Origin of the sequence: Streptomyces tauricus (genome assembly GCF_014650955.1) — a bacterium.
GTDB lineage: Bacteria > Actinomycetota > Actinomycetes > Streptomycetales > Streptomycetaceae > Streptomyces > Streptomyces tauricus.
This window is the reverse complement of sequence record NZ_BMVY01000025.1, coordinates 1-113,324: the sequence shown is the minus strand read 5'-3', so window position 1 is coordinate 113,324 and position 113,324 is coordinate 1. Positions and strand designations below refer to the sequence as shown.

Below are 113,324 nucleotides of genomic sequence, written 5' to 3'. Positions count from 1 at the left end.
GCGGGACCCGAAGCACACGGGTAGATGTCGGCCTCAGTTCAGGTGGCGGTTGGGTGCCTTGGCCGCGCTCTCGTGCTCCGGGAGCACGACGACGTCGGCGCCCGCCGCGGCGAGCAGGCCGTTCCCGTCGGCGGCGGCCACGAACGTGTCGGGCTCGCGCCACGCGGTGACGACCCGGCGCACGCCCGCGTCGAGGATCAGCCGGGCGCAGGGCGCGGGCCGCGAGGCGCGGCGGGCGCAGGGCTCCAGGCTGCTGTAGACCGTGGCGCCCGGCAGCCGGGGGTCGCCCGGCGCGATCTTGGCGAGCGCGGCCTCCTCGGCGTGCGAGACGGGGTCGGACTCGCGGGAGTACCCGCGGGCCAGCTCCGTGCCGTCGGCCGCGACGACGACCGCGCCGACGCTGAAGGCGGTCCGCGAGGGCGGACACTCGGCGGCCAGTTCGCAGGCCAGCTCCAGCCACCGGTGGTCGGCGGCGGAGGGTACGGGTCCGGTGCCGGGCGCGGTGGGCACGTACCGCATGAGCACCACGTCGCCGACCGGCCGGGTCTCGATCAGCCGCATCCGGCTGCGGGGGCCGCCCGGGTACGCGCCGGACCCGAAGAGCTTCGGCGCGTGCGGCTGGCCGACCACGAGCGGCGCGAGGGCGAGCTGCAGTTCGTCGGCGAGGCCCTGCTGGAGGAGCTGGGTGTGGACCCGGCCGCCGCCCTCGACCATGAGCCGGCGTACACCGCGGACGTCGTGGAGGTGGGTGAGTACGGCCCGCCAGTCCAGGCCGGGCCCGACGGAGACGACGTCGACACCCAGCCCGCGCAGGGCCTCGGCGGCCGTCACGGCGCCCTCGTCGGACGTATAGACGACCTTCTCGCCGCCGGTGGACCAGAAGTTGGCGGTGGGGTCCAGGTCGCCGGTGCCACTGACGGTGACCTTCAGCGGGTACGCGGGCCGGCCCGCGGCGACCCGGGCGGCGCGCCGCTCGGCGGAGTTGACGAGGAGCCGGGGGTTGTCGGCGCGCAGGGTGCCCGCGCCGACCAGGATGGCGTCGGAGTCGGCCCGTACCTCGTCGACCCGGTCGAAGTCGGCGGGGCCGGAGAGCAGCAGCCGTTCGGGGCCGGTGTCGTCCAGGCGGCCGTCGAGGGAGACGGCGGCGGACAACAGGACGTAGGGGTGGGGCATGGACGCTCTCTCCTTCGGCGGCGGGGCCCGGGGCTGGACGCCGCGCTTGGTTCAAGTTTGAAGCAAACTTACACTGGAGGCATGACGACCCGCTGGCTGACCCCCGAGGAGCAGCGCGCCTGGCGCGCCTACATCGCCGCCTCCCACCTCCTGGAGGACGCGATCGACCGGCAGCTCCAGCAGGAGGCCGGTATGCCGCATGTCTACTACTCCATCCTGGCCAACCTCTCCGAGGCGCCGGACCGCCGCCTGCGCATGACCGACCTCGCGGAACGGACGAAGATCACCCGCAGCCGGCTGACGTACGCGGTGACCCGCCTGGAGAAGGACGGGGCGGTACGCCGTGAGGGCTGCCCCAGCGACAAGCGCGGCAGTACCGCGGTCCTGACCGACGAGGGGATGACGCTGCTGGAGCGTACGGCCCCCGGCCATGTGGACACGGTCCGCGCGGCGCTCTTCGACCGCCTCACCCCGGAGCAGGTGGGGCAGCTGGAGGAGATCTGCGCGAGTGTCGCGCGGGGCCTGGAGGGCGACGACACGCAGGCACCCCCGGACGACGTCCCGTGGCTCCGCCGCTCGCCGGGCCCCTGTACGTAGCCCGTGCGCCCGCCTCTCGCAGGCGGAATTCCATTGCTTTAACTTTAAAGCATGGGTTAGGGTCTCGATTCGAGGATCTGCTTCAAATCTGAAGCAGATGAGGAACGTGGACCGGAGTCCCCGCATGCCCGACTACCCCGCCGCCACCCAGCGCTCGCGCGTCCGGGTGCCCCTGCGCTTCCACGACGGCTACAGCGTCGACGCCGAACTGGTCACCTTCCACGGCCTGACCGACGGCCAGGAACACGTGGCGATGATCCTCGGCGATCCCGCCGGTGCCGCCCCCGGCGCCACACCCTTGGTCCGCCTGCACTCCGAGTGCCTGACGGGCGACGCGTTCGGCTCGTCGCGCTGCGACTGCGGCCCGCAGCTGCGCGAGGCGGTCGAGCAGATCGCCGAGCGCGGCGGCGTCCTGCTCTACCTCCGCCAGGAGGGCCGCGGCATAGGCCTGTACAACAAGCTCGACGCGTACGCCCTCCAGGACGAGGGCCTCGACACGTACGCCGCCAACACGGCCCTCGGCCTTCCCGAGGACGCCCGCGACTACACGGCGGCGGCCCAGATGCTCACGGCCCTCGGCATCACGGAGCTGGACCTCCTGTCCAACAACCCCGACAAGGCGGAACAACTCCGCGCCCTGGGCATCGACGTACAACACCGCGTCCCGACGGGCGTGTTCACGACGGCCCACAACGTCCTCTACCTGCGGGCGAAGGTTCTCCAGACCCAGCACACGCTGCCGCTGGCGAAGCTCACGGCCGGCTGAAGCTACTTCTGACACAGCGGTGCGGAAGCGATGACTCCGCGCGCCTGCGGGGCAGAACGGTGCCATGGGGGACGACGAGGACGCGCAGGCACAGGCACAGGCACAACGCATCGCGGAGGACGGCCGGCTCTGGCAGCACACGCTGCACGAGAACACGATGCTGTTCCAGCGGGGCAACCTCTTCCTGGTGGGCCAGTCGCTCTTCGCCGTGGCGTACACGACGCTACTCACCTCGGAGCAACACGTCGTGGCGGCCCGCGTCCTGGCCGCCTTCGGCCTCGTACTGGCCCTCACCTGGCTGTACGTAGGCCACCGGCACCGCCTCTACTACCAGCACGTCCAGCGCCGAGCGGTGGAACGCCTGCCGGAGTACGCGGCCACGTGGTCGAGTTGGGCCACGCGACGACAAGGACGCAGCCGGGGCAGGTCCATCACCCTGATCGCCTACTTGCTGCCGTCCCTGGCGGTGGTGATGTGGGGGGCGCTGCTGCTGATCACGTAAACCCGTGGACCCGTGCCCCCGTGACGCGAGCCCTGCACCTGCTCATGCTCCCGATAGCCGCACGGTCATACGTCGTAGACGGTGGACCGGTGTCCGACGTGGACCACCCACACCACCAGTTCCCCGTTGTCGAGCGTGTAGACGACCCGGTAGTCCCCGACGCGGAGGCGGCGCCGGTCCGGCTGGGAGACCAGCGCGGTGGTGTGGAAGCCGAGCGGGTCCGTCTCCAGCTCCGTCAGCTTGGTAAGGATGCGCAGCGCGGCGACCCGGGGGATCTTGCGCAGTTCCGACCGCGCCTCCGGCCGAAAGACGGTGCGATACGCAGGCGCGCCGGACTCATTCACCACGTGCCAGCGTTTCCCTCATGACGTCCTCGATCGGGACGCCGTCCGCCGTGCTCGCCATGCGCTCGTCGATGATCCGGTTGATCTCGCGCTCTTCCCACTCCTGGTACCTGCGCAGGACCTCGATCGACACGACGGCGGCCACTTCCCTGCCCCGCCGGGTGATGACCGTAGGGGTGTCGTCCCGATCGGCCCGCTCGACCACCTCGGCCAGGTGGGCGCGCACGTCGCGGATGGACTCTATGGGCATCTGGGTCATGCGCTCAAGAGTACCGAGTGCACCATGTGTACACAACGCGCCACCGGGCCGGGCCTCCTCGGAGTGGCTAATCGGCGCCGGACAGGCGCAGCCCCCGGTACTCGGCGACGCGCAGGGCGTCGGTCAGACACTCGGCGAGCCGACGGCCGGCGAAGCGCAGTTCCGTGGGCGGTGACGCCGGGTCGTCCAGCAACGGACGGGCGAGGTCGAGCACCTCGGCGCCCGTGGCAAGGAGCACCGTCTCCAGATCGTCGGCGAGGCGGGACAGGTACCCGCCGCCGCTGTCCGTGACGAGATAGCAGGGCTTCCCGTCGAGTGACTGCCAGGGCAGCAGGCGGGGTGCGGGGTTGACGGTGGGTTCCATCAGGCGGCCACTTCCCGCGCACCGATCAGATGCGAGTCGAGGTCGATCCCCAGATCGGCGGCGAGCACGAGGGCGAGCCGTCGCCGCTGCTGGAGGACGGCTTCCTGGCCGTGGGCAACGAGGTGAGGGCGTACGGGGTGCCGCACGGCGGTGATGTGCAGGCAGAGATAGGTCCGGTGGCGGATGCGACGCCGCCGACCTGTGCCCGGACAAAAGGAGAGCCGCATCCATCTGAGGCTGCGGCGGATAAGGTCGAGCATGTTGACGCTCCTAAGCAAGCGTTGGCCACGCCCCGGGAGGTCTAGCCGCCTCGCCGGGGTCTTGTGCATTTCGACCATATCGGGAACCGCGTCCCTCTGCGTCCCCCTGCTAAGGACCGCGCCCCGACGCGTTCTGCCCCTGCGTCACGCGTTGGGCTGCGGCACCGTGGAGGGATGAGTGAGCTTCCGCGCTACGAGTACGTGAAACTCGCCGACTCGATCGAGGCGGACATCGCATCGGGCAAGTTGCCGCAGGGAGCCGCGCTGCCCGGCGAACGGGCCATGACGGAGCTGTACGGCGTGAGCATCGGCACTGTGCGCCGCACCATCGTCGAGCTCCGCAAACGGGGACTGGTCGCGACCCTGCCCGCGAAGGGGACGTACGTCATCGACATGCCGAAGCCATCCGCTGACGGGCCGGACGCCTGAAGGGGCGCAGCACGCAACTCCGGTCGGAACAGCAGTCGCCGGCGGACAGGGTGAATGTCCCGGAGGTCGGCACCACCCCCCATCGCAGCCTGACACCATCGAACGCATGGCCAAGCACAGCCGTCCCGAGCCGCCGATTCATGAGCTCGACGCTCACAAACCGCCGGAACCCGCTCTGGATCCGCTGAGCGCGACACCGCTGTACACGCAGCTGGCCGACGCCATCGCAAGGAAAATCGGGTCCGGGAAGCCGGCGCCCGACGGACCCATCCCTTCGGAGAACCACCTCGCCGACGAGTACGGCGTGGCACGCCTCACCGCCCGGCGTGCAGCCCGGGAACTCCGTGAGCGCGGGCTCATCGTCACCGTGCGCGGTAAGGGATCCTTCGTCGTCGAACGACCGTCCGGCGGCGGGAACGAACCCCGTCAGGCATGACGGACGAAACGAGCCCCGCTCAGTGCGCGAAGGGCGGCTCGAAGCAGCCCGACTCCAGGTACGGGCCGTTCGTCTGCACGTTGTAGTTGGACTTCTGCACGAACGCGGTGACGCAGGCGTCGGGGTGGACGCGCAGGCCGACCCTGGCCCCCTCTGCGGTGTGGTACGCGTTGTTCCTGAAGCGCGGGGACATCCCCTGAACGGTCAGCGCGTCGTCCCCCTCCTCGTACCCGAGTTCGAGCAGCGCCGCGCGCACGGACGCCGGATCCCACTTCCTCTGCTCCCACAGCCGCTTGAGCACCGGCTCGATACGGGCGGCCTCCCGCTCGGCATCCCGCGCATGGGCGGGGGACATCTCGCCCGGGCGCCGGCCGGCGTTGTTCTCGTTGTGGTGCGGAGCACCGTCACCGGCCCCCGGCTCCACGTAAGGAGAGGCTCCGGGGACGCTGGACGACGCGCTCGACGAGGCACTGGAGCCGGCTCCGGCCGGCGGGTCCGAGGCCCGCTGCCGACCGCATGCGCCGAGCGCCAGAAGCGTCAGGATGAGGACCGCACCGACAAGTACCGTGCGCTGGACGGACGTTGAAGTGGGCATGCGGCAACTCTGTCATCCAGGCTGACGACGACGACTGAGTACGCGTACTCAGTCCCACAGGTCACGGCATCCGCGGCGTCGATTCCGGCCCTCCCGGGAGCCATGGCGGCCTTGGCCGCCTCGGGTCAGGTCCCTCGGCTGTCAGCGGTGGAAAGCCGAGGGCGGAAGCAGCTCCAGCGGTGCGACCCGTCTCAGCGGAACGCGGCGACATTGCGGGCGGCCCAGTCCGCGAAGGGGCGCGGGGCGCGGCCGAGGACCTGTTGGACGTCCGGGCTGACGCGCAGCTCGGCCGGGTTCGGGGAGCCGAGGATGTCCAGGGTGTCGTCGGCGAGCTCCGCCGGCATGCTCCGGGTCATGGCGGACTTGGCCTCGTCGCGGGTGAGCTCGTGAAACCTCACCGGCGTACCCAGCGCGGCGGCGATGGCCTCCGCCTGTTGGCGCGGAGTGATCACCTCCGGGCCGGTCAGCTCGTAGACGCCGCCGGTGCGCCGGTCCTCCAGCAGGCAGGCTGCCGCGACCGCGGCGATGTCCGCCGGGTCGATGATCGGCACCCCGACGTCACCGAAGGGCGCGGCGACGACCTGTTGCGTACGGACGGACTCGGCCCACCACAGGGCGTTGGAGGCGAAGCCGCCCGGCCGCAGGATGGCCCACTCCAGGCCGGACTCCCGCAGCGTGTCCTCCAGTGCGCGCATCGCGATCCGTGTCCGGCCGAAAGGCCTGGTCACCACACCCAGAGTGGAGAGCAGTACGACCCTGCGGACCCCACCGGCCTCAGCCACGCGGATGATGTCGGCAGGGTTGGCTCCGGTGGCGTGCAGGTCGCCGGACAGCAGCAGGAAAAGCGCCTTCGCCCCGGCCAAGGCGGGCTTCAGGCCGGCGGGATCGGCCAGGTCGGCCGCCACGTGACGGACGCCGTTCGGCACCGCCGCCGTGTGCCGTGACACCGCCGTCACCTGCCGGCCCGTCTCAGCCAGTGCCCGCGTCAACGGCCGGCCGATATTTCCGGTAGCTCCGGTCACCACGATCATGATCAGCTCCTTGTCGTCTTCCCTCTGTGGTCCTCACGCTAGGAGCGATGGCTAACTTTTGGTAAGGACATACCTCGAAGTAAGCTCATGGCATGACGGGAAGCGCGCAGACCAGGCAGACCGAGGCGGGGGAACGGTATGACGTGTTTCACACCGACTGCGTGGCGCGCGATGTGGTCGACCATGTGACCAGCAGGTGGGGCATCTGGGTGCTGATCTCGTTGCGGAGCAATGACCTCCGGTTCTACGAGCTGCGCGAGAGCATCCAGGGCATCAGCGAGAAGATGCTCGCCCAGACCCTGCGGGCGCTGGTCCAGGACGGCCTGGTCTGGCGGAAGGTCGAGCCGACCACGCCGCCCCAGGTCACCTACGGGCTAACCGAGTTCGGCCGGGACGTCGGCGAGCCGCTGACGGAGCTGTTCGACCGGATCACACGGCGACTGTCGTCCCGCAGCACCGGATAGCGCGGTAGCCGACGGCGCGCCGCCGGCGCGCCGCCGCGAAGCGACGGACGACCTGCTGAGCCAGATCCTCACCGCGCTCATGATCGTTCGCGCCTCGGTGGAGCTTCGGGTGAGCTGGAGTTCGTCAAACGCTGCGAAACGACACGAGCCCCCAGCTCCAAGTACCTCTGAGCTGGGGGCTCTTGTGTAGACCCTGTGGGACTCGAACCCACAACCAATGGATTAAAAGTCCACTGCTCTGCCAATTGAGCTAAGGGTCCGTGCACTAGCCATCGCCGGCGCACGCACCGACCATGGTCGACGCAGGAACGAGCATAGCCGGACGCGGCCGGGACTCCGATCGGGTATCGGTGTCCCGGCCGCGCCGGAGGGTCGGAACGTCAGGGATCGAGTGGTTCCGGGGCGCCCGCGCGGGCCGCCTCGCGGGCGCGGGTGCGCTCGTGGTCCGGGTTGAGGAACCAGCGCCGGGCCGAGGCGAACCACCACGCCGCCGCGAAGCCGAGGACCGCCAGGACGGCGATGGGGGCGTAGTTGAAGGTCTCCCAGGTGACCGGGGAGACCTGGGGGAGCATGAACAGGATGGTGATCACGCCCACCCAGGCGACCGCCACGATGCCGATCGGGCGCGACCAGCGGCCCAGATGCCACGGCCCCCGATCGAACGCCTCGCCCTTGCGCAGCCGCAGCAGCGTCGGGATGACGTACGCGATGTAGAGGCCGATCACGGCGATCGACGTCACCGCCGCGTACGCGGTCACGTTGATCAGGTACGGCAGGCCGAGGACCAGCGCGCCCAGCGCCGCGAGCCACACCGCCGCGACGGGCGTACGCGTGCGCGGGTTCACCGTGTGCCAGAGGTGCGAGTACGGCAGCGCCCCGTCGCGCGAGAAGGCGTAGATCATGCGGGAGTTGGCCGTCACCGACGCCATGCCGCAGAAGAGCTGTGCGCCGATGACGACGAGGAGCAGGAGCTTGCCCGCCGTCGCGCCCAGCGCGTCCAGGAGGATCTGGGCCGGCGGTACGCCCGTCGGCGAGGTGAGGGCTCCGTCGTACGACTGGATCGCGAACGTGAAGCCGAGGAGGAGGACGAAGCCCGCTATCCACGACGTCCAGATGGACTGGACGATGCCCTTGGGCCCGGCCGTGGACGCGTCGTGCGTCTCCTCCGTCATGTGCGCCGAGGCGTCGTACCCGGTGAAGGTGTACTGGGCCATCAGCAGGCCGAGCAGCACCACGTAGAAGCTGCTGCCCCAGCCCGTGTTGTTCACGAACTCCGTGAAGACGAAGGACGCCGACTGGTGCTGGTCCGGCACGAAGGTCAGCGCGCCGACGATGACCGCGACGCCCACCACGTGCCACCACACGCTGACGCTGTTGAGGAGGCCGACGATGCGTACGCCGAAGGTGTTCAGCAGGCCGTGCAGGATCAGGATGCCGGCGAAGAGCAGGATCGTACGGCCGGGGGTGACCTCGAAGTCGAACTGGAGGTTCAGATACGCGCCCAGGAACGAGGCCGCGCCGAAGTCGATGCCCGCGGTCACCGCGACCTGGCCGAGGACGTTGAACCAGCCCGTGAACCACGCCCAAGCCGCCGCGGTACGCGGCGGGGCGAGACGGTGGGCCCAGAAGTACAGGCCCGCCGACGTCGGGTACGCCGAGCAGATCTCGGCCATCGCCAGCCCGACGAACAGGGTCATCAGACCGACCGCCACCCAGCCCCAGGTGATCACCGCCGGGCCACCGGTGTTCATGCCGAACAGGTAGAGCGTCAGGCAGCCCGACAGGACCGAGATGATCGTGAAGGAGACCGCGTAGTTGGAGAACGCCGACATGCGGCGGGCGAGAACCTGCGTATAACCGAGCTGGGCCAGCCGCTCTTCGTCCGACAGCCCACTCACTCTGGCGTCTTCTGTCATGCCCCCAGCAATTCCCTCGCCGGGGGTATGACATGCGCCACAGTACGGTTGATCTGGCCGAAACACGGCCGGTAGGGTCCCGGCCCGGCCCCGGACCTCTAGACGTCCGTCGACCCGCTCCGCAGGAAGACGACCTGGTCCGCGGTGAGCGCCCCCGCGTGCACATGCACCTCGTCCACGGCCCCCTGCAGGTACTCGCCCCAGCCCCCGTCCACCCGCGACCGCCCGACCTCGATGCCGGTCTTGGCGGTCCAGCCCGGCCGGTACGAGGCCCGCGCCGAGACCTGCCCGTCGGCGTAGAGCAGGATCTCGTCGGCCCCGTCGTCGTACACGAGCGACAGATGGTGGTCGTAGTCCGGGGACGCCCACATGTCGTCCGCGGTGAGCGTGGTCTTCTCGCCGCCCGAGTCCGTCAGAGTCACCTGCCACTGCTGCGTGGCGCCCGAGTAGCGGACGGCGGCGACGGAGCCCTCCTCCCCCGGCAGCGACAACACCGTCATCGGCCGGTCCTGCGCCGCGGAGTCGATCCGTACGTGCGCGGAGAGCGAGAAACTGTCCCCGGTATCGACGACCGGCCCGTCCGCCGCGGCGAAGTCGCCGTCGCCGTCGAGCGACAGATGTCCGGCACCGACAATGGGGTACGGGGCCGGAACGCAGTCCGGGTCGGTCCCGGGATCGCAGGAACCGTCGGTGCGGTAGACCCTCGCGTCCCCGCCGAGCGCCAGCGGCAGTCCGCCGTCCCGCTCCGGGCTGCTGCCGCCGGCCGCCTCGTCCAGGGCCCAGTACCCCTCGCTCGCGGTGCCGCGCTTCCCGAGCGCGACGGCCTCGGCGGCGACGACCACCCGGTCCCACACGCGGACGTCGGCCAGCGCGCCGTGCCAGTTGTGGCCCGCGTCGCCCGCGGACCGGCCGATCTGGAGGTTCCCGGCCGCCGAGGGCGCCGTGACCCCCGCGCTGCCGACCGACCTGCCGTTCACGTACAGCCGGAGCGTTCCGGCCACCGGGTCGTGGACGCCGGTCAGCTGCGCCCACTCCCCGACCTCCGGCACCCCGCCCCGTACGACCGAGTCGCCCAGGGTGAACGACCAGGCGCCGTCGTGCGTCCCCAGCCCGAACGCGGCCGCGTCACCGCCCTGGCTCAGCGCCGTCATGTCCGCGGTCAGGGAGTCCGGCCGTACCCAGGCGCTCACGGCGAAGGCCTTGGACGGGTCCGTCGCCCGAGCACCGGTGGTCAGGTACGCGGCGGCCGTGCCGTCCAGCTCGGCCGCACCCGTCACCGCGGTCCGTGAGGGGCCGTCGGCGCCGAACCCGACCCCGTCACCCGCCGTCGCGGGACGGCCGCCCGCGTCGGCGGCGGCCTCGGTCGACCCGGCCGCGTCGGCGAGCTGCCACGCGGCGACGGGCGTACGGCCCTCGCTCACGCGGAACAGGTACTCGTAGGGCGCACTCGTGTTGCCCGCCCGGTCGATTGCCTGGACCGTCAGCCTGGGCACGCCCGCGGACTGCGGCAGGTAGTTCAACACGACCGGGCCACCGGGCTCCGCTGGCTTCACGGTCCGGGTGCCTTCGCCCTGGAAGGAGTAGAGGTACGACACCGTGTCGTCCGATGTGGAGTCGACGGTGAACGTGCCGTACCGGCCCACCCCGTCGTGCCACTCGTGGTCCTCGGGGTACTCCGGGGACGACACCGAGGGCTTCGCGGGCGCCGCGTCGTCGTACACGAAGGCGCACGACCGCCCTTCGCCGTCGGAGCTCCACGGCCCCCACCCCGTGCCGTCGCCGGCCCGCACCCGCCAGCTCACGTCGGTGAACACCGGTACGTCGGACGGCACGGTCCAGCTGAACGTCGAGCCGCTGGACCTGGCGGTCGTCTCGACCGTACGCACCTGAGGGCTGCCCGCGTCGTCCGTCCAGGACACCTCGAACTGGGCTCTCACCCGGTCCCCGTCCGGGTCACGTAGGACGGCGGACAGCGTCGGCGCCCAGCGCACGTACGTCGGATCCTCGGCACCCGCGCAGGCCGCGCTCCCGGTGGCAAGGTCGGCGCCCGCGGGCTGCGACGGCGGCCGGTTCTCGGCCGCCGCGGCCGTCCACGGTGTGACGGCCAGGGCCGACGACGCGAGCGCCACGGCGATCGCACCTCGTACGAGGGCATGACGAACTGGTGGCTTCAACGGGTCCCCTCCCCTGGGCCCGGCGGTTCCCCGCCGGACCTTCCGATTCCGCGCCGGAGCGTAACAGTCAGGTCCGACAGGGAAGTTGTCATTTCTGGGCACACCGGTGACGCGGATGGCGCAGGCGGGAACGCCGAAGGGCCCGGACGACCGAGGTGGTCGTCCGGGCCCTTCGTGTACTACGGCGCTACGGCGTCAGCTGGGGCGCTGTCAGCCGTTGCGCTTCCAGCGGGGCTTGTCGTCGCGGCGGCCGAACGAGGAGCCGGTGCCCGTGGAGCCCGAGCCGGAGCCCGCGCCGCGGTGGTCGTCACGACGGCCGGACGGGCGGTCGTGGCCGCCGGAGCGGAAGCCGCCGCCGGTGGGACGGTCCTGCCGGTCACGGTTGAACGGACGGTCGCTGCCCCGGTGACCGGACGGACGGTCGTCGCGGCGGAAGCCACCGCCGGTGGGGCGGTCGCCGTCACGGCGGTCGCGGTTGAAGCCGCCACCCGAGCCACCCGTGGGGCGGTCGTCGCGACGGAAGCCGCCACGGTCGCCACCGCGGTCGTCCCGACGGTCGTCGCGGCGGAAGCCGCCCGAGGGACGCTCGTCACGACGGTCGAAAGAACGGCCGCCACCACGCTCGTCGTCCCGGCGGAAGCCACCGGAGGGACGCTCGTCACGGCGGTCGCGGTTGAAGCCACCGCCCGAGCCCGAGGGACGGTCGTCGCGACGGTCACGGTTGAAACCGCCCGAGGGACGGTCGCCGTCCCGGCGGTCACGGTTGAAGCCACCACCGGAACCACCCGAGGAGCGGTCGTCGCGGCGGAAGCCGCCACGGTCGCCACCGCGGTCGTCGCGGCGGAAGCCACCGGACGGGCGGTCGTCGCGACGGTTGTCACGGCGCTCGTAGTTGCCACGGTCGTCACGGCGCTGACGCGGCTCGTCGCGCACGGTCTCGGCGGCCTGCGCCACCGGCTCCTGCGCCACGGCCGCGGCGGCGGCCTCGACGACGGCGGCGGCCTCGGCCAGCGCGGCCTCCGGGTCCTCGCCACGCTCACGCGCGGAACGGGCGACCAGACGGTCGGCCTCCTCGCGCAGCTCGACGGCACGGCGCTGCGCGCGCTCCAGCTCCTTGGTGAGCTGCGAGACCTCACGCTCGGCCTGCTGTGCCGCGTTGCCCGCGGACTCGGCCTGGACCTCGGTCATCGACCGGGCGCCCGTGATCTCCGCGACCTCCGGGTCGAAGGCGGCGCCGCCCTGGATGATGTGGCGCGTGGCGTCGACGCCCGCGTCCTCCATCTGACGGAAGATCTGGCGGCGCTGGTGCGGCAGGGAGAGCGACACGACCGTGCCACTGCGTCCCGCGCGGGCCGTACGCCCGGAGCGGTGCAGGTAGTCCTTGTGGTCGCCGGCCGGGTCCACGTTCAGGACCAGGTCGATGCCGTCGACGTGGATGCCTCGGGCGGCGACGTCGGTCGCGACGAGCGCGTTGACGTAGCCCTTCTTGAAGTCTTCGAGGACGCGGGTGCGGGCGCCCTGCGTCATGCCGCCGTGCAGCGCGTCGGCCTTCACGCCGGAGTCGCAGAGCTGCTCGGCGATACGGTCGGCGCCCAGCTGGGTGCGGACGAAGATGATCGTGCGGCCCTTGCGGGAGGCGATCGCGGCGGTGACCGGCGCCTTGTCCTTGGGCTTCACGATGAGGATGTGGTGCGACATGGTCGTGACGTTGCCCTGGGCGCTGTCGACCTCGTGCGTCACCGGGTTGGTGAGGTAGCGCTTGACCAGCGTGGAGATCTCGTTCTCCATCGTGGCCGAGAACAGCATGCGCTGGCCGCCGCCGGGGATCTGGTCGAGCAGCTCGGTGACCTCGGGCAGGAAGCCCAGGTCCGACATCTGGTCGGCCTCGTCGAGCACGGCCACCTGGACGTTCTCCAGGGAGCAGGCGCCGCGGTTGATGATGTCGCGCAGCCGGCCCGGGGTGGCGACGAGGACGTCGACGCCGCGCTCCAGGGCGTAGATCTGGTTGCCCATCGACGTACCGCCGCAGACGACCTTCATCTTCAGGCCGAGCACGTCGCCGTACGGCTGGAGGGCGTCCGCGACCTGCATCGCGAGCTCACGCGTCGGCGTGAGGATGATGCCGCGGGGCTTCTTCTTCTCGGTGTGGCCGCCGGAGAGCTGCGTGAGCAGCGGCAGGCCGAACGAGAGGGTCTTGCCGGAGCCGGTACGGCCTCGGCCGAGGATGTCCTTGCCGGCCAGGGCGTCCGGGATGGTCGCGGCCTGGATCGGGAAGGGGCTGGTCACACCGTTCTGCGAGAGCTTGCGCACGACGCCCTCGGGGAGACCGAGGTCCGTGAAGGTGATCTCGGGGACCGCGGGGGTCTCGGGGATTTCAGGGGTGGTGGGAGCCGCGGAAGCCTCGGGGGCCGCGGTCTCTTCGGTCACCTCGGGCGCCTCGTTCTCGGGCACGACGATGTGATCAGTACTGGAAATGGACATGCGAATGCGAAACCTTCCGGAGTCTCTTCGGCACGCGCCCGTCAACTCCGTGATTTCGCAAACGACCGCCTCAATGCGGTCAGCCACGGCAAGGGAGAGTACGCGCCACGCGGCGCTCTGTGATGGCGCCGGGCGATGGGATCAAACGATCTACTACCATACGCACCCTCTGCCCCTCAAGGCAAACTGTTGGCGAATACGCAGGTCAGAGGCGTGCACGCGGCTTGCGGGGGCCTCGCTTAGACGGCCCCCGGGTCCATCGGTCGGGCGCCCGCCGAGCCGCCGGTCGGGCCGCCCGGCCAGACCGTCGAACAGGCCGTCCGCCGGGTCGTCCGCCGGGCCGTCGAACAGGCCGCCCACCCGTTCGAGCGCCGGTCAGGCCGTCCGTCGGGCACGGCCGAACCACCCGGTCAGGCAGCCCGTAGCGCCGGAAGCTCACGCCTCGATGCCCGCCTCCGGGGCGGGTTCCCGGCGTTCGACGAGTTGTGGTTCGGGCTCCGGGTGGGCCGAGGAGGACGGTTCGGCGGTGGTCGGGTCCGGGGACGGCGGCGGGGTCTCCTTGGGAGGCGACGGCTCCGGGTCCTGACGCGTCGGCGTGGGCTGCTCCTTCGTCGGCGACGGCACCCCTGGCCTGGGCTTCTTCCCGCCGGTGTCGCCCTTGACCGGCTTCTTCGGCGCGGCCGATCCGCTCTCCCCCGCCGACGGCGACGCCGACCGGGACGCGGATTTGCCCGGCTTCACCCTGGCGTGTTTTCCGTCACTCCCCCCGTGCGGGCCTGAGCCCCCGCGGCCCGCCGCGGACCCCCCGTCGGGTTCCTCGTCACCCTGCTGCCCGGCCGAGTGGGAGGGCCTGGCCCGGCTGCTCCCCTCGTCGTCGCCGACGCTCATGCAGCCCGCGGAGGCGGCGACTGCCAGGGCCGCGGCGGCCAGACGGACGGGTACGTACATGGCGCGCACGGGCAGCTACCTCCGGATGGGGTCCCCTCCTGTCCGGACGGAGCCGGGAGCGCGGGGATAGGTATGAGGAGTCCCCCTGCCCAACTCCCGCCGCCCGCAAGAGGACACGCGGCCGTACGCGTACCTGTACGCACGGGGCCGTACGCGTACCTGTACGCACGGGGCCGTACGCGGACCCGTACACCCTCGGCCCCACGCGTACTCGTGCGCTCTGGGCCCTGGCCCCACGCGTACTCGTCGCCCGGGCCCTGGCCGTACGCGTACCCCCTGCTCCCCGAGCCGAACGTCAGCCGTAGCCGAGGGCGTGCAGGCGCGCGTCGTCGATGCCGAAGTGGTGGGCGATCTCGTGCACCACCGTCACCTCGGTCTCGGCCACCACCTCCTCGCGCGTCCCGCACATCCGCAGCGTGGGCCCCCGGTAGATGGTGATCCGGTCCGGCAGCACCCCGGCGTACCACTCGCCGCGATCGGTCAGCGGGGTCCCCTCGTAGAGCCCGAGCAGCTCGGGATCGTCGGCGGGCGGTTCGTCCTCGACGAACACCGCCACGTTGTCCATCAACCGCGTCAGCTCCGGCGGGATCCGGTCCAGCGCCTCGGCGACCAGTTCCTCGAACTCCTCGCGCGTCATCTCCAGCACAAGACCATTGTCCGGTACGGACGCCCGGGCGGTAGGCCTGCCGGGCGAGGGAGCCAACGGCCGGCGGCCGGCCCGCCGCATACCGGGTCCACCCCTTGGGCATACGGGCCCAATGGCCCGCGTCCCCGCTGCCGCCGCACTGCTCCGCGTACGGAAGGTTCCCCGCATCCTCGTACGCCACTACCGCTCACGCCGTTCCCACCCCGTCGTCGAACTCGTCCACCAGCCGCACCCCTACACCCGTGCCCTCGGGCTCGTCGCCGTCGTCCTGCTCGGCGCGTGGCTCGGTCTGCTGGTCGTCGGGAACGTCCGGGCGCCGGTCGGCCCCATGGACACGACCATGACCCTGCGCCCGTCCCTCACGGGCGGCACGAAGATCAACGTCTCCCCGCTGGGCGCCCTCGAACTGCGCAGCCACACGGCCCCGCTCCGGCTCGACGTGGACGTCGACCAGCTCGACCCGGTCCGCTCGCAGGCCCTCGTCGACCATCCGGAACGCCTCTCCGGCCTCCAGGACGAGGTCGCCGAGGACGTCGGCACCGGCACGCTCGACCTGGCCGTACGCTCCTGTGCCGCCGTCGTCGCCGGGGCGACGGGTCTCGGCCTCGCGGTCTACCGCCGCCCGCGCCGGGCCCTCGCGGCGGGCGGCCTCGCGCTGACGCTGCTGGCCGCCTGCGGGGCGACGGCCTTCGCCACCTGGAACCCCAAGTCGGTCCTGGAACCGAAGTTCTCGGGTCTGCTCTCCTCGGCGCCGTCGGTCGTCGGCAACGCGCGCAGCATCGTCAGCGAGTTCGACGTCTACCAGAAGGAACTGGCCCGCCTGGTGACGAACGTGACGAAGCTGTACGACGTCACGTCCACGCTGCCCGCGTACGCGCCGGACCCCTCCACGATCCGGGTCCTGCACGTCTCCGACATCCATCTCAACCCGGCGAGCTGGAAGATCATCGCGTCACTGGTGAAGCAGTACAAGATCGATGTCATCGTCGACTCCGGCGACACGATGGACCACGGGACGGCGGCCGAGAACGGCTTCCTGGACCCGGCGGCCGACCTCGGCGCGCCGTACGTGTGGGTGCGCGGCAACCACGACGGGCGGGTCACCCAGGACTATCTGGATCGCATGAAGAACGTGCACGTGCTCGACGACGGGCGGGCGGTGTCGGTCGCGGGGCTGCGCTTCGCGGGGATCGGCGACCCGCAGTTCACGCCGGACCGCTCGGCCGAGGTGGGCGGCAGCGGCCAGTCGGAGGTACTGGCCGGCGCCCGCCTCGCCTCATCGCTCCGCGACCAGGAGGCGTTGGGCACGCCGGTCGACATCGCGGTCGCGCACAATCCGACGGCCGCGCGGGAGACGGACGGGGACGTTCCGCTGGTGCTGGCGGGCCATGTCCACCATCAGGAGATGGAGGTGCTGAAGTACGGCACGCGGCTGCGTATCGAGGGGTCGACGGGCGGGGGCGGGCTGCGGGCGCTGGAGGGCGACGATCCGGCGCCGATCGAGACGTCGATCCTCTATCTGGACCGTGACACCCGGCGTCTCCAGGCCTGGGACGAGATCAAACTGGGCGGCCTCGGGCTGACGACGGCCGAGGTCAGCCGGCATCTCCCGAAGGAGAACCAGCCCGGTGCGCCCGCCTCCACCACCCCTTCCACCCCCGCCCCGTAAACCGTTTTGGCGATCCCTCCCGACATCCCATATGCTTCTCACGTCCCCGACGCGCTGCGAAGCGCCCAGGTGGGCCGATAGCCCTCATCGTCTAGCGGCCTAGGACGCCGCCCTTTCAAGGCGGTAGCACGGGTTCGAATCCCGTTGGGGGCACGCAACACTGTGTGCGAGACTGAGTTCGCTCGCTCGCGCACAAAAGCTGGGTCCTGTGGAGCAGTTTGGAGTGCTCGCCACCCTGTCAAGGTGGAGGCCGCGGGTTCAAATCCCGTCAGGACCGCTGCGGTTGTTGGTTGAACCGCGTGGCTGGGTAGCTCAGTTGGTACGAGCGATCGCCTGAAAAGCGATAGGTCGCCGGTTCGATCCCGGCCCCAGCCACTTCTCGAAGGCCCCGTTCAGTTGAACGGGGCCTTCGCCGTGTGCGCGGGCGGGGCTGCGGGTCCCAGCCCCGGATCGCCCCGGCTCCAGCCGAAAGCGCTGCCCGACCGGCCGGGGCCGTTCCGGCTCCCCCTCACGCAGCAGAGGCTCCGTCCAGGTGGACGGGGCCTTTGCTGTGCGGGTCTGACGCCGGCTGGTCGGGTGCGGGCCGTGAGGGCTGGCCGCGCAGTTCCCCGCGCCCCTGGAGGTCGCGGGGCTCGTCTCGTGGCTCCCCTCGCCGCTGAACGACGGCGTCGCCCACCGAGCCTTTCCTGGGTGGGGGCCGTCAGGGCGGCGAGCCCCCCGTGGGGGTGCCCGCCGCGTGGGACGGGGTTGAGGGGCGGCCGCCTGGGTGGCGGTGGCGCCAGGTCCAGAAGACTGCGCAGGAGAGCAGGGCCCAGCCGGCGAGGACCAGGAACGGGAAGACGTGCTGGTGGCCGGCGAAGTACACCGCCGTGTGCTGGGCGTTGACCGAGCCGCCCGGCGGGAGCCAGCGGCCGATGACGCCGAGCGGTGACGGCAGCAGGGGCCAGGAGACCGCGCCGCCCGAGGAGGGGTTGCCGAGCATGACCATCAGCCCCCAGGTGGGAAGCATGGCCCAGCGCCCGAACAGGGTGTTGAACATCGTGAAGACCATGCCGGACGTGAACATGGTCAGCGCGAGGATCAGCCAGGACTCGACGAACGGCAGGTCCAGGGCGCCGAGGATCCAGTCGACCGCCACCACGATCGCGAACCCGCCGAGCAGGGCGTACGCGGCGGTGAACGCGATGCGTTCGATCGGGTTCAGCCCCCGCGCGTGCACGCTCAGCTGGATCGCCCCGATGAAGCCGATGATCACGGCCGCCAGGGAGATGTAGAAGATGGCCAGGCCGCGCGGGTCGCCCTCCTGGAGGGGCTTGATGTCGCGGACCGTGACCGCCACCCCCGTGGCCTTGCCGACCTCCGGCGCCGCCTGCTGCAGCAGCTCCGCGACCGAGGCCCCGGACGCCCCGGAGACATCGAGGACCACCGCCTTGCCTGCGTCCCGCGCGTCGAGGATCGCGAAGACCTTCTGGTCGTTCACCGCCTCCACGGCCGCCGCCCGGCTGTCGTACGCGTGGATCTTGAGGGAGGCGTCGAGTGCCTTCTCCATCCCGGCGAGGAAGGCCTTGCCCCGCCCCTCCTCGTACGAGCCCACCGTCGCCGTCGGCACATGGCGCGGGGTCGGGTTCGCCATGGAGTACGTGTACGAGCCCGCGAAGAGGCCCGCCGCCGCCGCGAGGATCAGCACCAGCACCGACGCGGGAAGAAAGGGGGACTCCTTGAAGGAGGCCCAGCGTTCGCGCCGCGTGGGCGGTCTGCCATGGGCACCGTGCGGCATCTCGGACATACGCCCACGCTAAAGGCGCATAAAGGATATTTCTCTGCGACGGTCACCCCGGCCGGCCTCGGAGCCCTGACTGCCGGACAGGCCCCCGCGCAAAAGCGTTCGCCCCACGTTTCCCCGAGGTGAGATCCTGGACCGCGTATGTCTACGCATCCTGCCCCCGCCCTCGGCGATCTCGCCTCCCGTCTGGCCGAGCTGTCACTGCGCGACGCGCACCGGCTCGGGCGCAGGCTCGAAGGCGCGCGCCGGATCCGCAAGCCCGAGGCCCGCGCCGCCGTCACCGCCGAGATCGAGACGGAGGTGGCGAAGGCCGAGACCCGCATGGCCGAGCGGCGCGCCCGCGTGCCCACCGTCTCGTACCCCGAGCAGCTGCCCGTCAGCCAGAAGAAGGACGTGATCGCGGACGCCATCCGTGATCACCAGGTCGTCATCGTCGCGGGTGAGACCGGCTCCGGAAAGACGACCCAGATCCCCAAGATCTGTCTTGAGCTGGGCCGTGGCGTCCGCGGCATGATCGGGCACACCCAGCCCCGCCGTATCGCCGCCCGTACGGTCGCCGAGCGCGTCGCCGACGAGCTGGACACCCCGCTGGGCGAGGCCGTCGGCTGGAAGGTCCGCTTCACCGACCAGGTCAGCCCGGAGGCCACCTTCGTCAAGCTGATGACGGACGGCATCCTGCTCGCCGAGGTCCAGACGGACCGCGAGCTGCGCGCCTACGACACGATCATCATCGACGAGGCCCACGAGCGGTCCCTGAACATCGACTTCCTGCTCGGCTATCTGGCCCAGCTGCTGCCGAAGCGGCCGGACCTGAAGGTCGTCATCACCTCCGCAACCATCGATCCCGAGCGGTTCTCCCGGCACTTCGGGGACGCGCCGATCGTCGAGGTCAGCGGCCGTACGTACCCCGTCGAGGTGCGCTACCGGCCGCTCCTCGAAGAGGACGGCGAGGACGCCGACCGCGACCAGATCACCGCGATCTGCGACGCCGTCGAGGAGCTGCAGGGCGAGGGCAAGGGGGACATCCTCGTCTTCCTGTCCGGGGAGCGGGAGATCCGCGACACGGCGGACGCGCTGGAGAAGAAGAAGTACCGGTTCACCGAGGTGCTGCCCCTCTACGCGCGGCTCTCGCACGCCGAGCAGCACCGCGTGTTCCAGCAGCACACGGGGCGCAGGATCGTTCTGGCGACCAACGTCGCCGAGACCTCCCTCACCGTCCCGGGCATCAAGTACGTGATCGACCCGGGCAACGCCCGTATCTCCAGGTACAGCCACCGCACGAAGGTCCAGCGGCTGCCCATCGAGGCGATCTCGCAGGCCAGCGCCAACCAGCGCAAGGGCCGCTGCGGCCGTACGAGCGACGGCATCTGCATCCGGCTGTACTCCGAGGACGACTTCCTCGCCCGCCCGGAGTTCACCGACGCCGAGATCCTCCGTACGAACCTGGCGTCCGTCATCCTCCAGATGACCGCGGCCGGGCTCGGCGAGATCGAGAAGTTCCCCTTCATCGACCCGCCGGACCACCGCAACATCCGTGACGGCGTCCAGCTCCTCCAGGAACTCAACGCCCTGGACCCGACGGAGAAGGACCCGCGCAAGCGGCTCACGGACACCGGCCGCAAGCTCGCCCAGCTGCCCGTCGACCCGCGGCTGGCCCGCATGGTCCTGGAGGCCGACAAGAACGGCTGCGTACGCGAGGTCATGGTGATCGCGGCGGCGCTCTCCATCCAGGACCCGCGCGAGCGGCCGTCGGAGAAGCAGACGCAGGCCGACCAGCAGCACGCCCGCTTCAAGGACGAGACGTCCGACTTCCTCGCGTACCTGAACCTCTGGCGGTACGTGCGCGAGCAGCAGAAGGAGCGCGGCTCGTCGTCGTTCCGTCGCATGTGCAAGCAGGAGTACCTGAACTTCCTGCGGATCCGCGAGTGGCAGGACATCTACACGCAGCTGCGGACCGTCGCCAAGCAGATGGGCATCCATCTGAACGAGGAGGACGCCCCCGAGCAGCGGGTCCATCTGTCCCTCCTGGCGGGCCTGCTCTCCCACATCGGTATGAAGGACGTGAAGGAGAGCGGCAAGGAGACCGGCGGGAAGGAGGGCGGCCGGAGCGGCGCGAAGAACGACTACATCGGCGCCCGCAACGCCAAGTTCGCGATCTTCCCCGGCTCGGCCCTCTTCAAGAAGCCCCCGCGCTTCGTGATGTCCGCCGAACTCGTCGAGACGTCCCGGCTGTGGGCCCGCGTCAACGCGAAGATCGAGCCCGAGTGGATCGAACCGCTCGCCGAGCACCTGCTGAAGCGCACGTACAGCGAACCGCACTGGGAGAAGGACCAGTCGGCGGTGATGGCGTACGAGAAGGTCACGCTGTACGGGGTGCCGATCGTCGCCCAGCGGAAGGTCAACTACGGGCGCATCGACCCGGAGATCAGCCGCGAGCTCTTCATCCGCAACGCGCTCGTCGAGGGCGACTGGCGTACGCACCACAAGTTCTTCGCCGACAACCGCCGGCTCCTCACCGAGGTCGAGGAGCTGGAACACCGGGCGCGGCGCCGGGACATCCTGGTCGACGACGACACGCTCTTCGACTTCTACGAGGAGCGGGTGCCCGCGCATGTCGTGTCGGGCGCCCACTTCGACTCCTGGTGGAAGCACAAGCGGCAGGAGGAGCCCGAACTCCTCGACTTCGAGCGGTCGATGCTCATCCGGGAGACCGCCGGGGCCGTCACCAAGGACGACTATCCGGACTCGTGGCGGCAGGGGCGGCTGAAGTTCCCCGTCACGTACCAGTTCGAGCCGGGCGCCGACGCGGACGGTGTGACCGTCCACATCCCGCTCCAGGTGCTGAACCAGGTCACGGACGACGGCTTCGAGTGGCAGATCCCGGGCCTGCGGGAACAGGTCGTCACCGAGCTGATCCGTTCCCTACCGAAGCCGATCCGCCGCAACTACGTGCCCGCGCCCAACTTCGCGCAGCGGTTCCTGGAGCGGGCGGTGCCCCTCCAGGAGCCCCTGACCGTGACGATGGCGCGCGAGCTGAAGCGCATGGTCGGAGTGCCGCTCACCGCCGACGACTTCGACTGGTCCCGGCTCGACGACCACCTGAAGATCACCTTCCGGATCGTCGACGAGCGGCGCCGCAAGCTGGCCGAGGATAAGGACCTGGAGGCCCTGAAGGTCCGGCTGAGGCCGAAGGCGCGCCAGGCGATCTCGCAGGCCGCGGCGGCCACGGCCGAGCGCCACGGCGGAGAGTCCCTGGAGCGCTCGGGGCTGACCGACTGGACCATCGGCTCCCTGACCCGTCTCTTCGAGACGCGCCGGGCGGGCCAGCCGGTGAAGGCGTACCCGGCCCTCGTCGACGACGGTCCGAAGGCGAACACCGTCTCCGTACGCCTCTTCGACACCGAGGCCGAGCAGCAGCAGGCGATGTGGAAGGGCACGCGGCGGCTCATCCTGCGCAACATCCCGGTGAATCCGGCGAAGTTCGCGTCGGACAAGCTCACCAACGCCCAGAAGCTGGCCCTGTCCGCGAACCCGCACGGGTCGATCCAGGCCCTGTTCGACGACTGCGCGACGGCCGCCGCCGACAAGCTGATCGGCGACTTCGGAGGCCCGGCCTGGGACGAGGAGTCGTACCGGAAGCTGTACGAGAAGGTGCGCGCGGAGATCGTCGACACGACGGTCCGCACGGTCGGCCAGGTCGAACAGGTGCTGGCCGCCTGGCAGGCCTGTGAACGCCGCCTGAAGGGCGTGCGCAGCCCTGTGCTCCTCGCCAACCTGACGGACGTACGGACGCAGCTGGACGCCCTCGTGCGGCCCGGCTTCGTCACGGCGACGGGTCTGCGGCGGCTGCCGGACCTGATGCGCTATCTGGTCGCGGCGGACCGCCGTCTGCAGCAGATGCCGACGAACGCGCAGCGGGACACCAGCCGGATGGAGAAGGTCCACGAGATGCAGGACGAGTACGCCTGGCTGCTGGAGCAGTTGCCGCAGGGTCGGCCCGTCCCCACCTCCGTACGGGACATCCGCTGGATGATCGAGGAGCTGCGCGTGAGCTACTTCGCGCACGCGCTGGGCACGGCGTATCCGGTCTCCGACAAGCGGATCGTGAAGGCGATCGACGCGGCCGCACCGTAACGGCGTCCGCACTCCGAGTGAGTTCGCTCGGGGGGCCAACCCTCCTGTACAGTCTTGTCTCGCAGCGCAACGCAAGATCGCACTGCGAAACAAGGTCCTGTGGAGCAGTTTGGAGTGCTCGCCACCCTGTCAAGGTGGAGGCCGCGGGTTCAAATCCCGTCAGGACCGCAGAAGCAGAACGAAGGCCCCGCATCCGTACGGATGCGGGGCCTTCTGCATACCCACACGCCCGCGCCCCGTCAGGGGCGCGGGGAACGGCGCGGCTGGCCCTCACGGACCCGCACCAACCCCCGAGAGCACCCCCACTCACCCAAGGGGCGCGGGGAACTGCGCGACAAGCCCCACCGGCGCGCACGGGCCCGAACACCGCCACAGTTGCGAACACCGTCCCCACCAGCCCCCCGCACCCCGAGCGGCGCCCGCACGCCCTTGACGCGGTCACATTCCCCAAGTACCTAGAAAACAGGCCCGGCCCAGCCGAACCCCACCGGAGGTGACCATGGCGGCGACCGCTCGGCATGAGACACGTGCCCTGCTCCGCGCCCACCTGTCGGCCGCCTCCGGCCATCGCCACCGGACGAGGCACTGCCCGGTCTGCCACCGGCTCCTGCGGCTCGCCTCGGAGGCCGGCCCCGAGGAGCTGGAGGGCACCCCGGAGGACGAGACCCCCTCCTCCGCGTGAGCGACCGCGTGGGCGACCGCGGGCGAGCGGTGGGCGACCGTGCATCAACTGCCCCTCACATGGCCCCAGATGAACGTGTCCCCCATTAGCGCAGGTATGCCACGCGCAACAAGGACCACGACGTGTGACGGGTGTCACCGCATAAGTTTTCAAACATGCGGAATTTACCCCCCACCTACAACTGGTCAATTTAATATGTGCAATTGCACTGGGCCCCACAGGGGTTCACAGCTGATCCGACAGCCTCGCCCAGACTGCGACAAGGCCACGCACAGACCGGCCTTGTAGGCGCGCACACCCCATGACCAGCGCACAAAAAAGATCGCGCTGGACCCGGCGGAGTCCAGCGCGATCTACGACGCACCCACAGTTCTTGTGGTTCTTGCTCGGGCGGGGACCCCGTTGGGGCGGGATCCGCGTCGCTTGGTACTTGGGTGGTGCTCAGGTGGTGCTTGGGTGACGCATGAGCGGTACTTGCGTCAGGGCCCTGCCGACAAGTTGGGGGACCTGCCGAAATACCCTGCTATGTGCCTATGCAGTTGTTGTTCAGGCTTCGCTGCGCTGCTGCGGGATGCCCGCGAGCAGAGCGCGTACCTCTGCTTCGCGGTAACGACGATGCCCACCGAGCGTGCGGATCGACGTGAGCTTGCCGGCCTTCGCCCACCGCGTGACCGTCTTCGGGTCCACGCGGAACATCGTGGCGACCTCAGCCGGGGTCAGCAGCGGCTCGGCATCAGGGGTGCGAGCGGTCATGAGCGGCCTCCTCGGGAGAACCGATCGTTCTCGGTTCTTTCCTCTAAATTCTGCACCTTGACCCGCGTTGCCCGAAATGGCGGATGCGGGTCGAGTCGGTTATAGGACGAACGGCTTGTCCTCGGCACTACAACTACACCATCCGTCCAGCCACGTCGGCCAAACCGATGGAATTGCCCTCCCAGGTGTTCATCAGCGACGGAAGCCGATGGACCATGCCATAGCGGACAGTCACGCCTCTGTGACGATCAGTCACAGAGGCGTCAGGAGTCACGGGACCCCCCTGCAGCGCAATGCCGAGATTCCACCCAAACATGGGCAGAGAGAGCCCTCCCCGGACTCCTTGTCCTATTTTGGCATGAGGAGGGGCGTTGGGCGCAAGGTCCGTGTTAGTGCCGTCCGTCACGCTTACCCCGTACGACCCGGATCGGGACTTACGTCCTGTCAGGCTTCGTGACGCACAGGAACCGGCGGGCCCGAAAGGCCTCCGCGCGCCCCTCAGTTCGCCGAGCGGCGGTCCCGGACCGAACGCCACCGTTCCACGAGCCGACCGTATGCCTCCCCCGCGCCGGGCCCGTCGCCCGTGCGCAACGCCTCGATGCCCTCGGCCACATCGGCGGCCGAGTGATCACCGTCGAGCTCCCCCGCGGGCAGCACGTGTACGAGGCCGCCGTAGTCCAGCTCCACCAGCGAGCGCGGATGGAACTCCTCCAGCCAACGCCCCACGTCCACCAGGCCGTCGATGAGCGGCCCCTCGTCGAGGGTGTCCCGCAGCGTCCGCAGGGCCCGCGCCACCCGCCGCCGCGCCTGCACCATCGGCGTGCGGTAGCGGAGCACGGGCGCGTCCTCCTCGGCCCGCGAACCGCCCCCGGACCCGGCGCCCTTGTCGTACTCGCGCTCCTCGTCCGAGACGAGCACGAACCAGTGCAGCGGGACCTGCCAGGTCGAGGTGCGGATCCAGGGCCGGGCGTCCGGGTTGCGGGTCAGCCAGCGCTCGTAGTCCTGGGCCGCCTGCCTGCGGACGAGTTCGGGCAGCGCCGCGTCCAGGACGGGCGCCGGCAGTTCCTCCGCCAGCTCCCCCAGGGCCTCCCAGCCGCGCAGCCGGGTCCGCCAGGGGCACACGCACAGCACACCGTCCACCTCCGCGACGAACGCGTCACCGCTCTCCTGCACCGGCACCGGGACCGGCGGCACGGGCAGCAGGTCGGCCAGCGACCGGCGCAGTTCGTCCTGGTACGAGGGACGCTCAGGCCGGCGCGCATAGCGGTACCAGTGGCCGCGCTCCGGTTCCGGGAAGGCCGCGAGCGGTTCGTACACCCGGAGATAGGACGCGTAGGGGACGATCAACGAGGACACCTTGGGCACGCTTGCTCCCTCCCCAGCCGACCCGGTGGAAAACCGCGCAACCTGTGCGCGGGCACGCGGGAAATCCCTGCAAATCGTCCCACGCCCGCCCGCGACCGTACTCCGGGCGGGGGTGATCCTGACCACTGGGCCGATGGCGGTCCCTTACAGGCTCTAATCTCGTGCCACACGGACCCCCGCCACCCGTACGAGGGCCGCCCCGACCCGCCGCTACTTACCTGGGAGTCACCACCGTGACCGACGTAACCGGCAGCCCTGACGACGTACTGCACACCCTGTTCCGGTCGGATCAGGGCGGCCATGAGCAGGTCGTGCTCTGTCAGGACCGCGCCACCGGCCTCAAGGCCGTCATCGCCATCCACTCCACCGCCCTGGGCCCGGCCCTCGGCGGCACCCGCTTCTACCCGTACGAGAGCGAGGCGGCGGCCGTAGCCGACGCGCTGAACCTCGCCCGCGGGATGTCGTACAAGAACGCCATGGCCGGGCTCGACCACGGCGGCGGCAAGGCCGTGATCATCGGTGACCCCGAGCAGATCAAGACCGAGGACCTGCTCCTCGCGTACGGCCGCTTCGTGGACTCGCTCGGCGGCCGGTACGTGACCGCCTGCGACGTCGGCACCTACGTGGCCGACATGGACGTCGTGGCGCGCGAGTGCCGCTGGACCACCGGGCGCTCCCCCGAGAACGGCGGCGCGGGCGACTCGTCCGTCCTGACGGCCTTCGGCGTCTTCCAGGGCATGCGGGCCTCCGCCCAGCACCTGTGGGGCGACCCGTCGCTGCGCGGCCGCACCGTCGGTGTCGCGGGCGTCGGCAAGGTCGGACGCCACCTGGTGGAGCACCTGCTTGAGGACGGCGCCCAGGTCGTGATCGCGGACGTGCGCCAGGATTCCGTGGGCCGCATCGCCGACAAGCACCCCGCCGTGCGGGTCGCCCCGGACACCGAGCGGCTGATCCGGACCGAGGGGCTCGACATCTACGCCCCGTGCGCGCTCGGCGGCGCCCTGAACGACGACTCCGTGCCGGCGCTCACCGCGAAGATCGTCTGCGGTGCGGCCAACAACCAGCTGGAGCACCCGGGGGTGGAGAAGGACCTCGCCGACCGCGGGATCCTCTACGCGCCGGACTACGTGGTGAACGCCGGCGGTGTCATCCAGGTCGCCGACGAACTCCACGGCTTCGACTTCGACCGGTGCAAGGAGAAGGCCGCGAAGATCTTCGACACCACGCTGGCCATATTCGCTCGTGCGAAGGAGGACGGGATTCCGCCGGCCGCCGCGGCCGACCGGATCGCCGAGCACCGCATGGCGGAGGCCCGCCGCCCCTGATGTTCGGGGGCCGTTCGGCAGCCGTTCGGAAGACTGTGCGCACGGCCCCGCGGGGTCCCGTCGGCGGGTGTTGGAGAGAACTCTCACGTTCGTCGGCGGGTCGCTCGCCGAGAAGAGGTTAAAATCGCGGTTGACCAGCGAGGACAGGGCACCTCGCAGGTCCTGGGCACACGAGCTTCCTGCGGGCGACGTACCGTATGGGCGTGGGCTCAGGTACCGTGGAAGCCCTACGGACCGGTCTCTCCACGGAGAGCCCGTTCCAGATCATGAACGCGTGTCAAGACTCTGGGGCCGTCGAGCCCCGTATCCGAGGGGGTCGAGCCATGGGGCGCGGCCGGGCAAAGGCCAAGCAGACGAAGGTCGCCCGCCAGCTGAAGTACAGCAGCGGCGGGACCGATCTGTCGCGTCTGGCCAATGAGCTGGGCGCTTCGACTTCGCAACAGCCGCCTAATGGCGAGCCGTTCGAGGACGACGACGAGGAAGACGACCCGTACTCCCAGTACGCGGATCTCTACAACGACGACGAGGACGAGGACGATGAGTCCGGTCCTGCGTCGCAACGCCGCGGGGCTTGACGCACCTGCTGCGCTCGTCGTTCTAGCTGCGCTTCACCCGGTCCGGGGTTGATTGCCGGACCGGGTTTTGTGCATGCCGCTCCGCTGTTGGCGGGGTGTACCGCGGTAGCCGGCTGGCTGCGGGCCGGTGGGGGCTTGTCGCGCAGTTCCCCGCGCCCCTTGCGGGGCTCCCCTGCGGGCGCCCCTTTTGTGGCTACCGGGGTGCGTAGTCGCCAGTCAGGGTTGCGCCCGTCTCGTGGGTGCCGCGGTCCGTGATCTCGCCTGCTACCCAGGCCTCCACGCCTCGGTCCGCCAGGGTGGCCAGTGCGGCGTCCGTGGAGTCCTCCGGGACGATCGCGATCATGCCCACGCCCATGTTCAGCGTCTTCTCCAGTTCCAGGCGCTCGACCTGGCCGGTGGTGCCGACGAGGTCGAAGACCGGGGCCGGGGTCCAGGTGGCGCGGTCCACGATCGCGTGCAGATCGTCCGGGATCACGCGGGCCAGGTTCGCCGCGAGGCCGCCGCCCGTGATGTGCGAGTACGCGTGCACGTCGGTCGTGCGGGTCAGCGCCAGACAGTCCAGCGAGTAGATCTTCGTGGGCTCCAGGAGCTCCTCGCCGAGGGTGCGGCCGAACTCCTCGACGTGCTGGTCGAGCTTCAGGTTCCCGCGGTCGAACAGGACGTGCCGGACGAGTGAGTACCCGTTCGAGTGAAGACCGGAGGACGCCATGGCGATCACCGCGTCACCCGTACGGATACGATCCGCGCCCAGCAGCCGGTCGGCCTCCACGACTCCCGTACCGGCGCCGGCGACGTCGAAGTCGTCCGGGCCCAGCAGACCGGGGTGTTCGGCCGTCTCGCCGCCCACCAGGGCACAGCCCGCGAGGACACAGCCCTCGGCGATGCCCTTCACGATGGCGGCCACGCGCTCCGGGTGGACCTTGCCGACGCAGATGTAGTCGGTCATGAAGAGCGGTTCGGCGCCGCACACCACGATGTCGTCCATGACCATCGCGACCAGGTCGTGGCCGATGGTGTCGTACACGCCGAGCTGCCGGGCGAGGTCGACCTTCGTGCCGACGCCGTCCGTGGCGGAGGCGAGCAGCGGGCGCTCGTACCGCTTGAGGGCGGAGGCGTCGAAGAGGCCGGCGAAACCGCCGAGGCCACCGAGGACCTCGGGGCGCTGCGTCTTCTTCACCCACTCCTTCATCAGTTCGACGGCGCGGTCGCCCGCTTCGATGTCGACGCCCGCGGCGGCGTAGCTGGCACCAGTTGTCTCAGACATGACGGTGAGAACTTTCGTGTCGTACAGCTCGTACAGCGGTGTCGCTGCGAGGTCGCTGCGAGGTCTTACGGGCGACGGATCGCGTCGGACGCGGCCGACGCGGGGCCCGCGGCCAGCTCGGTCTCCAGGAGCTGCTTGCCGAGCAGCTCGGGGTCCGGGAGGTCCATCGGGTACTCGCCGTCGAAGCAGGCACGGCAGAGGTTCGGCTTGTCGATGGTCGTGGCCTCGATCATGCCGTCGATGGAGATGTACGAGAGGGAGTCGGCGCCCAGGGACGTGCCGATCTCCTCGATGGACATGCCGTTGGCGATCAGCTCCGCGCGGGTCGCGAAGTCGATGCCGAAGAAGCAGGGCCACTTCACGGGCGGCGAGGAGATCCGGATGTGGATCTCGGCCGCGCCCGCCTCACGGAGCATCCGGACCAGGGCGCGCTGGGTGTTGCCGCGCACGATCGAGTCGTCGACGACGACCAGCCGCTTGCCCTTGATGACTTCCTTGAGGGGATTCAGCTTCAGACGGATGCCCAGTTGGCGGATGGTCTGTGAAGGCTGGATGAAGGTCCGGCCGACGTACGCGTTCTTCACGAGACCGGCACCGAACGGGATGCCGGAGGCCTCCGCGTAACCGATCGCGGCGGGCGTGCCCGATTCCGGGGTCGCTATGACCAGATCGGCCTCGACCGGAGCTTCCTTGGCGAGACGGCGGCCCATCTCGACACGGGAGAGGTACACGTTCCGGCCGGCGATGTCGGTGTCCGGGCGGGCCAGGTACACGTACTCGAAGACACAGCCCTTGGGCTTCGCTTCCGCGAATCGGGAGGTTCGCAGTCCGTTCTCGTCGATGGCGACGAACTCGCCCGGCTCGATCTCACGGACGTAGGCCGCGCCGCAGATGTCGAGGGCGGCGGACTCGGAGGCGACGACCCAGCCGCGCTCCAGACGGCCCAGGACCAGCGGGCGGATGCCCTGGGGGTCACGGGCGGCGTAGAGGGTGTGCTCGTCCATGAAGACGAGCGAGAAGGCGCCCTTGACCTGCGGGAGGACCTTCGCGGAGGCTTCTTCGATGGTCAGCGGCTTGCCGTCGTCGTCGACCTGGGCGGCCAGCAGGGCCGTCAGCAGGTCGGTGTCGTTGGTCGCCGCCACACGCGGGGTGCGGCCCTCCTGCTTGGGGAGGTCGGCGACCATTCCGGCGAGCTCCGCCGTGTTGACGAGATTGCCGTTGTGACCGAGCGCGATCGAGCCGTGCCCGGTGGCACGGAACGTCGGCTGGGCGTTCTCCCAGGTGGAGGCACCGGTGGTCGAGTAGCGGGCGTGACCGACCGCGATATGACCGAGCAGGGAGCCGAGGGAGGCCTCGTCGAAGACCTGGGAAACGAGCCCCATGTCCTTGAAGACGAGGATCTGAGAGCCATTGCTTACCGCGATTCCCGCGGATTCCTGGCCTCGATGCTGGAGGGCGTAGAGCCCGAAGTAAGTGAGCTTGGCGACCTCTTCACCGGGAGCCCAGACTCCGAAGACGCCGCAAGCGTCCTGGGGTCCTTTCTCGCCGGGGAGCAGATCATGACTGAGTCGACCGTCACCACGTGGCACGCCACCGAGTGTAGGCGAGATCGACCACTGGTCCGAATTGGGGAAGTGCCCGAGCGGCGTCGTGAGACGCCGCCCGCCGGGGGTCACTTCGCGGCGACGGCTTCCAGGCCCGCGCCGTTTTCGCTGGTCAGCGTGAGCTTTCCGCCCTTCAGCTGGTATTTCACGGTGCCACCGAAGAGCTTCAGCAGGGACCTCTCGGTGTCCATGAGTGAGTCGGAGCACATCTTCCGGGTGGTGCCCGGAGCGCCCAGAGTGATAGTGCCGTCGCCGACCGTGGCCTTCGCCGTCACCTTGTTGCAGCCGAGTTCGCCGCGGACGGTGCCCTTCTCGTCGAAGGTCAGATGGACCTTGCCCTCGGCCTCGGAGGCGAGGGCGACGGCGGAGCCGCCCGCGGCGTCCCCCTTGTCGTCCACCTTCACCGTGCCGGTGACGTTCCACTTCGTGCCGTAGAGGTCGGCCTGCTTCTCGGCGGTGAGTTTCACGGTGTAGCCGTCCTCGGTGGTGAGCGTCAGCTTGTCGTCGTTGACCTCGGCCTTGATCGTGCTGTCGGAGATGGCCTCGCCGAGTTTCGACTCGAAGCTCATCGCCCCGTCGGCCGTGCAGGCCATCTCGGTCTTGACAGTGTCGTCGCCGATCGTGATCGTGTCGCCCTCGATCTCGGCGGTGGCCCCGAAGTGGTTGCAGCCGTAGTTGCCGCCCACCTTGCCGTCCTTGCCGAACTCGACGTGCGCGCCGGCCGGCGCGTCCTGCGTCTTCCCGTCGGCCGTCACGCTCTCGACGTTCCACTGCTTGCCGGTGAGCCCGGTGGCCTGCCGGGTGCCGACGGAGGCGGCACCGGGATCCTTGGCTCCGCCGTCGCCGCTCTCCGTGCCGCAGGCGGCCGTGGCGAGGAGTCCGGTGACCGCCAGGGCGCTGAGGCCGACCCGCGGGCTGAGGGCGCTGAGGTTGCGTCGCTGCGTGTGCATGCCGCTTTGACGGGGCGGGTGGGGTGCTTGGTTCCCTCGACGGGTGCCTCACCGGGTAACGGCCGCGCAACGGCCGGCCCGGATCCGGGCCCCGGGTCAGCTCATGAGGGGGAGCAGACCGCCCAGGTCGGCGCGCTCGCCGCTCGCGCTGACCTTCGCGTCGGCGAGGGCCGCCTGCCAGTGCGTACGGCCGGTCGCGAGGCGGATCCAGGTCAACGGGTCCGTCTCGACGACGTTGGGCGGGGTGCCGCGGGTGTGGCGCGGGCCCTCCACGCACTGCACGACGGCGTACGGCGGTACGCGCACCTCGGTGGAGGCGCCGGGCGCCTTCGCGGCGAGCGTGTCGGCGAGGAGGCGGGTGCAGGTGGCGAGGGCGTGGCGGTCGTAGGGGATGTCGAGGCCCGGGACGGCGGCGTTGAGGTCGTCGGTGTGGACGACCAGCTCCACGGTGCGGGTGACGAGGTAGTCGGCCAGGCTCATCGCTCCCACGCGGGTGGCCAGCAGGCGGGCGCCCGGGGCGGCGGGCAGGCGCTCGGTGAAACGGGCCTCCGTGCGCTCGTACAGCGCGTCGAGGTCCGGCTCGGCGGCGGCGAGCGCGTGTACGTCGTCGTCGACCTCGGCCGCGCGGGGGGCCGTGGCGGACGGCCAGTCGAGCAGGGCGAGCGCGGGTCCCGCGGGCTCGTCGGCGTCCAGGCCGCGACTCACGGCCTCCAGCGCCATGGTCAGGTGCGCGGCCAGCTCCCGCACGGTCCAGCCCCCGAGCCCGGCGTCCGCGGCAAGCTGGTCGGGGTCCAGGTCTTGCACCGCCGCCCGCACGTTCCCGAACTGCGCGAGAACCGCGGCGCGGGTCTTGGCGGGATCGTAGGCGCGGGCACGCTTCTTGGCCGGGGGCATGGGGGGAGTTTAGGCGGAGGGCCGGGAGGGGGCCGGGGGGTGTGCTTCGTGTGCGGCCCGGTGGGGGCTGGCCGCGCAGTTCCCCGCGCCCCTAAGAGTGCGCCACTCGAAACGCCCGGGGCGGGACCATGCTTCGTCCGCGGCCCAGTGAGGGTTGGGCGCGCAGTTCCCCGCGCCCCCAAAGAAGCGGCTATGGCGGGCCGCGCATCGACATGGCCGCACGCCATTGCAGACGCCCGGGGCGGGACCGTGCTTCATCTGCAGCCCCAGTGAAGGCTGGCCGCGCAGTTCCCCGCGCCCCCAAGAAAGCGGCGATGGCGGGCCGCGTATCGACATAGAAGCGCGCAACGGGAAACGGCCAAGGCCGGGCCGCATGTCGACACGGCCGTGTGCCGCTGGCGGCGGTTGGGGCGGGGGCGCGTACGCGCAGCCCCGCCCGAAACGCGGTCGCGGCGGGGCCGCGTATCGCACGGCCCGCGCCACGAAGCAGTGGCCGGCGCCCTTTAGGGGCGCGGGGAACTGCGCGGCCAGCCCCCACCGCGCCGCGGGCGAAACACACCCGTCGTCGCAGGGGCGCGGGGAACTGCGCGATCAACCCACACCGGCCCGCAGACGCAGCACAACCGGCGCACCCCTTAGGGGCGCGGGGAACTGCGCGGTCAGCCCTCGCCGGGCTGCGGGCGAAACACCGCTGTCGTCGTAGGGGCCCGGGGTACGACGACGCGGGGCCCCGCCCGTTCCTCCGGGTGGGGCCCCGCTGTGGAGCTGAAGCGCGTGGGGCTACGCGAACAGTGCCGGGATCGTTTCCGTGTGGGCCGTGCGCAGGTCCGACAGGGAGAGCGTGAACTCGCCCTGGATCTCGACCGCGTCGCCGTCGACGACACCGATGCGCGTGGCCGGCAGGCCGCGCGCGCCGCACATGTCCGTGAAGCGCAGTTCCTCCGAGCGTGGGATCGCCACGACCGCGCGGCCCGCCGACTCGGAGAACAGGAACGTGAACGCGTCCAGCCCGTCGGGTACGACGAGACGCGCGCCCTTGTCGCCGAGCAGCGCCGACTCGACCACGGCCTGGATCAGACCGCCGTCGGACAGGTCGTGCGCGGAGTCGATCATGCCGTCGCGCGAGGCGGAGATCAGGATCTCGGCGAGAAGGCGTTCGCGCTCCAGGTCCACGACCGGCGGCAGCCCGCCGAGGTGGTCGTGCACGACCTGCGACCAGGCCGAACCGCCGAACTCCTCACGCGTGTCGCCGAGCAGGTAGAGGAGCTGGCCCTCTTCCCGGTAGGCGACCGGCGTGCGCCGGGCCACGTCGTCGATGACGCCCAGGACCGCGACGACCGGCGTCGGGTGGATCGCCGCCTCGCCCGTCTGGTTGTAGAGGGAGACGTTGCCGCCCGTTACCGGCGTACCCAACTGCAGGCACCCGTCGGCCAGTCCGCGGATGGCCTCCGCGAACTGCCACATGACGGCCGGGTCCTCGGGCGAACCGAAGTTCAGGCAGTCGGAGACGGCGAGCGGCTTGGCACCGGTCGTCGCCACGTTCCGGTACGCCTCGGCCAGCGCCAACTGCGCACCGTGGTACGGGTCCAGCTTGGTGTAGCGGCCGTTGCCGTCCGTGGCGATGGCGACGCCGAGCCCGGACTCCTCGTCGATGCGGATCATGCCCGAGTCCTCGGGCTGCGCCAGCACCGTGTTGCCCTGCACGAAGTGGTCGTACTGGGAGGTGATCCAGGACTTGGAGGCCTGGTTCGGCGAGGAGACCAGTTGGAGGACCTGCTTCTTCAGCTCCTCCGAAGTCTCGGGCCGCGGCAGCTTGTTCGCGTCGTCCGCCTGGAGCGCGTCCTGCCACTCCGGACGGGCGTACGGACGCTCGTAGACCGGGCCGTCGTGCGCGACCGTGCGCGGGTCGACGTCGACGATCTTGCCGCCGTGCCAGAAGATCTCCAGGCGGTCGCCGTCGGTGACCTCACCGATCACCGTGGCGATGACGTCCCACTTGTCGCAGATCTCCAGGAAGCGGTCGACCTTCGACGGCTCGACGACCGCGCACATGCGTTCCTGCGACTCGCTCATGAGGATTTCCTCGGGCGAGAGAGTCGAGTCGCGCAGGGGTACGTCGTCCAGCGTGACGCGCATGCCGCCGGAGCCGTTGGACGCCAGCTCGCTGGTCGCGCAGGACAGGCCCGCGGCTCCCAGGTCCTGGATGCCGACGACCAGCTTCTCGGCGAAGGCCTCCAGGGTGCACTCGATGAGGAGCTTCTCCTGGAACGGGTCGCCGACCTGGACGGCGGGACGCTTGGAGGGCTTCGCGTCGTCGAAGGTCTCGGAGGCCAGGATGGAGGCGCCGCCGATGCCGTCACCGCCCGTGCGGGCCCCGTACAGGATGACCTTGTTGCCCGAGCCCGACGCCTTCGCGAGGTGGATGTCCTCGTGCCGCATCACGCCGATGGCACCGGCGTTGACCAGCGGGTTGCCCTGGTAGCAGGCGTCGAAGACGACCTCGCCGCCGATGTTGGGCAGGCCCAGACAGTTGCCGTAGCCGCCGATGCCCGCGACGACACCGGGCAGGACGCGCTTGGTGTCGGGGTGGTCGGCGGCGCCGAAGCGCAGCGGGTCGACCACCGCCACCGGGCGCGCGCCCATCGCGATGATGTCGCGCACGATGCCGCCGACGCCGGTGGCCGCGCCCTGGTAGGGCTCGACGTACGACGGGTGGTTGTGCGACTCGACCTTGAAGGTGACCGCGTAGCCCTGGCCGACGTCGACGACGCCCGCGTTCTCGCCGATGCCGACGAGGAGGGCGTCCGACTGGGGCGCCTTCTCGCCGAACTGGCGCAGGTGCACCTTCGAGGACTTGTAGCTGCAGTGCTCGGACCACATGACCGAGTACATGGCCAGCTCGGCGCCGGTCGGGCGGCGGCCGAGGATCTCCACGACCCGCTCGTACTCGTCCTTCTTCAGGCCGAGTTCGGCCCAGGGCAGCTCGACGTCGGGGGTCTCGGCCGCGTGCTCGACCGTGTCCAGAGGCGTCCGGCTCATGCGTTGACCAGCTTCTTGAGGATCGAGGTGAAGAAGGGGAGGCCGTCGGTGCGGCCGGACCCGACGAGGGGTTCGACAGCGTGCTCCGGGTGCGGCATCAGACCGACGACGTTGCCCGCCTCGTTCGTGATGCCGGCGATGTCCCGCAGCGAGCCGTTGGGATTGCCGAAACCGTCGGCGAACTCGCCGCCGACCACGTAACGGAAGACGACGCGGCCCTCCGCCTCCAGCATGTCGAGGGTGCGCTCGTCGGCGACGTACCGCCCGTCCATGTTCTTCAGCGGGATGTGGATCTCCTGGCCGGACTCGTAGTCCACGGTCCAGGCGGTGTCCGCGTTCTCCACCTTCAACTTCTGGTCGCGGCAGATGAAGTGGAGGTGGTCGTTGCCGAGCATCCCGCCGGGAAGGAGATGGGCCTCGGTGAGGATCTGGAAGCCGTTGCAGATGCCGAGCACCGGCATTCCCGACTTCGCCTGCTCAATCACCGTCGCCATGACCGGCGAGAAGCGGGAGATCGCACCGGCGCGCAGATAGTCGCCGTACGAGAAACCACCCGGCAGGACAACGGCGTCGACCTGCTTGAGGTCCTTGTCCTTGTGCCAGAGAGCGACGGGTTCCGCACCGGCGAGCTTGATCGCACGCTGGGTGTCCCGGTCGTCGAGGCTTCCCGGGAAAGTGACGACGCCAATACGAGCGGTCACTTTCCGGCCTCCGCGACTTCCTCGACCTTGACGGTGAAGTCCTCGATCACGGTGTTGGCGAGGAAGGATTCGGCGAGTTCGTGGATGCGGGCGAGGGCGGTGTCGTCCACCGGTCCGTCCACTTCCAGTTCGAATCGCTTTCCCTGACGGACGTCGGAGATGCCTTCGAAACCGAGGCGCGGCAGTGCACGCTGCACCGCCTGGCCCTGGGGGTCGAGGATCTCCGGCTTGAGCATGACGTCGACTACGACGCGTGCCACTGGCACTCCCGGTGTGTGGTGCTGAGCAGGTTCCTTCAGACTACCCGTACAAAATTTCTACGCGGGTAGATTCGTAGGAATCTACGTGACGGTCATCACGATTCCGCATCGAGAACCTATCGTCGGGCTGCCTTCACGAAAAATCCTGGGAAAGATCCGGATCGGGACCGGGTCCCCTATTGCCTGGGGGACACGCCAAGAGATTTAGTCGAGCTTCACATTGGATTGCCGGGCACTGTACAAATGAATTGGCAATAGCCGATACTTTGCCCAATCACCCATAAAAGCAGTCGGACAGTCGGCATCTCGGCACGTCATCGCACGTCGCCGGATAGATGCCGCACGAAGGGACCGATATTCGTGGCGCAGCGTGTCGTAGTCACTCTCTCCGACGACATCGACGGCTCGGAAGCGGCGGAAACGATCGCCTTCGGTCTGGACGGCAAGTCGTACGAGATCGACCTGAATCCGGCCAATGCCGAGCAGTTGCGCAGGTCGTTGGAGCCGTATGTGGAGGCCGGCCGCAAGCGGTCGCGTTCCGGGAAGGCGTACCGGCAGACGGCGGTGGCGCCCGATCCGGCGGCCGTTCGCGCGTGGGCGCAGTCCAACAAGCTGGAGGTTCCTGCGCGGGGGCGGATTCCCAAGCGGGTGTATGAGGCTTTTACCGCTGCGCAGTAGGGGCGCGCCCTGCGGGGCGTGGGTGCGGGTGCCGCTGCGCGGGTGCGGGTGTTGCTTGTGCGGGGAGTTCGGCCGCTCGGGGGTCGGACTCCTGTGCCTGGGGCGGGCGGGGCCCTGCGTCGACGTTCGCGCGTCGGGTGCGGCGGGGTGAGGGCTGGGTGCGCCGTTCCCCGCGCCCCTTGCGGGGTTGGGGCGGGGGTTGTGTGGTGGGTGCGGCGGCGTAGAGGTTGAGTGCGCCGTTCCCCGCGCCCCTTAGGGGGGCGGGGCGGGGGTTGCTCGTCGGGTGCGGCGGGGTGGGGGCTGGGTGTGCCGTTCGCCGCGCCCCTTGGGGGGTCGGGGGTGGAGGGGTTCATTTGGGCCTGGGGGTAGTCGACTTGCGTTGTACCCCTGGCGATCGGCTAGAGTCTGGAGCACGCCGAGGGGCAAGGCCGAAAGGCCCGGCTCACCGGAGTCACGCGGGTGTAGTTCAGTAGCAGAACATCCCCCTTCCAGGGGGAAGGCGCAGTGTGCAATTCCTGTCACCCGCTCTGCATCGCCGGTCTGATCGTCCTTTCGATCAGGTAGGCTGGTGCTCGCGCCGATCGGTGAAAGCCGGTCGGAGGCAATGCGGACGTAGCTCAGTTGGTAGAGCGCAACCTTGCCAAGGTTGAGGTCGCCAGTTCGAACCTGGTCGTCCGCTCAGCGTAAGAAGCAGTGCAGTAGTGAGGTAGTAGCGAGCAGAGGCTCCGGTCAGTGACCGGGGCCTTTCTTGTGTGCCCGGACGCGCCCGCACTCGAGCCCGCGCCCGCACCCTCACCCACCCTGACATTTGTCATGTCCACCCGGTGACAGCGTGCACTGCCGAGTCCCGCCGTCGGCCGAGACGCTTGAGTCATGAATACGAATGAGCCCGTGATCGAGGTCACTGATCTCCGACGCGTCTACGGGGGAGGGTTCGAGGCGGTCCGAGGGGTCTCCTTCGAAGTCGCCCGGGGCGAACTCTTCGCACTGCTCGGCACCAATGGCGCGGGCAAGACCTCCACCGTCGAACTCATCGAGGGCCTCGCCCGGCCGGCCGGCGGTCGGGTGCGCGTCCTCGGCCACGACCCGTACACCGAACGTTCCGCCGTCCGCCCGCGCATCGGCCTCATGCTCCAGGAGGGCGGCTTCCCGTCCGAGCTGACCGTCTCGGAGACGGTCCGGATGTGGGCCGGCTGCACCAGCGGCGCCCGGCCCGAGAGCGAGGCGCTGTCCCTGGTCGGCCTCACGCGCCGGGCCGGCGTACGGGTGAAGCAGCTGTCCGGGGGAGAGAAGCGGCGCCTGGACCTGGCACTCGCGCTCCTCGGACGGCCCGAGGTGCTCTTCCTGGACGAGCCGACGACCGGCCTCGACGCCGAAGGGCGCCAGGAGACCTGGGAGTTGGTGCGTGAACTGCGCGCACAGGGCACGACCGTGCTGCTCACCACCCACTACCTGGAGGAGGCGGAAGGGCTCGCGGACCGGCTCGCGATCCTGCACGCCGGGCGCATCGCGGTCTCCGGCACCCCGGCCGAGGTGACCGCCTCCCAGCCGTCGCGGATCTCCTTCGAACTGCCCACCGGCTACTTCCCCGGCGATCTGCCGCCGCTCGACTCCCTCGGCGTCACCGGGCACGAGGTCGTCGGACGCGTGCTGCGGCTGCGTACGGACGAACTGCAGCGGGCCGCCACCGGGCTGCTGACGTGGGCCGAGCGGACCGGTGTCGAGCTGCGGGGGCTCGACATCCGGTCGGGGTCCCTGGAGGAGGCGTTCCTGCGCATCGCGCGGGACGTGTCCGAGCGGGACGCGGCGACGGCGGACCAGGCCGGACCGGCAGGGAACGCGGGCCGGACGGGGAACGCAGGGCAGGCACAGCACTCGGAGAAGGAGCACGTGGCATGAGCGCCGCAACCGTGACCGGTACCGCACCCGCGAAGTCGACGGTGACCGCGGTCGGACGCATGACCTCCCTCGCCCGGGCCGAGCTCACCCTCCTCTCGCGCAGCAGGGCCACCTTCTTCGCGGCCGTCTTCGTACCGCTGGTCCTGCCGCTCAGCCTGCGCTCGACGGCCGAGGACATGGACCTGGCGGGATCCGGCCTCTCGGTGGGCACGGTCATCCTGCCCTCCGCCGTCGGTTTCTCCCTGCTCTTCGCCGTCTACAGCTCGCTCGTGAGCGTCTACGCCGCCCGCCGCGAGGAACTCGTCCTCAAGCGGCTGCGTACCGGGGAACTGCGGGACGCCGAGATCCTGACGGGCGCCGCGGTCCCCTCGGTCCTCATCGGTCTGGTGCAGTGCCTGGTGCTGACGGCCGCCTGCGCGGCGCTCATGGACGTGGAAGCGCCCGAGGCACCTCTCCTCTCCGTCCTGGGGCTGCTGCTGGGACTCGCGATGTGGCCGGTGCTCGCGGCGATCACGGCGAGTTTCAGCAGGAGCGTGGAGGGCGCCCAGGTCGCGGCGATGCCGCTGCTGCTCGTGTCGATGGTGGGCTCCGGCACCGTCGTGCCCTTCGAGGTCATGCCCGACCGGCTCGCCACCTTCTGCGAACTGCTCCCGCTGTCCCCGGTGATCACCCTCATCCGCGGCGGCTGGGCCGGGAACCTCTCCACGTACGAGACGCTGGGCGCGGTCGCCACGGCGCTGGCCTGGATCGTGCTCTCGGTGTTTGCTGTACAGAAGTGGTTCCGCTGGGAACCGAGGCGCTGACCCCGGCCCGCGCAGCGCACGAAGGCGGAGCGGCGACGCAGACGGGGACGGGACGGTCGGTCATGGGAATCGGGAGTTCGGGAATGCGCGGGCCGGGTCTCTGGTGGCGCGGGAAGAGCACGCTGGGGAAGGTCGAGACGTACACCCGCTGGTCCTTCCATTTCTTCCCGCTGGTGGAGCTCACCGCGATCGGACTGCCGGTCTTCGGGCAGGTCGAGGCCGGCCTCGCCGTCGTGCTGTTCCTGCCGCTGTGCGCCCACGCCGTGCTGTGCGGGGTGACCGCGTCCAGGTCGCTCGACTGGACGCGCGGCACGCGTGAACAGCCCGTACGCCTGCTCCTCTCCCTCGGCGTGTTCTCCGCGCTGTTCGGGGCCGCCGCGCTCGGCCTCGCCGGGCACGCGCCGGCAGGCGGGGGCACGGCGGCCGCGACGACCTCGCTCTGCGTGGGTGTGCTGGTCTTCGGGGTCGGCACCCTCGCGCTCGGGGTACGCGGCCGGCGGCGCGTCCTGGGCATCGTGACCGGCGTCGCCGCGGGAGCCGGACTGGTGGCGCTCGCCGTGGGCCTCAACGGGTCCGCCGCGCTGGGAGTGGGGCTCGCGACCCTGTTCGGCGGCGGCGGCCTCTCCTTCACCTCCGTCTTCTCGGTCTGGCTGCTGGACTCCGTGTACGAGCTGGACGCGGCCCGCGAGACCCGTACGCGCCTCGCCGTCGCCGAGGAACGGCTGCGCTTCGGACGCGACCTGCACGACGTGATGGGCCGCAACCTCGCGGTGATCGCCCTCAAGAGCGAACTCGCCGTCCAGCTGTCCCGCCGCGGGCGCCCCGAGGCCGTGGACCAGATGATCGAGGTGCAGCGGATCGCCCGCGAGTCGCAGCGCGAGGTCCGCGAGGTCGTACGGGGCTACCGCGAGGCCGACCTCGGCGCCGAACTCGCCGGCGCGCAGGGCGTCCTGACGGCGGCCGGGGTCGACTGCTCGGTGACCGGTTCCGCGACCGGGCTGCCTCCTGCGGTCCAGTCGGCGCTCGGCTGGGTCGTACGGGAGGCCACCACGAACGTGCTGCGGCACGGCGACGCCCGGCGGTGCCGTGTGACGTTGCGACCGGCGGGTAACCACGTGACCCTCACGGTCGAGAACGACGGGGCGGAGCGCACCGCCGCACAGGAGGCGACCGGGAAACCGGGCGCGCTCGGCGGAGGCACCGGCGGCGGGACCGGTCTCGCCGGGCTGCGGGAGCGGCTGGCCGCGGTGGCCGGGACGCTGGAAGCCGGACCCGTCGACGGCGACCTCTTCCGGGTCGTGGCCGAGGTCCCCCTGCCGCCCGCCTCCTCGACGGCTTCCCCGTCCGCCTCCTCGGAGGCCACCGTTTCGCGCTCAGTGAGTGAAGAGGTCACCCCATGACATCCGTACGACCCATCCGGCTGCTGCTCGCCGACGACGAGCACCTCATCCGGGGGGCGCTCGCCGCGCTGCTGGGTCTCGAGGACGATCTGCTCGTGGTGGCGGAGGCGGCCGGCGGGCCCGAGGCGCTGGCGATGGCACGGGCGCACGAACCCGATGTGGCCGTACTGGATCTGCAGATGCCCGGCGCCGACGGTGTGAGGGTGGCCACATCGCTGCGGACCGAACTGCCCGCCTGCCGCGTGCTCATCGTGACGAGCCATGGGCGCCCCGGACATCTCAAGCGGGCGCTGGCGGCCGGTGTGCGCGGTTTCGTCCCGAAGACGGTGAGCGCGCAACGGCTCGCGGAGATCATCCGTACCGTGCACGCGGGAAACCGTTATGTCGACCCCGAGTTGGCGGCCGACGCGATCTCCGCCGGGGATTCGCCGCTCACCGCGCGCGAGGCCGAGGTGCTGGAGCTGGCCTCCGACGGGGCGCCCATCGCGGAGATCGCGGAGCGGGCCGCGCTGTCGCAGGGGACCGTACGGAACTATCTGTCGTCGGCCGTGTCCAAACTCGGAGCCGAGAACCGTCACTCGGCGGTGCGTCTCGCACGCGAGCGAGGTTGGGTATAGTTGCTCTCGCGCCACGGCGAAAGCCACCGCGCGGCGCGGACGTAGCTCAGTTGGTAGAGCGCAACCTTGCCAAGGTTGAGGTCGCCAGTTCGAACCTGGTCGTCCGCTCAGAGACAGAAACCCCCGGTCATCGACCGGGGGTTTCTGCGTTGGCCGCGGGGCTCCGGAGGGTCGGGCCGGGCGGCCGGGCGGTGGCCGCCGGCGGATTCACACCCGCCCGCGGGTTCACGCAGGCCCCCAGGGCCTTCAGGCCCAGGGCGTGCCCGTCAGACGCTCGTACGCCTCCACGTACTTGGCGCGGGTCGCGTCCACCACCTGCTGGGGCAGCGCGGGCGGCGGCTGCTCGCTCCTGCGGTCCCAGCCCGACTCGGCGGAGGTCAGCCAGTCGCGTACGTACTGCTTGTCGAACGACGGCTGCGCGCGGCCCGGCTCCCACTGGTCGGCCGGCCAGAAGCGGGACGAGTCCGGGGTCAGCACCTCGTCGGCGACGACCAGCGTCTCGCCGTCGAAGCCGAACTCGAACTTCGTGTCCGCGAGGAGGATTCCGCGGTCGCGCGCGATGTCACGGCCACGGCCGTAGACCGCGAGGGTCGCCTGCCGCAGCTGGGCCGCGGTCTCCGCGCCGACCTGGCGGGCGACCTCCTCGTACGACACGTTCTCGTCGTGCTCGCCGACGGCCGCCTTGGTGGCCGGGGTGAAGATCGGGGCGGGCAGCTCCGAGCCGTCGGTCAGCCCGTGCGGAAGCGCGAGACCGCAGACCGTACGGGTCTCGTTGTACTCGGCGAGACCGGAGCCCGTGAGATAGCCGCGGGCGACGCACTCGACCGGGACCATCCGCAGGGACTTGCAGACCAGGGTGCGGCCCTGCCAGTCGTCGGGGGCGCCGGCCGGCGGTTCCGTATCGAGGACGTGGTTCGGCATCAGGTCGGCGAGCTGGTCGAACCACCAGAGCGAGAGCTGCGTCAGGACACGGCCCTTGTCGGGGATCTCCGTGGGCAGCACCCAGTCGTACGCGGACATACGGTCGCTGGCGACCATCACGAGGTCACCCGCCTCGTTCTGGTACAGGTCGCGCACCTTGCCCGTGTGCAGGTGCACCAGACCCGGAACCTCAAGAGGCTGGGGCTTTTCGACGAATCCGGACACGGTTCCTCCGCGGGGTTCTGACTGAATGGCTCGATTCTCCCGCATGGGCGGCCGGGGCCCGGCCAGGGGGCGGAGCGGGGCCGGCGGGGAGGCGGCCTCAGTCGCGTTTGCAGATGCGGTCCAGGAGGTTGGCCGTGGCCCGCTGGACCCGGGCGTCCGTGTGCCCCGGCCGGTCCAGGGCCGGGGACCAGGCGAAGGTGCCCGCCGCGAAGACGAGGGCACCGGAGTGCGCGCGGTACAGGGACGTCTCCTGGTGGCGGATCGTCCCCTCCGTGTCCCGGTACGGGGAGTGGGAGAGGAGGATGCGGCCCTGGTGCTCGGGGAGCGCGACACGGGGGAAGTAGCGGTCGGCCTCGCCCGCGACCATGCCCTCCAGCTCGTCGCCCTCATGGGCGCCGGTCGCCTCCCACAGCCAGTGGTCGGCGTTGCGGACGACGAGGGGGTGGGCCTCGGGGACCCGGCCCGCGTACTGGATTCCGAGGACCTCCTGCTCCGGGCGGTCGATCTCCCGCCACAGCGCGGGTCTGCCGGGGCCGCGGCGCTTCAGGCAGGTGAGCAGCCGGTCGGGGGCGCCGGACGCGGAGGGCGCCAGATCCACCTGCCAGTACATGGTGTTGGCGGAGAGGAAGACGAGGGAGGTGCCCTGCTCGCGGGCGATGTCCACGGTCCGGCGCATGGTCGTCGACCAGTACTCGTCGTGCCCCGGGAAGACCAGGCCGCGGTAGCGCGTGGGGTCGATACGGCCGGCGTGCAGGTCGCGGGCGTCGGCGTACGCGAGGTCGTAGCCGTAGCGCTCGGCCCAGCGGATGAAGTCGTAGGCGTGGCCCACGTGCAGGGGCAGCCCCGCGCCCGCGTACGGGCGGTCGAAGGAGACCGTCGTCGCCGCGTCGGCCTCGCCGAGCAGCCTGCCGTCCTCGTCCCACGCGTGGTAGAGACTCGCGCCCGTGCGGCCGTCCTCCGGGTAGAGGTTGTACGCCTGCCAGGTGATGTCCGGCAGGACGAGCAGCAGGTCGGCGGGATGGTCGTCGCGGACCGTGAACGGGATGTGGGAGCGGTGCCCGTCGTCCGTGGTGAGGACGGCGACATACGCGCCGATGCTCCAGTACGACGGGATCTGCAGCCGCCAGGAGAGCCACCAGTGGTGGCAGGAGACCGTGCGGTCCGCGGTGAGCGGCGGCGGCTGGACGATCCCGGAGAGGCGCGGGCTGGTGGTGATCTTGCTGGCGCCGTCGCCGCCGTAGTGGCCGATGCGGTAGACGTCCACGCCGAACTGCTGGGGCGGGTCCACCGTGATGTGGAAGTCGACGGCCTCGCCGGGGGCGACCGCGCCGGTGGAGGCGAACCCCTTGATCTGCCGGTGGACGTCGTCGGCCGAGCGGGGGTCTCCGGCGGTCGCGCGCGGGGTGGGGACGCGCGGGCCCGAACTTCGGTAGCGGTCGTGGGCGGTGGTCGCGCCGGGGGGCGTGGGGGGCGGGGTGTGGTCGACGTACCAGGGGACCACGTGGCCCGTGTCGTCGAAGTAACTCTCGCTGCCGCGCAGCCAGGGGACGGGGCCCTGTCCGAATGGGTCCGTGACGGCGTGCGCCAGCGCTCCCGACTCCCATCGGCGGATCTGCTCGGTCCCCATGTGACGTTCCCTCCCTCGTACGTCCTTGCCCTGGTGTGCCCCGCGCACGGGTGGGCCCAGCACATCACATTACGCATGCGTGCCGTCACCGTTCGTTGCTAATTGCCTTCGGGGGGTGGGGAGATGGGGGCGGGGGGTGAGTGCGCGGGGGGTCTGCGCGGCGTGCGGGGTGGTCGGGGCTGACGTGCGCGGTTCCTCGCGCCCCTGGGTGGGTGGGGGTGCGGGGGTTTGCTGCGGCGTGCGGGGTGGTTGGGGTTGAAGTGCGCGGTTCCCCGCGCCCCTGGGTGGGTCGGGGTGCGGGGGGGGGTTGCGTGGCGTGCGGGGCGGTTGGGGCTGATGTGCGCGGTTCCTCGCGCCCTCAGGTGGGTGGGGGTGGGGCGGGGTCAGACCAGTCTTACTGGTTTTTCTGCGCGTACTCCCAGGGCCTGGAGCCAGGCTCGCAGAGGGGCGGGGTCGCCCTCCTCGATGAGGCTGAGGACGCGGGGGCCCAGGTCGGCGGAGCGTTCGCCGTTGACGAGGAGCGACGGGCCGTCCAGCCAGTCGAGCCCCGGCAGCGCCCCGGCCGTGTCCATCGCCGCGCAGCACACCATCGCCGTCACATGATCACCGAGCAACTCGCGCCCCGTACGAGGGGGTTGCAGGGGGAAGAGCGGCAGCGCGCCGTCGTCCCAGAGCGCCAGGTCGGGGCCTCCCTGCCCCGCGGAGGACGTCGAGGGCGCCGCGGCCTCGGCGGTCACCGCGGCCTCCTCGCGCGCCAGCGCCGCGCTCAGCACCGCCGCGAGCTCCGCGCTCCGCTCGGTCGCCGGGACCCCGTCCTCGTCGCTGTCGTGCCTGCCCTCGGCCTCGTACGCCGTCGCGCCGCTCTCCGTCACCTCGGCGGGAGCCGTGGCCTCGGCGGGGGTCGTGGCCTCGGTGCTGCCCGTCGCCACCTCGGTGGCGTTCCGCTCGGCCTCCGGGGGCGGGAACGTGTCGGCCTCCGTGGGCCGAGGGGGCGTGCGTGCGGTCAGGTGGTCCATGACGCGGTCCAGCGTCGGGCCGCCGGGCTCCGATGTTCCCGGCTCCGCGGTGCGGCTCACGCCGAGTCCGTCCAGTACGCGGTGGAGCCGTGCCGCGTCCGTACGCCACTTGCGGTCGACGACCTCGTCCGGGTACTCGGCCCAGTCGACCGGGGCCCAGTCGGGTCCGGTCTCGGCGGGGCCGCCGTGGAAGAGGCGCGCGGCCAGCAGGGACGTCGCCTCGTCGATCGCGCCCGGCTCCTCCAGGAGATCGCAGGCGGGCCGTTCGCCGAGCCGGGAGGTGAAGCCCTCGGCCAGCCGGTCACGCCGGGACAGTTCGGTGAGCGCCGCGACGACACCCGCGTCCAGCCGGGACGGCCACCGCCCCATGCGCCAGGCGGGCAGCGCGACCCGCGTCAGCAGCCGGTCCCAGCCCGCGTACGCCAGACCCACCTGCTCCTGCGCGACGATCCGCAGCCCGTAGTCCACCGTCTGCGCACGCTCGGCCGCCGCGGTCGCCACGCCCCGTTCCATCTCCGCGGCGTGCACCCGGCAGCCGCGCAGCAGAATCCTCGCCACCCAGCCGGCCACGCCGAGCACCATGCGAGTCAGCGGCCCGCGCGTGGGCGCCGACGCCACCGCCACGGCCGCGTCGAGACCTCGTACGAAGCGCCGGGCCGCGGCTATGTCGGGGTGCGCCGACGGTCCCGTACCCGCGACGACCGGGGCGAGCACGGCCCGCAGCTCACCCACCCGCATCCACCACAGGAAGGGAGAGCCGATGACGAGGACGGGCGCGGCGGGCGTACGCCGGTGTGCCGAGGTCAGGCCACGGCCGCCGCCTTCCATCTCGTCCGCGGACTCAGGGCGGGGCGGGCCGTGGGCCGGATGGGTCCGGTCCTCCAGCCAGCTGTCGCAGTCCGGGGTGAGCGCTATCGCTGAGGGCGCGGGCACTTCGAGGCGCTCCGCCAGATCCCGCACCATGCGGTACAGGTCGGGCGCCGACTCCTCGGCGACCGGGACCGTGGGGCTCATGGCCGGCCGCGAACGGGCGACGAGCAGCGCGACACCCACCGCGCAGAGCAGCACGAAGACGGCGACCCCCGTCACGACCGCGCGCACCACGCCCCAGCCGGGGCCGTCGATGTGCCCGGTCGACCCTCCGACGAGCAGGACGACGGCGACGGCCGCGGGCAGCAGGGCGACGGCCAGCGCCCTGCTGCGGATGCGCAGCACGGCGAGAGCCCGTGAGCGCGCGGTGTGCGCACCCAACTCCACTCCCATACCGGACACGACCGGTGTCACCCCCTATTGCCCACCCGGCGTGTGCATACCCAGCCACCGCCGGCGGACGTCCATGGCGTTACTCACTCCCCCACTGTGGCACCCACGACTGACATCGCAATGCCGGTGGGCCAAGTGCCGGAACGCTTGCGCCGCACCATAGTTGGGGCCCCGGCCGTCGTCAGCCGGATGGGGGATCGGTCACTCGATGGAATGGCTTTGGCTAGAGGTGGCTGACGAAAGGGCCCCGGATCCGTTGCTGGATCCGGGGCCCGGAAGTGCCGCGTGGTGCTGTGCGCTCGGAGACGGTGCAGGTGGGAACCCGTAACCGAGGGTTACTGAAATTACTCCGCGGCGGCTTCCGCCACCTTCGCCGCGATGTCCGTACGGAACTGGGAGCCGTCGAGACGAATCCGGTTGACCGCCCTGTACGCCCGGGTGCGGGCCTGGGTGAGGTCCTTGCCGCTCGCCGTGACCGAGAGCACCCGGCCGCCCGCGCTGAGGACCGCGTCGCCGTCACGCTTCGTACCGGCGTGCAGGACGTACGCGTGCGGGGCGTCCTCGGCCGCCACGTCGCCGAGGCCCTCGATGGGGTCGCCGGTGCGCGGGGTGCCGGGATAGTTGTGCGAGGCGATGACCACGGTGACGGCGGCGTCGTCGCTCCAGCGCAGCGGTTCGAGGTCGGCGAGGGTGCCGTTCGCGGCCGCGAGGAGGATGCCGGAGAGCGGGGTCCTCAGCCGGGCGAGGACGACCTGGGTCTCGGGGTCGCCGAAGCGGGCGTTGAACTCGATGACCCGCACACCGCGCGAGGTGATCGCGAGTCCGGCGTACAGCAGTCCGGAGAACGGGGTGCCGCGGCGGCGCAGCTCGTCGACGGTCGGCTGCAGAACGGTCTGCATGACCTCCTCGACCAGCTTCGGATCGGCCCACGGAAGGGGCGAGTACGCGCCCATGCCACCGGTGTTCGGACCCGCGTCGCCGTCGAGGGCCCGCTTGAAGTCCTGGGCCGGCTGCAGCGGGACGACCGTCACACCGTCGGTGATCGCGAAGAGGGAGACCTCGGGGCCGTCGAGGAACTCCTCGATGACCACGCGGTCGCAGGCGTTGGCGTGGGCCGCGGCGGCTTCGAGGTCGTCGGTCACGACGACACCCTTGCCGGCCGCGAGACCGTCGTCTTTGACGACGTACGGGGCGCCGAAGGCGTCCAGCGCCTCGTCCACCTCGGCGGGGGTCGTGCAGACGTACGAGCGGGCGGTGGGTACGCCCGCGCCCGCCATGACGTCCTTGGCGAAGGCCTTCGAGCCCTCCAGCTGGGCGGCCTCCTGCGAGGGGCCGAACACCGGAATGCCCGCCTCGCGCACGGCGTCGGCGACCCCGGCGACAAGGGGTGCCTCCGGGCCGACGATCACCAGCTCGGCGCCGAGGTCCGTGGCCAGCGCGGCCACGGCCTTGCCGTCGAGGGCGTCGACCGGGTGCAGCTCGGCCACCTCCGCGATGCCCGCGTTGCCGGGGGCACAGTGCAGCGCGGTGACGTCGGAGTCGAGGGAGAGGGAGCGGCACAGGGCGTGTTCGCGGGCACCGCCGCCGATTACTAGGACCTTCACGGGGGTCAGCCTAGCGGGCGCCAGAGCGCCTGCGGCGGGGCGCTGGTGACGGGGTGGGGGTGGGGGGCGGAGGTGGGCCGGGGCGTTGGGGGTGGGCCGGGTGCGGGGGTAGGTCGTGGGCGAGTGCGGGTCCGTGGCGGGTGCGGGTCGGTGAGGGCTGGGGTGCGCAGTTCCCCGCGCCCCTTACGGGGCCCGGTTGCCGGGGGGCCTGCGGGGGCCTGCTGCGGCAGCCCACTGCGGCAGCTCACTGCGGCGGCCACTGCAGCGGTCGGGCGGCTACTCGTGGGAGAACTCCTCCAGCACCGTCGCTCCCAGCTCGCGGACGATCAGTTCGTGGCCCGACAGTGCCGACTCGTCGAGGTCGGGATCGTCGTCCTCCGGGGTGTCGTCCTCCGGCGAGATGGGAGGCGGCTCCTGGGCGGCGGGCCGGGGCGGGGACTGATGAGCCGAAGCGGACGAGGGCCCGGAGCCGGAACCGGAGCCTCCTCCGGCGCCGGAGGAGGATGCCGGGCGGTTCTGTGACGACTGGGAAGCCGGGCCGGGCGCCGAAGCCGGAGCCTGGGCCGCGGGCTGCTGCGCGGCGGGGCGGGGCGCGCCCATGCCCTGAGCGGCGCCGCCACCCGACGGATAACCTCCGCCGCCAGTGCCGCCGCCGTAGCCACCCCCACCGAAGCCGCCGCCGGGTGCGGGCGGCGGTGCGGAACCTCCGGACGGATCGATGACCGCTTCGATCTTCCAGTTCACGTTGAACAACTCGGACAGTGCTTGCTTCAGCACCTCCTCGCTGCCGCTGCTCGCGAAGTTGTCCCGCGCTCCGACGTTGACGAACCCGATCTGGAGGGTGCTGCCGTCGAAGCCGGTGACCTGGGCGTTCTGGCTGAGCAGGATCCAGGTGAAGCGGCGCCGGTTCTTCACCGCTTCCAGGATGTTCGGCCAGAGCGTGCGGGGGTCGGGCCCTCCGCTCGGTGCGCCGGAGTACGCGGCAGGACCCGCGGACCCCTGAGACGCGGGGCCGGCGGCGGAGGCAGGGGCGTGGGAGGAGGGCGCGGACGCCGGTGCGGGGCGGGAACCGGACGCGGCAGACGCTCCGGACGCGGGCTGTCCCCCGCCGGCGGCTGCCGTGGTCGGCCAGCCACCCGGCCGCCGCCCGCTGCCCACGGCTGTCGCGGTGGGCCAGGCACCGGGCGCACCACCGGCGGCCGGCTGCTCCGCAGGGGGCGCAGCCGGAGTAGGACTGGGGGCGGGAACAGGCTCGGCGGGAGCGGGAGCGGGCGGAGGCGTGTACGCGACGGCGGGAGCTGCCGGAACCTGGACGGCCCCGGGCCCCACATCACCACTGAAACCTGAACCGGCACCGGGACCGGCACCGGGCCCAGCGCCGGGACCGGCGCCTGGAACGGGAGCTCCGACCCCCTGCCCCACTCCACCTCCCCCCCGCACGGCGGCGCGGGCGGCGGCGGGACCACCGCCCTGCACCCCCGCGGGCCCCTGCTGTCCCGCAAGGGCTCCGGGGTGGGCTCCCGGGTGGGCGTCGGGCCCGGGCACGTAACCGACGGCAGGCCCGCCGCCCCCGGCTCCGATGCCGGCCCCGATGCCGCCCCCCGCTCCCGTCCCTCCCCCGCTGAAGTTCACGCCGCGCTCGATCCGGTCTAGCCGGGCCATGACGGACCGCTCGTCGCCGTAGGCAGCGGGCAGCAGCACGCGCGCGCAGATCAGTTCGAGCTGGAGGCGGGGCGAGGTGGCCCCCCGCATCTCCGTCAGCCCCGTGTTGACGAGATCGGCGGCGCGACTCAGCTCGGCGGCGCCGAAGACCCCGGCCTGGGCCGTCATCCGCTCCACCACGTCCACGGGGGCGTCGATGAGCCCCTTCTCACCGGCGTCGGGCACGGCCGCCAGGATCACGAGGTCGCGCAGCCGCTCCAGCAGGTCGGCGACGAACCGGCGGGGGTCGTTGCCGCCCTCGATGACCCGGTCCACGACCTCGAAGGCCGCGGCACCGTCGCCCGCGGCGAAGGCCTCGACCACGGAGTCGAGCAGCGAGCCGTCCGTATAGCCGAGAAGGGAGGTGGCCATGGCGTACGTCACACCGTTGTCCTTGGCACCCGCGAGGAGCTGGTCCATGACGGACATGGAGTCACGCACGGATCCTGCGCCGGCCCGCACGACGAGCGGAAGCACCCCGTCCTCGACGGGCATGCCTTCGCGTCCGCAGACCTCGCCGAGGTACTCCCGCAGGGTCCCGGGGGGTACCAGCCGGAACGGATAGTGGTGCGTACGCGACCGGATCGTCCCGATGACCTTCTCGGGCTCGGTGGTGGCGAAGATGAACTTGAGGTGCTCCGGGGGCTCCTCGACGACCTTCAGGAGCGCGTTGAAGCCGGCCGACGTGACCATGTGGGCCTCGTCGATGATGTAGATCTTGTACCGGCTGCTCGCGGGCCCGAAGAAAGCCTTCTCGCGCAGGTCACGGGCGTCGTCCACGCCACCGTGGGAGGCCGCGTCGATCTCGATGACGTCGATGGAACCAGGCCCGTTCCGTGCGAGGTCGCGACAGGACTGGCACTCGCCGCAGGGCGTGGGCGTGGGGCCCTGCTCGCAGTTCAGACAGCGCGCGAGGATCCGCGCACTGGTGGTCTTCCCGCAGCCGCGCGGCCCGCTGAACAGGTACGCGTGATTGACCCGGTTGTTCCGCAGCGCCTGCTGCAGCGGGTCGGTGACATGCTCCTGCCCGATGACCTCGGCGAACGACTCCGGGCGATAACGGCGGTACAGCGCGAGGGACGACACACATACGAGGTTATAGGCGCCCACTGACAACGGGGAACGCCCGCCGACTCCGGCCCACCCGGCCCCACCGACCCCGGCCCGCACCGTCGGGTGGACCCGCCGGCATCAGCCCGCTCCCGCCCCGGGAACGCAAACGCCCCCCACGCACCCGCCAGAGCCAACCTACCCTTGCTGCCTTCCGGCCCTGGGGGAGTTCAGTCAGATAGCGCCACGTGAGGGGCTGCGCACACAGTACCCGATCCGAGCGGGGGGAACGAGTTCGCGAGCACGGCTCAACGTCTTGTATTGTTTGCCGCGGAGGATTCGCCTAGTGGCCTAGGGCGCACGCTTGGAAAGCGTGTTGGGGGCAACCCCTCACGAGTTCGAATCTCGTATCCTCCGCCAGTGCCTCACCGGGCACGATGTCGAAGGGCCCCACCGCGAGGTGGGGCCCTTCTTCGTTGTCCTCCGCCCTCGTTGTCCTCCGCCCTCGTTGTCCTCGTTCTTGTCCATGCGAAGGTGCCGATGCCGGGGGTTTGGGTCCAGCCGCTCGCCCTAGGTGAGGGACGGGATGCTCTCGTCGGGCGCGGGCGGCATCTCCCTCACGCGGCAGGCGAGGGGGTGGGCCGGGAAGTTGGCTTCGGGCTGGCGCGATAGTCTGGTGGTGGAGTGTGTTGTGCGCCTTGTGACCGATGTCCTGCGTTTTCCGGTGGGGAAGAGAACAGCGTCAGGCGGAAGTGAAGCAGATATTTACGCCAGGCCTCTGGTCGCTTTGGCCCACGCTCACAGCCGTATGGCCGTGGCGGGCTCTCAGGGGCATTACGAACTTGCTCGTCGGCGGGCGGTTCATGCTGCTTTTCTCAGTGATCCGCAACACCCGGATCACCGTTTCACTTGCCCGTTACGGTTGTGCACATCGCGGTTCCGTTCACCACCACGCTCGTGTCGTCCGAAGCGCTGCCTTCGATTTTGAATGAACCTCCCCCGACGAGGGCCACCTCCATTTCCCCCACTCCACCCTGCTCCTGGGACTCCTCTGTCGCCTCGGCGTTCTCCTGCGTCACCCGCAGGCGTACCACTTCCCCAGAAGTGGGTGTGGAGTCGCCCCCCGCGAAGGCGAGTTTGAGGGAAGTGCAGGTGGTGCGGTTCATGCCCATGACGATCTTCCAGTCAGGGCTGTGATTGTGAGGGTTCGTCTCCCCGACGTAAGCGAAGGTGCGGTCTCCCACAGTTATGGAACGGGGTAGGTAGGCGCCGCACACGTAGTTGTCGTCGGCGGAAGCACACAGCGTCCGCAGGGGGACCTCCCGCGGGGTGGCCGGCTCCCGTGTCTCGCGTTCCTCCTCGGTCGTGCTCCCCGCCTCGTCAGGGGGGTCGGTGGCGGCTGCGGGGGGATCTGTGTCCTCCTCCTCACCGTCTTCGGCTGCGTCCGACGACGGTGGATCCGGCTGACTCCCCGATGGTGATTCGTCGTCCACCACCGTGTCAGCCAGATCGTTCTCGCTGTTGTGGTCACCGCAGATGGATTGATCCTGACAGTTGTTGTCCGTACATCCGGAGACGCCAGGAATCGCCAGCAAGGCAGCGGCTAAGAGAACGGTCGATGCCCGGCGATTCATTTACCGTCGTCACCGTGTTTCGTCGTATCGCCCAGATGATTGCTGTCGTTGTCGTCGCCGCAGACGGTCCCGCTCTCGCACGTGTTCTGCGTTCCCGGGCCGTCCTGATTGACAGCCACGTAAGCGCCGATTCCGGCGAGCGCCACTGCCGTGATCATCCCGAGCACTTTGATCCATACGGTCTTTCGTTGGGCACCGTTCATCTGTTGCGTCATCTGCGGCTCCAGGGCAGGAGAGTGCGAAAAGGCAGGGCCGTGAGGGAAAGGAACAGGAAGCGTAGCCTCTGGCGTCGAGCCCTCATGCGCTTTCCTGTGAAAGTCCGTCGGGATGACTCCCTGGTACGAGAAATCACCCACCCGGGTTCTCGGTCCCTGCTCCCGTTTTCGACGTACCCCACCTACGACCTCGGCCGGCTCGCCGGAATTTCTCAGAGGTCACCGGGGAGGAAAGGCGCGGTCAAGAAAATCGCGAACGCCCGCAGGACAGGGATCAGTAGTCGGCGGGAACCGCGGTGGCGCCCCCGGATGCGGTGGCTCGCACCGCGATCGTCCCCTGTGCCACCGCACACAACGTCTGCGTGCCCTCCGCGTCCACCGTCGACAGGTCGCAGCGGCAGACGACCCGGGTGCGGCCTGCTCGTACGACGTGGGCGTGGGCCCGTAGCAGTGTGCCGTCCGCGGGGCGCAGGTAGTCGATGGTGAAGCCCGACGTGAGTACGCGCGCTCCGACGGCGCTGCCCGCGGCGAAGGTCAGGGCGTTGTCGGCCGCGTAACCGAGTACACCGCCGTGCACGAAGCCGTTCTGCTGGCGCAGGTCGTCCCGGATGTCCAGTTCCAGCACCGCCTCGCCCTTGCCGAAGGCCACCAGGCGGGTACCGAGCAGGTTGCTGAAAGGCTGCGCGGCCAGTGCCTCTCGGGCGGCGGCCAGGTCCAGGGAGTCCTTCACGGCTACACCTACTACTTCGTTGCTTCGGGGCCTCACTTCACTAGTGAAGTGAGAGTCCCGTACGCGTGTCACGTCTGTCAAGATCGGGTCATGTCCGAATCCGAGGCCGAGTCCGATGGCCTGCCCGAGGGCGGGCCGCACGGTGGGTCCGAGGGTGGGCCGCACGGCGGGTCCGATCAGCAGTTGTTCTTTCTCTTGCAGCGGGCCGCGCACCGGCTGCGTACGACCGCGGACCGGCGCTGTGTGGCCGCCGCCGGAGTCACCACCGCTCAGCTCGGTGCGCTGTTCGCCGTGCGGGAGCGGCCGGGCGGCACCCAGCGGGAACTCGCCCGCACCCTGGGGCTGCGCGAGTCCGCCGTCACCGCGCTCGTCGCGCGGCTCACCGCCGCCGGGTTCGTCGTCCGGCGGGCCCATCCGCGCGAGCACCGGGCCGTCACCCTTGAGCTCACCGACGAGGGCGGCGCCGCCCTGCGCGCCGCCCAGCCCGAGATCGACCGCTTCAACGGTGAGCTGCGCGCCCTCCTGGGCGACCAGGGTTTCGCGCGGACCTCCGCCGCCCTGTACGAACTCGCCCACTGGGATCCCGAGTGAGTGCGGCGGGGTCGCCCTATGCTCCCGCTCCCGCGCCCCTGCCCGCGTCCGCCAGCCGGTTGCGCAGGCGGGCCGTGTCCTGGCCCGGTGGGAGGCCGTACGCCCGCCGGTACTCGCGGTTGAACTGGGTCGCGCTCACATAGCCGACCTTCTCCGCGACCAGCGCCGCCGTGGTGTCACCGGCGAGGAGGAGCCGGCGGGCCTCCTGGAGGCGGAGGTGCTTCTGGAAGGTCAGGGGGCTCATCCCCGTGGCGGCCTTGAAGTTCCGGTGCAGGCTGGCCGTGCTCATGTGCGCCGTCGCCGCGATCTCGTCGATGCTGAGCGGCTCGGTGAAACGGACGCAGATCCAACGGGCCGCCGTACGGACCCTCGCCGCCGCCGAGTCGTCCAGGGTGAAGTGCCGCAGGGTCGGACCGAGTGCGGTGCCGAGCAGCCGGTAGAGGATCTCCATCTCGATACGGCCCGCCAGCGGACGGATGTCCTGCGGGGTGTCGAGCAGCCGTACCCAGCGGGTCACCACGTCGACGATCTCGGGAGTCATCGGTGCCGTGACCGGGCCGACCGGACCCGGGCCGGAAGGAGCAGGCTGATCCCTGCCGTCCGGTTCCAGTTCCAGGAGGAGTTTGGCGAGCCTGCCGCCGTCCAGGCGCAGCACCGCCGAGCGGTACGGCACCTCCTCGAACGTGGCCGTGACCGGCAGGACCAGCGAGTTGAGGAACACCTGTCCGCGACCGGCCGTCCAGCTCCTCTCGCCCGCGACGCTGCTCTTGGAGCCCTGCACGACGAAGCAGATCATCGGCTCGTAGAGCAGGTCGAGCGGTGCGCCCGGCTCGTCGAGCGTCACCAGCCGCTGGCGGGGTACCGCGGTGTCGGACCACATGTCGCTGCCGTGCCGGGCGATGGCCGCGGCGAGTTCGTCCAGCATGCGCGCTCCTGTCCGGTTCCCGGGGAAAGGGGGACGGGTCGGGGGGCGGACGGGTCGGGTGGGCCGGGTCCGGGGCGTCCCGACCCCACTCCCGACCCCCACCCCTCCCATTCCGTCCCTGAGAGGATCAGGCAATCCTATGCGGCCGTCAGCCCATGCCCCCCGGCGTGCCCGCTCCTAGCGTTGGCGGCATGACACAGCAAGGCGCCGGTGAACGGCAGAACAAGGACCAGCAGCACCAGCAGGGCCAGCAGAACAAGCAGAACAAGAGCAGTGGGCTTTCCGTACGCGCTCTGGGCGGGCAGGGACTGGCCGTCGGCGCGATCGGCCTCGGCACCATGGGCATGACCATGGCGTACGGCGCCGGCGACGAGCCCGGCGGCATCGCGACCATCCGCCGGGCTTACGAGCTCGGCGTCACCCTCTTCGACACCGCCGAGCTGTACGGCATGGGCACCGGGAGCAACGAGCAGCTGCTCGGCCGTGCCGTGCGGGGCATCCGCGACGACGTCGTGATCGCCACCAAGTTCGGCTTCGACATGGACGCGCCGCAGACCGCCGAGGGTTACGCCCTCAACAGCCGCCCCGAGCACATCCGCGAGGTCACCGAGAACAGCCTGCGCCACCTCGGCACCGACTACATCGACGTCCTGTACCAGCACCGCGTCGACCCGGATGTCCCCATCGAGGACGTGGCGGGCACGATCGGCGAGCTGATCGCCGAAGGCAAGGTGCGCTACCTCGGGCTCAGCGAGGCCGGGCCCGACATCCTGCGGCGCGCCCACGCCGTCCACCCGGTGTCCGTGCTGCAGACCGAGTACTCCGTGTTCGAGCGGGCCGTGGAGGCCGACGTCCTGCCCGTGGTGCGCGAGCTCGGCATCGGATTCGTACCGTATTCGCCGCTCGGCCGGGGGTTCCTGACCGGCGCCGTGAAGCCCGCCGCCGAGTATCCCGCCGATGACATGCGCAGCTGGGACGACCGTTGGCAGCCCGGCAACTACGAGCGGAACCTGACCGCCATCGGCGAACTGACCGCCCTCGCGGCGGCCAAGGGGATCTCCGTCACGCAGCTGGCCCTGGCCTGGCTGCTGGCCCAGGGCGACGACGTGGTCCCGATCCCGGGCACGCGCAGCCCGGAGCGCCTCGCCGAGAACGTGGCCGCCGCGGACGTCACGCTCACCTCGCGGGACCTGGCCCGGATCCAGGAGATCCTGCCCAGGGGCGCCGCCGGGTCCCGGTACCCCGAGGCGATCATGCCGACCTGGTGAAACGCCGGGCCCGCTGGTCCCAGCAGCGCCTCTCACGGGTCAGGGGGCGATCTTTACCTGCCGTGTCTCCGACACCTGGTCGATGTCCGATGTACGGATGGTGACCTTCATCGTCCAGGTGCCGGCCAGGGGCAGGTTGAGGGACCGGGTCCCCCAGTAGCCGCCCTGGTCGGTGAGCCGGGCGTCGATGGGGCCGATCTTCTGAGCCTTGAGGGTGAAGGAGAGCTTGATCTCGGGGACGGTGGCGATGCCTCCGTCGGGGCCTATGACGACCGCCTCGACCGTGTTCTCGCCGACGCGGCCCGGCTCCAGGACGATCTGGACCTTGCCGTGGCCGCCCGGGGTGCCGACGTCGAAGGGGATCAGGGTCGTGGACGCGGTCGGGCCGCCCCCGGCGGAGTTCGCGGTGGACTCGGCCGCCGCGGCCGTCTCCAGTTCGGCGCGGCCGGGCTGGGTGCCGGTCAGTACCGTCGTGACGACCAGCACCGCCACGCCCACGACCACCTCGGCGAGGACCGAGCGGCGCAGGGCGCGGCGACCGCCACCACCATCCGCCCCGGACGCCGAGGCCGACGAAGACGGGGGCGAGGGCGGGGACGAAGACGGGGACGGGTCCTCGGCCACCGGACCCGACGTCGAGTCCGACGACGTCGAATCCGACGTCAAGTCCGACACCGGGCCGGACACGGACACGGACGCGGAGACGGAGACGGCCGTGGCAACGGCCATCTCCGGCTCCCGCGCCTTCGACGGGCGTGCCGTCTCCGTCAGCCGGGCTGTCCAGCGGCGTGAGAAGCCCGCCGCGGCCAGCAGCACCACCACCGCGCACACCTTCGCGACCAGGATCCGGCCGTACGAGGTGCCGAACACCGCGTCCCAGGAGCCCAGTCCGCGCCAGGACTGGTAGACGCCGGTCAGCACCAGGACCGTGACCGAGGTGAACGCCAGCCGCGAGAAGCCGTGCACGGACGCGGCCGGCAGCGGGATCTCCGACCGGTGGAGCGCGGTGAGCAGGGCGCCGAGACCGCCGAGCCAGACCGCCATCGCCAGCAGATGCAGCACGGTGGACGTCATCGCCAGGGGCACCTGGATACCCGCGGACGCGTGTTCGGCCACGGCCCACGTGCCCGCCAGTGCCAGCGCCAGGAACCCACCGACCACGACAACGGCCGGAGCCGGCGCCGGCCCCTGTCCCGATCCCTGCTCCGGTCCCGATCCCGATTCCTTGGCCCCGGATCGCCGCAGCGCCGCCTCCGTCCGTACGAGGAAGACCGCGACCCCCGCCAGCAGCACGAGCCGGGCGAGCAGGGCCCAGCCGGGTCGGCTCGTCAGGGTGTTCTCGATGAGGTCCGGGTCCAGGAGGGTCGACGGGCCGGTGCCGCGTTCGTACGGGCCGCGCAGGAAGACGAGGAGGACCGTGGTGCCGAGGAGGGTCCACCAGCCGACGCGTACGAGCCCGCGCAGCGGCCGTGTGCTCGGCGGACGGCAGGCCAGGACGAAGACCACCACGCCGATGAGCAGGGCGACGGCGGCGTACGCGGCGTAGCGGGCGATGTCGTAGAGGGCGCCCGAGGCGGGGTTCACGGCCGGCTCGGCGGAGACGGCGGCCGTCGTCGCGGAGGGCTCTCCGATGGAGAAGGTGAAGGCGCCGGAGATGGGGTGGCTGTCCGCGGAGACCACTCGCCACGCGACCGTGAACGTACCGTCGGGCAGGTCGTCGCGGAGCCGCACGCGGACCTTGTCGGAGCTGCCGGAGACGTGTTCCGTGTCGCCGGCGTTGACCCGGCGGTTCTGAGGGCTGAGGACGCGCAACGAGTCGTCGGTGATGCCGACCGACTCGGTGAAGGTCATGGTGACCTCGCGCGGCGCGGTCTGCAGGACGGACCCCTCACGGGGGTCGGTGTCCCGCACGGCCGAGTGGGCGGACGCGGAGGTCGCGCCGCCCAGCAGGAGCAGGAGCAGCGTGCCCAGCAGGGCGGCGAGGGCCGCGGCCCGGTGTGTACGGCGCACTCGGCCCACGTCGCTCTCCCTGCTTCTCGCGCTCTTCCCGCTTGCCGCGCTTCTCGTGCTTCTCATATCTGTCGTGCTTGGTCGTGCTTGTCGTGCTCGTTCTGCTGCTCGTCGTGCCCGGGCTCGTCGAGCGTGTCCTCGCCGTGCGTGACCTCGTCGTGCCCGACGCGCGTTCGTCCGCGGCCTCTGTGGGAGTACGGATGTACGCGGCACGTTGTTCAACCCGTTCACCACGTCGGTCGCGCCGAGATCCCCCCGTCCACGACCAGGTCGTGTCCCGTGATCCAGGAGGCCATCGGCGAGGCGAGGAACACGCAGGCGTCGCCCACGTCCTCCGGGCGCCCCAGCCTCCCGGTGGGTACCGCCTGTTGCCAGCGGCGTACGCCCTCCGGCCATGCCTGCGCGAGGCCTTCGCGGTCGATCAGCCCCGGCGAGACGGTGTTCACGCGGATGCCGTAGGGACCGTACTCCAGGGCCGCCGAGCGCGCGTGCATGACGACGGCTGCCTTCGCCGCGGAGTAGTGCGCGTGATGCGGAGCGGGGTGCGTGGCCTCGATGGACGCGATGTGGGTGATGCTGCGCACACCGCCGCCGGGCCCGCCCTTCCACTCGGCGGCGGCCTGCGTGCACGCGAACACGCTCGACACGTTGGCGTCGGCCACCGCCCGCCAGTCCGCCAGCGTCATACCGGGCAGCTCCTGGACCGGTTGTACCCCCGCGTTGTTGACCAGGGCCGTCAGTACGCCGCCTCCCCAGTCCGCGGCCTCGCGCACCAGCCGGTGGCACTCGGACTCCACGGTCAGGTCGGCCCGCAGGGCGACCGCGCGGCCGCCCGAGTCCGCGATACGGGTGACGACCTCGCCCGCCGCCTCCGCGTTCGTACGGAAGTGGACGGCCACGGCCGCGCCCGCCGCCGCGAACCGGAGCGCGATGCCCCGCCCGAGACCGCCCGAGGCCCCGGTGATCAGCGCCACCTGCCCTTCGAGCAGCCCGTTCCCCGCCCCCGGCCCGTCCGTCGCACCCGTCACACCCGTCGCGCCCGTCACGGGCGGCTCAGCGCGGTGATCCGCGCCGCCTCCGCCGGGTAGCGGGCGGCGAGTCGGGGCCCGTCCCCGTGCTCGTACCCCTCGTAGGTGAAGCCGGGTGCCATCGTGCATCCGAAGAGCGACCAGGCCCCGTCCTCGGCGACGCGCGCGCCCATCCAGGTGCCGGCGGGCACGGTGAACTGGACGTGCTGGCCGCCGAGTACGTCCGGGCCGAGCAGGACCGTACGGGACGTGCCGTCGGGGGAGAGGAGCAGCATCTCCAGCGGGTCGCCCAGGTAGAAGTGCCAGGTCTCGTCGGACGGGAGGCGGTGCAGGGCGGAGTAGTCGCCGGGGCGTGCGGTCAGGAGGGCCACTATCGCGGACCCCTCGGGCCGTCCGTCGGGGCGTTCGGGGCCCGCCCAGGTACGGCGGAAGAGACCGCCCTCCTCGGGGATGGGTTCCAGTCCGTAGTGAGCGGCGAGGGCTTCGGGAGTGATGTCGTTGGCCACCCCCCGACCATGCCCCACCGGGCCCGTCGGGAGCCGCCGATACGCCAAGACGCCGTTACGCCGAACACCGTTACGCGGTTACGCCGCTGCGCGGCCGCGCGGTTACTCCCTCAGCAGGAAGGCCAGTTGGGCCTTCTTCTCCGGCAGGTGGATCTCCGGGAGGTCGATCTCCGGCAGCACGATCGGCGGGCCGAGCACGAAGCCCTGGCGGATCAGGCGGGCGATCGCCTTCTCGTTGCGCAGGTCGGGCTCGACCACGACCCGCCGCCGGTCGAGAACCCGCAGGACGTACGTGGTGAAGGCCGTCAGCAGGGCGGTGCTGTGGCCGGGCCGGCCGACGCCGTCGGGTGCCGGGCCGATCAGCAGGTGGACGCCGATGTCACCGGGCTCCACCTCGTAGCACTCGCTGACCCGGTCCGCCTCCGGTTCGTACGTCTGGAAGAGCGCGGCCGGTTCGCCGTCCAGGACGGCGAGGAACGCGTGGTGCGTGTCGAGCGAGCCGAGATGCCGGTACGTCTCCAGCACCTGCTCCCTGGTGAACCCGCCCATGCCCCAGAACCGGGCCCGTTCGGCCGTCACCCAGGGGTGCAGCACGTCCAGGTCGGCCTCGGCGTCCACGGGCACGATCCGGACGGTGCCGAGACCTTCGACGACCTCCTCGTGGACGGCCGCGCGCTCACCCCTGATCCTGTACGTGATCGGTGTCGTCATCGTTGTTCCTCGTTCCTTGCTGAGCAGGTTCCAGTCGGTGACCACGGGGGCCAGTTCTCCCGCGAGCCACAGGGGGAGTTGGTCGCGGTGGTGCGGTGAACCCGGTACGCCCGACGTGCCGAACGGCACCACCCAGAAGCTGTCCTCACGCCGTGCCACGTCCCACACGTAACGGGCGGCGGGGCCGCGCGCCGCCCGGTCGGTGAGACCCGGCACGGCCGAGGTGCACAGCACACAGTCGTGATCGCCGGAGAGCCCCGGCTCGCTCACCGGCTCACTCCCCGGCTCACTTCCGTCGTACGCGGGGTCCGGCACCGCCCGCCAGGGAGCGAGGCGGTGGGTGTCGCCCCAGACGCCCTTCGGCGGGTCCCCGGCCACCTCCTCCACGGCCGCCCTGACGACCTCGGCGCGGTCGATCCCGTACAACTTCTCCGCCGTGAGGAGGCTTTCGAGGGCGAAGGCGACCCGGGGGAGGAGCGCGAGCCAGGGGCGGAACACCTCGGGGTACGGCGGGGGTTCGGTGAGCGGGGACAGGGCGGGGTGGGCGGCGAGGCGGCGTACGACGGCGCTGCGGACCGCGGCGTACAGGGCCGCCTCCGTACTGTCGGCGGCCATGTGGCGGTCCCAGCGCAGGAGGTGCCCGCGCAGGGCCGCGGCTTCCGGGCTGAGGCCGTCGAGGGCGGCGAGGCCGTCCAGCAGCGGGGCCGCGGAGGCGAGATGGGTGTCCATGTGGAGGGCGGACATGTCGGCCGCCTTCCAGTCCTTCCGCGCGTCGAGGAGGGTGCGCAGACGGGCGGCCCGGTGCGGCGGCGCGAACTCGACGCCGAGGGGCGTGGCGGGGCCGCGTTGGTTGGCCATGACCGCGATGCCGTCGTCGACCGTGCCGCGCGGCATGGGGGCGTACCAGCCGTGCCACTCGTGGCCGGGTTCCCAGGCCGCGACGATCCGGGTGCCGTTCAACGGATCGCGTACCGGCACCCGGCCCGCGACGCGGTGGAGCAGGCCGCCCTCGGTGTCGGCCGCCTGGACGACGTTGACGGGCTCGGCCCAGTCGTCGAGGGCGCGGTCCACGTCGGCGACCCGGCGGGCGCGGAGGAGGGGGAGGAGGGAGCTGAAGCCGAGGTCCTCACAGACGCGGGGCGGGTGGCGGAGGCTGATGGGACCGTTCCGGTCCTCTCCCTCTCCCCCGCTCTCTCGTCCTCCCTCCCTGGTGGCGTAACCGTTCATGTCGGCGTTGATGATGACCGGGCCGCGTTCGGTCTCGATCACCTCGACCTCCACGGGGTCGGCGCCGGCCACCTCGACCGTCTCGACGTGGCGGGATGCGGCGTGCCACTTCCCGTCCGGGCCGAGGGCCTCGACCAGCCGTTCCTCCCCGTCGCCCGACCACCGGAGCCGCTCCCGGTAGAGGTCCTGGTAGTCGGCCATCGCGTTGGTGATCGCCCAGGCCACCGTGCCGGTGTGGCCGAAGTGGGCGATACCGGGGACGCCGGGCACGGCCAGGCCCACGACGTCGAACTCCGGGCAGGACAGACGTACTTGCTGGTAGACACCCGGCGCCTCGATGAAGCGGTGGGGGTCGCCCGCGATGACCGGCTGCCCGGTGGCGGTGCGCTCGCCGGTGACGAGCCAGCCGTTGCTGCCGGAGGTGCCGGGTCCGTCGGTGGCGAACAGGGCGACGGCGTCCGGACCGAGCCGGCGTGCGACCTCCTCGCGCCACAGCTTGGCCGGGAACCCGGCGAACAGGATGTGCGTGGCCAGCCAGACGCCCAGCGGTGTCCACGGCTCCCACCGGCCCGGTACGAGACCGACGGCGTCGAACTCCGGTGTGCGGCGGGCCCCTTCGGGCAGGCCCTGGTTGACCCCGTCGACGTACGCCCTGACCCAGTCGGCGGTCTCGGGGTCCCGTCTCTCCAGGGCCGTGAAGCAGCGTCTCGCCGTGTCGTCGAGCAGGGCCTGTCTCGCGAACCGGTCCCAGGGGAGCGCGTCCGCGCCGAGGAACGCGGCGGAGGTGCCGCGCGCCCTGTGCCGTTCCACCTCGATCTGCCAGGCGCGGTCGTGGGCCGTGGCCAGGCCCTGGGCGCGGGCCAGTTCGAGCGCGTCGCCCGCGCGCAGGTGCGGGACGCCCCAGGCATCGCGGTAGATCTCGGCAGTCATCCTGCACCCCACTCTTGACCTCTCGGCCTCTTGTTCCTGCGTCTCGCGTTTGCGTTTAGGTTAGGCTCACCTAACTAAGGTGTGTCGGAATCGTACGCGAAGGGTGAAAACGTCATGGGGCAGGGGCGGGCACAGGGGCACGGCTGGGAGGGGGCGGTCCTCAGACTGTTCCGGGGCAAGGACTTCACGTTCACGGTCCTGGGCGCGGAGGACGTCACCGAGCGCTACCGCCGGCTGCACCTCTCCGACGGCGGCATGCTCGCCGCGACCGGGGTGCACCCGACGATGTGGGTACGGCTCTGGTTCGACAACGCGGGCAAGCCGCACCAGCGGGCGTACACCCTCGTGGACCCCGACCCGGCCGCGGGCACCTTCGGCCTGGAGTTCGCGCTGCACGAGGGGTGCGCGAGCGACTGGGCGCGGTCCGCGAAGGCCGGGGACACCATCGAGGCCACGGTCCAGGGCACCGGCTTCACCGACCCGGACCCGGCCCCGTCCCGCGTACTGGCGATCGCGGACACCGCCTCGCTGCCCGCCCTCAACTCGCTGCTTGAGGCGGTCGGTACGGCGCCCGCGACGATCTGGTTCGAGACCGCCGGGAGCGGCGCGGACGGGGATGCCCGGGGTACGGACGGTCTGCCCCTGCGGGTGGACCCGGCCCGCCACGACCTGCGTACGGTCCCCCGGCTCGACCGGGGCGCCCACCTGGTGGCGCAGGTGCGGGCGGCCGTACCGGAACTCCTGAAGGAGACCGCCGACCCGTACGTCTGGATCGCCTGCGACACGGCGACGACCCGCTCGCTGGCCGCGTACTTCCGCAAGGAACTGGCCCTGCCGAAGCAGCGGGTGAACGCGCTGGGGTACTGGCGAGCGGCCTGAACCCGCACGCGCGATGATCGGGACATGGACGTCACCCTGCATCTCGCCCAGCGGCCCGAGGCCGACGAACTCCTCGGGCGCAGCCCGCTCGCCGCACTCGTCGGCATGCTGCTCGACCAGCAGGTCCCGATGGAGTGGGCGTTCGCGGGCCCGTACACGATCGCGCGGCGGCTCGGCGGGGACGATCTCGACGCGCACGAGATCGCGGCGTACGAGCCGGAGGCCTTCGCGGCCCTGCTGTCCGAGAAACCGGCCGTGCACCGCTACCCGGGCTCGATGGCCAAACGGATCCAGCAGCTGTGCCAGTACCTCGTGGAGCATTACGAGGGGGACGCGGCGAAGGTCTGGGAGGGCGCGGAGTCGGGTGCGGAGCTTTTCGGGCGGCTCAAGGAGCTGCCCGGGTTCGGCGCCCAGAAGGCGCAGATCTTCCTCGCCCTGCTGGGCAAGCAGCTCGGCGTACGCCCGAAGGGCTGGCGGGAGGCCGCGGGCTCCTACGGCGAGGCCAATTCCTACCGCTCGGTCGCGGACATCACCGGGCCGGACTCGCTGACGAAGGTGCGGGCGCACAAGCAGGAGATGAAGGCGGCGGCGAAAGCGGCGGCCGGGACGACGGCGAAGGCGGCCGCCAAGGCGGCCACGGAGGGCTCGAAAGGTTCTAAAAGCTCGAAAGGGGCCGCGAAGACTTCCGGAGAGTGAGAATTCCGGAGGGTGAGGTTCCGGGGTGGGGTTCCGGGGTGGGGTTCCGGGGTGGGGTTCCGGGGTGGGGTTCCGTAGGGATCAGTCGTTCGGGTGTCACGAGTGGCAGGGGTTTCGGTTCCGGCTGAGCATGAGGCATGGCCGAGGTACCGAGTGGCGGCCCCTGGGGGCCTGAATACGACGACCGGCGGGCCCACGCGGCCCGCGACCCGCGCCGGGCCGGCGATCTCCACGAACCCGACCGCCTAGAAGGTCCCTTCTCCCTGCTCTCCCGCACCGCTTGGCAGGCCGTACTGGTCGCCGGGATCGCCGCGCTGGCGCTCGGCATCATGCTGCTGGTGTGGCCCGAGGCGACGCTGCTGGCGGCGGGCGTGCTCTTCGGGCTCTATCTGCTCTTCAGCGGCGTGCTCCAGCTGGCCTCCGCCTTCGGGACGCACACGGCGACCTCCCTGCGGGTGATGGCCTTCATCAGCGGAGCGCTGTCGATCCTGCTGGGCCTGTTCTGCTTCCGCGGCGCGATGCAGTCGATCCTGCTGCTCGCGCTGTGGATCGGCATCGGCTGGCTGTTCCGTGGTGTCACGCACACGCTGGCCGCCGCGTCCGACCCGTCCGTACCCGCCCGGGGCTGGCAGATCCTGCTCGGGATCCTCAGCCTCCTCGCCGGTGTCGTCCTGATCGTCTCCCCCTTCGAGTCGGTGGCCGTCCTCACCGTCGTCGGCGGCGCCTGGCTGCTGGCCCTCGGCATCACGGAGATCATCACGGCGTACCAGTTGCGCAAGCGGGCCCGAGCCGTACCGCGCGCGCTCTGAGCGGGGTGGCGTCGTACGGGCCGGGCCACCCCCGGGGGCGGGGCCGGGGGTGGCCACGCCCGACCCCGGGCCCGGCCCCGGCCCCCGCACCGGCCCTGGCCTCGGCTATGGCCTCGCCCCCAACCCCGACCCCGGCCATGGCCCTGTCCCCGGGCCCGATCCCAGGCCCGATCCCGGCCATGGCCCCGGCCCTGGCCCGCCGTCCTACGCCAAGTGAGCGGTTCTGGCGGTGCGGCCGATGCGCCGGGCCCTCCGACCGGGGACATGAACTCTCATGAGCCCCGACCGGAGCCTCGACCGGCATCCCGCCCGGAGTCCTGCTCGGACTCCGGGCGGGAGTTCCGGCTGGAGCCCGGCGCGGACTCCCGGCTGGAGTCCCGACCGGAGTCCGGCCCCGGCGCCCGGCCGGGGTTCCGGCTGGGATCCTGCTCGGAGCTCGGCGCAGACTCCCAGCTGGCGTTCCGGCTGGAGCCCGGCGCGGACTCCCGGCTGGAGTCCCGACCGGAGTTCGGCCCGGAGTCCCGTTCGGAGTCCAGCCCGGGCCCACGGCTGGAGTTCCGGCTGGGGTCCCGACGGGAGTCCGATCCGGAAGCCCAGCCGGGATTCCGACCGGAGCCCGGACCGGAGTCCGGTTCGGAGTCCAACCCGGACACCCGGCTGGAGTTCCGACCGGGGTCCGACCCGGAAGCCCGGCTGGGATTCCGACCGGAGCCCGGACCGGAGTCCCGTTCGGAATCCAGCCCGGACCCACAGCTGGAGTTCCGACCGGAGTCCGACCCGGAAGCCCGGCTGGAGTTCCGACCGGGGTCCGGCCCGAAAGCCCGGCTGGGATTCCGACCGGAGCCCGGACCGAAAGCCCGGCTGGGATTCCGACCGGAGCCCGGACCGAAAGCCCGGCTGGAGTTCCGACCGGAGCCCGGACCGGAGTCCAGCCCGGACACCCGGCTGGAGTCCGAACAGGAAGCCCGGCTGGCGTTCCGACCGGAGTTCGGCCCGGGCGCCGGTCGGGTGGACTCCCGACCGGGGGCCTGGCCCGTTCGCACCGCGCGCTCCGCGCCGGCCCGCCCGGCGGCGGTTCCTCGTGACGCTCGTCTCGCTGTTGTGCGCGCTGTGCGCACTGTGCTCGGCCGGTTCAGCGGGCGGGAACGGCGGGATCCGTACGGCCCCGCCAGCCGCCCTCTCCAACGAGTCCGGTCTCGAGCACCCGCACGACGTCCTGGACACGGCTTTCCGGTCGGCCTCGCGGCAGAGCCACCGCCCCCTGGTACCCCAGCGCCCGGCGGGGCGGTCCGCGTACGGCCCCGCCGCCGCCACCGAACGCCCCCCTTCGCGCGCCCGCGCCCTCCACCACGCCCCCGCCCCGCGCGCCCTGCGCTGCATGGTCCTCCGCTGCTGAGGAGCCCGGCCCCGACCGGACCGCTCCCCCTCCCCCCAGCAGCACGAGAGGACCCTCTCCATGCCGATGGACCCGTACGCGATCCTGCGCGCCCTGGTACGCGCCGAATCCCTCCGCAACGCCCCGAAGCCGCCCCCCGAAACCCGCCGGGCCGCACCCAACCCGAACCCGAACGCGAACCCCACGCCGACGCCGACGCCGTCACCGGGTTCGGCGTCGGGCTCGGGTTCGGCTTCGGGTTCGGAGCAGCTCCCGTCCCGGAATCGCCGGCGCGACTGAACCGACCGGTGGGGGCGGGCCGCGGTCGGTTCGCCCCCGCCGTCGGGGGAGTCGGCCGGGGAAGCGGTTCCGGCTACCGCCTGCGCCGGGCCGTGCCGAAGACCGAGCGGGTGATCTCGCGCCCGATCTGCGTACCCAGGCTGCGGGCCAGCGACTTGAAGACCCCGCTGCCCATGACCTGCTGAACGACGGACGGGTCCTCCTCCTCGGCCTTCCGGGCACGGCCCCCGCCCGCGCCCTTCTCCGGCTCCGCGCCCTTCTCCGGCTCCGTGCCCGCCTCCCGGGCCGCGCCCGCATTCGCGTCCGCGGCGCGCAGCTTCTCGTACGCCGATTCGCGGTCGACCGCGAGGGCGTAGCGCGCGTGCAGCGGCGACTGTTCGACCGCCCGGTCGAGAACCGCGGGGTCGACCGGGCCCATCAGGGACTCCGGCGCCCGCAGCCGCGTCGCCGCGACCGGCGTCGGCGCGCCCTTCTCGCTGAGGACGGTGACGACGGCCTCCCCGGTGCCGAGGGCGGTGAGGACCTCCTCCAGGTCGTACGGGGAGTCGGGGAACGTCTTCACCGTGGCCTTGAGCGCCTTCTGGTCGTCGGGGGTGAAGGCGCGCAGCGCGTGCTGCACACGGTTGCCCAGCTGGGCGAGGACGTCCGCGGGTACGTCCTTGGGGGTCTGGGTGACGAAGAAGATGCCGACCCCTTTCGAGCGAATCAGCCGGACGGTCTGCGTGATGGAGTCCAGGAAGGCCCTGGACGCGTCGCCGAAGAGCAGATGCGACTCGTCGAAGAAGAAGACGAGCTTCGGCTTGTCGAGGTCACCGACCTCGGGGAGGTCGTGGAAGAGGTCGGCGAGCAGCCACATCAGGAACGTCGAGAAGAGCTGCGGTTTGTCCTGCACCGCGGGCAGCTCCAGGACGGAGACCGTGCCGCGGCCGTCCGCCGCCACCTTCAGCAGCTCGTTCGTGTCGAACTCCGGCTCCCCGAAGAACGGGCTCATCCCCTGCGCCTCGAACGCGGTCAGCGAGCGCAGGATCACCCCGGCCGTGGCCGTGGAGAGCCCGCCGATGCCCTTCAGCTCGGACTTTCCCTCGTCGGAGGTGAGGAAGGTGACCACGGCTCGCAGGTCCTTCAGGTCGACCAGCTCCAGGCCCTTCTGGTCGGCGTAATGGAAGATCAGGCCGAGCGACTGCTCCTGCGTCTGGTTCAGCCGGAGCACCTTGGACAGCAGGACCGGTCCGAAACTGGTGACGGTGGCGCGTACGGGGATGCCGTGGCCTATGCCTCCGAGGGCGTAGAACTCGCACGGGAAGCCGGCCGGCGTCCACTCCTGGCGGACCTCCGAGGCCCGCGCGCGCACCTTGTCGTTCTCCTGACCGGGTGCCGAGATCCCGGAGACGTCACCCTTCACATCCGCAAGGAACACGGGCACGCCCTGCGCCGACAACTGCTCCGCGACGAGCTGCAGGGTCTTGGTCTTGCCGGTGCCGGTGGCGCCGGCCACCAGCCCGTGTCGGTTGAGCATCCCCAGCGGGATACGGATCTGCGCGTCCGGCAGGCACCGCCCGTCCCACAGGAGGGCTCCCAGATCGAGCGCGGGCCCCGGGAAGGCGTACCCGGAGGCGATCTCCAGGACTTGCGGCGCAAGGGCGGGCGTGGCGCCTCGCGCCACGGGGCCGGGCGCCACTGGGCGGGACGCCTCGGTGTCGGGCGTGGCGACCTCGGATGCCTCGGATGCCTCGGATGCCTGGGGTCCGGCCGTCCCCGCCCGCGGCGCTTCACTGTCAGTCATTTAAGGCCCCTGTTCCCGGCTTTCCCGAGCCCGTTCTCGGCCCGTTTCGGAACGGATCATGAACGGGTGATCTGGGAGAATTACCGGTTTGCCCACTTTTACGACGTCATTTCCAGCGTCGCACTCCGGCGCCATGGCTGCGCCCGGAAGCTCTTGACCGGTAGGCTTTCCGTGTGATCTTCAAGCGCATCGGAAACGGACGGCCGTACCCCGACCACGGCCGGGAAAGCACCCGGCAGTGGGCGGATGTCGCGCCGCGCCCGGTCCGCCTCGATCAGCTGGTGACGACCAAGGGCCAGCTCGACCTGGAAACGCTGCTCGCCGAGGACTCCACGTTCTACGGCGACCTCTTCGCACACGTGGTGAAGTGGCAGGGCGATCTGTACCTGGAGGACGGCCTGCACCGCGCCGTCCGTGCAGCGCTCCAGCAGCGCCAGGTCCTCCACGCCCGCGTCCTCGAACTGGACTGAGCCCTCCCTCGCCCGGCCCGGTTCACCCCTGGGTGGCCGACGCCTGCCCGGGAGCCCGCTCGGCTCACGCGTACACCGACCCGCCCGGGGTCGGACCGGGCCCGGTGGGGCCACGCCTGGCCGGACCACTCCCGGTCGACCCGCGCCTGGGTCGGCCCACGCCTGGTCGCGCCTGCCCGGCCGCCGTCTGCCCGGGTTGGCCCTTTTGGGTTGGACTGGGCCCCGGTCAATGATCATCTAGTAGGCATCGCCGCTTCGGCGCACTACGCTGCGCCCATGAGCATGCTCACTCCCCCTGGCATGGGCGGCCAGTACCGGATCACGGGGGACAAGTACCCACGGATGCGCAGAAACCGGGGGCGCCGCAGGATCGTGCTCGCGGTCGCCGCCTCCGTCACCGCACTCGGACTGGCCGGCTGGGGCACCCTGCAGCTCATCGACGTCTTCACGGGCGGTGGCGACAAGGCGTCCGCGGCGGGTTCCGCACCGGGCTGCAAGACGTCACCCTCGCCCTCCGCGAGCCCGGTCAAAGCCCTGCCCGAGCCCGGCCAGATCACCGTGAACGTCCTCAACGCCACGGCTCGCAAGGGCCTCGCCAAGGACACCGCGGACGCGCTGAAGAAGCGCGGCTTCAAGATCGGCGAGGTGGGCAACGCGACCAAGGCGTACGACAAGAAGGTCGACGGGCCCGGCGTCGTACTCGGCGCGAAGGCGGCCGCCGACGCCGCCCTCCCCGTCCTCGCGACCCAGCTCGCCGGTGCCGAGCTGAAGACCGACACCCGGGCCAAGCCCGCGGAGGTCGATTTGATCCTCGGCAAGACCTACAAGGCCCTGACGACGAAAGAGGACGCCGACAAGGCACTGACCACGCTGGCCAGGCCCGAACCGGCGCCCTCGACGAAGAAGGACTGCTGAGACAGGACTGCTGAGACAGGGCTGAGGGGCGGCCGGGGAAGGCCTGCCGAAGAAGGACGAAGGCGGTCCGGGATCCGGCTGCGCTACTCGGCCGCGCCGTACATCCGGTCTCCCGCGTCGCCCAGGCCCGGGACGATGTAGCCGTGTTCGTTCAGGCGCTCGTCGACCGACGCGGTCACGACGGTGACCGGGGCGCCCGCGAGGTCGCGCTCCATGACCTCTACGCCCTCGGGGGCGGCGAGCAGGACAACGGCCGTCACGTCGTCGGCGCCGCGCTTGATCAGCTCCTGGATCGCCGCGACGAGGGTGCCACCGGTGGCCAGCATCGGGTCCAGGACGTACACCTGGCGCCCGGAGAGGTCCTCCGGCATACGGGTCGCGTACGTGGACGCCTGGAGCGTCTCCTCGTCGCGGATCATGCCGAGGAAACCCACCTCGGCGGTCGGCAGCAGCCGCACCATGCCGTCGAGCATGCCGAGGCCGGCTCGCAGGATCGGTACGACGAGGGGGCGCGGGTAGGACAGCTTGACGCCCGTGGTGCCGGACACCGGGGTCTCGATGTCGACCTGCTCGGTGCGCACGTCCCGCGTGGCCTCGTAGGCGAGCAGGGTGACCAGCTCGTCGGCGAGCCGACGGAAGGTCGGGGAGTCGGTGCGGCGGTCGCGCAGCGTGGTGAGCTTATGAGCGACCAGGGGGTGGTCGACGACGTGGAGACGCATGTCCACCAGGGTATCCGGGCGCGTCCAGGCCGCCTGTCGCCCGTCGCCACCTGGTGCGCAACCGGCGCGCATCCGGCTCGCGAACACTTCGCCGCTGCCATCGCGCAAACCTCCGCTGGCATCAAACCGCCCGTCGGGGGGAAAGTGGGAATGACCTACTGGGGGTGTTGCCGATGCCGGACCCGGAACGACGAAACCGGGAAGACCTGGAGAGCGACGCCCAGCGCCGCAGGCGCAGGGCCCAGTTCCTACGGGAACTCACGGAGGCCCGCGAACTGCGCGACCGGGTGCAGCCCCGCCGAGCCAAAACGGCCCGCCTGCGCCACGCCATGCGCATGCGCACGTTCCGCTGGTAACCCAGCTCCGCCGCCGACCGCGAGCCGACTGCCCGGCAGGGCCGACGCAGCCGCCCCGTTCGCCTGAACCGGCAGGGCCTACCTGGCCGCCCCGTCCGCGCCCCCGTAGGGGCATCGGTGGGCGACCCGCCGGGTCGTGGGTGGGTGGGCGCGTACGAAGCCGGGGTTCGGCGGCGTACGATCCCGCTGTCGGTGGGCGCCGGGCGCCCAGGTGAGGCCATGCGGCGGCGTGACGCACGCGCCACGCGACCGGGCGTGGGAACGCGACCGGGACACAGCGAGCCGAAGACCTCTCCTGAACGCTCTGTTTCTGCCACGATTCCGAGTGGGCGGGGCTCGGAGCACGTATCCCCCGCCCACAACCTCCGCCGGGGGGACCCCCAACCGGCACGCCTAGGACCAGTGGGAGAGTCACGGTGTACTTCGCCGCACTGCTCGCGCGCACCGAAGACGGGTGGGAAGCGAGCGACACAGAGCTCGACGATGTGGAGACCCTGTCGGATCTAGCCGACCTGGCCCGCGAAGCCTCGGTCGACGACGACACGGTGCTCGTCTTCATCGAGCAGGAGGACGCGTGGTTCGGAGTCGTCCGCGTGGACGGCGAGGAGGACCCTCGCATCTACGTCTCGGACGGCGCGGCCGCGGCCCGCAGTTCGTACGGCGAGATCCTGCTCACGGACGAACTGCTCGGACGGGAGCCCGGCGACGACGATGTCGCCGACCTGGACTCCCTCGACCTCGACGGCACGGAGGACGGTGAACCCGAGGACGAGACCGACGACGACGAAGAGGACGACGTCGGCACCACCTCCAAGGGGGAGACCGTGCCGTCCGGACCCATCGGAGACCGCGAGGTCCTCACCGATCTCGGTGTGAACGAGAAGGAGTTGCTGGCCCTGGACAGCACCGACGCACTCGGCGAGATCGCCGAGGTCCTCGGAGCGGCAGAGGTCCTGGAGACCGTCCGCTGACTCCGCCGAACGCTCAGGACGCACGGGACCCCGCCGACGGCCCCACCGATCGCCACGCCGACGGCCCCGTGCAAGGTCCCGTACACGCCGTACCCGACCCCGTACCTGACCCCGTACGTGACCGCTGGCGGCCCGCGATGCGGCTCGCCCTGGAGCAGGCCGAACTCGCGGGCCGCGGCAAGGACGTACCCGTCGGCGCCGTGGTGCTGGCCCCGGACGGCACGACGGTGCTCGCCACCGGGCACAACGAGCGTGAGGCGGCCGGGGACCCGACCGCCCACGCCGAGGTGCTGGCGATCCGCCGCGCCGCCGCGAGGACCGGGGAGTGGCGGCTCACCGGCTGCACGCTCGTCGTCACCCTCGAACCCTGCACGATGTGCGCCGGCGCGCTCGTCCAGTCCCGCGTGGACCGGGTCGTCTACGGCGCGCGGGACGAGAAGGCGGGCGCGGCCGGCTCCCTCTGGGACGTCGTACGCGACCGCCGGCTCAACCACCGTCCCGAAGTGATCGCCGGAGTGCTCGACGAGGAGTGCGCCCGGCTGCTCACGGAGTTCTTCCGCGGTCGCTGAACCGATTTCCGAGCACGGCCCCTCTTGGGCTAGGATCTCTCTCGGTAGCGTGTCCGAGCGGCCGAAGGAGCTCGCCTCGAAAGCGAGTGTGGCGCAAGTCACCGAGGGTTCAAATCCCTCCGCTACCGCAGATAGATGAAGGGCCCGGTCCACTGGACCGGGCCCTTCATGCGTCACCCGTTCCCGGGCCTAGCCGCGCTATTGAATGATCGTCAGATCAACTGGCCGGGGTTACACTCGCCGCCGACAACAGGGGCCCCAGCAGGCACAGCGGACACGACGGGCACCGCGGGGCGCTGCGGGCAGGCAGCAGGCACACGGGGAGGCCGCGATGGCGGTGCATTCGAAGAAGATCGCCGTCTACATAGTCGTGGTCTTCGCGCTGTACGTGATCATCACCGATCCCGAGAAGGCGGCGGACTACGTCCAGATAGGCTTCGAGGGCATCTCGAACGCCGCTCAGTCCGTCGGTGACTTCATGACCTGGATAGCAGACGGGGCCAAGGACTAGCCGGGACACGACGACCGGCGTCGGGAGCCGAGCGGTCGCCGCCGTGGCCGCCGTGGCCGTAGCCCCGTTCGCCCTGGGAGTGCACGTGATCCGCCACCTGGTCCTCTTCAAGCTCAACGAAGGTGTCGAGCGGGACGAACCCCGCGTCGCCGAGGGCGTCGCCGCCTTCCGCGCACTCGGCGGGCAGATTCCCGAACTGCAGTTCTGGGAGTGCGAGTGGAACATCACCGACCGCCCCATCGCGTACGACTTCGCGATCAACTCGGCGGTCGAGGACACGGACGCGCTCAAGCGGTACATCGAGCACCCCGCCCACCAGGCGGGCGTCGCCCTGTGGCGCGAGTTCGCCACGTGGGTGATCGCCGACTACGAGTTCTGAGCCGCGCCCCGGACGGCTCCGCGCGGACCACCAGCCCCTCGCCCGAACGGCGGGGGGCTGTCTCATGCCCCGGCCCCCCGCCCGACTCGTTCCGGCCTGGGCCGGCCCGGCCTCCGGGCCCCGTCCGCTCCGCCTCCCCGCTCAACACGGAGTGATGAGGTGCTTGCACACAGTGCACATGTCTTGTGATGCTATGACCGCTTTTGACCGATGAGTTGACGCATGTGTCTGACGGACGTCGTTCGGACTTGTGTTTTCACGGGTTGACGGACCCAGAGGTGGAGTTGACCGTGCCGGCCAGTACCGCGCCTCAAGCACCTGCACCTCCCCAGCAGAAGCCGCAGGCCCTCGAACGGCTCGACGAGCCGGGCGATTCCCAGGACCAGAGCCCGCAGCGCCGCCGCGGGGCGGACACCCGCGCCCTCACCCAGGTCCTCTTCGGAGAGCTGAAGAACCTGGAACCCGGCACCCCCGAGCACGGCCGGGTGCGGGCCGCGCTGATCGAGGCGAACCTCCCGCTCGTGCGGTACGCCGCCGCCCGCTTCCGGTCCCGCAACGAACCCATGGAGGACGTCGTCCAGGTCGGGACCATCGGCCTGATCAACGCCATCGACCGCTTCGACCCCGACCGGGGCGTGCAGTTCCCGACCTTCGCGATGCCCACCGTCATCGGCGAGATCAAGCGGTACTTCCGCGACAACGTCCGCACGGTCCACGTACCGCGCCGGCTGCACGAGCTGTGGGTGCAGGTGAACAGCGCCACCGAGGACCTCACGACGGCCTTCGGGCGCACGCCCACGACCGCCGAGATCGCCGAACGGCTGCGCATCACCGAGGACGAGGTACTGGCCTGCATCGAGGCCGGGCGCTCGTACCACGCGACCTCCCTGGAGGCCGCCCAGGAGGGCGACGGACTGCCGGGCCTCCTCGACCGACTCGGCTTCGAGGACCCCGCGCTGGACGGCGTGGAGCACCGGGACCTCGTACGGCATCTGCTCGTGCAGCTCCCCGAGCGGGAGCAGCGCATCCTGCTGCTGCGTTACTACAGCAATCTGACGCAGTCACAGATCAGCGCTGAACTGGGTGTCTCGCAGATGCATGTGTCAAGGCTCCTCGCCAGAAGTTTCGCTCGACTTCGATCCGCAAACAGGATCGAGGCGTAGCTCCGGGGAGCGAATCGCTTCCAAGGCCTTTTCACGACGTTTCTGCGTCGAAAAACCGTCAGACCCCCCTTTTCCAGGGCCTATTCACCCCTCTTGTGTCGACATGTCACTACAGCGTGTTGCCGACATGTGACATTCTTCCGGTGACGCGTTTGCCGCAGCCCCGCCTCCGGTATTCAGGTGGAGGCTGCGTTCCTTCGACGGGAGCGTCCGCCGCGACCGTCCGCGACCCAAAGGGGGTGGCATGTCCGCAGACCAGGGCAGCTCGAAGGTGCTCACGCTCACGAAGAGCGAATCCGCGCCAGACGTGCTTCACAGTGTCGTTGTCGAGGTTCCGGCCATCCCGGCCGCGGAAGCCCCGGCCTTCCCCCCGACCCCGGAAGTGATCGACACCCGCACTCTGTCCCGCTCCCTGTTCCTGCGGCTCGCCGCACTCGACGAGAACAGCCCCGAGCGCGGCTATGTGCGGGACACCCTCATCGAACTCAACCTCCCGCTGGTGCGTTACGCGGCCGCCCGATTCCGGTCGCGCAACGAACCGATGGAGGACATCGTCCAGGTCGGCACGATCGGCCTGATCAAGGCGATCGACCGCTTCGACTGCGAACGGGGCGTGGAGTTCCCGACGTTCGCGATGCCGACGGTCGTGGGTGAGATCAAGCGCTTCTTCCGGGACACCTCGTGGTCGGTGCGTGTACCGCGCCGGCTCCAGGAGCTGCGGCTCGCGCTGACCAAGGCCAGCGACGAGCTCTCCCAGAAGCTGGACCGCTCGCCGACCGTCGCCGAACTCGCCGTCGTACTGGGCGTGTCCGAGGAGGACGTGGTCGACGGCCTGGCGGTGGGCAACGCCTACACGGCGTCGTCCCTCGACTCCCCGGCTCCCGAGGACGACGGCGGCGAGGGCTCCCTCGCGGACCGCCTCGGCTACGAGGACACGGCACTGGAGGGCGTCGAGTACCGCGAGTCCCTGAAGCCCCTGCTCGCCAAACTCCCGCCCCGTGAGCGGCAGATCATCATGCTCCGCTTCTTCGCGAACATGACGCAGTCGCAGATCGGCGAGGAGGTCGGCATCTCGCAGATGCACGTCTCCCGGCTGCTCACACGGACGCTGTCGCAGCTGCGCGAAGGCCTCATCTCGGACTGAGCGGTCATCGACTGAGCCACCGCCCAGGGTCCCGAGAGGTTCGTCCACGCGGGTTCCTGCGTACGGGCTCCTGCGTACGGGTTCATGCACGCCGGTTCAGTATTGACGGGTCGTCAGCCACACTGGCGCGATGCGTCGGCGGGTGGGACAGCAGTCGATACGTGGTGCGATACGTGGCCGCCCAGGTGCCCGTGCGGGTGCCTCGGCGGTCGCGGTCTGTCTGGGTGCGGTGACGCTGACCGCGTGCGGCGGCGGTGGCGGCTCGGGCGCGGGTGGCGGGTACGTCGCCGTTCAGCGTCCCGCGTCGTCGTCCACGAGGGCTGTGGCGCCGACGGGGGATGTGGAGTTGGTGCCCCTGGAGAGCCCGTCCGCCTCCAAGAGGGCGGCCAGCGGCCCGAGTTCGGGGAGTGCGGCGCCCGGCGGTACTCGGTCGGGCGGCGGCGACGGCGGCGACGCGAGCGGGGGCCCGACCGGGGGCGGGGGTGACGTCGGCTCGTCGGCGTCCGGTTCGGCCGGGGCCGCGGTGCGCGACAGCGGTCGTACGAGCCCGCCCTCGGCCGGAGGCGACGGTACGGGTGCCACCGGCGGCGCGGACGTGCCGGCCGGTCCCGCCGCGCTGGTCGTCGGCGAGCCCGAGCGGGAGTCCGCCGACAAGCGGTGGTGCGAGAAGGTCACCCTCGGATTCCACAACACCGGGGGCACCGCGGTGCGTTCGGGCACGGTGACCTTCGGGACGCACATCATCGGCGCACTCGGGATCGACTGGGCGACCGTCGAGTCGGCCGAACGGCTGCCCGTGCCGATCGCTCCGGGCAGCCGGACGGAGGAGACCTGGACGGTGTGCGTCGACGCGTGGCGCGTACCTGTCGGCATGCACGTGGAGACGCGGGACGTGTCCGTCCGGTGGGAGTAGGGCGCCCGGCGGCGCCCCCCGCCTGCTACTTGAGGGCGAGCCAGGCGACCACGGCGACGATCGCAACGGCCACGATCACACCGACGATCAGGCCGACCCGGGGACCCCGGGTGGTGGCAGCCTGCTGCTGCTGGCGGCTCTGCGGGTCGTCGACGAACGCTCGGAACATCTGGGTGCTACCCGCGGGGTCGTAGTTGCCCTCGGGGCCCTGGGTGTTTGCCATGCGCGTGACCCTATCGGGTGGGATCTGTGGCCCCAAGTTTTGGGGCCCTCTTCTGTTGTGGGTACCGCCCCAGGGGCTCCGCCCCCGGACCCCCGTATCGGCCTGAACGGCCTCGTCCTCAAACGCCGGACGGGCTGAATGCACGGCGCCCGCCCCACCTGCCCTGCCCGGCCCTGGACGGGGCTCGTCGCCAAACGGCGGAGAGGCTGAGTGAGCGGCGCCTGCCCCATCTGCCCCGCCCTGCCTGAACGGCCTCGCCCTCGAACGCCGGACGGGCTGAGTGAGCGGCGCCTGCCCCGCCTGTCCCGCTCGGCCTGGACGGGCTGAGTGGGCGGCGCCCGCCGCGCCCGCCAGGGCCGTCCGCACGCCCGTCAAGCCGCGTGACCTGCGAGTTTACGTTTGCCAATACTTGCCTTTGCCAAGGTTTTAGCCCATAGGACGCCATTTCGTTTGCCTGCAGCAACCAACCGTATTTATGGTTGCCTGAAGCAACAAAAGATCGGACAGACGAGCACGAGGGAGGTGCGATGGCCGCTCGCCGGCAGTACGAGGAGCTGGCCCAGCAGCTGAGCGCCATCGGCGCCGTGAAGCGGGGGCTCGGGCGGATGCTCCCGCACGAGTGCCCGGCGGGCTCCGCCGCGGTGCTCACGCTGCTCGACCGGCACGGCGAGATGCGCATGAGCCGTCTCGCCGAGCTGATGGCCATCGACATGTCGGTGACCAGCCGGCACGTGGCGCACGTCGCCGAGCGCGGCTGGATCGACCGGTCCCCCGACCCGGCCGACAAGCGCTCCCGCATCCTGCGGCTCACCCCCGCCGGACGGGACATGCTCGCCGACCTCTCCGAGCGCTCCATGAACGCGCTCGCCCACTACCTGGCGGACTGGTCCGACGACGAGGTCGACCAGCTCAACACCCTGCTCGGACGACTGCGCGCCAGCTTCGGCGACTGCCGGCCCGTACCGGCCGCACCGGCCGTGCCCGCCGCGGCGCCCCCCGAGCGGACCACCCGTACACCTGTATGACGCAACACAAGAAAAGGAAGCCCATGGCAACGACCACACCAGCCGGTGTGCGGGGCTCACACGCCAAGCACGGAGGCGTCCCCGACGGCGCTCCGATGACGCACCGGCAGATCATGGAAGCCCTCTCCGGGCTGCTGCTCGGCATGTTCGTCGCGATCCTGTCGTCGACGATCGTCTCCAACGCACTGCCCGAGATCATCGGCGACCTGGGCGGCGGCCAGTCCGCCTACACCTGGGTCGTCACCGCCGCCCTGCTGTCGATGACCGCGACCACGCCCCTGTGGGGCAAGCTCGCGGACCTCTACAACAAGAAGGCGCTCGTCCAGATAGCCCTCGTCGTCTACGTCCTGGGCTCGGCCGCCGCCGGCCTGTCGCAGAACGCCGGCATGCTGATCGCCTGCCGCGTGGTGCAGGGCATCGGCGTGGGCGGTCTGTCGGCCCTCGCGCAGATCGTCATGGCCGCGATGATCTCCCCGCGTGAGCGCGGCCGGTACTCCGGTTACCTCGGAGCCACGTTCGCGGTCGCGACCGTCGGCGGCCCGCTGCTCGGCGGTGTCATCACCGACACGAGCTGGCTCGGCTGGCGCTGGTGCTTCTACGTCGGTGTCCCCTTCGCGATCATCGCGCTGATCGTCCTCCAGAAGACCCTGCACCTGCCCGTCGTGAAGCGGGACGTGAAGGTCGACTGGGCCGGCGCGTTCTTCATCTCCGCCGCGGTCTCGCTGCTGCTCCTGTGGGTCACCTTCGCTGGTGACAAGTACGACTGGGTGTCGTGGCAGACGTACGCGATGGTCGGTGGCTCGATCGTGCTCGGACTGCTGTTCTTGCTCATCGAGTCCAAGGCCAAGGAACCGATCATCCCGCTGCGTCTCTTCCGCAACCGGACCATCGCGCTCTCCTCGATCGCCTCGCTCTTCGTCGGTGTCGCGATGTTCTCCGGCACCGTCTTCTTCAGCCAGTACTTCCAGCTGGCCCGGGACGAGTCGCCCACCATGTCCGGTGTGCTGACGATCCCGATGATCGGCGGTCTGTTCGTCTCCTCCACGGTCTCCGGCCAGATCATCACCAAGACCGGCAAGTGGAAGGCGTGGCTGGTCGGCGGCGGTGTGCTCATCACGGCGGGCCTCGGTCTGCTGGGCACCATCCGCTACGACACGGACTACTGGAAGACCGGCGTCTTCATGGCGCTGCTGGGTCTCGGCATCGGCATGATGATGCAGAACCTGGTGCTCTCCACGCAGAACCAGGTGGCGCCCCAGGACCTCGGCGCGGCCAGCTCCACGGTGACCTTCTTCCGTTCCCTCGGTGGCGCGATGGGCGTCTCCGCGCTCGGCGCGGTGATGGCCAACCGCATCACCGACTACGTCAAGGACGGCCTCACCGGCATCGACCCCAAGTACGCGGCCGCGGCGAGCCATTCGACCGGCAGCATCCCCGACATGGACTCCCTGCCCGCGCCGCTGCGCACGGTCATGGAGAGCGCGTACGGGCACGGCATCGCGGACGTCTTCCTGATCGCCGCCGTCATGGCCCTGCTCGCCTTCCTCGTGACGCTGTTCATCAAGGAGGTCCCGCTGCGTACCTCGGGCGGGCTGGCGCAGGCCGCCGAGGCCCAGGCGCAGGCCCACGCGGAGGTCACGACCGTTTCCGAGGCCGCCCCGGCCACTGCCGGATCGGCCGGTGTCTTCCCGGCGGAGTCCGAGGAGCGCGTACCGAGCTGGGCCGTCGCCGACACGGGCGCCGGTACAGGTGCGGGTACGGGTACGGGTGCGGGTGATGGCGCCGAGCCCGGACCCGCGGGGACGCAGCGGCTCTCGGCGGTCGCCACTCTGGCGACCGAGACCGACCCGAGCACGTCCGGTTCCGGCGGGGTCCCGGTCCACGGGTTCGTACGCGGCGCCGAGAGCGCGCCCGTGCCCCGGGCCGCCGTCACGCTGATCTCCCTCGCGGGCCGTCAGCTGGGCCGCTCGGTCGCCCAGGCCGACGGCGCCTACGCCGTGGACGCGCCCGGCACGGGTTCGTACGTGCTGATCGCCTCCGCGGACGGCTTCCAGCCGCAGGCCTCGACGGTCGTCGTGAACGGTGAGCCGCTCGCGTACGACATCCTGCTGAGCGGTACGAGCGGGCTCGCCGGCGCCGTGAAGGCCGCCGGGAGCGGGCAGCCGGTCGTGGGCGCGATGGTCATCGTGACCGATGTGCGCGGTGACGTGCTGGCAACCGGGACCACCGGTGAGCAGGGCGAGTTCACCTTCGCCGAGCTGGTGCCCGGTGCCGTGACCGTCGCGGTGAACGCCGCCGGACACCGGCCCCGCGCGCTGCCCGTCGAGGTCGGCGGCACCGGGGTCACCCGGGTCGAGGTCGAGCTGACCGCCGGAGCGCAGCTCCAGGGCGTGGTGCACGCACCCGCAGGTCCGCTGGGCGACGCCCGGGTCACGCTCGTCGACGCGGCGGGCAACGTGGTCGGCACCGCCACCACCGGGGCGGACGGGGCGTACGCCTTCGCCGACCTGGACAGCGGCGAGTACACCGTGATCGCGACCGGCTACCCGCCGGTGGCCACGGCCCTGACCGTGAGCGGCGGCGGCGTGGACGGCCACGACATCCGGCTCGCCCACCCCGGCGAGTAGTCCGGAACCGGTAGTCCGGAACCGGTGGTTCGAGAACCGGTAGTTACAGACCCCGGCCCGTGGGGCGCGTTCCGAGCGGAGGCGTGCTCCGCGGGCCGGTTTCATGAGATGAGGTTGTGAGCAATGGGACTGACCGCGCGGATCCGTACGCGGGACGGCTGGGCCGTGTCGCACGCGGTCGTCACCGTGACCGACATGACGGGCGCCCAGGTGGTACGCGCCGAGGCCGACGAGGAGGGCGCCGTGCGGGACGCGGTCGCGCTCGTGCCCGGCGCGTACACGGTGATCGTCACGGCCGTCGGGTACGCGCCCGTCGCGTCGAGCGCCATCGTCACGGCGAGCGGCCGGGCCGAGATCGGCACCGTGACCCTCGCCCGGCAGGGCGGCACCGAGCTGCCGCCGCCCGGCCCCTGGACCGTGGACCCGGCCCACTCCTCCGTGGGCGCCGTCGCCCAGCACCTGGGGATCTCCAGCGTGCACGGGCGGTTCACGCAGTTCGCCGGCCTGATCGAGATCGCCCCGGACGAGGTCGCCAAGTCCCGCGTGGAGGCGGTGATCCGGGCCGACTCGATCGACACGGGCAACGCCATGCGCGACGGGCACCTGAAGTCGCCCGACTTCCTGGACGTGGAGCGCCACCCGGAGATCACGTTCGTCTCGACGGGCCTGACCCCGGCGACCGGGTCCGACCGCTGGACGGTCCACGGCGACCTGACCCTGCACGGGGTCGTACGACCGGTCGACCTGGACCTCGCCTACCTGGGCACGGGCGCCGACCCCTGGGGCGGCACGCGGGCGGCCTTCCGCGCCACCACGGAACTGCGCCGCGAGGACTTCGCGATGAACTACAACCAGGTGGTGCAGGCGGGTATCGCGGCGATCGGTACGACGCTGAAGGTGGAGCTGGACATCCAGGCGGTGCAGGGCGAGACGCTCCCGCAGGCATAGCCGTCGACCCGGGCATCGACACAGGCGTACGCACGGCAGGGTCAGCCTCGGCGGGCCCCCGTGCCCCTAGGCTGCCCCCATGGCACCGAACATCGCTACGAACACCTCCGTATCAGCGGCCGAGTTGCTCGACTTCGTACGCCCCCGTCATCGCGCCATCCTGCTGACGCGCAGGGCCGACGGGAGCCCGCAGGGTTCGCCCCTGACCTGCGGGGTCGACGACTCGGGCCGCATCGTCGTCTCCACCTACCCGGAACGCGCCAAGACCCGCAACGCCAAGCGCGACGAGCGGGTCAGCCTGATCGTCCTGAGCGACGACTGGAACGGCCCCTGGGTCCAGATCGACGGCACGGCCGAGGTGATCGACTCCCCCGACTCGGTGGAGCCCCTGGTCGAGTACTTCCGCAACATCTCGGGCGAACACCCGGACTGGAACGAATACCGCCAGGCCATGCTGAAGCAAGGCAAGTCGATCATCCGCATCACCCCGGAAAAATGGGGCCCGGTGGCCACAGGCGGCTTCCCGCCCCATCTGGCATAGGCCCACCCCGACCACCCCAGGGGCGCGGGGAACGGCGCAATCTTTTGTCTTTGCCCTCAGGGGCGCGGGGAACGGCGCAATCTTTTCGTCTTTAAAGGGCAGCGCCCAAACCCCCCGCACCCCTACCCCTCCCCGCGAAGCACCACCGTCTCGATCCCCGCGATCACCAGATCCAACGCGAACCCGAAGTCCCGCTCGTACATCTCCTCCACCGTGCTCCCCCCACGCGCCCGCATGATCTCCGTGCTCTCCTCCAGCACGTCATCAAGCTCGGGCGCCCCCTTCAACGCGCTCAGCGCCTGCTGGAAGTACGCGTCAGGGCTCATCCCGGCCTCGGCCGAGCGCGCCGTGAAGTGCCCCTCGATCGTGCCGAACCCGTACACGAACTGGAAGACGGCCGAGATGGCCCCCGCCAGCCGGTGCGTGGGCAGCCCCGTCCTGCGGATCACCCGCTGCACGGTCCGCGAGAAGGCGATGGACCTGGGCCCGATGTTGAGGAACGTCCCGGCGAGCGGCGAGGCCCAGGGATGCCGTACGAGAAGCGCCCGGTACCCGGAGGCGATCGCACGGAGCTGATCCCGCCAGTCCTCGTCCGCCGCCGGGTCGGGCAACTCCAGTTCGCCGTAGATCGCGTCGAGCGCGAGCTCAAGAAGGTCGTCCTTCGTGTCCACGTACCAGTAGACGGACATCGCGGTCACATTCAGCTCGGCGGCCAGCCGTCGCATGGAGAACTTGGCCAGCCCGTCCGCGTCGAGCAGCCGTACCGTCGCCTCGGTGATCCGGTCCCGGTCGAGCGACGCCGGCTGGCCGCCCCGGGCGCCACCACCTCGCGGGGCCTTGCCCTCCAACCACACGCTGGTCCGTACCGGGCGCTCGGCCCGGTCGACTGCCCTCACCATGGCGCACCTTCCTCGGAACTCCACCACCGGGGCGTCCCGGAACACCGAGTTCCGCCCCAGCCCTTGCACAGGGCGGCCCTCACATCGGCACCGCCACCGCGGAGTCTGCCCTCTCGGCCCGCCGAAGCAACGCGGCGGCCAGCAGTCCACCGAGGAGCACGGCCACCGCACCCACCAGCTGGCTGGTCTCCAGACCCGACGCGAACCCGTCCGTGATCCGCGCCCGCTCGTCCGCGGAGTCCGCGGCGGCGAGCGTCGCCGGGAGCGAGGCCGCGGCGAACGGGATCAGCGCGGCGAAGCGGGCGTTGAGGACTGCGCCGAGGACGGCGACGCCGAGGCCGTTGCCGAACTCGGCCAGTGTGCCGTTGACGCCCGCGCCCACGCCCGCCTTCTCCGGCGGGATCGCGCTCATGATGGCGTGCGCCATGGCGGGGTTGGCAATCGCGCAGCCCCCGCCGATGAGCAGCAGGCCGAGCAGCGTACCGGCGTAACCACTCGACGCGAGGGTCGCGATCGACACCAGCCCGCCGGACATCAGGACCATGCCGAGGGCGATCGAGACGGGCGTGCCGAGCTTCGCCGTCCACTTCGCGGAGAGGCCGGTGAAGTTGAGGGCCACCACGGTCAGGGCGAGCGGCGCCGTGCGCAGCCCCGCTTCCAGGGGGCCGTATCCGAGGACGAACTGGAGGTGCTGGGTCAGCAGGAAGAGCGCGCCGCCCATCCCGAAGGTGATCAGTACGGCACCGGCGACCGCCCCCGTGAAGTGCCGGTCCCGGAAGAAGTGCAGGTCGAGCATGGGATACGGGATCCGGCTCTCCCAGTAGGCGAAGAGGGCCAGGACCACGAGTGCCAGGCCCGCCGTGGTGAGGACGCGGGCGGAGGTCCAGCCGTGTTCCGGGCCGGAGATGATCGCGTACACGAGGGCGGTCATGCCGATCGTGGAGAGCAGGGCGCCGAGCAGGTCGGGGCGGTCGCCGCGCGGGTTCTTGGACTCCGGTACGAGGCTGATCACGGCGCAGAGGGCCAGGGCCACCACCGGCAGGTTGACCAGGAAGATCGCGCCCCACCAGTAGTGGTCGAGCATGAACCCGCCGAGCAGGGGGCCGGTCGCGAAGCCGAGGGCGTTGACGGCGCTCCAGATGCCGATGGCCTTCGGCTGCTCCTCGGGCGCGAAGATCTGCATCGCGACGGCGAGTGTGGTGGTGAGCAGGAGCGCGCCGCCGATACCCATGCCCGCGCGGGCGGCTATCAACTGGCCGGTGGTGTCGGCGAGTCCGGCGACCAGTGAGCCGATACCGAACAGCACGAGTCCCGCGACCAGCATCTTCTTGCGGCCGTAGCGGTCGGCCGCGCTGCCCGCGCTGAGCAGGAGCCCCGACTGCACCAGCGAGTACGCGTTGATCATCCACTGGATGTCGGAGGTGCCGGCGCCCAGTTCCTCGGTGAGGGTGGGGATCGCGACGTTCAGCACGGTGTTGTCGAGCAGCACGGTGAGCTGGGCGAGGCAGATGACGCCGAGGATCAGCCACCGCTGGGGGTGGCCGCCGACGGAGCCGACGTGGCCGGTTTGGCCGGTTTGGCCTTGCGGGGTTGGCATGCTGTACACCGTAGAACAGTCCCTATACGGCGTACAACAACAAAAAAGGTGGCCCGGGCTTTCGTTCGCCCGGGCCACCGCCTTCGGTGCAGTACGTCAGCTGCTCGTGGGCTGCGTCAGGTCGTAGAAGGTGGACGAACCGACCGTCACCTTCTTGAAGTTGGCCTCGACCCACGTGCTGATCTTGGACGCCGTGCCGGAGTCGCTGCTGCCGCCACCGCCCATGGAGCCGGACGAGATGAAGTAGTGGATCTTCCCGTCCGCCACGTACTTCTTGAACTGGGCCAGCGTCGGCGACGGGTCGCTGCCGTTGAAGCCGCCGATCGCCATCACCGGGTCGCCGGTGGAGAGCTGGTAGCTCGCGGCGTTCTGCGCGCCGATGGCCGCCGCGGCCCAGGTGTAGTCCCCGGAGTTCTTCTCCAGGAGCGCCTTGGCCTCGGAGCTGACGGTCGCGCCGTTGAGCAGGCCGCCCATACCACCGCCGCCCATGCCGCCACCGTCACCGGTGCCGCCGGCGGTACCGCCACCCGGCTGGGTCCGGCCGTTCTGACCCGTCTGGCCATTGCCGTTCTGCTGGCCCTGCTGGCCCTGCTGGCCCTGCTGGCCGCCGCCGGGGAAGCCGCCGGTCGGGGGCTGGCCCATGCCGCCGCCCTGCTGGTTCTGGCCGGTGCCGCCCCGCTGGTTGCCGCCCGGCATCCCGCCGCCGCCCGGGCCGCCGCCCATGCCGCCACCACCGCCGGGGCCGCCGCGACCGCCCGAGACCGAGGGACCCGCCGTGACGATCGAACCGCTGTGGCCCTCGTTCAGCGTGGTCAGCGTGTACGCCGTCGGGCCCGCGAGAGCCGCGACGAAGCTGAGCCCGACCACCGCGAGGGACAGCCTGCGCCCCAGCCGCGCGATGAAGATCAGACCGAGTGCCGCGACCAGACCGCCGACCAGGACCAGCCACTTCAGCCAGGGCAGGTAGTCGGAGGAACGGTTCAGAAGCACGTACCCCCAGACCGCGGTGGCCGTGCTTCCGGCCGCCATGGTGAGCGAGATCCACATCCGGCCGCGCTCTTCCCACAGCACGCTCGCGCCCATGCCGACCACGGCGGCGACGTACGGGGCGAGGGCCACGGTGTAGTACTCGTGGAAGATGCCCTGCATGAAGCTGAAGACCACCATGGTGATCAGCAGCGAGCCGCCCCAGGCGAGGAACGCGGCACGGGCCGTGTCGGTCCGCCGCGCCTTCCAGGTCAGCGCGATCCCCGCGGCCAGCACGATCAGCGCCGCCGGGATCAGCCAGGAGATCTGACCGCCGATGGAGGAGCTGAACATCCGGTCCCAGCCGGTCTCGCCCCAGCCACCGCCACCGGCACCGCCTCCGCCGCCCCCGACACTGCCGGTCTCCTCTCCGTTGATCCGGCCGAGTCCGTTGTAGCCGAAGGTCAGTTCCAGGAAGGAGTTGTTCTGCGAGCCGCCGATGTACGGGCGGGAGGACGCCGGCCACAGCTCGACCAGGGCCACCCACCAGCCGCCCGCGACGATCATCGCCAGGCCGGAGAGGAGCACCTGCCCGATGCGCCTGCGCACAGTCGTCGGCGCGAAGACGGCGTAGAGGATCGCGAGGGGCGGCAGGATCAGGAAGGCCTGGAGGGTCTTCACCAGGAAGGCCAGCCCGACGGCCGCGCCCGCCCACACCAGCCACTTCGTCTCGGCCTTCTCCATGGCCCGCAGGACGCAGTGGACCGTGACGGCCATCAGGAGGGCGAGGGCCGCGTCCGGGTTGTTGAAGCGGAACATCAGCGCGGCGACGGGTGTGAGCGCGAACACCGCGATGGTGATGAAGCCCGCCGCGGCCGTGAACCGGCGGCGCACGGCCCCGTACAGCACTCCGGCCGTGGCGACGGCCATGAGGACCTGCGGGAACAGGATCGCGAAGGAGTTCAGGCCGAACAGCCGTACCGACAGCGCCATCGGCCACAGGGAGGCCGGGGGCTTGTCGACGGTGATGGCGTTGGCCGAGTCGAGCGAGCCGAAGAAGAAGGCCTTCCAGGACTGGCTGCCGGCCTGGGCCGCCGCCGAGTAGAAGGAGTTGGCGTACCCGGAGGCCGTGAGGTTCCAGGTGTAGAGCGCGCCGATCAGCAGCAGCGCGCCGAGGAACGCGGGGCGCACCCAGCGGTTGTCCTCGGGCCGCCCGCGCCACAGACGGCGTACGAAGGGCTGCTTGGGGCTGCCGTCCTCGGGGGCGGCGGGCTCCGCGGTCGGCTCCGCCGGAACGCCCGGTTCCTGTACGGCGGTCGGAGTGGGCGGCGTCCAGCCGGGGTCGGCGGCCCCCGTACCCGGATGGTCGTGAGTCGTCGTCATCGCGCGTCCCTCGGGTCGTGGTCGTTCGGGCGCACCGGCTGCATCTGCATGGTCGCGTCCCCCCAGGTCTGGTGGTCGTGCGGAGCGTTGGCCGTGCCGTACAGGGACTGCGTGCTCCGGCCGTACGGGGACCGCGGTGCCGTCGCGTGGACGGGCGACGCGGGTCCGGTCGGTACGGTCGGCGGCATCGTCGGTGCGGCGGGGGTGTGAGAGGCGACGACGGTCGACGGTGACGTGTCGTGCCGGTCCGGGAACACCCAGGCCCGGAAGAGCAGGAACCGCAGTACGGTCGCCGCGAGGTTGGCGACGATCAGGACCGCGAGTTCGGTGGCGTGCGCCGGCTCGGTCGTCGCCGCGTTCAGGGCGGCGAGCGAGCCGCTGGTGAGGGCGAGTCCGATGCCGAAGACGACCAGGCCCTGTGCCTGGTGGCGGACCGCGCCGCCCTTGCCGCGTACGCCGAAGGTCAGGCGCCGGTTGGCGGCGGTGTTGGCGACCGCCGAGACGAGCAGGGCGAGCGCGTTGGCGATCTGCGAACCGGAGAACGTACGGAAGCCGCTGTAGAGCACCAGGTAGAACAGCGTGGACAGGGCGCCCACGACACAGAATCCGACGAGCTGGCGGGCCAGGCCCTTCGGTACGCCGCTGATCTCACGGTCGCGCGGGTCGTCGCCGAACGGGCGGGCGAGCCGGTCGAGCGCCAGCGAGCCGGTGGCGAGGGCGCGTCCCACGCGCCACACACCCTTCAGGTCGTCGGTCGCGGTCTTCACGATGTGCACGGTCGAGTCCGGGTCGTCGACCCAGTCGACCGGCACCTCGTGGATGCGCAGTCCGGCCCGTTCGGCGAGGACCAGCATCTCGGTGTCGAAGAACCATCCGGTGTCCTCCACCAGCGGCAGCAGTACCTGCGCGACATCGCGCCGGATGGCCTTGAAGCCGCACTGCGCGTCGGAGAACCGCGCCTGCAGCGACCCCCGCAGGATCAGGTTGTACGTACGGGAGATGAACTCCCGCTTGGCGCCCCGCACCACCCGCGAGCTGCGGGCCAGCCGCGAGCCGATCGCCAGGTCGGAGTGACCGGAGATCAGTGGGGCGACCAGCGGGAGCAGCGCGTTCAGGTCGGTGGAGAGGTCGACGTCCATGTAGGCGAGGACCGGGGCGTCCGAGGCGGACCAGACGGTCCGCAGCGCCCGGCCGCGGCCCTTCTGCTCCAGCCGGAACGATCTGACCTCGGGGAGCTCCGCCGCCAGCCGCGCCGCCACCAGGGGAGTGGTGTCCGTGGACGCGTTGTCCGCGACGGTGATGCGGAACGCGTACGGGAAGGTGCGGGACAGGTGCTCGTGGAGTCTGAGCACACACGGCTGGAGGTCCTTCTCCTCGTTGTAGACGGGGATCACTACGTCCAGGACAGGCGTACCGGCATTTCCGGCCGGGAGGTGCTCCCGCGCCGGCAGGTTGCCGGGAGAAGGTTCGGTTCGCATGACAACGACTGTCGTCAAGCGCCCTGTTGCACCCATGTGGTCGCGCTGTGGTGTGCCTGTGAGTACGGTTGTGAATTTGTTTGAGAAATGAACGCCTCATGAGAATGGGGCGCTTGAGGGGTGAGCGCGGGGAGATGCACGGTGAACACCGTGTGTCCGGGGACGCTGTCGACTGTCACCGCGCCGCCGTGCGCGGCGGCGACGGCCTGCACGATGGCGAGGCCGAGCCCGGTCGACCCGGAGGAACGCGAGCGTGACGAGTCGCCGCGCGCGAACCGTTCGAAGACGTGCGGCAGGAGGTCCGGGGGAATTCCCTGACCGTTGTCCTGGACGTCCACGCACACCCAGGATCCCTGGCGGCGCACGCGGGCGGTCACCGTCGTACCGGGTGGGGTGTGGGTGCGCGCGTTCGCGAACAGATTGACCATGACCTGCTGGACGCGGGCCGCGTCGGCCAGGACCAGCGCGGGTTCGTCGGGCAGCTCCAACCGCCAGTTGTGCTCGCGGCCGGCCGCGCGGGCGTCGCTCACGGCGTCCACGACCAGCGGGGAGAGGTCGGTGTGCTCGTAACTGAGCGGCCGGCCGGCGTCGAGGCGCGCGAGCAGCAGGAGGTCCTCGACGAGTCCGGTCATGCGCCCGGCCTCGGACTCGATCCGGCCCAGCGCGTGCCGCGTATCGGGCCCGGTCTCTTCTCTTCCACGTCTGGTCAGTTCGGCGTAGCCGCGGATGGACGCGAGAGGTGTACGCAGCTCATGGCTGGCGTCCGCCACGAACTGCCGTACGCGCGTCTCGCTCTCCTGGCGCGCGTGCAGGGCGCCGTGGACGTGGTCGAGCATGCGGTTGAGCGCGGCCCCGACCTGGCCGACCTCGGTGTGGGGGTCGGTCTCGGACTCGGCGACCCGTTCGTTGAGGGTCACCTCGCCGGTGTGCAGGGGCAGTTCGGAGACGCGGGTGGCGGTGGAGGCGACCTTGCGCAGGGGGCGCAGGGCCACGGTCACGATGGTCGCCCCGGCGAACGAGGCGGCGATGAGCCCGGCGAGCGTGACGCTCACCTCGACGAGGATGAGGGTGTTGAGCGTGTTCGTGACGTCCTCGGTGGGCACGCCCACGTAGAACGAGCCGTTGTCACCGGTCTGGAACTGCACGTGGTACTCGCCGAGGCCGGGCAGCGTGACCGTGTGCGGCCTGCCGTCCTGCGGCACGTCGGCGAGGACGGCTTTCTGGGCCGTGGTGAGCGCCTCGGCGTCGAGGTCCGGTATGCCGTCGTCGCTCTTGGTCTTCTTGCCGACCTGCGCCTCGGAGATGCTGCCGCCGGTGACCTCCGCGGCGACCGTGCCGCTGGGCTGCGGGCCCTGCTGGACGAACTCCGACAGCGTCTTCCTCGGCTTGTCCTTGCCACCGGGGTCGGGCTGGAGGCCCTCGATCCGCAGGGGGCCGGCCGCCCGCATGGTGGCGTCCCGCAGCGTTTCGTCGAGTTGCTCGTACAGATGGGAGCGGAGCGCGATCGTCGTGACCGTACCGATCACCGCGCACACCACCGCGATCAGCGCGACCGCCGAGACGACGAGCCGCGTCCGCAGGGTCCGAGGCTGCCGGCGCCGCAGCGCGTGCGGGACCCCGGACTGTCGGCGCCGCTGCGTACGCGGCCGTCGTCGCCCGCTCACGAGGTCGCGGGCTTGATCAGGTAACCGGCGCCGCGCCGGGTGTGGATCATCGGCTCACGGCCGGCGTCGATCTTGCGGCGCAGGTACGAGATATAGAGCTCGACGACGTTGGCCTGGCCGCCGAAGTCGTACGACCACACGCGGTCGAGTATCTGCGCCTTGCTGAGCACCCGGCGCGGATTGCGCATCAGGAACCGCAGCAGCTCGAACTCGGTCGCGGTCAGGTGGATGCCGTCACCGGCACGCGACACCTCGTGGCTGTCCTCGTCCAGGGTGAGGTCACCGACGACGAGCACCGAGTCGGAACGGCGGTCGGCGGCACCGGAACGGCGGATGAGGCCGCGCAGCCGGGCCACGACCTCCTCCAGGCTGAAGGGCTTGGTGACGTAGTCGTCGCCGCCGGCCGTCAGACCCGCGATCCGGTCCTCGACCGCGTCCTTCGCGGTGAGGAAGAGCACGGGTACTTCGGGCAGCTCCCGGCGGAGCCGGCCGAGGACGGCGAGACCGTCCATGTCGGGCAGCATCATGTCGAGAACGACGGCGTCGGGCCGGAACTCGCGCGCGGTCTGCACCGCACCGGTCCCGTCCGCCGCGCTGCGGATCTGCCACCCTTCGTAGCGAAGGGCCATGGACAGCAGCTCGGTGATCGACAGCTCGTCGTCCACCACAAGCACGCGAACGGGGCTCCCGTCCGGCCTCAGCAGTTCGGTGCGCCCCTGGGGCGAGGTCGTGGTCATAGCCAACACATTGGTGGGCCGCCCTGAGAGCGCCCTTTCGGGAACCTGTGAATCCCCTGAGAAACTCACAGCCGCCTCTCAGGGAACGCGTGGGAACTGCTCGCGACTCCTTCACCGGGTGCGCGGCGGTACCTCTCCCTCACAACCCGAACAGCCGCGCCCCGTTGTCATGGCAGACCGCCCGCAGCCAGTCCTCCCCGAGCCCGAGCCTCTCCAGCGCCCGCAGCTGATGCACGTACGGATAGGGGATGTTGGGAAAGTCGCTCCCGAGCAGAATCCGGTCCCCGAGACCGGAGAGCCGGGGGAGCGCCCGCTCGGGGAACGGTGCGAACTCCTCGCTGAAGTCCGTGAACGCCATCGTCGTGTCCAGCCGCACCTCCCCGAACCGCTCGGCGAGGCCGAGGAAGTCCTCGTACTCCGGCATCCCCATGTGCGCGATCACCAGCCGCAGCCGCGGATGCCGCGCGAGCACCCGCCCGACCGGCTCGGGCCCGGTGTACTTCCCGGGCGAGGGCCCGGATCCGCAGTGGATCACGACAGGGGTCGCCGCCTCGGCGAGCACCCCCCAGGCCGGATCGAGAAGTGCGTCGGCGGGGTCGTACGCCCCTACCTGGACGTGCGCCTTGAAGACCCGCGCCCCGTCGTCCAGCGCCTTGCGCACATACTCCGCCACGCCCGGCTCCGGGAACAGCGTCGCCGTGTGGAGGCAGTCGGGGTTCCGGCGGGCGAAGTCGACGGCCCACCGGTTCAGCCACTCGGCCATGCCCGGCTTGTGCGGGTAGAGCATGGCGGTGAAGGCCCGCACGCCGAACTCCCGCAGCATCCCGACCCGTTCGTCCTCCTCCACCCGGTAGGTGATGGGCCACTCGACCCCGCCGGTGAGCGGCCCGAGCCCGTCGAAGTACGCCCAGACCTTCTTCAGGACGGACTCGGGCATGAAGTGGGTGTGGACGTCCACGAGCCCGGGAAGACCGAGCCCCCTCCAGAACCGCCTTACGTCCTCGCCCTCATCCCCCTTCATCCCGTCAGTCATCCCGTCAGTCCTGCCCTCGCTCGAACCCATGGCTCCGCTCGACCTTGGCCACGTGCAACGTGTAGCGCTGGTACCACTCGGCACGCCCCCGCTTCTGCGCCGCCCGGTGCTCGGCGTTGCTCCGCCACTCCTCTACGGCGCCGGCGTCCCGGAAGTACCCGACGGTGACGGAGAGCCCGCCCGGCGACCCGGCGTGGTCCATCCCGAGATACCCGGGTATCTCCTTGACGAGCTCCTCCATCCGCTCATTGGTCTCGCCGTACTCCGCGAACTCACCGCCCTCCGTCTTCACCGAGGTGAAAACGACGGCGTAGTACGGAGGGTCGTACGCACGGACGGGGACGGGGGAGGAGAGGGAAGCGGGAGAGTCGCTAGAAGCGCTGGAGGCACTAGAAGCACTAGAAGCACTAGAGGCGCTGGAGGCGCTGGAGGCGCTGGAGGCGCTGGAGGCAGGGGCGGAGAGAGAGGCGGAGGAATCCTGAGGGCTCATGCCGCTCACCCTCGATCCGGCCGCCACGCCAAGTCCAGACCGTTTACCAAAGGGGATCCCAAGGGTTCGATCTCTTGACCATCCGCTCACTCCCGCGCCCCCTCACGCGCGCGCTCCCTCCAACCCCCGGCCCCAGCCCTCTGCCCCCGCCCTTCAAAAAAGCCCGTCCTGAACTCCCCCGAACTCCCGCACGGGCACGGTGACATCCCCTCGCCGGCCCTCACCCTCACCCTCACCCCCACCCTCCCCCTGGCCCGACCCGGCCGCTCCGGTCAGTTCCCACCCGGTCATGAGCCGCGTGTCGAGCACGACGACCCCCCGCCCGGTCAGCAGATGCAGATCGGGCCCGGCGGCGGCGACCAGTTCCCCCCGTACGACGCCTCCCGGCACGAGCTCGCCGACGACGGCCACGGCCGGCGGCAGCCCGTCGAGCCCGAACGCATCCGTGTGATCGACGGCCTCGAACGGCATCCGCCGCAAGGCGTCCGGCCACCCGTCCAGCCCCACGGCCCGCGCGTGCAGCTCCCGGATCTCCGCCGCCCGCGCCCCCGCCTCCGGCAGCGCACTCCGCACGGCCCGCTTGGCGTCGTACGCGATCCGGTCCGGCACTCCCAACGCCGTACGCAGCAGTTCCTCACTGCGCCGGGCGGACATCAGCGGCCCCTGCCCCAGCCAGGTGAAGACGACGGCTCCCTGCTCCAGCAACCGGGCCGACCCGCGCTCGACGGCGGTGATCCCCACCTTGACCATCCCGGGTCCGAACCAGGCCAGATAGACGGAGTAGGGCCGGGGGTCGTCGGCGATGGTGTCCGCCGCGACGGAGTGGGCCCGGTCCAGCCGTGCGCACTCCTCGCACCGGGCCCCGACACTGCGCCCGGACACCGCGGCCCCCGCGAAACACCGGTGCCCGCGCGCCCCCACACACCGCCGCTCGCCCCCGCCCACGACGGCGAACCCAACCTGCTTCCCCCAAGGCAACCCACTGCGACGCCCCCCGTCCCAGACCAGCACAGGCTCCCGCCCGACCCACCGGAGCCCCATGCATTTCCACACTTGTGCCATCACGCACGAGCGTAGAGCCCGCCACTGACAACGGGCCCTGCCCCGACCCGGCCTCACCCCCGGTCCGACCCCGAGCCCGGACAGAAACACATCCTCGCGTCGGCGGTCGACGCTCCCACCAGCCGAGTACCGCAGAACGCCCCGCAGGTCCCCCGCGCGTCGTCCGCCTACGCGGCGTCCACGGTCAGGGAGTAGTCCACGCCGACGGACAAGTCCTGGGCCTCACCACGAATCGTCAGCGTGTGCCTTCCGGGCTCCAGCGGGGGCAGCTGGACCCAGATGCCGCACCCGGTGGTCGTGAAGCGCTCGTCCGTGCCCGTGACGGGGTTGAAGAGGACGCCCTGCACAGAGATCGGCTCTCCTCGGCTGCTCTCGGAGTCGACCTTCTTGCCGTCCAGGACCGCGGCCCCCTTGGCCGTGCTCATGAAGCTCGCGCAGTCCTGCGGGCCACCCATCAAGTTCACCAGGGGAAACGCGACAGGGACCCCACCGGGGATGCTGCAGGTGCGCTCGGCCCTCGTGCCGAAGGTACCCGCGAGAAACCACATGTCCTGCGGCTGGTTGCGCTCACAGTCGCTCCCGTCCTCGTCAACGACCGGGTTGGTGCGTTCGGGCTCCGACATCGCCCATGTCCACCACCGGCCTTGCAGATCCTCGGCAGAGAGACCGGCTTGGGCCGACGACGGTTCGTTCGAAGCCGGCGAAGTCGAGTCCTCCGACCCCTCGGCCGGGCCTCGCCCACATCCCACCAGTGTCGCCAGGACGATGGCCATGACTGCCACTCCGCCGGTCTTGATCTTCATGAGTTCCCCTCCCGTGCCGCGCACGTGCCACGACCCCCCGGTCGCCACACGGTTTGCGCGAGCCCTGTCCGCGAGCCTGCCGAGCCCTTCGGGCCACGGTTGCTGTACTTCGCTGCGGTACGCCCCAGAAACGCAAGAAGCCCCGGATCTCTCCGGGGCTTCTCATCTGTGTGCACTCGGCAGGATTCGAACCTGCAACCTTCTGATCCGTAGGCGGGTGCGCCACCCACGAACGATCAATGAGCGGTGACTCTGACGAGAGGCTGAGTACGGCCCCGAACCGCACCACATCCGTCGGCGTCTGCGGTTGTGCGCCCCTGTTGATGTCACCGGCTGATGTCAGGCAACTGTCGACTTAACTGGCCTCAGGACCGGGCCACGAGGACTCCAGGTGCTCCCCTGACGTCGAGGGCGGCAGCTTGGTCGTTCTGCCCCAGCCTGTCACCGGCATGGTCTACCGTCCGTCACAGTGCTTTCGACTCGCTCGCTCCGCCCGGAGCGGTATGCAGCGCGCACACCGTGAAATTTTCACGATGAGGGAGGTCATCAATGAGTTGGGTCTCGTGGGCGTTCGGCGGAGTAGGCGTAGCCGTACCGATTGCCTTGATTAGCTGGTTTTATTTCGACAGAAAGAAGAACCAAGATCGCCAGGTTCAAAAATCAGGTAATGACTCAATTAATTATCAGGCAGGAGGAAATATGAGAGTAGACGGAGACAGTGACATCAACCGGCGTAACCAATGAGTCAACGCCAAACCGGCGGAGATAACTCCACCAACTATCAAATTGCCGGTGATATGCACGCAGGCCTTTCCTACCGAGACGCCAAGGAGATCGCAGAGGACGTATTTCGCCAGAACTATACGCAACTAGCCGCAGAGGCGGCAGAAACGGCCGAGAAGCGAGCACAGCATATATCCGAGAAAGTCTTCAAGAAAATGTTTTCAGAGTCTCCCGAGTCTCTGCAGAATGCGAGAACCCCAGACTTTCAGCGAGCCCTATTCAGGGTGCAGGAAGAATTCGCCACCACTGGAGACGAGGATCTCGGCGACCTCCTAGTTGACATGCTCGTCGACAGATCCAAAGAGTCTGGAGGCTCCTTTAGGCAGGTTGTATTGAACGAGGCTCTTAAAACCGCACCTCGACTCACCAGCGCGCAGGTCGCAGTTATGGGCGCGGTATTTATTGCCCGCTATGTAAACGTGCCCGCCACTAGCATCCCTCAATTTCATGCGACGATTCGCGAGTATTGGGTTCCCGTAATCAAGGGGCTACAGCAGCCCTCAGATGCGAACATGGGCCATATCGCCTACGCTGGATGCGGGTCTATCAATCTAGCATTGGTGACATTCACACAGCTTTTCCTTGAGCGCTACCCCGGTCTACTCACAGCGGGATTCAAAAGAGAAGACTATACTTTCTCTGACGAGTATCTCGATTCCGGACTCCTAATCCCTTGCCTGCGCGACCCCCTGATGGTGCAAGTAGCCGCAGTAAGCCGCAAAGAACTTGAACAGAAGCTAACCATCATAGATGTTGGGGAGAACGCCGAACCGCTGCGACATATGCTCGTAGGTAACCCCATCTCCGGCGAGTCAATCCTCCAAGAGGTCAAGTCGCTCGATTCGTCCCTTGGTAATTTTGCCGAGATCTGGGGAAATTCTTCGATGAAAAACTTTGACTTGACCAGCGTTGGTATTGCAATCGCTCACGCTCACTGTCGCAGGTTGCTTGGATCGGCGATGCCACCTGTTGACATCTGGTTGAGCTAATAGCTATTCAGAGCGTTCTTTGTCGATAGCTCTACCCACGGCCAGCAAGTGTGAACTAGCAGCAAGTAGCTCGGGGTACGACTCCGGCTGCTGTGCTTGCCTCTGAATGTTGCCTGAGGGATATCTCAGCGCTGAACAGGTGTTACCCCCACTCGCAGAAGGCAACAGACGCGTCATCCCCAGACTTGTAGCGCGGCCACCGCTGCCCATGAAGATCTGTGGCCTCCACCTTGCGAACTGCGCCGAGAAGCTCTCGCGGACCCCCGGTGCGGAGCATCCTGAAAACTTCGGGCCAGGTCGCCATTTCGTAGTCCGTCACGAGGCACGACGCACCGTCGGATAGAAGCGCGGCGGCGCGCAGATCCTCGGCGAGAACTCTGCCCGTCAGCGCGTGTTCTGCGGCTTCGGGTCCGGAAGCCGCGACCCAATAACCGGTTGCCGTGTTGCGGGTCTGTCGCTGCGCGAGCACCAGTTGACGCAGGGCTTCTTTGTGTTCCGTCGTATGAGTCTCGTACCGACTGACTTCCGCCTTCAATTCCGGAAGGATCTCCTTCACTCGCAGGTCAGTGATCACGGAAAAGCCGTGGCGGCCTTCGAGCACGATCGGGGAGTCAGCCAAGACGAGGTGATCGAAGAAACTTTCGCGTTGCCGGAGGATTGCCACAGTTGCGGATGGGGTTCCTGGATTCCTCAGGTCGCACTCAGGGTGCTTGGCCGCCACGCGTTCGAGAGCGTCAGCCAAGCCGGTCACCAGCGTGCGCTCCGGATCAGCCAATGCGGCCACGAGCTGACTGCCCAGGCGCTCGACGTACCACGGAACGCCGTGGCGGCAGCCCGTGTTAAGGCCTGCAGTGCTGAGCCCGTCCAGCACAACAGCAAGATTTGGTGTGCCGGCCACCCAATCTTCGTTGGGGGCAGCTCCACCGGGGCGGGTGTCGATCGCGACGCGCATAATCAGCCTTCGTGTCGGTACAGCGGAGTGACGCGTCGACTCTCCAGCACTTCGAGCGTCGTCGGGTCGTAACGGCACGAAATCAGCGTGGAGAAGCGGCGTGTACGGACTTCTCTGTAGAGCTCTGCCAGGTTGTTCTCCAAAAAGTGAACGACTCCGTTCGCTCCAATGGCGTGGACACCCGCGATGTAGAGGAACGTCCCTTTCCCGTCCAGGCGGGGGAGGCGTCCCAGGTATCCGACGTCGCCGGCCGATCCGTCCTCATCCTGCGGTGACCGGAACTCCTTCCCGGCTACCTGGTCGAGCAGGTGCCACGCGTGGTCCTTAGCAAACCGAAGATTGTCGTCCCCTTCGAGCACCTGCGCCACGATCGGGGACAGGCGGGGGCCGCAAACGACGACGTGGTTGTCCCGGTTGAGATTGACGATTCCGCTCGGTGGGATCACCTCGTACTGAGCGTCCAGTTTCATGCCGCCCAGCAGCTTGCGAAGGTGCTCGAAGTTGTTGAGGTCTTCCCGCGTGACTACCTCGCTGGGGTTCTGGTCGGGCGCCTTCCCTGCTTCGTACTTGCCCCCGAGCGAGACCGTGACCAGGTCTGTGCCGAAGAAGGCGCGCTCTGGCGGGGGCCCAGATGACGCGAGCTGACCGACGCGCCCGCGGCTGACTCCGAGTCGCTTCGCAATCTCGGCTTGGGTCATGCCCGACGCCTGCGCCTCTTCGATCGCTTCCCGGCGGATGCGGGACAGCTCATTCACGTGGCTCTGATACCGCGCCATCAGGTCGATTGCGGCTTTGGCGCGGTCTACGGGGTCCGCGATCCCAGGGACCTGCTCCATGTCGTAGTGCACGACTCTCCGATCATCGCCTAGGGGGGATAGCAGACTCTACCGCGAGAGGGGGTTGCGCGCAGCCTTGGGTTTGCCTACCGTACCTATCAAGCGAGACGGCAACCCCCCCTAGGCAGTCTGGGGAATGAGGCTGTTTTGGCTGCTTGACCTGCAAGAACGCTGAGGGCGGGGACGCTGCAATCCCGCTAAAGGCCAGGTGGAACAGGGTTTCGGCCCGTACTGGCGAGGTGGCCCGGCGACCGCGAGCAACGGCCGGAGAGTGGGGACTAGGTCCCCCTTGCAGTGCACCACCACATCCGCGGGGACTAATTCCCCTCGCACAGAGAGGAGACGCCGATGCACCGACGACATCGTCCGGCGTCGTCGCGCCTGACCAGCACGACGGCAACGCCTTCCGCGTCTCACTGACTTCCGCGGCTTGAGTGCTGCGGCCGGTTGCCTCCTCCGCCCGTCCGTCCCCGCCGCGTGCGGTGGCTGTACGGGCGGAGTGGCAGGGAGCCGGATGTTCCGACTTCAACGGCGCGCGGCCCCGGTGTTCGAGCACCGGGGCCGCTTTTCGGGCCGTACCACCCTGAGAGGAACCACGACCCATGGTGTACATCGGTGCTGTTCAGGCGGTTGTTACCGCCGACGGGTTCGACCGCGAGCCGACGGCTGCGGAGCTGGACGCGATCGAGCAGGAGATGCCCGTCATCCGGGCGGACATCGACCTGCTCGACGCGCAGATCATCACGATCGACCGGACGCCGACGGAGCTGGACGCGCGGCGTATCCGCCGGGCCCACCGCAAGGTGCTGGCGGCTCGCCGGACGCTGGCGAACACGGCCGCGACGCACACCGCAGGGGCGTCCGCATGAGTACTCCCCAGACTCTCGCCGCTGCTCATGCGGAGGTGAAGGCGGAGATCGCGCGGACCGACACGAAGACGGGTCTGCTGCTGGCGTTCGTCGGTGCGGTCCTCGCCGGTTCGTGGACGGTCGCCAAAGACGTCCCCCTTCCCGTTCACGCCTGCATCGCCGGCGGACTAGGCATGGCGCTGCTGGTTGCGGCGGCTGCTCTGCTGCTGTGGTCGGTGCGGCCGAACCTGCGGGGCGGTCACGGCTTTCCGCTGTGGGCCACCCTCACCCCCGACCAGATCACCGCGACGCTGTCGGGGGATCTGAGCGCGGACGTCGCGAACCTGTCGCGTATCGCGCTGGCCAAGTTCACCGGCCTGCGCCGCGCGGTCGACCTCACCATGACCGGCGGGGCGCTGCTCATCCTCGCCGCGCTGCTCACCCTCGGGGGTCCGGCATGAACGCCCGCACTCTGACGGCTCAGATGTCGATGGGTAGCGGCGGGGCGTGGCGCTTGTACGTGGTCGTCCTCGGAGAGCCTGACTGGCCCACCTACCGGTGGGACTTCTTCCACGCCGTGCCGAGCGTGGCGCAGCGCCGTACGGCGCTCACCTCGCTCGGCTACGAGCCGGTCTCCGGTGGCGAGTGGTCGTGGACGGAAGACAGCCTCGTCCCCGACGACGACACCACGACGCCGGTCCTGATCGCCGCGATCAACGTGCAGGCACGGGAGGAGGTGTCGGTATGAACCTCAACCGCACAGGCAGGGCCGCCCTCGTGCTGGCCCTGGTCGCCGTGGTCGGCATGGCCTTCCGGGTCTCCTGGAACGCCCTGCGCGACATCGCGGGCGCGGTCGGGGCCGATGAGACGGCCGCGATGCTGTACCCGTTCGTGGTGGACGGTCTGATGGCCCTCGCTCTGATCGCCACCCTCGTGCTCACCGACGATGCGCGGAGGTTCGCGCTGCGGGTGCTGGGCACCTACACCCTGGCCTCGCTGGTCCTCAACTACGTGCACGGGCTCGTGCCCGGACTGCACGCGGACGGCGGGACAGTCGACTGGACACGCCTCGCCGACTGGGACCCCGCGAACTGGGCGCTCGTGCTGCTGGCCACCTCGCTTCCGGTCGGGTCGATCTACTTCGGTTCCGATCTGGTCGCCAAGGTCCTGCACCACCGACCGGCCCCGATTCCCGCCCCGGTCGTGAATGCGGAGGAATCTACCGAGACCGAGAGGATTCGGTCTACGGCTGACCTCGGAGAATCGACCCCCGCACCGATCACCGCAGCACCGGTTCAGATGCCCGACCCGGTCACGGTCGAATTCCTGAAGTCGAGCGTCCCGCTCAAGCCGATGCCCGCCGTGACTCCGGCTCCGGTCGCCTCGATCGCACCGCGCCCGGTACCGGCTGAGTCGGCCCGCCCGCGTCGGGCAACCGGTCGACTCCCCGCAGTCGCCCGGACCGCCCGACCCAAGCGGACTCCGGCCCAACTGCTCGATGAGGCACGGAAGGTGTCGGCCGGTTGGCCGGACGCGAAGGTGACGGCTGAGGGCATCCGCCGGGAGGTCCACACCTCCCCGGCCAACGCCCGGATGCTGCGGGACACCCTGCTCGCCGAACGCGCCACCCCGGCTCCGTGAGCGGCGGGGCGTTCGGCAAGTGCTTCGACCCCAACGGCGCGCGCCACGGCATCCCCACCTTCCCGTGGCGCTACGCCCCGGACGGTTACGCCACCTTCCGGCAGCTCAGGGCGCGCGGTCTGCGCCCCGGCGGGCAACCGATCGCCGCGCAGGTGCTGCGCCCTCGCTTCCGGCGGGGGCCGCTGGTCGCCTACCTCTACCGCCTCGACTGCGCCAAGCCCGTGCGGCCGATGACTCCGGCCCGGTGGGCGGCCCTCGCCAAGGCCAACACGGCCCGCCGCATGTGTCCGTCCTGCCGGCGCGATGCCGGATACGTGATCCCGCTCTCGCTCGGCATGTGCGTGCCGTGCGCTTACCCCGACCCGTCTGAACCGGAAGGGACTGCCTGATGGGTAACGCCGAACTGCGTCGCCTGGAACGTGAGATCGAGAAGACCGGGCGGAAGCTGGAAGCGGTCCGCCGGGGTGAGTGGTGGCCGCTGAACAGCCGTGAGCGCCGTGCCATCGCCGGGGCCCTGGTCGGCGGCTCGTACCGGGTCGCCCGGGGCCGGAGCACCGACCGGGCTGACCAGCGGCTGGAGACGGCCGGCAGTGCGGCGGAGATGCGGCTGAACGCGGAGCTGACGGCGCTGCACGGCGAGCGTCAGCGGCTGATCACCGAGGCCGCCCGCGCCAAGGCCGCGAAGAAGAAGTCCGGTTGGTTCTGACCAGCCACAACCCGCTGTTTGCGCCGGGGTGCCCGGGACTTTCCACGGACACGGCCACCCCGGCTCTCCCACGAACTTCCGCCCCCGCTGGGGGCAGTCAGGAGCAGTTCCAGCATGTCTGAGAACGTCGTTCATCTCCACAAGCACACCGACCCGCCCGCCGACGAGGTGGCGCCGACCGTGTTGACCGTGGTGCCGGACGCGCCGGCGGCGCCGGTCGTGCCGTTGTGGGTGCGCTCCGGCCGCGCCGTGAAGACGGCGGCCACGCACGAGCGGACCAAGACCGCCGCACGGGCGATTGCCCGGCACAGCCTGTTCACGTTCAACGGCGGGCGGATCGTGGCCCGGCGGACGTGGGACGGCAAGACCGGGGCCCGCTATGAGCGGATGATCCGGGCGGCCGAGGTCGCCGGGAACCTGGAGGTTGCGGAGGAGTGGGAGGAGCGGTTGCAGCGCTTCCGCGCTGCCCGCCACCACCGCCGCATGGACCTCCTCCACTCCCCGGTGGAAGCCGCCAAGGGCGCCGCCGTGGGGACTGGGATGGGGATCGGTGCGCTGGTCGCGCTCGGGGTCGTGATGGCCATCAACAACGGCGACATCGCCGACGTCGTCACCCCGCTCGCCGCCACGATCGAGTTCATCGCCGCCGTGATCCGGATCGTTCAGATCGTGTGGGGACCGGCGCTCACGATCGGCCCGTTCCTCGCGCTGCTCGCCCTGTGGGCGGTCGGCAGCAAACAGCAGGCGGCCCCCGCATGGTCGATGCCTGACCACGTCCGATCGGACGAGGGAGAGCCCATCACCCCCTCGATCGTCGTCAAGGCCCTGCGCGACCTCGGCGTACCCGCCCTGCGCAACGCCATCAAGGAGATGGGCGACGCCGGCGCCTCGATGCTCGGGCCGATCCGGATCGCCGGATGCGGCGTCGAAGTCGACGTCACCCTTCCCTCCGGGGTGTCGACGAACGAGGTACAGAACCGGCGCCGCAAGCTCGCCGAAAACCTCACGAGGCACGAGCACGAGGTGTTCATCACCATCCCGCAGGCGGCCCGCACGGTGCGCTTGTGGGTGGCCGACTCCGGCGCGCTGGACGAGCCGATCGGCCCGTCTCCGCTGGTCACCGACGAGACGATGACCGCCGACTACAGCAAGGGCCGCGCCCCCTGGGGGCAGGACCTGCGCGGCGACGCCGCCGCGCTGAGCCTCTACCAGCGGCACCTCCTCATCACCGGTCTGTCGAACCAGGGCAAGACGGTTGCCCTGCGGTCGCTCGCTCTGTGGCTCGCGCTGGACCGCTCGGTGCAGTTCCTCATGGGCGACCTCAAAGGCGTCGGTGACTGGGCCATGTTCGACGGACTCGCCACCACCCTGATCCAGGGCCCCACCGATGAGCACGTGATCCAGGTGACCGAGATGGTCGAAGGCGCGGTGGACGAGATGAACCGCCGTATCCAGGCCCCGCCCGGCACGGTCTTCCCCGCGCTGATCGTGCTGGTCGACGAGGCGCAGATGGCGTTCATGTGCCCGGCCAAGGACGAGGACAAGCGCCCGTACGGCGGGTCCAAGGCCAACTCCCGCTACTTCATGGCCGTACGGAAGATTCACAACCAGGGGCGGGCGGTCAACGTCCTGATGTGGCAGGGCACCCAGGACCCCACCGACCAGAACCTTCCCAAGCTGGTCCGCGAGGGCGCCCACACCCGTGCTTCCCTCGCGCTGGGCACGGAGTCGCAGGCGCGCATGGCGCTGGGGGACAAGGCGGTCGACGGCGGGGCCGCCCCCAACCTGCTGCGTCCGGGGCTGGACCGGGGAACCCTGGTCGTCGCGTCCGACGGCATCGACATCCCCGCCGGGCAGGCGTCCCTCACGGTGCGCACGCACTACATCGACGACGACGCGGCCACCGCCATCATCGAGCGGGCCAAGGCCCTGCGCGACGGTGTCACCACCCTGCACGCCATCGACCGCAGCGACGACCGTGACCCGCTCGCGGACATCGCGTCCGTGGTCGGCACGGCGGAGCGGGTCCGCACGAAGGACGTCCTCGCCCGGCTCGGCACGCTCAACGGCGACGCTTACGGCGGCTGGTCGTTCATCGACCTCAAGCGCGTCCTGGACGGCACCGGAGCCGAGCCGTACAAGTCCGACGGGGTCATGGTCGTCGGCCGTGACCGCCTCGCCCGCGCCCTCGCCAACCGCGATGGCGAGGGTTCCGCTTCCGCCGAAGGATGACAGGGAGTCGACCGGTGGCGGGTCAGGGAGGCAGGGAGAACTCCCTGACCCCCTCCCTGACCCGCCTCCCTCCCTCTGACCTGCACAAATGATCGTTCAGGGAGGCAGGGAGGCACCCCAGGTCAACCCCTGGAAACCCCCTCCACAGCGCACCCCCGAGGGGGTGCCTCAGCCTCCCTGACCCACTGCCGGAAGGGATTCCGCATGAACCCCGAATACCTCGGACCGCTGCCCACTGAGCGGGCCGTGACCGTCCACCAGCCCACCCCCATGCCGCCCGTCGTCCACGCGCCGGCGCCGCTCGTTCCTGTCCAGCCGAGCGCGGTCCCGGCCGTGGCGAGCATCGTCCTGCCCGACGGACGGGTCGTCACCGGCTACGCCATCAGCCCCATGCAGCCCGAACCCCTCGCGGCCAAACCGGCCGTCTCGCGTGCGGCGGTGAACGTCGCGTTGGGCGGGGTCGGGTTCCTCGCCGTGTGCGGCGGCCTGCTGCTGCTCACGTCGTTCATCGCAGCCCTCACCGCGTTCATCACGCAACTGATCACCCTCGCCGCTGTGATCTTCGGCGGCTGGATCGCCGTACAGATCCTCGGCACGAGCGGCCACAGCGGCGGCAACACCTTCCACATCCGCAAAGCCGTGATCAAGCGCAACCACTTCCACGGCTGAACCCATCTGACCAGGAAGCGAGACCGAAGAGATGATCGAGACGTTCGAGACCATTCGCTACACCGCCGACGTGGTGTGCATCCGAGAGGGTGCCGTTCTGCTGATCGAGCGGGGATGGCCCCCGCACAAGGGCCGCCTTGCTCTGCCGGGCGGGCACGTCGACCCGGGCGAGACCTCCCGCACCGCCGCCGCGCGCGAACTGCTGGAAGAGACCGGCGTCCGCGTCGACCCCTGGGACCTGGCCCTGATCGGCATCTTCGACGCCCCCGACCGCGACCCGCGCGGCCGGTACGTCACCGCCGCCTACCTGGTCACCGTCCCCGCCGACACCACCGCCCACGCCGGAGACGACGCCGCCGCCGTGCGCTGGACCCCGCTCAGCGACGCCCGGGGTCTCGCCTTCGACCACACCGACATCGTCACCAGCGCCCGGCACCGGTACAACGCCCCCTTCTAGGTACGCCAAGGGCGGCCCCTCCGTCTCGCCAAAGTCGCGGGGCCGCCCTTGTTCCACCTGCCCTCGACAGACCTGTGGAGGTTTCCCAGCATGACGCAACCCACCGACATCCGGCGAGTGCGCGGCTCACGGCCGCGTGTGCTGGACGTGTTCTCGTGCGCCGGCGGGGCCGGTACCGGCTACCACCGGGCCGGTTTCGCCGTGGACGGCTGCGACATCGCCGCCCGCCCGAACTACCCGTTCCCCTACCACCGGGGCGACGCGCTCACGTACCTCGCCCACCTGATCGTCACGGGTGAGATCCGCCGGTACACGTTCGTCCACGCGTCCCCGCCCTGCCAGGACAAGTGCACGCTCACGGTCGGCACCAACCGGTCCCAGGGATGGGGCGGCACCCATGAGGACCTCGTGGCACCCACCCGAGACCTGCTCGACAGGACCGGCCTCCCGTACATCATCGAGCAGCCCAACGGCCGCGCTCAGATCCGTAAGGACCTGACGCTGTGCGGAGAGATGTTCGGTCTCGGGGTGATCCGGCACCGCAACTTCGAGTTGGGCGGCTGGACCATCGAGCAGCCGACGCACATCGCGCACCGGGGACGCGTGCGCGGGTGGCGGCACGGCGAGTACTTCGACGGCCCGTACGTCGCCGCGTACGGCAACGGCGGCGGCAAGCCGACCGTGCCGGAGCTACAGGATGCGATGGGCATCACATGGACCGACGTCCGCGAGGAACTCACCGAAGCCATCCCGCCCGCCTACAGCGAGTGGATCGGCCGCGCCGCCCTCACCGCGCTCACCCCGGTCCTGGAGGTGGCGGCATGAGCGCGCACCTGCACACCGCCCTCCGGCTCGCGTCCGACGGTCTGCCCCCGCTTCCGCTGCGCAGGGGCAAGGTGCCGTTCGGGAATTGCCCGGCCTGCACCCGGAACGTGTGCGGCGGCCGGCCGAACATGAAGACCCCCGGCCCGTGCACCTGCCCCTACCCCTGTCACGCGTGGGCCGCCGCCGCCACCGACCCGCACACCCTCACCTCCCCCCAGTGGGTGCCCGCGTGGCGTACGGCCGCTGCGGTCGCCTACCACCCAGGCGGGGCGGGGGTGACCGTGGTCGACCTGGACGACGCGGCGGCCATCGCATGGGCCCGCGCCACCCTGCCCGTCACGCGCACGGTGGCGACGACGCGGGGAGAGCACTGGATCTACCAGGGCGTCATGCAGTCCGTGAACGCGGTCCGGCCCGGCGTGGACATCAAGTCCCTGATGTCGTACGCCCGTTGGCTCGGACCCGGCACGGGCGCCACGGCCGCTCTCCCGGCCGTTGTCCGCGCACTGGCAGTAAAGCAGCCGCCAACCGCCCGCAGGGCGCCACAGACCCTCACAGTGCCCATAAGGGGGCAAAATGGGGTGTGCCCGCACCGCACGCCCGTCTATCTGGATCGCGGTGTTGCCATGGCCGTGCAGCGCATCACCGACGCGTCCAGTGCGGTACACGCGACGGTCTACCGGGCGTTCCTCGCGGTGCTGTCCACGCACGGTCGGTGCGGCTGCCTCACCGACACCCACGTCAACCGGCTGTTCACCGCCGCGCGGGCCAAGGGCGAAAGTGTCCGGCACTGCACCGACGCGTGGACCAACGCCCTGACCACGTTGGGAATGTAGCGATGTCTGAGGACGAGAAGGACCCGGCTCGCAAGGTCATCACCGACTACGCGCAAAGCCACTTCCGGTACTTCCGCACCGGCGACGGGACCGTCTACGCGCAGAAGAACGCCCACCCCGTGGCCCGTCCGATCCGCTCGCAGGGCACCACGGGAAGCCACCGGCAGGAACTCATGGTCGGCCTCTTCCGCGACGGAGCCGGCGTGTTCAACGGCAGCGCGCTCAAAGAGGCGCTGGACCTGATCGAAGCACTCGCCCTGACCGAGGACGTACAGCCCGTCCACATCCGCGTCGCCCCCGGGTACGACGGAGCGACGTGGCTGGACCTCGGCCGCGATGACGGGCAATCCGTGCGCATCCACCCGTCGGGCTGGGACATCCTCACCCCGGACCCGCGGGAAGTGTGCTGGCGGCGTACCCAGCTCACCGGGGAACTCCCCCTGCCGGTCAAGGACACCGACGGCAAGGGCATCGACCTGCTGATGCGGCTGTGCAACTTCGCCACGGCAGAGACCGAGTGCCTGGCCATCGCGTGGCTGATCGGCTGTCTCGGACCGTCCGTGCCCGTCCCTGCCCCGTTCCTCACCGGACCGCAGGGCGCGGGCAAGTCCACAGGCGGACGGATGCTCGTGCGGATCATCGAGGGCATGACCGGCGACCTGCGCCGCGCACCGAAGGACGAGGAGAACCTCATCGCGGCCGTGGCGGCCGGATGGGTGACCGCGCTGGACAACCTCTCCCACATGACGCCGGACCTGTCGGATGCGATGTGCTGCATCGTCACCGGCGCCGAAAGCGTCAAGCGGGCCCTGTTCACCGACGGGGACGTCTTCCGCGTCGGATACCGCCGCCCCCTCCTCCTGACCGGCATCGACGTCGGCGTCATCCGCCCCGACCTCGCCGAACGGCTCCTGCCGCTGCGGCTGGAGCGACCCCGGGTGCGGCGCACCGAGGATGAGCTGTGGACGGAGTACGCGCAGGCGCTGCCCGTCGTCCTCGGCTCGCTGCTCGACCTCGCGGTCAAGGTGCGGGCCGTTGCTGCGGAGACGCCCACGGACCTGCGGATGGCGGACTTCGCGCACCTGTGCGCGCAGCTCGACGCGGCCACCGGTCTGGGAGCTCTCGCCGCCTACCGGGCCAGTCTCGACGACCTGAACGACGACGTGATCGAGGGCGACCTGTTGGCGCAGACCGTCATCGAGTACGCGGCGACCATGGAGGCGGGAGCGGAAGAGCGGATGACGTCCACGCAGTGGCTGCACTGCCTCAGCCGCCTCTACGCCGGCGAGGAACTGCGCGCCCTGCCCAAGGGGTGGCCGACCACGGGCAAGGTCCTCTCCGACCGTCTCAAGCGCCTTCAGCCCACCCTCGCCGCCCGGGGCGTCATCATCGACTCCGGCCGCACGAAGGAAGGCCGCTACATCGAGATCACCCGGCTCACCCCACCCTCGCACGAACAGGAAGCGGCGTTCTGACCGGCGCCACCTACGGGCACAAGCAAGAGGAGCACCCCCGGGCGAGGCGTGCTCCTCTTGCTGTTCGCCGCATGCGGCGCCCCAAAGACGTGCCGCGCAGCGGCCCCTCATTCACTCTCTGAGCCGCACTGCACGACCACAAACAGCCCCTCCTTTTTCCTAAGTAGGGAAGCGCTGCGTCACCTGCGTCACCCGCCCCCACAAAACGACGGGTGACCTGCGCAGACACGGGTGACGCAGACGGCATATCTCTGCGTCATCGTGCGTCACCTGCGTCACCGATGACGGACGTCTGCGTCACCGATGACGCACGCCCAACCCTCTGCGTCACCCCGAAACCGCAGGTCAGGGGCGCGCATGACGCAGATGACGCGGGTGACGCAGAAATCCCCACCTCGGACACACGCGGACCACCCACTCCCGAAAAGTCCGCTACTTCGCCGCTACGGCTCCCAAGGCCCTCTCTCGCTCCCGGAGGTTCGTCCTCGTGCCCAGCGTCGCCCCTGCTCTGCCTGAAGCGCTCACCGTTCCCGAGGTCATGCACGCGCTGCGCCTCAGCCGCAGCAAGGTCTACGACCTCTTTCGCTCCAAGCAACTCGAAAGCTTCACCGCCGGCCGTGCCCGACGGGTCCCGGTGACCGCCGTACGCCAGTACATGCAAGACCGACTTGAGGAGGCAGCCTGATGGCTAAGCGCCGCGCGAATGGCGAAGGAACGATCACCAAGCGCAAGGATGGCCGTTACCAGGCAGCCGCTTACGTCTTCCGTCCCGACGGGACCCGAACGAGGAAGTTCGCCTACGGCAAGACCCGCGAGGAAGTCGCCTCGCAGCTCACGGAGATGCAGGAGATGACCCGGCAGGGCATCCCTGCGGCCTCGTCCACGATGGCGTTCGGGGATTACCTCACCTACTGGTTGGCCACCATCGCCCCGGAACGGCTGAAGCCCGCGACGCTGAACAGCTATGAGGGGCTGTCCCGCCTCTACATCCGCCCCGCGCTCGGCAAAAAGCGCCTCAACCGGCTCTCTCCGGCAGACGTCCGCCGATTCCTCGCCGAATTCAAGGCTGCCTGCCTCTGCTGCCTGCGGGGTGCCGATGAGGAACGGCCGGAGGACAAGCGCACGTGCTGCGCCGTGGGCCGCTGCTGCAAGCGTCGCCCGTCGGCTCGCACAGTCCAGTACATCCACGCAGTGCTGCGGTCCGCGCTGCAACAGGCGATCCGCGAGGAACTGATCGCACGCAACGTCGCCCGGATCGTGGAAACCCCCACGGTCGAATCGAAGGAGGTGCGTCCACTGGACGCGGCCGAGGTCCGCCTGTTGCTCAAGACCGCTCAGCCTCATCGCCTCTACGCCCTGTGGCTGCTGCTCGTGTCCACCGGGTTGCGGCGCGGGGAAGCTCTGGGGCTCACGTGGGCGGACATCAATCTCACGGCCGGCACTCTCCGGGTCCGGCGGAACGTGCAGCGCATCCGACGAGAGCTGATCTTCGGCACGCCCAAGACAACGCGCTCCGTCCGTACGATCTCCCTGCCCAAGCGCTGCGTACAGGCCCTCACCACGCACCGGGCGCAGCAAGAACGAGAGCAGAAGGTAGCCGGAGCGAAGTGGCAGCCGACCCCGGGGCACCCGACCGGACTCGTCTTCACCACGGTCACCGGACGGGTGACGGACCCGCGCAGCCTGAACCGAATGCTCACCATCCTGTGCCGGGACGCGAAGGTGAGCCGCGTACGCGTGCACGACCTCCGCCACACCTGCGCGTCCCTGCTGCTCGCTCAGGGCGTCGACGCGCGGACCATCATGGAGACGCTCGGGCACAGCACGATCACCATGACGCTCGACACCTACGCCCACGTGATGGGGTCGACGCTGCGGGCGGCTGCCGAGCAGATGGACAACGCGCTCGGACTCGAAGATGTGGACGACGACCCGGAGGGCGAGACCGCCGCCTGAGCGGCCATTCCGGGGGCGTTGATGTCACCCGCTGATGTCAAAGGCCCCGCCGGGCGAACCGGCGGGGCCTTTGACCTGTGTGCACTCGGCAGGATTCGAACCTGCAACCTTCTGATCCGTAGTCAGATGCTCTATCCGTTAAGCTACGAGTGCTTGTGTGTTCTGTTGTCTTTGCTCTTCCTTCCGGACTTTTCTGCCCGGTTGGCGTTGCGGGAACAACATTACATGACTGGCGGCGTGAGGCGAAATCCGTTTGCCAGACCCTGCCTGACCTGCGAAAACGACCCCCAGACGGTCCTGGGACGACCCCTGGCGCGGTCCCGTGGAGCGTCGGGAACGATCAAGGAACGACCGAAGCCCCGGTCGTGGACGACCGGGGCTTCGTGATCTTCTGCGGAGGCGGAGGGATTTGAACCCTCGATGGGATTGAAGTCCCAAACCGCATTAGCAGTGCGGCGCCATAGACCGGACTAGGCGACGCCTCCAGCACAACCATCCGCGCGAGCGCGAAATGCTGCGTGCAGATGATGACACAGCCGAGCGGGGTGTCACCAATCGCCCCCCACGGTACTAGGCGGAAAGGTCCGAGAGCAAAGCCCTTGTCCGCGGCGCAACGTCAGGGCGCGCACGGCGTTAGAGCAGGCGTCATAGCTGTCGTCGGAGCCGTCGCCAGAGCTGTCGCCAGCGCTGTCGTCGGAGCCGCCGGTCAGAACCGTCGTCAGGGGAGCCCCCATGCTGCGCCGCTTCGCCCTCACCGTCGCCACCTCCGCCGCCGCCTCCTTCACCGTGCTGTCCGGTGCGCCGGCATTCGCGTACGCCGATTCGTTTCCCCTCATGCCACCGCCGGTGAGCGGTGCGGACAAGGCCGACCATCTCACCGTGACGGTGAGCGGGGCGGGCGGTGGCCACGACGGGAGGTTCGAGCTCGACTGCCATCCGGCGGGCGGCAGCCATCCGAACGCCCAGGCCGCCTGCGACTACCTGGACCGGCACACCTCGTGGGGCAAGAGCCCCTTCGCGCCCGCGCAGGAACGCGGGATGTGCACGATGCAGTACGGCGGTCCGGCCACCGCGCACGTCACGGGCACCTGGGCCGGCCGCCCCGTCGACACCACGTACCGGCGCGGTGACGGATGCGAGATCGCACGCTGGGACGCCCTCGTGCCCGTACTCCCGGATCTCGGCGCGTAGAGCGGGGCGTGACAGGGCGGGGCACGACGGGACGGGGCAGGGCGTGATGGCAGGGCGTGCGGGCGGGGTCTGGCGGAATTCGCGGAGTCGCGTGGCGGCCGGGGCGGGCGAATCCCACGGTCACAGGTTCTCCAGGCCTTCTGCGTGCGTTCTGCGTCCCCTCTACGTGCGACCTCCCTCTCATCCGGCGTCGCGAGCGCAACCACTGCCCGTAGACTCCCTCGCGTGACACGTCGCGGACCCGTTGGCAAGATGGCTACCGCGGTCGGCAAGGAGCGGTAACAGGGAGGAAGCGTCTCGTGAGCAGCAGGCCATCCCGAGGCGCTGCTCGCCTCGCAGCCATACTCGACGCACTTCCCGACGCGTTGGTGCTGGTCAACGCCAATGGAACCGTCGTCAACGCCAACACCATCGCCCTGGAGGCCTTCGAGGCCCCGGGCACCGCGCTCGTGGGGCGCGGACTGCTCGACCTGCTCCCGCAGTTCGACTCCCGGCTCATCCCGGGCACGATGCGGCGGGCCGAGAGCGTCGACGAGAACGGGCGCACCCGGCCCACCCGGATGATCGCCCGCCGCACCGACGGCAGCGAGTTCCCCGTCGAGGTCACCAGCGCGAACCTGGAGAACGCGCAGCAGGCGTACGACGGTTACGGCTACACCGGCGACGAGCTGCTGATGATCGTCGTACGGGACCTCTCCGGCACCGTCGACACCGAGGCGGAGCTGGCGCGCTCGCAGCGGCAGACGGAGATGATCCTGCGTGCCGCCGCCGAGGGCGTGGTGGGCACGGACACCGAGGGACGGGTCGTCCTCGTCAACCCCGCCGCCGCGCAGATACTCGGTTTCCGGGCGAGCGATCTCGGCGGGCAGGAACTGCACCCGCTGATGCTGCACTCGCGCGCGGACGGCGAGCCCTTCCCGTACGAGGAGTCGCCGCTCGCCGACACCCTGCGTTCCGGGCGCAAGCACCGGGTGCGCGGGCAGGTGCTGTGGTCCAAGAGCGGCGACCGGGTGCCGGTCGACCTGACCACCGCGCCGGTACGGGACGGCGACCAGCTCGTCGGGGCCGTGATGACGTTCACGGACCGGCGGCCGTACGACGCGCTCGCCGAGGAGAAGGACGCCGAGGCCGAGCGGCATCGGCAGGAACTCGCGCAGGCCTCCGAGACGCACGCCGAGGAGCTGGCGGCCCTCCGGGAGGAACACGCCGGGGTGCTCGCCGAGCTGCGCGAGCAGCACGAGGAGGAACTGGCCGCCGGGGACGACCGGTACGCGGCCCTCGCCGAGCGCGAGAAGGACCGCTACGAGGCTCTGTCCGCGCGGCACGAGCAGCTTCTGGCCGTGCTGGGGCGCTCCCTGCGCGGTCCCCTCGACCAGCTGCGCGGCGAACTGGCGACCCTCGCCGCGGACGACGCCGGACAGCTGTGGCCCGAGGCCAACCAGGTCCTGCACCACCTCTCGGCCGGCTACTCACGCATCACCACCCTCGTCGACAACGTGCTCGCCTACCAGCGCCTGGACTCCGGGACCGAGGGCGTCACCCGTACGAAGGTGATGCTGGACGCGGTCGTCGCCGCCGGGGTCGACGGGGCCGTCGAGCTGATCGGGCCCGGGCGGGTGCAGTTCGCCGTGCACGCGCCGCCCATCGAGGCCGAGGTCGACCCGCAGCGGCTCGCCACCGCGCTCGCGCACCTCATCGCGGACGTCGCGGGCGTCGACTCCACGGGCAACTCGCCGGCCTCGGCCGGCGGCTACATGGACAACACGGTCGTCGTGGCGGCCGCGCAGCGCGGTGAGGGCGTACGGATCGAGGTACGCGGGCCGTACGCCGGGGGAGACCCGGTGCACGAGCCGATCGTGCGCGGCATCGTGCGCGCACACGGGGGAGTGCTGCAGACGCACGAGGTCCCCGGGATGAGCGGCAGCGCGTTCGTTCTCGAGGTGCCCATCGGGGGCGGTGCGGGATCGGTCCCGGCGGCCGTCGCTCCGGATGCGGGCGCCGTAGCCGTTTCCGATGCAGGTCAGGGTCCGGGCCCGGGCGGGGCTTCGGGCGGCTCTCAGGATGCGGCCACGGGAGTGGGGGCGGGCTCCGGCGCGGTCGGTTCCGCTCTCGCGCTGCCCGAGCAGGCTTCCTCCCAGGGGGGCGGGCGGCGGCGGGCCCGGCGCGCGTCCGTCGACGCCTTCCTGGAGAGCGAGGTGGGGCCCTCGACGGAGACGGCCGTACCCACCGGGCGACGCAGGCGCGCCGCGGAGGCCGCAGGGCAGCCGGCGCTGCCGGCCCAGGTCGCCGAGGACGAGAGTGCTTCCGAGGGCAACAACGGGACCGGACGGCGGCGTGGGCGGCCGAGCCCCGTCGAGGGCGGCGTCTCCGAGGGCGCGGTGGTGACCGCCGCCGAGCACGCGGCCGGTACGGCGGCCACGGGGCTGGGGGCGACCGTGCCTCCGCAGGGCGTGCCCGCGCCCGCCGACGGACGGCGTGCCTTGCAGGACGGCGGCCGACAGGCCCTGGCGGCCGCACTGCCCGCGGCTGCGCCCGCCG

Annotated in this window: 103 protein-coding genes, 12 tRNA genes and 1 other RNA gene; 62 read left to right on the top strand and 54 right to left on the bottom strand. The window is 70.5% G+C overall.

Annotated elements, in window-relative coordinates; all coding sequences use genetic code 11:
* Nucleotides 1–33: 33 nt before the first annotated feature.
* The gene (locus IE278_RS30040) at nt 34–1,173 is read right to left on the bottom strand and encodes a dihydrofolate reductase family protein (RefSeq protein WP_189776418.1); all 1,140 of its coding nucleotides are present in this window, start codon (nt 1,171–1,173) and stop codon (nt 34–36) included.
* 81 nt (nt 1,174–1,254) lie between these two features.
* Here IE278_RS30040 and IE278_RS30035 point away from each other — a divergent pair, with 81 nt between their 5' ends.
* The 3 genes from IE278_RS30035 to IE278_RS30025 all read left to right on the top strand — a co-directional run bounded on the left by IE278_RS30035 (nt 1,255) and on the right by IE278_RS30025 (nt 3,038).
* Nucleotides 1,255–1,770 carry a MarR family winged helix-turn-helix transcriptional regulator gene (locus IE278_RS30035; protein ID WP_189776415.1) on the top strand — a complete coding sequence of 172 codons (516 nt, stop codon included), beginning with the start codon at nt 1,255–1,257 and terminating at the stop codon, nt 1,768–1,770.
* 124 nt (nt 1,771–1,894) lie between these two features.
* Entirely contained in the window at nt 1,895–2,536 is a 642-nt protein-coding gene (locus IE278_RS30030; protein ID WP_189776413.1) for a GTP cyclohydrolase II, read from the top strand.
* A gap of 64 nt (nt 2,537–2,600) precedes the next feature.
* The gene (locus IE278_RS30025) at nt 2,601–3,038 is read left to right on the top strand and encodes a RipA family octameric membrane protein (protein WP_189776411.1); all 438 of its coding nucleotides are present in this window, start codon (nt 2,601–2,603) and stop codon (nt 3,036–3,038) included.
* Nucleotides 3,039–3,103: 65 nt separating this feature from the next.
* Here IE278_RS30025 and IE278_RS30020 read toward each other — a convergent pair whose 3' ends face one another.
* The 4 genes from IE278_RS30020 to IE278_RS30005 all read right to left on the bottom strand — a co-directional run bounded on the left by IE278_RS30020 (nt 3,104) and on the right by IE278_RS30005 (nt 4,265).
* Nucleotides 3,104–3,382, bottom strand: a complete 279-nt coding sequence (locus tag IE278_RS30020) for a type II toxin-antitoxin system RelE family toxin (RefSeq protein WP_189776464.1) — start codon at nt 3,380–3,382, stop codon at nt 3,104–3,106.
* Nucleotides 3,375–3,641 carry a type II toxin-antitoxin system Phd/YefM family antitoxin gene (locus IE278_RS30015; RefSeq protein ID WP_189776409.1) on the bottom strand — a complete coding sequence of 89 codons (267 nt, stop codon included), beginning with the start codon at nt 3,639–3,641 and terminating at the stop codon, nt 3,375–3,377. Before IE278_RS30015 ends, IE278_RS30020 begins: the two co-directional genes overlap by 8 nt.
* Nucleotides 3,642–3,708: 67 nt before the next feature.
* A complete protein-coding gene (locus tag IE278_RS30010) occupies nt 3,709–4,005 on the bottom strand; it encodes a hypothetical protein (RefSeq protein WP_189776407.1) in 297 nt (98 codons plus the stop codon).
* Nucleotides 4,005–4,265 carry a hypothetical protein gene (locus tag IE278_RS30005; protein WP_189776406.1) on the bottom strand — a complete coding sequence of 87 codons (261 nt, stop codon included), beginning with the start codon at nt 4,263–4,265 and terminating at the stop codon, nt 4,005–4,007. Before IE278_RS30005 ends, IE278_RS30010 begins: the two co-directional genes overlap by 1 nt.
* A 174-nt stretch (nt 4,266–4,439) precedes the next feature.
* Here IE278_RS30005 and IE278_RS30000 point away from each other — a divergent pair, with 174 nt between their 5' ends.
* Both IE278_RS30000 and IE278_RS29995 read left to right on the top strand, forming a co-directional pair.
* Nucleotides 4,440–4,694 (top strand): winged helix-turn-helix domain-containing protein, encoded by a 255-nt coding sequence (locus tag IE278_RS30000; RefSeq protein ID WP_189776404.1) that lies wholly within the window; start codon nt 4,440–4,442, stop codon nt 4,692–4,694.
* Between the two features lie 106 nt (nt 4,695–4,800).
* Nucleotides 4,801–5,130, top strand: a complete 330-nt coding sequence (locus IE278_RS29995; RefSeq protein ID WP_189776402.1) for a GntR family transcriptional regulator — start codon at nt 4,801–4,803, stop codon at nt 5,128–5,130.
* A 19-nt stretch (nt 5,131–5,149) separates the two neighbouring features.
* Here the strand turns inward: IE278_RS29995 and IE278_RS29990 are convergent, their stop codons facing one another.
* A complete protein-coding gene (locus IE278_RS29990; protein ID WP_189776401.1) occupies nt 5,150–5,725 on the bottom strand; it encodes a hypothetical protein in 576 nt (191 codons plus the stop codon).
* 191 nt (nt 5,726–5,916) lie between these two features.
* Nucleotides 5,917–6,756, bottom strand: a complete 840-nt coding sequence (locus IE278_RS29985) for an SDR family oxidoreductase (RefSeq protein ID WP_189776400.1) — start codon at nt 6,754–6,756, stop codon at nt 5,917–5,919.
* Nucleotides 6,757–6,848: 92 nt separating this feature from the next.
* Here IE278_RS29985 and IE278_RS29980 point away from each other — a divergent pair, with 92 nt between their 5' ends.
* A complete protein-coding gene (locus IE278_RS29980; RefSeq protein WP_189776398.1) occupies nt 6,849–7,220 on the top strand; it encodes a winged helix-turn-helix transcriptional regulator in 372 nt (123 codons plus the stop codon).
* A 187-nt stretch (nt 7,221–7,407) separates the two neighbouring features.
* Here the strand turns inward: IE278_RS29980 and IE278_RS29975 are convergent.
* The 6 genes from IE278_RS29975 to IE278_RS29950 form a co-directional block, all read right to left on the bottom strand.
* Nucleotides 7,408–7,480, bottom strand: a tRNA-Lys gene (locus tag IE278_RS29975).
* Between the two features lie 120 nt (nt 7,481–7,600).
* Nucleotides 7,601–9,136, bottom strand: a complete 1,536-nt coding sequence (locus IE278_RS29970) for an amino acid permease (RefSeq protein WP_189776395.1) — start codon at nt 9,134–9,136, stop codon at nt 7,601–7,603.
* Nucleotides 9,137–9,234: 98 nt separating this feature from the next.
* Nucleotides 9,235–11,310: a LamG domain-containing protein gene (locus IE278_RS29965; RefSeq protein ID WP_189776393.1), complete on the bottom strand. Its 2,076-nt coding sequence runs from the start codon at nt 11,308–11,310 to the stop codon at nt 9,235–9,237.
* A 210-nt stretch (nt 11,311–11,520) separates the two neighbouring features.
* A complete protein-coding gene (locus IE278_RS29960) occupies nt 11,521–13,791 on the bottom strand; it encodes a DEAD/DEAH box helicase (protein ID WP_189776391.1) in 2,271 nt (756 codons plus the stop codon).
* A gap of 435 nt (nt 13,792–14,226) precedes the next feature.
* Nucleotides 14,227–14,739, bottom strand: a complete 513-nt coding sequence (locus tag IE278_RS29955; protein ID WP_308434952.1) for a hypothetical protein — start codon at nt 14,737–14,739, stop codon at nt 14,227–14,229.
* A gap of 295 nt (nt 14,740–15,034) precedes the next feature.
* On the bottom strand, nt 15,035–15,385 hold the full coding sequence (locus tag IE278_RS29950; protein WP_189776386.1) for a metallopeptidase family protein: 351 nt from the start codon (nt 15,383–15,385) through the stop codon (nt 15,035–15,037).
* 112 nt (nt 15,386–15,497) lie between these two features.
* Between IE278_RS29950 and IE278_RS29945 the strand changes: the two genes are divergently transcribed.
* From IE278_RS29945 to IE278_RS29930, 4 genes are all read left to right on the top strand, one after another.
* The gene (locus IE278_RS29945) at nt 15,498–17,054 is read left to right on the top strand and encodes a metallophosphoesterase (protein WP_189776384.1); all 1,557 of its coding nucleotides are present in this window, start codon (nt 15,498–15,500) and stop codon (nt 17,052–17,054) included.
* A gap of 80 nt (nt 17,055–17,134) precedes the next feature.
* Nucleotides 17,135–17,207 (top strand) — tRNA-Glu (locus IE278_RS29940).
* 49 nt (nt 17,208–17,256) lie between these two features.
* Nucleotides 17,257–17,331 (top strand) — tRNA-Asp (locus IE278_RS29935).
* 24 nt (nt 17,332–17,355) lie between these two features.
* Nucleotides 17,356–17,429 (top strand) — tRNA-Phe (locus IE278_RS29930).
* 325 nt (nt 17,430–17,754) lie between these two features.
* Here IE278_RS29930 and IE278_RS29925 read toward each other — a convergent pair.
* A complete protein-coding gene (locus tag IE278_RS29925) occupies nt 17,755–18,831 on the bottom strand; it encodes an ABC-2 transporter permease (RefSeq protein ID WP_189776462.1) in 1,077 nt (358 codons plus the stop codon).
* Nucleotides 18,832–18,978: 147 nt separating this feature from the next.
* Here IE278_RS29925 and hrpA point away from each other — a divergent pair, with 147 nt between their 5' ends.
* The 3 genes from hrpA (at nt 18,979) to IE278_RS29910 (ending at nt 23,653) form a co-directional block, all read left to right on the top strand.
* Nucleotides 18,979–22,971 (top strand): ATP-dependent RNA helicase HrpA, encoded by a 3,993-nt coding sequence (hrpA, locus tag IE278_RS29920; protein ID WP_189776382.1) that lies wholly within the window; start codon nt 18,979–18,981, stop codon nt 22,969–22,971.
* A 93-nt stretch (nt 22,972–23,064) separates the two neighbouring features.
* Nucleotides 23,065–23,139: transfer RNA gene (locus IE278_RS29915), tRNA-Asp, on the top strand.
* Nucleotides 23,140–23,470: 331 nt separating this feature from the next.
* Nucleotides 23,471–23,653 (top strand): DUF6274 family protein, encoded by a 183-nt coding sequence (locus tag IE278_RS29910; RefSeq protein WP_189776380.1) that lies wholly within the window; start codon nt 23,471–23,473, stop codon nt 23,651–23,653.
* A gap of 546 nt (nt 23,654–24,199) precedes the next feature.
* On the opposite strand, the gene bldC is transcribed toward IE278_RS29910, so the two are convergent.
* Nucleotides 24,200–24,406: a developmental transcriptional regulator BldC gene (bldC, locus tag IE278_RS29905; RefSeq protein ID WP_003949541.1), complete on the bottom strand. Its 207-nt coding sequence runs from the start codon at nt 24,404–24,406 to the stop codon at nt 24,200–24,202.
* A 498-nt stretch (nt 24,407–24,904) separates the two neighbouring features.
* Nucleotides 24,905–25,771 (bottom strand): DUF8083 family protein, encoded by an 867-nt coding sequence (locus IE278_RS29900; protein ID WP_189776377.1) that lies wholly within the window; start codon nt 25,769–25,771, stop codon nt 24,905–24,907.
* Between the two features lie 233 nt (nt 25,772–26,004).
* Here IE278_RS29900 and IE278_RS29895 point away from each other — a divergent pair, with 233 nt between their 5' ends.
* Entirely contained in the window at nt 26,005–27,096 is a 1,092-nt protein-coding gene (locus IE278_RS29895) for a Leu/Phe/Val dehydrogenase (protein ID WP_189776375.1), read from the top strand.
* 323 nt (nt 27,097–27,419) lie between these two features.
* Complete coding sequence (locus tag IE278_RS29890; protein ID WP_107020614.1) at nt 27,420–27,671, top strand: DUF3073 domain-containing protein; 252 nt, start codon at nt 27,420–27,422, stop codon at nt 27,669–27,671.
* Nucleotides 27,672–27,864: 193 nt separating this feature from the next.
* Here the strand turns inward: IE278_RS29890 and purM are convergent, their stop codons facing one another.
* The 7 genes from purM to purS form a co-directional block, all read right to left on the bottom strand.
* A complete protein-coding gene (gene purM, locus IE278_RS29885) occupies nt 27,865–28,935 on the bottom strand; it encodes a phosphoribosylformylglycinamidine cyclo-ligase (protein WP_189776373.1) in 1,071 nt (356 codons plus the stop codon).
* 65 nt (nt 28,936–29,000) lie between these two features.
* A complete protein-coding gene (gene purF / locus IE278_RS29880) occupies nt 29,001–30,524 on the bottom strand; it encodes an amidophosphoribosyltransferase (protein WP_189776371.1) in 1,524 nt (507 codons plus the stop codon).
* An 83-nt stretch (nt 30,525–30,607) separates the two neighbouring features.
* Nucleotides 30,608–31,489 (bottom strand): META domain-containing protein, encoded by an 882-nt coding sequence (locus IE278_RS29875; RefSeq protein ID WP_189776369.1) that lies wholly within the window; start codon nt 31,487–31,489, stop codon nt 30,608–30,610.
* Between the two features lie 96 nt (nt 31,490–31,585).
* Entirely contained in the window at nt 31,586–32,383 is a 798-nt protein-coding gene (locus IE278_RS29870; RefSeq protein WP_189776366.1) for a maleylpyruvate isomerase family mycothiol-dependent enzyme, read from the bottom strand.
* A 780-nt stretch (nt 32,384–33,163) separates the two neighbouring features.
* Entirely contained in the window at nt 33,164–35,422 is a 2,259-nt protein-coding gene (gene purL, locus IE278_RS29865) for a phosphoribosylformylglycinamidine synthase subunit PurL (protein WP_189776365.1), read from the bottom strand.
* Nucleotides 35,419–36,123, bottom strand: a complete 705-nt coding sequence (gene purQ, locus IE278_RS29860) for a phosphoribosylformylglycinamidine synthase subunit PurQ (protein ID WP_189776364.1) — start codon at nt 36,121–36,123, stop codon at nt 35,419–35,421. Before purQ ends, purL begins: the two co-directional genes overlap by 4 nt.
* The gene (purS, locus tag IE278_RS29855) at nt 36,120–36,383 is read right to left on the bottom strand and encodes a phosphoribosylformylglycinamidine synthase subunit PurS (protein ID WP_055518089.1); all 264 of its coding nucleotides are present in this window, start codon (nt 36,381–36,383) and stop codon (nt 36,120–36,122) included. Before purS ends, purQ begins: the two co-directional genes overlap by 4 nt.
* A 360-nt stretch (nt 36,384–36,743) precedes the next feature.
* Between purS and IE278_RS29850 the strand changes: the two genes are divergently transcribed.
* From IE278_RS29850 to IE278_RS29815, 8 genes are all read left to right on the top strand, one after another.
* Entirely contained in the window at nt 36,744–37,061 is a 318-nt protein-coding gene (locus tag IE278_RS29850; RefSeq protein WP_189776363.1) for a histone-like nucleoid-structuring protein Lsr2, read from the top strand.
* Between the two features lie 455 nt (nt 37,062–37,516).
* Nucleotides 37,517–37,588: transfer RNA gene (locus IE278_RS29845), tRNA-Gly, on the top strand.
* 79 nt (nt 37,589–37,667) lie between these two features.
* Nucleotides 37,668–37,740 (top strand) — tRNA-Gly (locus IE278_RS29840).
* A 194-nt stretch (nt 37,741–37,934) separates the two neighbouring features.
* The gene (locus IE278_RS29835; protein ID WP_189776362.1) at nt 37,935–38,960 is read left to right on the top strand and encodes an ABC transporter ATP-binding protein; all 1,026 of its coding nucleotides are present in this window, start codon (nt 37,935–37,937) and stop codon (nt 38,958–38,960) included.
* Entirely contained in the window at nt 38,957–39,763 is an 807-nt protein-coding gene (locus IE278_RS29830) for an ABC transporter permease (RefSeq protein WP_189776361.1), read from the top strand. The genes IE278_RS29835 and IE278_RS29830 overlap by 4 nt, the downstream gene beginning before the upstream one ends.
* Before the next feature lie 83 nt (nt 39,764–39,846).
* On the top strand, nt 39,847–41,163 hold the full coding sequence (locus tag IE278_RS29825) for a sensor histidine kinase (RefSeq protein ID WP_189776360.1): 1,317 nt from the start codon (nt 39,847–39,849) through the stop codon (nt 41,161–41,163).
* Complete coding sequence (locus IE278_RS29820) at nt 41,160–41,780, top strand: response regulator transcription factor (protein ID WP_189776359.1); 621 nt, start codon at nt 41,160–41,162, stop codon at nt 41,778–41,780. The genes IE278_RS29825 and IE278_RS29820 overlap by 4 nt, the downstream gene beginning before the upstream one ends.
* 35 nt (nt 41,781–41,815) lie before the next feature.
* Nucleotides 41,816–41,888: transfer RNA gene (locus IE278_RS29815), tRNA-Gly, on the top strand.
* A gap of 138 nt (nt 41,889–42,026) precedes the next feature.
* On the opposite strand, the gene IE278_RS29810 is transcribed toward IE278_RS29815, so the two are convergent.
* From IE278_RS29810 to ffs, 6 genes are all read right to left on the bottom strand, one after another.
* Nucleotides 42,027–42,926 carry a phosphoribosylaminoimidazolesuccinocarboxamide synthase gene (locus tag IE278_RS29810; RefSeq protein ID WP_189776358.1) on the bottom strand — a complete coding sequence of 300 codons (900 nt, stop codon included), beginning with the start codon at nt 42,924–42,926 and terminating at the stop codon, nt 42,027–42,029.
* 97 nt (nt 42,927–43,023) lie between these two features.
* Nucleotides 43,024–44,553: a N,N-dimethylformamidase beta subunit family domain-containing protein gene (locus IE278_RS29805; protein ID WP_189776357.1), complete on the bottom strand. Its 1,530-nt coding sequence runs from the start codon at nt 44,551–44,553 to the stop codon at nt 43,024–43,026.
* Nucleotides 44,554–44,936: 383 nt separating this feature from the next.
* On the bottom strand, nt 44,937–46,832 hold the full coding sequence (locus IE278_RS29800) for a hypothetical protein (RefSeq protein WP_189776460.1): 1,896 nt from the start codon (nt 46,830–46,832) through the stop codon (nt 44,937–44,939).
* Nucleotides 46,833–47,176: 344 nt separating this feature from the next.
* A complete protein-coding gene (gene purD, locus IE278_RS29795) occupies nt 47,177–48,436 on the bottom strand; it encodes a phosphoribosylamine--glycine ligase (protein ID WP_189776356.1) in 1,260 nt (419 codons plus the stop codon).
* Nucleotides 48,437–48,712: 276 nt separating this feature from the next.
* Nucleotides 48,713–51,223, bottom strand: a complete 2,511-nt coding sequence (locus IE278_RS29790) for a DNA polymerase III subunit gamma and tau (protein WP_189776355.1) — start codon at nt 51,221–51,223, stop codon at nt 48,713–48,715.
* A 126-nt stretch (nt 51,224–51,349) separates the two neighbouring features.
* An RNA gene (gene ffs, locus IE278_RS29785) (signal recognition particle sRNA small type) lies at nt 51,350–51,448 on the bottom strand.
* A 71-nt stretch (nt 51,449–51,519) separates the two neighbouring features.
* Here ffs and IE278_RS29780 point away from each other — a divergent pair.
* A tRNA-Ser gene (locus IE278_RS29780) sits at nt 51,520–51,607 on the top strand.
* 485 nt (nt 51,608–52,092) lie between these two features.
* Here IE278_RS29780 and IE278_RS29775 read toward each other — a convergent pair.
* The 3 genes from IE278_RS29775 to IE278_RS29765 form a co-directional block, all read right to left on the bottom strand.
* Nucleotides 52,093–52,821 (bottom strand): hypothetical protein, encoded by a 729-nt coding sequence (locus tag IE278_RS29775; RefSeq protein ID WP_213089755.1) that lies wholly within the window; start codon nt 52,819–52,821, stop codon nt 52,093–52,095.
* Complete coding sequence (locus tag IE278_RS29770) at nt 52,818–53,036, bottom strand: hypothetical protein (RefSeq protein ID WP_189776353.1); 219 nt, start codon at nt 53,034–53,036, stop codon at nt 52,818–52,820. Before IE278_RS29770 ends, IE278_RS29775 begins: the two co-directional genes overlap by 4 nt.
* Before the next feature lie 274 nt (nt 53,037–53,310).
* On the bottom strand, nt 53,311–53,766 hold the full coding sequence (locus IE278_RS29765) for a PaaI family thioesterase (RefSeq protein ID WP_189776352.1): 456 nt from the start codon (nt 53,764–53,766) through the stop codon (nt 53,311–53,313).
* 90 nt (nt 53,767–53,856) lie between these two features.
* Here IE278_RS29765 and IE278_RS29760 point away from each other — a divergent pair, with 90 nt between their 5' ends.
* Nucleotides 53,857–54,357: a MarR family winged helix-turn-helix transcriptional regulator gene (locus IE278_RS29760; protein WP_189776351.1), complete on the top strand. Its 501-nt coding sequence runs from the start codon at nt 53,857–53,859 to the stop codon at nt 54,355–54,357.
* Between the two features lie 16 nt (nt 54,358–54,373).
* On the opposite strand, the gene IE278_RS29755 is transcribed toward IE278_RS29760, so the two are convergent.
* A complete protein-coding gene (locus IE278_RS29755) occupies nt 54,374–55,282 on the bottom strand; it encodes an AraC family transcriptional regulator (RefSeq protein WP_189776350.1) in 909 nt (302 codons plus the stop codon).
* 191 nt (nt 55,283–55,473) lie between these two features.
* Here IE278_RS29755 and IE278_RS29750 point away from each other — a divergent pair, with 191 nt between their 5' ends.
* Complete coding sequence (locus tag IE278_RS29750) at nt 55,474–56,550, top strand: aldo/keto reductase (protein ID WP_189776349.1); 1,077 nt, start codon at nt 55,474–55,476, stop codon at nt 56,548–56,550.
* Between the two features lie 39 nt (nt 56,551–56,589).
* Here IE278_RS29750 and IE278_RS29745 read toward each other — a convergent pair whose 3' ends face one another.
* From IE278_RS29745 to IE278_RS29730, 4 genes are all read right to left on the bottom strand, one after another.
* Nucleotides 56,590–58,569 carry a copper resistance CopC/CopD family protein gene (locus IE278_RS29745; RefSeq protein WP_246570826.1) on the bottom strand — a complete coding sequence of 660 codons (1,980 nt, stop codon included), beginning with the start codon at nt 58,567–58,569 and terminating at the stop codon, nt 56,590–56,592.
* Between the two features lie 218 nt (nt 58,570–58,787).
* The gene (locus IE278_RS29740; protein WP_246570824.1) at nt 58,788–59,606 is read right to left on the bottom strand and encodes an SDR family NAD(P)-dependent oxidoreductase; all 819 of its coding nucleotides are present in this window, start codon (nt 59,604–59,606) and stop codon (nt 58,788–58,790) included.
* Nucleotides 59,603–60,082, bottom strand: a complete 480-nt coding sequence (locus tag IE278_RS29735; RefSeq protein WP_189776458.1) for a cupin domain-containing protein — start codon at nt 60,080–60,082, stop codon at nt 59,603–59,605. Before IE278_RS29735 ends, IE278_RS29740 begins: the two co-directional genes overlap by 4 nt.
* Before the next feature lie 114 nt (nt 60,083–60,196).
* Nucleotides 60,197–62,962 carry a GNAT family N-acetyltransferase gene (locus IE278_RS29730; protein ID WP_189776346.1) on the bottom strand — a complete coding sequence of 922 codons (2,766 nt, stop codon included), beginning with the start codon at nt 62,960–62,962 and terminating at the stop codon, nt 60,197–60,199.
* 114 nt (nt 62,963–63,076) lie between these two features.
* Between IE278_RS29730 and IE278_RS29725 the strand changes: the two genes are divergently transcribed.
* The 4 genes from IE278_RS29725 (at nt 63,077) to IE278_RS29710 (ending at nt 66,742) form a co-directional block, all read left to right on the top strand.
* Nucleotides 63,077–63,841 (top strand): siderophore-interacting protein, encoded by a 765-nt coding sequence (locus IE278_RS29725; RefSeq protein ID WP_189776345.1) that lies wholly within the window; start codon nt 63,077–63,079, stop codon nt 63,839–63,841.
* Between the two features lie 24 nt (nt 63,842–63,865).
* Nucleotides 63,866–64,537, top strand: coding sequence for an HhH-GPD-type base excision DNA repair protein (locus IE278_RS29720; protein ID WP_189776344.1), 672 nt, complete (start codon nt 63,866–63,868; stop codon nt 64,535–64,537).
* 137 nt (nt 64,538–64,674) lie between these two features.
* A complete protein-coding gene (locus IE278_RS29715) occupies nt 64,675–65,346 on the top strand; it encodes an HdeD family acid-resistance protein (protein ID WP_189776343.1) in 672 nt (223 codons plus the stop codon).
* Nucleotides 65,347–66,427: 1,081 nt separating this feature from the next.
* Nucleotides 66,428–66,742, top strand: a complete 315-nt coding sequence (locus IE278_RS29710; protein WP_189776342.1) for a hypothetical protein — start codon at nt 66,428–66,430, stop codon at nt 66,740–66,742.
* A gap of 352 nt (nt 66,743–67,094) precedes the next feature.
* On the opposite strand, the gene IE278_RS29705 is transcribed toward IE278_RS29710, so the two are convergent.
* Nucleotides 67,095–68,804: a helicase HerA-like domain-containing protein gene (locus IE278_RS29705; RefSeq protein ID WP_189776341.1), complete on the bottom strand. Its 1,710-nt coding sequence runs from the start codon at nt 68,802–68,804 to the stop codon at nt 67,095–67,097.
* A gap of 173 nt (nt 68,805–68,977) precedes the next feature.
* Here IE278_RS29705 and IE278_RS29700 point away from each other — a divergent pair, with 173 nt between their 5' ends.
* Together IE278_RS29700 and IE278_RS29695 are read left to right on the top strand one after the other, a co-directional pair.
* Nucleotides 68,978–69,274, top strand: a complete 297-nt coding sequence (locus IE278_RS29700; RefSeq protein ID WP_003999914.1) for a type II toxin-antitoxin system VapB family antitoxin — start codon at nt 68,978–68,980, stop codon at nt 69,272–69,274.
* A gap of 276 nt (nt 69,275–69,550) precedes the next feature.
* Entirely contained in the window at nt 69,551–70,189 is a 639-nt protein-coding gene (locus IE278_RS29695) for a LytR C-terminal domain-containing protein (RefSeq protein ID WP_246570821.1), read from the top strand.
* 83 nt (nt 70,190–70,272) lie between these two features.
* Here IE278_RS29695 and upp read toward each other — a convergent pair whose 3' ends face one another.
* Nucleotides 70,273–70,908, bottom strand: a complete 636-nt coding sequence (gene upp / locus IE278_RS29690; protein WP_189776340.1) for a uracil phosphoribosyltransferase — start codon at nt 70,906–70,908, stop codon at nt 70,273–70,275.
* A gap of 173 nt (nt 70,909–71,081) precedes the next feature.
* Here upp and IE278_RS29685 point away from each other — a divergent pair, with 173 nt between their 5' ends.
* The 9 genes from IE278_RS29685 to IE278_RS29645 all read left to right on the top strand — a co-directional run bounded on the left by IE278_RS29685 (nt 71,082) and on the right by IE278_RS29645 (nt 76,914).
* Nucleotides 71,082–71,264, top strand: coding sequence for a hypothetical protein (locus IE278_RS29685; RefSeq protein ID WP_189776339.1), 183 nt, complete (start codon nt 71,082–71,084; stop codon nt 71,262–71,264).
* A gap of 416 nt (nt 71,265–71,680) precedes the next feature.
* Entirely contained in the window at nt 71,681–72,235 is a 555-nt protein-coding gene (locus IE278_RS29680; protein ID WP_189776338.1) for a tRNA adenosine deaminase-associated protein, read from the top strand.
* 137 nt (nt 72,236–72,372) lie between these two features.
* Nucleotides 72,373–72,804, top strand: a complete 432-nt coding sequence (tadA, locus tag IE278_RS29675) for a tRNA adenosine(34) deaminase TadA (protein WP_189776454.1) — start codon at nt 72,373–72,375, stop codon at nt 72,802–72,804.
* 43 nt (nt 72,805–72,847) lie between these two features.
* Nucleotides 72,848–72,932 (top strand) — tRNA-Ser (locus IE278_RS29670).
* Nucleotides 72,933–73,135: 203 nt separating this feature from the next.
* Complete coding sequence (locus IE278_RS29665) at nt 73,136–73,315, top strand: hypothetical protein (protein ID WP_189776337.1); 180 nt, start codon at nt 73,136–73,138, stop codon at nt 73,313–73,315.
* An 85-nt stretch (nt 73,316–73,400) separates the two neighbouring features.
* On the top strand, nt 73,401–73,694 hold the full coding sequence (locus IE278_RS29660) for a Dabb family protein (RefSeq protein WP_189776452.1): 294 nt from the start codon (nt 73,401–73,403) through the stop codon (nt 73,692–73,694).
* 290 nt (nt 73,695–73,984) lie between these two features.
* A complete protein-coding gene (locus tag IE278_RS29655; protein ID WP_189776336.1) occupies nt 73,985–74,857 on the top strand; it encodes an RNA polymerase sigma factor SigF in 873 nt (290 codons plus the stop codon).
* Between the two features lie 244 nt (nt 74,858–75,101).
* Nucleotides 75,102–76,001, top strand: coding sequence for an RNA polymerase sigma factor SigF (locus IE278_RS29650; protein WP_107020512.1), 900 nt, complete (start codon nt 75,102–75,104; stop codon nt 75,999–76,001).
* A 229-nt stretch (nt 76,002–76,230) separates the two neighbouring features.
* Nucleotides 76,231–76,914, top strand: coding sequence for a hypothetical protein (locus IE278_RS29645; RefSeq protein WP_246570819.1), 684 nt, complete (start codon nt 76,231–76,233; stop codon nt 76,912–76,914).
* A gap of 25 nt (nt 76,915–76,939) precedes the next feature.
* On the opposite strand, the gene IE278_RS29640 is transcribed toward IE278_RS29645, so the two are convergent.
* Nucleotides 76,940–77,137, bottom strand: coding sequence for a hypothetical protein (locus IE278_RS29640; RefSeq protein ID WP_189776335.1), 198 nt, complete (start codon nt 77,135–77,137; stop codon nt 76,940–76,942).
* A 527-nt stretch (nt 77,138–77,664) separates the two neighbouring features.
* Here IE278_RS29640 and IE278_RS29635 point away from each other — a divergent pair.
* The 4 genes from IE278_RS29635 (at nt 77,665) to IE278_RS29620 (ending at nt 82,278) form a co-directional block, all read left to right on the top strand.
* Nucleotides 77,665–78,162: a MarR family winged helix-turn-helix transcriptional regulator gene (locus IE278_RS29635; protein ID WP_189776334.1), complete on the top strand. Its 498-nt coding sequence runs from the start codon at nt 77,665–77,667 to the stop codon at nt 78,160–78,162.
* 95 nt (nt 78,163–78,257) lie between these two features.
* Nucleotides 78,258–80,789, top strand: a complete 2,532-nt coding sequence (locus IE278_RS29630; protein ID WP_506417402.1) for an MFS transporter — start codon at nt 78,258–78,260, stop codon at nt 80,787–80,789.
* Between the two features lie 123 nt (nt 80,790–80,912).
* On the top strand, nt 80,913–81,737 hold the full coding sequence (locus tag IE278_RS29625; protein WP_189776332.1) for a YceI family protein: 825 nt from the start codon (nt 80,913–80,915) through the stop codon (nt 81,735–81,737).
* A gap of 79 nt (nt 81,738–81,816) precedes the next feature.
* Entirely contained in the window at nt 81,817–82,278 is a 462-nt protein-coding gene (locus IE278_RS29620) for a PPOX class F420-dependent oxidoreductase (RefSeq protein WP_189776331.1), read from the top strand.
* 122 nt (nt 82,279–82,400) lie between these two features.
* On the opposite strand, the gene IE278_RS29615 is transcribed toward IE278_RS29620, so the two are convergent.
* The 10 genes from IE278_RS29615 to IE278_RS29570 all read right to left on the bottom strand — a co-directional run bounded on the left by IE278_RS29615 (nt 82,401) and on the right by IE278_RS29570 (nt 94,210).
* Nucleotides 82,401–83,177, bottom strand: a complete 777-nt coding sequence (locus IE278_RS29615; RefSeq protein ID WP_189776330.1) for a TetR/AcrR family transcriptional regulator — start codon at nt 83,175–83,177, stop codon at nt 82,401–82,403.
* A 79-nt stretch (nt 83,178–83,256) separates the two neighbouring features.
* Nucleotides 83,257–84,774, bottom strand: a complete 1,518-nt coding sequence (locus IE278_RS29610; RefSeq protein ID WP_189776329.1) for an MFS transporter — start codon at nt 84,772–84,774, stop codon at nt 83,257–83,259.
* Between the two features lie 96 nt (nt 84,775–84,870).
* Entirely contained in the window at nt 84,871–87,123 is a 2,253-nt protein-coding gene (locus IE278_RS29605) for an ArnT family glycosyltransferase (RefSeq protein WP_189776328.1), read from the bottom strand.
* Nucleotides 87,120–88,601, bottom strand: a complete 1,482-nt coding sequence (locus IE278_RS29600) for a bifunctional glycosyltransferase family 2/GtrA family protein (RefSeq protein WP_189776327.1) — start codon at nt 88,599–88,601, stop codon at nt 87,120–87,122. Before IE278_RS29600 ends, IE278_RS29605 begins: the two co-directional genes overlap by 4 nt.
* A gap of 14 nt (nt 88,602–88,615) precedes the next feature.
* Nucleotides 88,616–90,265: a sensor histidine kinase gene (locus tag IE278_RS29595; RefSeq protein ID WP_213089754.1), complete on the bottom strand. Its 1,650-nt coding sequence runs from the start codon at nt 90,263–90,265 to the stop codon at nt 88,616–88,618.
* Nucleotides 90,262–91,002, bottom strand: a complete 741-nt coding sequence (locus IE278_RS29590; protein ID WP_189776326.1) for a response regulator transcription factor — start codon at nt 91,000–91,002, stop codon at nt 90,262–90,264. The genes IE278_RS29595 and IE278_RS29590 overlap by 4 nt, the downstream gene beginning before the upstream one ends.
* A 139-nt stretch (nt 91,003–91,141) precedes the next feature.
* Complete coding sequence (locus IE278_RS29585) at nt 91,142–92,023, bottom strand: amidohydrolase family protein (RefSeq protein ID WP_189776445.1); 882 nt, start codon at nt 92,021–92,023, stop codon at nt 91,142–91,144.
* Nucleotides 92,024–92,039: 16 nt separating this feature from the next.
* On the bottom strand, nt 92,040–92,525 hold the full coding sequence (locus IE278_RS29580) for an antibiotic biosynthesis monooxygenase family protein (RefSeq protein WP_308434951.1): 486 nt from the start codon (nt 92,523–92,525) through the stop codon (nt 92,040–92,042).
* Between the two features lie 153 nt (nt 92,526–92,678).
* Nucleotides 92,679–93,587 (bottom strand): DUF2797 domain-containing protein, encoded by a 909-nt coding sequence (locus tag IE278_RS29575; RefSeq protein WP_189776325.1) that lies wholly within the window; start codon nt 93,585–93,587, stop codon nt 92,679–92,681.
* 167 nt (nt 93,588–93,754) lie between these two features.
* Nucleotides 93,755–94,210, bottom strand: coding sequence for a signal protein (locus IE278_RS29570; protein ID WP_246570815.1), 456 nt, complete (start codon nt 94,208–94,210; stop codon nt 93,755–93,757).
* 920 nt (nt 94,211–95,130) lie between these two features.
* Between IE278_RS29570 and IE278_RS29565 the strand changes: the two genes are divergently transcribed.
* Nucleotides 95,131–96,162 carry an LPO_1073/Vpar_1526 family protein gene (locus IE278_RS29565; RefSeq protein ID WP_189776323.1) on the top strand — a complete coding sequence of 344 codons (1,032 nt, stop codon included), beginning with the start codon at nt 95,131–95,133 and terminating at the stop codon, nt 96,160–96,162.
* A gap of 142 nt (nt 96,163–96,304) precedes the next feature.
* On the opposite strand, the gene IE278_RS29560 is transcribed toward IE278_RS29565, so the two are convergent.
* Both IE278_RS29560 and IE278_RS29555 read right to left on the bottom strand, forming a co-directional pair.
* On the bottom strand, nt 96,305–97,114 hold the full coding sequence (locus tag IE278_RS29560) for a protein phosphatase 2C domain-containing protein (protein WP_189776322.1): 810 nt from the start codon (nt 97,112–97,114) through the stop codon (nt 96,305–96,307).
* Nucleotides 97,115–97,116: 2 nt separating this feature from the next.
* Nucleotides 97,117–97,962 carry a sigma-70 region 4 domain-containing protein gene (locus tag IE278_RS29555; RefSeq protein WP_189776321.1) on the bottom strand — a complete coding sequence of 282 codons (846 nt, stop codon included), beginning with the start codon at nt 97,960–97,962 and terminating at the stop codon, nt 97,117–97,119.
* A gap of 590 nt (nt 97,963–98,552) precedes the next feature.
* Between IE278_RS29555 and IE278_RS29550 the strand changes: the two genes are divergently transcribed.
* From IE278_RS29550 to IE278_RS29485, 14 genes are all read left to right on the top strand, one after another.
* On the top strand, nt 98,553–98,819 hold the full coding sequence (locus IE278_RS29550; protein WP_189776320.1) for a DUF6284 family protein: 267 nt from the start codon (nt 98,553–98,555) through the stop codon (nt 98,817–98,819).
* Nucleotides 98,816–99,259 (top strand): Pycsar system effector family protein, encoded by a 444-nt coding sequence (locus tag IE278_RS29545; RefSeq protein WP_189776319.1) that lies wholly within the window; start codon nt 98,816–98,818, stop codon nt 99,257–99,259. Before IE278_RS29550 ends, IE278_RS29545 begins: the two co-directional genes overlap by 4 nt.
* Nucleotides 99,256–99,546 (top strand): DUF6303 family protein, encoded by a 291-nt coding sequence (locus IE278_RS29540; RefSeq protein ID WP_189776318.1) that lies wholly within the window; start codon nt 99,256–99,258, stop codon nt 99,544–99,546. Before IE278_RS29545 ends, IE278_RS29540 begins: the two co-directional genes overlap by 4 nt.
* Nucleotides 99,543–100,439 carry a DUF2637 domain-containing protein gene (locus tag IE278_RS29535; RefSeq protein ID WP_189776317.1) on the top strand — a complete coding sequence of 299 codons (897 nt, stop codon included), beginning with the start codon at nt 99,543–99,545 and terminating at the stop codon, nt 100,437–100,439. Before IE278_RS29540 ends, IE278_RS29535 begins: the two co-directional genes overlap by 4 nt.
* Nucleotides 100,436–100,828, top strand: coding sequence for an RRQRL motif-containing zinc-binding protein (locus IE278_RS29530; protein ID WP_189776316.1), 393 nt, complete (start codon nt 100,436–100,438; stop codon nt 100,826–100,828). The genes IE278_RS29535 and IE278_RS29530 overlap by 4 nt, the downstream gene beginning before the upstream one ends.
* Nucleotides 100,828–101,145: a hypothetical protein gene (locus IE278_RS29525; RefSeq protein WP_189776315.1), complete on the top strand. Its 318-nt coding sequence runs from the start codon at nt 100,828–100,830 to the stop codon at nt 101,143–101,145. Before IE278_RS29530 ends, IE278_RS29525 begins: the two co-directional genes overlap by 1 nt.
* 114 nt (nt 101,146–101,259) lie before the next feature.
* The gene (locus IE278_RS29520) at nt 101,260–103,377 is read left to right on the top strand and encodes an FtsK/SpoIIIE domain-containing protein (protein WP_189776314.1); all 2,118 of its coding nucleotides are present in this window, start codon (nt 101,260–101,262) and stop codon (nt 103,375–103,377) included.
* Nucleotides 103,378–103,581: 204 nt separating this feature from the next.
* Nucleotides 103,582–104,046 carry a hypothetical protein gene (locus IE278_RS29515; RefSeq protein ID WP_189776313.1) on the top strand — a complete coding sequence of 155 codons (465 nt, stop codon included), beginning with the start codon at nt 103,582–103,584 and terminating at the stop codon, nt 104,044–104,046.
* Between the two features lie 31 nt (nt 104,047–104,077).
* Nucleotides 104,078–104,503, top strand: a complete 426-nt coding sequence (locus IE278_RS29510) for an NUDIX domain-containing protein (protein WP_189776312.1) — start codon at nt 104,078–104,080, stop codon at nt 104,501–104,503.
* Nucleotides 104,504–104,593: 90 nt separating this feature from the next.
* Nucleotides 104,594–105,328, top strand: coding sequence for a DNA cytosine methyltransferase (locus IE278_RS29505; protein WP_189776311.1), 735 nt, complete (start codon nt 104,594–104,596; stop codon nt 105,326–105,328).
* Nucleotides 105,325–106,164, top strand: a complete 840-nt coding sequence (locus tag IE278_RS29500) for a bifunctional DNA primase/polymerase (protein WP_189776310.1) — start codon at nt 105,325–105,327, stop codon at nt 106,162–106,164. Before IE278_RS29505 ends, IE278_RS29500 begins: the two co-directional genes overlap by 4 nt.
* A gap of 2 nt (nt 106,165–106,166) precedes the next feature.
* Nucleotides 106,167–107,639, top strand: coding sequence for an AICE element replication initiation protein (locus tag IE278_RS29495; RefSeq protein ID WP_189776309.1), 1,473 nt, complete (start codon nt 106,167–106,169; stop codon nt 107,637–107,639).
* Nucleotides 107,640–108,126: 487 nt separating this feature from the next.
* Entirely contained in the window at nt 108,127–108,324 is a 198-nt protein-coding gene (locus IE278_RS29490) for a helix-turn-helix domain-containing protein (protein WP_189776308.1), read from the top strand.
* Complete coding sequence (locus IE278_RS29485; RefSeq protein ID WP_189776307.1) at nt 108,324–109,595, top strand: tyrosine-type recombinase/integrase; 1,272 nt, start codon at nt 108,324–108,326, stop codon at nt 109,593–109,595. Before IE278_RS29490 ends, IE278_RS29485 begins: the two co-directional genes overlap by 1 nt.
* Before the next feature lie 80 nt (nt 109,596–109,675).
* On the opposite strand, the gene IE278_RS29480 is transcribed toward IE278_RS29485, so the two are convergent.
* Together IE278_RS29480 and IE278_RS29475 are read right to left on the bottom strand one after the other, a co-directional pair.
* Nucleotides 109,676–109,748 (bottom strand) — tRNA-Arg (locus IE278_RS29480).
* Nucleotides 109,749–109,989: 241 nt separating this feature from the next.
* A tRNA-Ser gene (locus IE278_RS29475) sits at nt 109,990–110,080 on the bottom strand.
* Between the two features lie 247 nt (nt 110,081–110,327).
* Between IE278_RS29475 and IE278_RS29470 the strand changes: the two genes are divergently transcribed.
* Both IE278_RS29470 and IE278_RS29465 read left to right on the top strand, forming a co-directional pair.
* Nucleotides 110,328–110,786: an SSI family serine proteinase inhibitor gene (locus IE278_RS29470; protein ID WP_189776306.1), complete on the top strand. Its 459-nt coding sequence runs from the start codon at nt 110,328–110,330 to the stop codon at nt 110,784–110,786.
* Between the two features lie 299 nt (nt 110,787–111,085).
* Nucleotides 111,086–113,324, top strand: a 2,239-nt coding sequence (locus IE278_RS29465) for a PAS domain-containing protein (RefSeq protein WP_189776305.1), incomplete at its 3' end; no start/stop codon positions are given.

Bases quoted from the DNA above. Each gene is read 5' to 3' on its own strand.
- IE278_RS29590 (WP_189776326.1), bottom strand. From the start codon at position 91,002: ATGACCACGACCTCGCCCCAGGGGCGCACCGAACTGCTGAGGCCGGAC.
- IE278_RS29540 (WP_189776318.1), top strand. From the start codon at position 99,256: ATGAACGCCCGCACTCTGACGGCTCAGATGTCGATGGGTAGCGGCGGG.
- IE278_RS29800 (WP_189776460.1), bottom strand. From the start codon at position 46,832: ATGGGAGTGGAGTTGGGTGCGCACACCGCGCGCTCACGGGCTCTCGCC.
- purL (WP_189776365.1), bottom strand. From the start codon at position 35,422: ATGAGCCGGACGCCTCTGGACACGGTCGAGCACGCGGCCGAGACCCCC.
- tadA (WP_189776454.1), top strand. From the start codon at position 72,373: ATGCGGCTCGCCCTGGAGCAGGCCGAACTCGCGGGCCGCGGCAAGGAC.
- IE278_RS30035 (WP_189776415.1), top strand. From the start codon at position 1,255: ATGACGACCCGCTGGCTGACCCCCGAGGAGCAGCGCGCCTGGCGCGCC.
- IE278_RS29525 (WP_189776315.1), top strand. From the start codon at position 100,828: ATGGGTAACGCCGAACTGCGTCGCCTGGAACGTGAGATCGAGAAGACC.
- IE278_RS29945 (WP_189776384.1), top strand. From the start codon at position 15,498: ATGGCCCGCGTCCCCGCTGCCGCCGCACTGCTCCGCGTACGGAAGGTT.
- IE278_RS29725 (WP_189776345.1), top strand. From the start codon at position 63,077: ATGGGGCAGGGGCGGGCACAGGGGCACGGCTGGGAGGGGGCGGTCCTC.
- IE278_RS29545 (WP_189776319.1), top strand. From the start codon at position 98,816: ATGAGTACTCCCCAGACTCTCGCCGCTGCTCATGCGGAGGTGAAGGCG.
- IE278_RS30015 (WP_189776409.1), bottom strand. From the start codon at position 3,641: ATGACCCAGATGCCCATAGAGTCCATCCGCGACGTGCGCGCCCACCTG.
- IE278_RS29980 (WP_189776398.1), top strand. From the start codon at position 6,849: ATGACGGGAAGCGCGCAGACCAGGCAGACCGAGGCGGGGGAACGGTAT.
- IE278_RS29550 (WP_189776320.1), top strand. From the start codon at position 98,553: ATGGTGTACATCGGTGCTGTTCAGGCGGTTGTTACCGCCGACGGGTTC.
- IE278_RS29960 (WP_189776391.1), bottom strand. From the start codon at position 13,791: ATGTCCATTTCCAGTACTGATCACATCGTCGTGCCCGAGAACGAGGCG.
- IE278_RS29830 (WP_189776361.1), top strand. From the start codon at position 38,957: ATGAGCGCCGCAACCGTGACCGGTACCGCACCCGCGAAGTCGACGGTG.
- IE278_RS29770 (WP_189776353.1), bottom strand. From the start codon at position 53,036: ATGACGCAACAGATGAACGGTGCCCAACGAAAGACCGTATGGATCAAA.
- IE278_RS29970 (WP_189776395.1), bottom strand. From the start codon at position 9,136: ATGACAGAAGACGCCAGAGTGAGTGGGCTGTCGGACGAAGAGCGGCTG.
- IE278_RS29890 (WP_107020614.1), top strand. From the start codon at position 27,420: ATGGGGCGCGGCCGGGCAAAGGCCAAGCAGACGAAGGTCGCCCGCCAG.
- IE278_RS29470 (WP_189776306.1), top strand. From the start codon at position 110,328: ATGCTGCGCCGCTTCGCCCTCACCGTCGCCACCTCCGCCGCCGCCTCC.
- IE278_RS29835 (WP_189776362.1), top strand. From the start codon at position 37,935: ATGAATACGAATGAGCCCGTGATCGAGGTCACTGATCTCCGACGCGTC.
- bldC (WP_003949541.1), bottom strand. From the start codon at position 24,406: ATGACCGCTCGCACCCCTGATGCCGAGCCGCTGCTGACCCCGGCTGAG.
- IE278_RS29635 (WP_189776334.1), top strand. From the start codon at position 77,665: ATGGCCGCTCGCCGGCAGTACGAGGAGCTGGCCCAGCAGCTGAGCGCC.
- IE278_RS29620 (WP_189776331.1), top strand. From the start codon at position 81,817: ATGGCACCGAACATCGCTACGAACACCTCCGTATCAGCGGCCGAGTTG.
- purM (WP_189776373.1), bottom strand. From the start codon at position 28,935: ATGTCTGAGACAACTGGTGCCAGCTACGCCGCCGCGGGCGTCGACATC.
- IE278_RS29730 (WP_189776346.1), bottom strand. From the start codon at position 62,962: ATGACTGCCGAGATCTACCGCGATGCCTGGGGCGTCCCGCACCTGCGC.
- IE278_RS29875 (WP_189776369.1), bottom strand. From the start codon at position 31,489: ATGCACACGCAGCGACGCAACCTCAGCGCCCTCAGCCCGCGGGTCGGC.
- IE278_RS29605 (WP_189776328.1), bottom strand. From the start codon at position 87,123: ATGACGACGACTCACGACCATCCGGGTACGGGGGCCGCCGACCCCGGC.
- IE278_RS30005 (WP_189776406.1), bottom strand. From the start codon at position 4,265: ATGCTCGACCTTATCCGCCGCAGCCTCAGATGGATGCGGCTCTCCTTT.
- IE278_RS30000 (WP_189776404.1), top strand. From the start codon at position 4,440: ATGAGTGAGCTTCCGCGCTACGAGTACGTGAAACTCGCCGACTCGATC.
- IE278_RS29665 (WP_189776337.1), top strand. From the start codon at position 73,136: ATGGCGGTGCATTCGAAGAAGATCGCCGTCTACATAGTCGTGGTCTTC.
- IE278_RS29485 (WP_189776307.1), top strand. From the start codon at position 108,324: ATGGCTAAGCGCCGCGCGAATGGCGAAGGAACGATCACCAAGCGCAAG.
- IE278_RS29600 (WP_189776327.1), bottom strand. From the start codon at position 88,601: ATGCGAACCGAACCTTCTCCCGGCAACCTGCCGGCGCGGGAGCACCTC.
- IE278_RS29515 (WP_189776313.1), top strand. From the start codon at position 103,582: ATGAACCCCGAATACCTCGGACCGCTGCCCACTGAGCGGGCCGTGACC.
- IE278_RS29775 (WP_213089755.1), bottom strand. From the start codon at position 52,821: ATGAATCGCCGGGCATCGACCGTTCTCTTAGCCGCTGCCTTGCTGGCG.
- IE278_RS29495 (WP_189776309.1), top strand. From the start codon at position 106,167: ATGTCTGAGGACGAGAAGGACCCGGCTCGCAAGGTCATCACCGACTAC.
- IE278_RS29610 (WP_189776329.1), bottom strand. From the start codon at position 84,774: ATGCCAACCCCGCAAGGCCAAACCGGCCAAACCGGCCACGTCGGCTCC.
- IE278_RS29870 (WP_189776366.1), bottom strand. From the start codon at position 32,383: ATGCCCCCGGCCAAGAAGCGTGCCCGCGCCTACGATCCCGCCAAGACC.
- IE278_RS30030 (WP_189776413.1), top strand. From the start codon at position 1,895: ATGCCCGACTACCCCGCCGCCACCCAGCGCTCGCGCGTCCGGGTGCCC.
- IE278_RS29535 (WP_189776317.1), top strand. From the start codon at position 99,543: ATGAACCTCAACCGCACAGGCAGGGCCGCCCTCGTGCTGGCCCTGGTC.
- hrpA (WP_189776382.1), top strand. From the start codon at position 18,979: ATGTCTACGCATCCTGCCCCCGCCCTCGGCGATCTCGCCTCCCGTCTG.
- IE278_RS29750 (WP_189776349.1), top strand. From the start codon at position 55,474: ATGACACAGCAAGGCGCCGGTGAACGGCAGAACAAGGACCAGCAGCAC.
- IE278_RS29580 (WP_308434951.1), bottom strand. From the start codon at position 92,525: ATGAGCCCTCAGGATTCCTCCGCCTCTCTCTCCGCCCCTGCCTCCAGC.
- IE278_RS29685 (WP_189776339.1), top strand. From the start codon at position 71,082: ATGCCGGACCCGGAACGACGAAACCGGGAAGACCTGGAGAGCGACGCC.
- IE278_RS30040 (WP_189776418.1), bottom strand. From the start codon at position 1,173: ATGCCCCACCCCTACGTCCTGTTGTCCGCCGCCGTCTCCCTCGACGGC.
- IE278_RS29955 (WP_308434952.1), bottom strand. From the start codon at position 14,739: ATGTACGTACCCGTCCGTCTGGCCGCCGCGGCCCTGGCAGTCGCCGCC.
- IE278_RS29755 (WP_189776350.1), bottom strand. From the start codon at position 55,282: ATGCTGGACGAACTCGCCGCGGCCATCGCCCGGCACGGCAGCGACATG.
- IE278_RS29910 (WP_189776380.1), top strand. From the start codon at position 23,471: ATGGCGGCGACCGCTCGGCATGAGACACGTGCCCTGCTCCGCGCCCAC.
- IE278_RS29805 (WP_189776357.1), bottom strand. From the start codon at position 44,553: ATGGGGACCGAGCAGATCCGCCGATGGGAGTCGGGAGCGCTGGCGCAC.
- IE278_RS29760 (WP_189776351.1), top strand. From the start codon at position 53,857: ATGTCCGAATCCGAGGCCGAGTCCGATGGCCTGCCCGAGGGCGGGCCG.
- IE278_RS29995 (WP_189776402.1), top strand. From the start codon at position 4,801: ATGGCCAAGCACAGCCGTCCCGAGCCGCCGATTCATGAGCTCGACGCT.
- IE278_RS29570 (WP_246570815.1), bottom strand. From the start codon at position 94,210: ATGTCGGAGCCCGAACGCACCAACCCGGTCGTTGACGAGGACGGGAGC.
- IE278_RS29720 (WP_189776344.1), top strand. From the start codon at position 63,866: ATGGACGTCACCCTGCATCTCGCCCAGCGGCCCGAGGCCGACGAACTC.
- IE278_RS29640 (WP_189776335.1), bottom strand. From the start codon at position 77,137: ATGGCAAACACCCAGGGCCCCGAGGGCAACTACGACCCCGCGGGTAGC.
- IE278_RS29575 (WP_189776325.1), bottom strand. From the start codon at position 93,587: ATGGCACAAGTGTGGAAATGCATGGGGCTCCGGTGGGTCGGGCGGGAG.
- upp (WP_189776340.1), bottom strand. From the start codon at position 70,908: ATGCGTCTCCACGTCGTCGACCACCCCCTGGTCGCTCATAAGCTCACC.
- IE278_RS29925 (WP_189776462.1), bottom strand. From the start codon at position 18,831: ATGCCGCACGGTGCCCATGGCAGACCGCCCACGCGGCGCGAACGCTGG.
- IE278_RS29825 (WP_189776360.1), top strand. From the start codon at position 39,847: ATGCGCGGGCCGGGTCTCTGGTGGCGCGGGAAGAGCACGCTGGGGAAG.
- IE278_RS29695 (WP_246570821.1), top strand. From the start codon at position 69,551: ATGAGCATGCTCACTCCCCCTGGCATGGGCGGCCAGTACCGGATCACG.
- IE278_RS29990 (WP_189776401.1), bottom strand. From the start codon at position 5,725: ATGCCCACTTCAACGTCCGTCCAGCGCACGGTACTTGTCGGTGCGGTC.
- IE278_RS30025 (WP_189776411.1), top strand. From the start codon at position 2,601: ATGGGGGACGACGAGGACGCGCAGGCACAGGCACAGGCACAACGCATC.
- IE278_RS29560 (WP_189776322.1), bottom strand. From the start codon at position 97,114: ATGCGCGTCGCGATCGACACCCGCCCCGGTGGAGCTGCCCCCAACGAA.
- IE278_RS29705 (WP_189776341.1), bottom strand. From the start codon at position 68,804: ATGACTGACAGTGAAGCGCCGCGGGCGGGGACGGCCGGACCCCAGGCA.
- IE278_RS29615 (WP_189776330.1), bottom strand. From the start codon at position 83,177: ATGGTGAGGGCAGTCGACCGGGCCGAGCGCCCGGTACGGACCAGCGTG.
- IE278_RS29985 (WP_189776400.1), bottom strand. From the start codon at position 6,756: ATGATCGTGGTGACCGGAGCTACCGGAAATATCGGCCGGCCGTTGACG.
- IE278_RS29520 (WP_189776314.1), top strand. From the start codon at position 101,260: ATGTCTGAGAACGTCGTTCATCTCCACAAGCACACCGACCCGCCCGCC.
- IE278_RS29505 (WP_189776311.1), top strand. From the start codon at position 104,594: ATGACGCAACCCACCGACATCCGGCGAGTGCGCGGCTCACGGCCGCGT.
- IE278_RS29715 (WP_189776343.1), top strand. From the start codon at position 64,675: ATGGCCGAGGTACCGAGTGGCGGCCCCTGGGGGCCTGAATACGACGAC.
- IE278_RS29510 (WP_189776312.1), top strand. From the start codon at position 104,078: ATGATCGAGACGTTCGAGACCATTCGCTACACCGCCGACGTGGTGTGC.
- IE278_RS29565 (WP_189776323.1), top strand. From the start codon at position 95,131: ATGAGTCAACGCCAAACCGGCGGAGATAACTCCACCAACTATCAAATT.
- IE278_RS29820 (WP_189776359.1), top strand. From the start codon at position 41,160: ATGACATCCGTACGACCCATCCGGCTGCTGCTCGCCGACGACGAGCAC.
- IE278_RS29630 (WP_506417402.1), top strand. From the start codon at position 78,258: ATGACGCACCGGCAGATCATGGAAGCCCTCTCCGGGCTGCTGCTCGGC.
- IE278_RS29585 (WP_189776445.1), bottom strand. From the start codon at position 92,023: ATGAAGGGGGATGAGGGCGAGGACGTAAGGCGGTTCTGGAGGGGGCTC.
- IE278_RS29650 (WP_107020512.1), top strand. From the start codon at position 75,102: ATGTCCGCAGACCAGGGCAGCTCGAAGGTGCTCACGCTCACGAAGAGC.
- IE278_RS29625 (WP_189776332.1), top strand. From the start codon at position 80,913: ATGGGACTGACCGCGCGGATCCGTACGCGGGACGGCTGGGCCGTGTCG.
- IE278_RS29500 (WP_189776310.1), top strand. From the start codon at position 105,325: ATGAGCGCGCACCTGCACACCGCCCTCCGGCTCGCGTCCGACGGTCTG.
- IE278_RS30010 (WP_189776407.1), bottom strand. From the start codon at position 4,005: ATGGAACCCACCGTCAACCCCGCACCCCGCCTGCTGCCCTGGCAGTCA.